The organism is Silvanigrella aquatica (genome assembly GCF_001907975.1).
GTDB classification, from domain to species: Bacteria; Bdellovibrionota_B; Oligoflexia; order Silvanigrellales; family Silvanigrellaceae; genus Silvanigrella; species Silvanigrella aquatica.
Window position 1 is genome coordinate 2,856,329 of the sequence record NZ_CP017834.1, and the last position, 107,108, is coordinate 2,963,436.

Here is a 107,108-nt window from a genome sequence, read left to right on the forward strand (position 1 = left end):
GACAACAAAAATATTTTTTTCAGTAAAATACTTACTTAAATTTTTTGTAAATAAAATATTATTTGGAGCACTATTTACAGATTTTTCATACATACTTTCATACACTGGATCATCTGGAGATTCTTTTTCAAAGTAGGAGCTTTTTTTAAAAAAGGCAAAGTTTTTATTTGGATCATTTGATGAAAAACCAAATCCTGTCCACCAAAGCACATTCTCATCATCATCTCTAAATCTTGTGTATGTCAAATCAGTATCATAAAAAACAGTTTGAATTCCAACATTTTTTAATTGATAAATAATTTCACGAATATAAGGTAGAGAGTTTATATTTTTAATATTCGCCCAGTATGTATGAATATGAAATACCTTATCTTTCCATAATTCTTGTGGAATTTCATTTAATAGTGCTTTAGCACGCTCTATGTTTTGTTTTTGAATGGGAATTTCGGCACGATACTCTTTAATGGAACTGAATATGGGTATCATTTGATCTTCAGGAAGAATTTCTTTATAAAGAGATTTCGATGCAATCAAATTCCTATTGAGTGCTAATGAAACTGCTTCTCGAAACTTAGGATTTCTCCCTAATTCCGTTCGAAAATTAAATAAAAAACCACCATTCGAATAAATATGAGGAAAAATAATTCTCCTATCAGTTCCTGATTTTCCCCTTCCCGAATCTCCTAATAATATTTTAATATCACCTTCATCTTTATTGCTAAAAATAAATTTAATATATTTAGGAATATTTTCACTATTTTTTGCTTTCTTCAATACAAAAATATAATTTTCCCAATCGACATAATCCACTTTATATTTACCAAATCCAATAGGATATTTATTCCAATGTGAATAAGTATTATCAAATTCTTCGATAGGAACAATTGGAATTCTTCCAATTGATATTTTATTAAAAAATAAATTATTTTTTCTTTTTAATTTAAAAACTATATTATAATCATCAATAACTTTTATACCTTCAATTAACCCTGTTGGATATTCAATTGAATTTATTTTGCTAAAAATAATATTCTGATGACTTAATTTATCAAAATCAACAATATCATCTAAAATGCTAGCAAGTAGCTTACTTTTTATATTTGAAATTTGTTCCCTTATTAAGGAAAACTCAACATCATAAGCAGTTACCTCTCTTTTATTATGAAACAATATATTTTTTTTTAACCTTGCATGACAAGCGAAATTTTCACAATAATATTTCTCAAGAAGAGTATTTTGTGGCAATTCGTCGTCAAAATATGCTTGTTCTTTTGGAATAAGACTCCCATTTACAGATGCAGAAAATGTCTCAATAACGTGCGAAACTGCTTTAGATGCATCCCAAGGGATTTGAGGAATTTCAGATAAATTAATTGTAATCGTTTCATCTTCAGGATATTTATCTGTATTATTATACATTCTTTTTGACATTAAAAATACGAACAGTATAAATGGTAGAAAGATGACTAATAAGAATATTTTTCTTAATTTTATTTTCTTTATTGTCATATTCAAAATTCCGTCATTTTTTGTTTTTTATCTAAAAATCGATTTCAAAAATCTAGAAAGTCATATTATATTATACTACAAAAAAATCATACTATTATATAAAAATAAATAAATACTTGATTAAAGAAAATCACTTTGTTTTTACAAAAGAGGTAAACAATCTTCTTGGCTGCAGTCGGGAGTGAAGATCAACACTTTTCTCATTTAACACGAGTTCTTTGATTATTTTTGCCGCCCAAAAACCCGCTGAAAACCCTGTAGCAAGCCACCCGGTATTTCCTAAGATTCGGCCAAGCTTACCAAATTCACCAACAACGGGCAGCTCATCACAAGGGTAACAATCAACAAGTATTTTTTTTGATACTAAGGATAAGGGAAGTTGAGATAAAAGTTCTTCTCTCGTTTTTATTTCCAAATAATTTTGAATAATACCAAAAAGAATTTCTGAATGATATTTTTCGATATTTTGAAATACTTTTTCATCTATATGCGAATTTGTTAGATCAATCCCCGCACCTGCTCCAGGCAATAAAAATCGAGGACCTGATATTTTTAAATAAACATCATCATGATTTGAAAAAAATGTCGCACAAACATGTCCATTTGCAGCTCGAAAACTGATGGAAGGAAATGCAATATTTGATTTGCAGTGATATTCAAATAAAGTATCACTCATTGGAATTAAAATTTTTTCATACCTGGGAAGTAATTTAGAAATATTTAATGTATTTCCAAGAACTGCAATTTCACAATTTATTTTCGGGTGATTTTTAAACTCAATAGAACAAGAACTTTGTGTTTCATTAATCTTAACAGCCGCAGAGGAAATCAAATGAACGTTGTTTCGCTGTAGAGCTTGATATATTGTATTTTGAAATTCTTCTGGATTTTTACATATCAATGAGTTATTTTCTTCTAAATAAACATTTTTTAATTCTGTTTTTTTTAAACCAAAACCAAGTTTAAAAGCATCTTCTAATTCATCTGTTTCAAAATCTTTGGTACTTATTCTTAAACAGCTTGATGAAATCCAATTAGAATTATCGCCAATAAGAGGAAGTAAAGAATGTTGAAAATAAGCAATTCCCTTTGAACAAAACTCATGCAAATAAAGGGCCACTTCATGTCCATGCGCCACTTCAGCGCGCGTTGGAGGATCATTTAAAGAAGGCCAACACGTCCTTAGAGAAGAAAAAAAAGAACCCAAGAGCTCTGTTTTCTCAGGATAAATCAATCCTATTTTAAGCCCTTCCTGCGCAAGCAAAAGAGCACTAAAACAAGAAAAAACACCCGCCCCCACAACAGCAACATCAAATTCTTGTTCAGACATGGTTTATCTTTCACTTAAGGCCGCGTCCTTGGAATATCAATTAATTTAGTTTAAAGACTTTTTACAAACAAGGGAACACCAATCACCCATAATATGATTTTCAATAAATAACATTTTTTGAGATTTTAAAAACTCTTTAAAGTCTTGCATTTCCGCTACTAATATACCAGACAAAATAACGATTCCCTTATCAGTGATATGATCACGAATAGAAGGCATAATTGCTTTTAAGGGACGACTTTGAATATTCGCAATAATCATCTCAAACTCTTTTTCAACAATTTCCTCAATAGCTGAATTTGTAAAAATAATGTGCTGAGTTTGATTTACTTCTGCATTTTCGAGAGCAATCCTCATACAATCGGGATCGAGATCGTTTGCCACGATATGCGTGGCTCCTAATTTAGCCGCAGCAATGGCCAAAATGCCGCTTCCCGTCCCTACGTCCATCACACGCGAGGGAATGTTATATTTTAACATTACTTCCAAGCAGAGACGGGTGGTTTCATGCTGCCCCGTCCCAAAAGCCATCCCAGGATTGATAATAATTTTATGAGTTTGTCCAAATTGTGAGGGATTTTCCCAAGGTGGCAAAATGGCAATTTTGTCTTCAATAAGAATAGGCTTAAAGGATGCTTTCCAACTTTCTTGCCAATTTTGATCGGCAATAGGCTTTATCAAAAAAGTCTTTTGATCATAAGGAAACTGAATGGAAGTCAAAACATGTTCTAAAGATTTCTGAACAGATTCCAAATATTCCTTGTCTTCACTGTAAATAACAACAGGTGTTTCTTTGACCAATTCGGTGTAATAATCATGCCGCGGCGCTTGGGGATTGTATTCAGCTTCAACATCACAATCAATAGAGCCTAAAACAAAATTATCAATACCCAATTCCGTTAAAATTTCAGCAATGAATTCTTTATTTTCTTCTGGGACATGAATATCGAGTTCATAATAAGTCACTTTATTTTCTGTCATCAGGATAACCCTTTCCATTTCAAATACAAATAATTATTCATCGATAAAAGGGAATCATATCCATGTGCTCAGTGACACTGTGCCTGCACTTAACGTTTTGTGATATAGATTACTTGTGCAGGTTTTGAGGCTCCCCATTTCGGTAACAAATTCTGCCATATCCTTTTTCAGGAGAGAAACAAAGTGTTTTTACGAAGACAACACTTGCAAAGCAGGAATATGCAGCGTGTGGTCATTGGCGCGGGCGCTCTGGGGCTGTTTTTATACCATTGCCTTGAGCAGGAATATTCACAAAAAACATTAAAAATAATTTCAAACTCGTGGTTTCAAAAACCAATCATGATTGAATCATTGGATAAACATGTCGACCAACTAAATCCATCATCGTATTTTCTTGCAGAAAATCTTGAAAAAACATTTCCCTTATTGTCAGAAAAAACTATTATCTTTTATATTTGTTTGCCACCAGAGGCAAGCCTAACTGCATTAAATTATATTGAAATTATTTTAAACAAAAACCCTCAAATTAAAACTAACGTTATATTATTTATGAATAATGGAATTCTTGATTATCAATACCTAACTCAATTTATCAAGAAAGACTCATTGCATCGATGTAGAGAAACCTATTGCATGCGCGCCCTTGTTGTTTCAGGATTTATGCGCACCTTTTTAGATAACAAAATTCTAATTCAAAATACTTCGGGGAAAGAAATATATTATGGATTTTTTAAAAACAAGCCCCCTTTTTCAATAAACTTTATTCTCCCTAAAAATTATCTTACATGGCATTATTCTAAAAAATATCTTTGCTATGGAAATCGCGAAGTTTTTTGTTAATTTTACCCTTGGATTATATATTGGCCCTCAATATCTGCCGAACTCAAATATATATTTACTTTTAAACGATAAAAAATTGAAATCAACTATGAGAATATTCTGTTTATTGTTTAACGATAAAAATATTAACATAAAATATTTAGAAAAATATTTTCATGAAACTATAAATAAAACAGCACTAAACATCAATAGCATTTCTTTGTCATGGTTACATGGAAATGATAAACCTATTAAATATTTTACGTCAACAGTTGAAAAAATGATAAAATTAAATCATAATAGAGAAGTAAAAAAATTTTTTATAGATTTAATCGATTCTCAATTGGTAAAATTAAACAGATAAAAATTTGAAAGTCATTTTATGCTAAAAGAGCTTATTAAAAATATTTATTATTCACAAAAACCATTCGTCACTTTATTTTTTATATTTGTAAATATCATATTTTATCTATATACTTCAACTCAAAATGGTTTCTCATTACAAAAAATAATTGAAGGACCTAGTTACGACACTCTCATCTTATTTGGCGCAAAAGAAAACGGTCTTATTTCAATGGGACAAATTCATCGTTTTTTTTTCCCATTTTCATGCATGTTAATTTAGTCCACCTTATTATCAATATGCTAGGTTTATGGTTCGTAGGCAGAATTTTTGAATTTATTGCGGGTCATAAAAACATCTTTCTTCTTTACCTTATCGCAGGAATTTCAGGATGCATTTGCAGCTTCGCTCTACTTCCTTATTTATCCGTTGGAGCATCAGCGAGTCTTTTTGGAATTTTATTTTGCCTTTATATTATTCAGAAATATGAAGAAAAATTAAGCAAAAAATTTAAATTTAAACGCACAAATGTACAATTAGGTCAAATCATAATTATAAATATTGTCATTAATATCACATTTGGACTTTTTACGTCAATTTTTGATTGGGCTGCTCACTTGGGAGGATCCATTGCAGGAATTCTTTATGGCTTTGCTTTAACAACGAGACATAATTGGAACTTAAAAATCATATTATCGCAAGATCAGAAATTAGCAGTTAAGAAAAATTTCTTTGAAAACTTTCAGGTTTATTTTTTTGGAATTTTAATAATTAATATTTTATTTTTGATGTCCTATTTTAAAGTACAAAAATACCAAAAGTTATTTGGGCTTGCCATCGAAAGAGCCGCTCTTAATAAAACAACCTTCTTGTCAAATCATGATCTGTCACAATATGAAGATATTTTAGTCAAACAAAATAATGAGACAAATCCTGAGAACATACTAAATGGAGCCCTATTTCTTCACAGCAACGGATACTTTCTTTCTGCTGAAAAAATTTATGAAACTTTAATTTTAATGTTTAATCAGGATTTTGCTTCTGAAAAATTTAATTCTGAAACTCAGAAAGAATTTATTCTGAATTCTTTAAATCTTGCAAAAATGAAGGCTCCTCTTTCTCCTAATACTATATTAACTATTCAATCTCCTCGCGATATAACTTCATTAGAAGAAATTTGTTCAAAACCAGCAAAACTATTTATGACTCTCGGATATTTTCAATTTTCTGGGAAATTATTTGCTTGCAGCTACTCACTCAATCTAAGAAATGATGAATATGCCATTGCTTCTATGGAGTCTTTTCATTTAGCAGATGATAACAATGGTATGAAGCAAGTTCTTTCAATGATTATTAATGAAGAAAAAAATAAGACAAAAAATCACAAAAAATGATTTTTTGTCTTAAATATAAGTTTGTTGATTTATTATGACTCGTATTCGTTTACAGGGACTTCAAAATTTAATTTACTGCCTTTATGATGGTGATGATTTTGTTTTTTTTCATGACTTTTTTTCATTTGTTCAAGAGCTTTTTTTGCACATTGATGAATGCTATTATACATATCTGAAGATTTTACGGTAACATTTCCATTAAAAATTCCGTCTATCCAAATGAGATGAGCGATTTGATCTTCTCTTTCAATAGATAAAGTCCATTTTGTTGAAATATGATATAATGCAATAGAATTTAGTTTATCCTTTGTTTCTGCTTCACAAGCGTCTTTTAATGCGGGAGTAAGATCGAATCCGTGGGCAGCGACTTGTATTGACATAAACACTCCTTCATTCAATGAGGTCTAAATAAACAGTATATTATTTTTTATATTTAGGCTAGCCTTTTTACATTTTTTAGCTGGAAATTTTTTGTGCAATTAAAAGTGGGATAGAACAAGCTTCTTCTATGGCAATAGTTTTACTACCAAGAAAAAATCTTTTTAATGCACTTCCACCAGATGCACCAATGACAAGCAAATTATTTTGTTGATATTTTTTTATATATTTTAAAATTTCATCACCAACACGCCCTAAATCCATATGATTATGGATATTTTTTAAATTAAAATCTTCTTTTAATTTATCTTTAATTTTATTTAATTCATTTATTCTTTGCACTTTAATTTCATCGATAGTTTGTGTCTGAACCTGAGAAGGAACATAATCAATAGGAAAAATATGAGAGACATTCATATCAAAATGTAAATTCACGGTATCAATAATATGTAATATTGAAATTTCACAATTTGTTTTTAAAGCAAATTCTGAGGCAAAAATTTCTGCTAGTTTACTTTCTTCTGTCAAAGAAGAGCCTACAATAATTCCCTTTGGCATCCAACTAGCCCATTCTTCTGACTCCGGCATTAAGAGTGTCGAAATATGACTTTCTTCACAAATTTCTATAGCAGGAGATCCAAATAATAATTTTTCCCAAAAATTATTATTTTGTTTTACAACTACTATTAAATCATAGGAATAATTTTTTTCTTCAATAACATCAATGGCGGCAGTCACTTCATTTTCTAACTTAATTTCATAAATAATATTTTCAGGTAATTTTAAATTAAATATTTTTGAAATATTATTAAAATGATCTATTGTTTCTAATTTTTTTTGTTCTACAAATTTTAAATACTCTTCTGTATGTGGAAAATCGGGTTGCGGCTGAATGATATTTTCATCAAAATAATTATTAGGGACATGTGCATAATATTCACCGCAACTTAAGACGGTCATTTCGGCTTTAAAAAGATCAGTCAAACGCAATGCTGCTATTTCCGCATTTCGAGAAATTAGAGAAAGATCTGTTACACACAGGATTTTCTTTATCATTTGCATATTAGAATCTCCTCATGAGATTTTAGCAATTTTTATCTTATAAACCTAGCTTATTCGCCTCTTTTACACGACCTGTTGATAGCAATATTTTTGTAAGCATTGTTTTTGCAAAGATATTATCCTTATTTTCACCCATTAAATAACGCGCCGAAAGCTCGGCAAAACGGATTTCTTTTAATTCAAACAAAACTTTTGCAAGCAAACCTATGTAATCTATTGATTTTGTGTGCCTTGCCAAGGCGGGCACCAAGAGTGCGTAAGCCTTTTGTATTTCGTTCCCATTGATTAAGGTGTCAATCACTTCCTCTAACATGCCACTCCTATGATACGAATAGCTTTTTTCATAAACACCCCGCATTCTCTGCTCTAAAAAATTCTCGTTCAAGGGCTTAGGGACATAATCTATAAAATGACCCGATTTTAATAATTTTAAGTCAAAGGAAGCATCCGTATGACACAGAGCAAGGGCTGGAGGTGGTGGTATAAAACGCTTACAGGAGTTGAGAAATTGCACAGGAAAAAAGTGATACTGCTCAAATATCTTAACATCTTCAACAACAAGATGTGGTCTAAATCTTTTTTTTACTATAATATCAATAGCTTCTGGTATTTTTTGACATCCAATTACTTTTTTAGCGCCACAGCGAAGAAAGGCTCCATGAAGTATCTTTCCTACAGCTAAATCCTCAGTAATATAAAGAGCATGCAATATAAACTCAGAAGTCACAGTTTGAACCTCAATTTTGAAATATTATCAATTCCTTACACTCTATCTTAATTGTCTTTCTGATTCTTCATACATTTGAAAAGTATGCTTATTTCCTTGACATTCTAATTATAAGATTTTATCACGAGCCTTTGCACTATGCTTTTCAAAGTGTAGTTTTCCTAGCAATGCACCCTGTGCTGAATTTCTTTAAAGACAATAGTGTTTTTATATACTTTTCCGCAGCAAGTGCCCTATAAAATGGCTTCGCCCATACAGGAGTTTCTCAATGGCTCTCAAATTTAGACTTCAACGCCACGGCTGCAAAGGTCGCCCTTTTTATCATGTTGTCGTTACAGACTCTCGTAATGCGCGCAACGGCCGCTTTATTGAGCGCGTAGGTCACTACAATCCCATGACTGATCTTTCCATTGTCGAACTTAAAACAGACAGAATGGCTCACTGGTATGGCGTTGGCTGCCGTCCTACGGACACTGTTGCAAATTTACTCAAAATCAAAAAAATTGATCTTGCTGAAATTGCAAAAGCTTAAATTTATTTTTCAATTTAGCGATTTAGGTATCCAGGGCTCCTAAATCGCTTTGTTAAGTGTGAGATTGGTTCAAGCAAGTCTATGCGCTCTCACTTAATTTTTTCTAGCAGCATATACTTATACTATTTGGAGCTTATCAATGGCTAATCATGTTTCTTCCGAAAAACGCGCTCGTCAAACTGAAGTACGTCGCCTTCGCAACCGCGCTAATATGAGCGCAATGAAGACGACTGTAAAAAAAGTACTCGAAGCAGTTCAAAAGAAAGATTTCTCTAATATCGATGCACTTTTACGTGATGCACAATCTGTTATTGCGAAAACACGTCAAAAAGGCTCTATTCATAAAAACAATATGGCACGCCGTATTAGCAGACTAAATGCATTTGTAAACAAAGCACGTAACGCTCAATAAGTTTTATTTTGCTTTACAAAAAAGCCTCTTTGTTGCTGTTGTGACAAAGAGGCTTTTTATTATTGTGACGATAATATTTAAATTAATTTATTTCAAATTTTAAATTATCTATAACAAAATTTATAGCCTGCTCTATTTTTCCCATTAAATCTTTTTCATGATTCCCTTCGACAATCACATAACCAAAAGAGTCGCCACTAAAGGAACGCCTCCAGCCTTGCTCTCCGAGCGAAATATTTAATTTTGATTTTTTTATACTTTTTATTTCAGAAAAATTTGGAATTGCTTTACAAACTCCCTCTTGAGGAGGAATTAAAAAGAATCCACACAATGATTTCAAATTGTCCTGCGCTAATAAATGAAGAGCATTTTTGCTAGACAGAATTCTGCTTTGCAATAAAAATTGTAATTTATTAAGATTAATTCCTGCTGCGAATTCAATTGTTTCATTTATTCTTCCTCCTCCGGTGCGGCAAGCAATTTCACATAAAGAAAGATTTTGAAATTCATCGACAAAAACTTCGGCATGAAAAGTGTAACCATTCGGCAAAGAAAAAGCTTTGCAGACCTTTTCCACATACGAAACTAATTTATTAAAAATAGGGTTATCATCACTTAGCATATAACTTCCCGAATAGTTATTTTGCGAGAAATTATTTAATTGCAGACCTTTAAATAAATATTTACTAGGGCAAATAAATGGAATTTCGCCATCAATACAAATACCATCCACATGATACAAATCGCCCGCTTGAAAGATTTCAACACACAAATCAGAAACATATTCTGAGTAAGGTATACGAGGCGTAAAGCCTATTTCTAAGAATCCAATAAGTTCATTTTTATCTGATATTTTTTTACCAAATACAGAGCCCGAACTTGTCCTGGGTTTAATAAAAATAGGTAATTGAAAATTCTCCACAAAATTAATAAGCGAAAGAGGATTTTCAAGTGGTATACCTTGATGAACAGCAATATTATGCCTTAATAAATTTTCTTTCATTAAAATTTTATCACGAAAATTCATCGCATTTTCAATAGACTGACCATATTTTATTCCCAACTTATCTCTCAATCGTGCTGAACGAATAACATCATCTTCCCCAAAAGAAATGATGTCAGAAATCGGATACTCTTGATGCAGTTTAATTACATCTAAATAAACATTTCCATTATTTAAGTAATTTTCATAGGACTTGATAAATTTGAATATGCTTTTATTTTTTAATTCTATAATTTCATCTTCAGTCGTACTTTCATAATCTAGTATTAAACTCAACATAATTTCATTATCAAAATTTTTTAACCAATCTTCAAATTGAAATTCATGAATTTTATGTAAGGTCAGAACAAGAATATGTTTCATATTTAGGAATAAACTCCTTACTTAAAAATTTTAATTTTAAAAAATATATCAAAAATATCGCAATGCAATTTTCTATGATTATTAAAAATAAATTTCAAAAAATCAAAAATCTTTTAATATATTTTTTACTATAAATCAATAATTACAAATAAGATAAAAAAATTTTAACATCTCTTGCCCAAAATCCTTTCCTATTTCATTCATTATGGTTATAGTGGGGCGTTAAAATGCCATATTTTGCAAAATATCAACTTAGGAGAGAGCCATGAATCATTCTAAAATAATACTATTAACATCATTTTTTTCTGTTTCCTTATTAACTATAAGCTGTTCTAGTTCTAACAAAAGCGAAAGTAGTAATACAGCAGCACAAACATCTGATGCAAAACCAGCCGAAGTTTCTAAAGAACAACCGGGCGAGCTCAAGACTATTTATTTTGAATTTAATAAGTACAATATTAAGAATGACCAAAAAGAAAATACAAATCAGATTGTAAAATACTTGAAAGCAAACCCAAAAATTAAAGTTCAAATACAAGGACATACTGATAACCGAGGTTCGTCCGAATACAATATGGCATTAGGCATGAAAAGGGCGATGTCACTTAAAAATTATTTAACAGCAAACAAAGTGACTAATGACTTAGATACAATTAGTTTTGGAGAAGAAAAACCTGCGGTAAAAGGCGACACAGAAGAAGCTTGGACGAAAAATCGTCGCGGTGAAGTCGTACAGGTAAAATAAATACTTTTTACTTATTATATTTATTATTGAACTCACTATCAGACATAATTAAATATAAGATTCCTTCAATAAATGCTATGACGGTTGGGATAAAAGTCCAACAAAATAAAAGATAAAGAACTCCCAGCATTACGCTTCCTAAATAAAACTTATGAACACCAAATCCACCTAGAAAAAAAGCAAAAAGAGCCGCTGCTAAACGATTGCGCCCGGTATTATAAGGGGCTTCTATTTGTCGACAGCCACATTGTGGACAGATTTCTGCCTTCATATTTATTATATTACCGCAATCTTTGCAATGTTTCGTATTATCATCCGTATGAATTCTATTCATTTAAATTTCCTACTATTAAATTGTTAAAGATCTTCGAAAAAAAAATTAAATTTTAATAAATTGCATATAATGTTTTAACTCACCTATAGATTCCAAGATATCATCTATAGCTCTGTGCTTATGCTTTTTATCATATTTTTTATTATAAATACCTTCAAATAAAATTTTAAAACTTGAAACATCAAGCATTCGATAATGCAATGTTTTTGCAAAATCAGGCATCCACTGATCGATAAATTTTCTATCTTGTCCTATGGAATTACCTGCTAACACGGCGCGATCATTTTGCGAAAACTCTTGAATAATTTTAACAAGATCTTTTTCAACATCAACTTCGGGTTTCCCATTTGCTACCTTAGCTGTCAAACCACTTTTACCGTGATGTTCTGTGCACCAAGCATCCATACCCTGTAAAATACTCTGATCTTGATAAACAATGGCTTCATATTCTTTTACGACATTCATGGAGAGATCTGTAACAAGAAGTGCCACTTCCAATATCCGTTCCTTAGTATGATCTAAGCCTGACATTTCCATATCAAGCCAAAATAAGTTTTTCATTTCAAAATTCTTTCAGCAAACAAATGATAAAAATAAAGAGAGCATTGAAAATACTCTCTTTAATGTTAAAGTAACTTTAACGAATCTTGCAACATTTCAAGTTCTTTTTGATTATCTGCAAGTTGCTTTTTGGCGCCTTCCAGAATGTGCATAGGAGCCCCTTTCACAAATTCTGTATTGCTCAGACGTTTTTCAACTCCTGAAATAGTTCCTGTTACTTTTTCAATTTTCTTTAAAAGACGATCGCGTTCCGCTTGTCTATCCACAAGTCCTTCTAAACTCACAAAAATTTCAGAGTTATTCACCAAACTAGGGGCACAAAAGCCTTTTTGTTCTGTAGCAAAATAAAATTTTGCTTTCGCCAATGCTTCCATTTGTGGAGTTAAATTTCCAAAACGAGATTGAGAATCTTTTAAGTAAACAGTTAATTCAGTTGCCGGATGTATGTTGAATTTACCGCGAATCGCTCGGACGGCAACAACAACGGCTTGCACTTCTCTCATGTGTTGAATGGAGTTTTCATCAATCATATGAGGAAGTACTTCAGGTAATTTCGCAAAACCAAGAGTTGTTCCGTTATTATTTGGATTTAATTGTTGCCAAATTTCTTCTGTAATAAAAGGCATTATAGGATGCATAATACGAAGAATACCATCAAAAATCTGGAATGCTAATGTTAAAGTTTCACCTGCTAATTTTTTATTATTTTCATCGGACAAACGTGGTTTTAATAATTCCACAAACCAGTCACAATATGTCATCCATATAAATTCATACATTGAGCTTGAGTATTGAGAAAATTCATAACGTGCAATATTATCGTGAACTTTACGAACAACATCAAAAAATTCACTGGTAATCCATCCCATTATTTCATCATTGGGTCTTATTTTAAGATTATCAAATGAGATATTTGCAGGATTGATATCGAGTTTTTCTGCGTTCATGGTTAAAAATCGTGTGGCATTCCAAATTTTATTGGCAAATGTTTTACCAAGTTCACAGCAATCATCGCTCCAAAAAATATCTTGCCCTGTGACAATTTGATTTACCAAAGAGAAACGCATGGCATCGGTGCCATACTTTGTCATAATTCCTGTAACATCGGGAGAATTGCCAAGAGATTTGCTCATTTTTCTTCCCTTAGCATCGCGGACAATAGGCGTAAAGTAACAATGTTTAAAGGGCGTTTCTTGTGTAAAATACTCCCCTGCCATGACCATGCGTGCAATCCAGAAAAAGATGATATCGGCGCCTGTCACAATAACATCTGTGGGATAATAATATTCCAAATCAAGCTTTTCTTCCTCGGAAGGGTTTGCCCAATTGTGCACGCCAAAAGGCCAGAGCCAGGAACTGGCCCAGGTATCAAGAACGTCTTCATCTTGAGTGAGTTTCCCATGACCGCACTTATGGCACTTTAAAGGCGCCCGTTCTTCACAATGGACGTGAGAACAGCTGTCACAAGTATATATCGGTAAGCGGTGTCCCCACCACAATTGACGAGAAATACACCAATCTTGAATATTGGTAAGCCAATGTTCCCATGTTTTTTCTTGATGCGCAGGAATTAACTTGAGACGTCCAGAACGTGTGGCATCCAATGTCATTTCTGCCATTTTGTCCATTTTAATGTACCATTGCTCACTTAAATAATACTCAATAGGAACATTGCCGCGCTCTGATATACCGATGACAAGTTTATGAGGAACAATTTTATCTAATAATCCAACTTGTTCTAATTCTATGACGAGTTTTTTACGTGCCACATAGCGATCTAATCCGCGATAAGATTCTGGTACGTTATCGTTTAAACGCGCATCGGGATGTAAAATATTCAATAAACCTAAATTATGTCTTTTCCCCACTTCAAAGTCATTCATGTCATGTGCCGGTGTGATTTTTAGAACTCCCGTTCCAAAATCTTTTTCAACATAATGATCAGCAATAATAGGGATTTTTCGATTACAAATAGGAACAATAACATTTTTTCCAATGAGATGCGCATAACGATCGTCACTGGGGTGCACCGCTATGGCCAAATCCCCAAATAAAGTTTCGGGACGTGTTGTCGCCACAATAAGACTTTCCTTGGGATTGTCCTCAACAACGTAACGAATATGCCAGAGAGAACCATTGCGTTCTTCCGGAAGAACTTCTTCATCGGAAATAACGGATTGACTTACGGGACACCAATTGACGAGACGGTGACTTTTATAAATAAGGCCATTTTTATAAAGCTTCACAATTCCTTTGATAACCGCAGAAGAATACTTTTCATCCATAGTGAACGTATTTCGTGACCAATCACAACTGATACCCAGAGTTTTCAAATAACCTTCAATACGGCCACCGTATTTTTCTTTCCACTCCCACGCGTGTTCCAAGAACTTCTCACGCCCTATTTCTTTTTTAGAAATGCCTTTTTCTTTCAGCATATTTGTTACTTTTGCTTCGGTAGCAATACTGGCATGATCGGTACCGGGAATCCAACACGCTTCAAACCCTTTGGCTCTGTGCCAACGAATAAGAATGTCTTGTAACGTGAACATCATATGCCCCATGGTGAGGTCGCCCGTGACGTTGGGTGGGGGCATGACAATGGTATAAGGTTTTTTGTTAGGATTGCGGGTAGATTTATAAAAGTGATTTTTATTCCAATAGTTGCGTAATTTTTCTTCTACTTGAGAAGGATCGAAGGCTTTTGTAAAAGCTTCAAATTTGGTCACGGGAGACTCCTTTGCTTAAAACATACCCGTTTTTATTACCACTTAAATATATGAGGCACAACTTAATCAAATCCATTTATCAACATGATTAGTCTTAAAATTCTTCATTTTATCTAAAAGTAATTCAGGATTATTTTCACGAATAATTAAATTTGAATTTTCTAAACGGATAAACCCTTCAGTGACAGAATAATCTACGAAATGAAATAAGGAATCAAAATAACCATCAACGTTCAAAACGGCGCAAGGTTTTTTATGTAAGCCCAACTGAAGACACGTGATCATTTCAAAAAACTCTTCAACAGTGCCAAAGCCTCCTGGTAAAGCAACAAATCCACTGGATAAATCAGCCATTAAAGCTTTTCGATCATGCATTGTTTGAACAACATGTAATTCAGAAAGGCCTTTGTGCGCTACTTCTTTATCCACCAGGAATTGCGGCATGACACCAATCACTTCACCCTTTTGAGCAAGGACAGAATCGGCAATCTCACCCATGAGACCGACCTTACCACCTCCGTAGACCAGGGAAATTCCCCGATGCGCCATGAGGCACCCTAACTCTTTCGCAACATCTCGATAAATTGTTTTATTCCCAAAATTTGAACCACAAAAAACTGCTATTCTCTTCATGACATCCTCAATATTTCACTTTTGAATTCATATGCAATATTTTTTCATATGAAATGTTTCAATAATTGAAAACTTTTGATAAAACAACTTGATATAAGAAAGTTTGAGCTTGATTGCATTTGAGTGTTAAATAATCCCTTAATAATAAATTAAAAAGGAAACAGAAATATAATTTAAAAGAAATTGAAATCATGAATTTTTAAATAAGGAGTTTCAAATGAATGATATTTTAAACATCAGTCCCAAGGAACGTTTTCCAAATTGGGTTGAATTATACCAAGAAAATGCCGTATCTAACATGCCATGGTTTTTTGAAGAACTCGACTCTGATCTTAAAAAGTTTTTACAATTAAAAAAAATAAATAACGGCAAATTTTTAGATATAGGAACAGGACCAGGAACACAGGCTGTACAATTATCACAAATGGGTTTTGACGTTACAGGAACAGATATTGCAGAATCAGCAATCGAAAAAGCCAAAGAGAGCTATAAAGAATTTAAAATTAATTTTCTTCAGGATGATATTTTAAACTCGAAATTACAAAACAAATTTGATTATATTTTTGACCGGGGCTGTTTTCACGTTATAGCTCCAGAACAGCGCGGCGTGTATGTAAATAATATTTTAAAATTATTAAAATCTAAAGGAACATTATTTTTAAAGTGTTTTCATATTGATGAACCAGAGAGAGAAGTGGGGCCTTGGCGACTTTCTGAATTTGATATTCAAAAGATATTTAATACCTATTTTCATGTGCAAACAATGCTTAAAACAACTTATCAGGGAAATACAAGTCCGTTACCTAAAGCACTATTTTGCACAATAATAAAGAAATTATAATCACATTACCAAAGAGTTATTCTTTCATTTTCAGGAAGTGTCATAGGATCTCCCTGTTTACAAGAAAAGGTTTTTTCAAAATTCACAGATAGCTTCATTTGATTATTAACTCGTAATTCTACAGGTGAATGAGGATCTGTTTTTATTCTAAACTCTCTTTCTTTTGGCTGCACCACGCCACACCAAGTTTTAGCATATTGGACAAAGAAGTCTTGTTGATCTTTATGTATTTCGCTATTTTGAACTGGAAAAGCGGATTGAAAAGCGTTTTGTACGCCCACAAAATCGGCAATGTTTTCTCCCAGAGTTAACTTCCCATCAATTTTATCTTTCTCAAATAATGTAACTATTTTTTTAGTTTTATTTTGAAATTGAGCAAGATCTTCAGAGCTCATCCATGATTTTAATGCACCATTTTCGTCAAACTTAGCACCTTGATCATCAATAGAATGTCCTATTTCATGAGCCACAACCATCCCTACAGAGCCAAAATTCACATTATCAGATTTTGTCTTATCAAAAAAAGGCGGCTGTAAAATACCTAAGGGCATAACAAATTGATTTGCTCTCGGATTATAATAGGCATTTACTGTTAAAGGAGACATATGCCATTCATTTTTATTAACTGGCTTTTTGATATCTTTCATTAATTTTTTAAATTTTTTAACCTCTAATAATTTTTTATTATTTAAAAATTGTTTTTCATTTAGAAATAAATTCGGTTCCAACTTCCAATCTTCTATTTTATCAGGCTTTACAAGTTGAAAACTCATTGTTTTTATTTTTAATTTAGCCGTATCTTTTGCTTCACTTGAAAGCCAAGTATTTTTTTGGATATTTTCAAGAGTCGTTTGTTGGACTTTTTCAACAATATTTTTTACACGATCGGAAGGAAAATTACTATATAAATTATTTACAATCTGATAATCTAAAGTCCTTTCTAAATTATCCACAGTTGACTGCGTGCATTGTAAATCAAGATTTTCTTCAATTTTTGAAACTCCATAATACTTATTTTTGAAATCTTTTACTTTTTCAAAAAAATCAGGATAAGAATATTTTATAGTATTTAATGAAATTTTATTCCACATAGCTAAGGCACGAAGTTGCTCTAATCTTGCCTCTTTTAGGCTTTTATCGATTGTAGAAAAAACATCTTTTGGCATAAGATTTACGTTTACTTTTTCATTGATATTTTTAAGCATGACATCGAAACGTAAGTTAGTATAATTAGAAATTAAAAAATCTCTGCTTACTGAATTATCCTGCGATTGAATATCTCTTAATTCCGCTTTGGAAGGATATATATCTGCAATATTTTTCTCAAATTTTATAATGAATTTTGCATTTTTATCGGCATTTGGCATGCCTGCTAGTTCAAGAAAATTTGTAATTATTTCATTATAATCTGAAATTAAATTTTCATTTTTATAATATTCATTTACACTCAAGGGTAATCCATAATAAAATAAAACATCTTTTATAAGAGGATTATTAATATTTTCCATATCATCAATAACAATAAAACTTGCATCTCCAGAAATAGATTCTGTAGCAAATTTTTCAAGTAACTCCTCTTTTTTCATTTTTAAAATTTGATACTTATAATCTTTAATATAGGAAATTTCTTCTTTTTTTCTAGAATCAATATTCATACATGAGTTATAATAATTTTTTATCATTTTATTTTGAAAAGATAAATTATTTTTATTTAAAATAGACTTAATAAATTCGGATCTTTGCTTTTTAATTTTTTCAGCGGAATCATTAAAGCTAAAAATATATCGACTTTTACTTTCAGGTATTTTGAAATTTGCAATTTCAGAAGAACAAACGTATTGATAAAAATCATTACAAGGAGATATTTCAGAATTTAATTTGAATTCCCTGTATTGGGGAACTGTAAATTGTGCATCTGGAATGGTTGGAAAATCTTGTGAATAAGCAAGCATATGAATTGAAACTAGGGATAGTGAAAAAATTAACTTGTTTTTATAATTTTGCATATGGATTACCTTATTTAAATTTGTCATAAATAAATTATGATAATTTTTATATAATTATTTGTCAATTACCGAATTTAGCATCCTTAAATTTAAAAAAATAATTTTTACCTAATTAGAAGTTATTTGAATTCTTTATAGAAATCCAAACAGCCTAAAATTTAGTCAAACTATAGCTTCCTAAAAAATCTTATTATATTTATTTTGATTTGGAAAGCTAAGTTATAAACTAAAAAAAATTATTGGATAGCAATTTGTGACATAAATATTTGATTTAATATAACAAGAATATCTTATAAAAATTTATTTGATGAATTTTAAATATATTTATATTATAATTAAATATATTTTTATAATTTAATTATAAATTCAAATAATAATTCTTTATAAAGATATTTGATGATTTTAAATGAAATTTTTATAATAAATTATTTGACTTATCTTTTCAAACAAACTATTTACAATAAAATTTGGAATATTTGCTAATTCCAGTATTTAAAAAAAATTTTTGGGTGATTTGATATTTATGAAAGTATTATTTGAATATGAATACAAATTTATATATATGAATTCATTCAATATTTTATTACTAAATAAATACATCGTAAAAAATATTAAATTATTTTTAGGAATATCTATTTATGCTGCGATTTAAAATCTTAAAATATAGGTTTATTTATGATAATTGAAGCTTTAAAAGATACTAAACCAACAGCATTTGGATATCTACTATTAGGAGCTGCATTTGGAGTACTATTTCAAAGCTTAAATTTACATTGGATTTTTGGAATTTTAATGAGCACTCTCGTGTATGCAGGGTTTGCTCAATTCATTGCAATTCCTATTTTGGCAGCACAAGGCTCTTTGTTTAGTATTGCTATTGCTACTTTTCTTGTTAATTTAAGACATATTTTTTATGGAATCGCATTTTTAGATAAATTTAAATATAATAAATTTTTAAAAAGCTATTTAATATTTGGCCTAACAGATGAATCCTTCTCTATCATAAATGCTAAAAAACCAATTTCTGCTAGAAAATATGAAGCAACGATAATAATCTTATGCCATATTTACTGGATTATTGGAACATTTATTGGGATATTTATGCACAAAGAGTTATTGGGTGTTAATATAAATTTTTTATTTTTTTCTCTTGTTGCACTTTTTGCTATTTTGACAGTTGATACTTTTAAATTAAATAAGGATATTTTTTCTTTAGCTGCAGGAATTTCCTCTTATATTTTTTTTAAAGTCATTGGTGTTAAAGAAGTTTTATTTTTTAGTATGCTTCTCAGCTTCTTTATTATTTATTTTAAAATATATTTAAGCGATCATGATGAGGAGAAAAATATCATTGGATAGATATCAGACATATGTTGTTTCAGCTATTATAATCATGAGTATTGTGACATATACAACAAGAATTGTGCCTTTTATTTTTCTAAGAAATATCAAAAATAAACTCATAAAAAAAACAGGGCAACATCTACCTGTTTGTCTCATGGGGATATTGACGATACATTCCATATATTCTTTAAAAGAGATTGACTCAAATTTTTTAATAAATGGTTGGGCATCTTGCGCTGTATCGATATTTATTTATTGCTGCATCCGTTCCATATTGACAAGCATGATTCTCGGAACAGGAATTTATTATATTCTGCTTAACTATTCTTAAAATAAAAACAAAAAAAGCAAGCACATAATAAGCTTGCTTTATGAATTTGAAGTCTTTTTAATTACTTTTTCTTCTTGGAAACAGCTGCCGCTACTTTTTTAGATTTAGAAGCAGAACGTGAACCTGTGACTTGTTCTTTCAATGATTTTGCTGCACGGAAAGCAATTTTTTTAGATGCGGGAATTTTAATTTCTTCCCCTGTTTGTGGATTGCGCCCCATGCGTGGTGCGCGTTCTTTAACTTGAAGAATTCCGATTTTGTCTATGCGAAGCTTTTTGCCTGAAGCAACTTCGCTTTCAACAGTATTTAAAAAATCCGCGATCACTTCTTTTGTTATTTTTTTAGGAAGTTGATCAAATTTCGCCGCAACATTCGCAATCATTTGACTAGTAGAAACAGTTTCTGGCTTAGCCATAGGGAACGCCTCCTTTGTGAGAAAAATAACAAGAACAAAATGCACACCATTTTATGCGCCAAAATTGGCGTAAGTTCTTTATAAAATGGAAGTTCTGCAAGCTCCTGTTACTTAAATATAAGGAAATCATTGTACAAGTCAATAGCCCACCGAAAAAATTGTAATAAAGCTAGCGTATAATCGGCACTACCTCATCTCTATTTGGCGGACTATTGATGACGAATAGAAATTGTAGCATAACAAATTTATGAGTAGGACAGCCGTAATGCCTATTTTTTTATCAAAAAGGAGTCTTTATGTCACTTATCGATGCCATCCGCGCCCGTCAAATCCTCGATTCCAGAGGAAATCCAACTGTAGAAGTAGAAGTTTTAACAGCAGAAGGCTACATTGGCCGCGCTGCCGTTCCATCGGGAGCAAGCACAGGTGAACATGAAGCATGCGAATTACGTGATGGAGAAAAATCAATTTATCATGGCAAAAGCGTACTCAAAGCAGTCGAAAATATAGAAGAACATATTGCTCCCTTATTAGAAGGTGTGATTGATGTTTCTGAGCAATCTGCCATTGATGATCTCCTTATTGAAGCAGATGGAACAGAAAATAAATCTAAATTTGGCGCCAATGCCATTCTCGCCGTATCGATGGCTTGTGCCAAAGCGGCTGCAGAAGAAGCGGGACTACAACTCTTTAGATATTTAGGTGGCACCTTCGCTAAAACTCTTCCGGTCCCCCTTATGAACGTTATTAATGGCGGAGCTCACGCTGACAACAATCTTGATTTCCAAGAGTTTATGCTAGTACCCCATGGGTTTTCAAATTTTTCAGATGCCCTCCGCGCCGGAGTAGAAGTATTTCATACACTTAAAAAAGTTCTCCATGATAAAAAATTAACCACAACTGTAGGAGATGAGGGTGGTTTTGCGCCCAACTTACAAAACAATGAAGAAGCTCTTCAACTTTTAACCTCTGCTATTGAAAAATCAGGTTATAAACTTGGCACTCAAATCAGTTTTGCTCTCGATGTTGCCGCGAGTTCATTTTTTAAAGATGGAAAATATCATTTAGATGGCGAAGGCGTAAAAAAATCATCCATAGAAATGGTTGATATGTATGAAAAACTTTGCAATAAATATCCTATTGTAAGCATTGAAGATGGACTTGATGAAAATGATTGGGAAGGTTGGAAAGTTTTAACAGAACGCCTGGGAAATAAAATCCAATTGGTAGGTGACGATCTTTTTGTTACAAACCCTAAATTACTTGCAAAAGGCATTCAAAGAAATATTGGCAATTCCATTTTAATAAAACTAAATCAAATTGGTACCGTAACAGAAACATTAAAAGCTATAGAACTTGCTAAAATCAATGGATACACGACAATCATTTCACACCGCAGCGGAGAAACCGAAGACACCTTTATTGCTGATCTTGCCGTAGCAACAAATGCGGGTCAGATTAAAACAGGCAGCGCTTCCCGTACCGATCGTGTTGCAAAATACAACCAACTCATTCGCATTGAAGAAGAACTTGGCAGTACGGCAAGCTTTTCTTGGAGAATGGGACGACGTAGTTAATGGTTTCTTCAGATAGTTCTTCAAGTTTTGAGTATTCATTGGTAGTAGAGTTGTTTCTTGAGTTGAGAGGCAAGGGGATATCACTTTCTGCTGTTGATTTAGACATCCTAAATGCCTGGGAAGAATCCGGGATAAAGCCGGATTTTATTGTTCAAACTATGCTGGAATATGCTGAAGATTGTAAAATAAAATCTAAAACTTTTCCCACAACTTTGTTACCCCTATCGAAAAAAGTTCGTTCTATTTTAATAAAAACGAGTGAATTTTAGGTGAAAAAAATGAGTGCGAATCGTTCTTTTGACGACATATTTATCTCTTTGCAAAATTTAGCTGAATTAAGAGAACAGGAAGAATCAGAAAACTCTGAAAAAGAAACTTCACTGCCCTGCTTATGTGGTAAAAATGAATATTCCCATTCTCACGAAGAGAACACCACAGATAACCAGGACTCTGACGATATTGAAGAAAATGAACCCTCTGAGCCTATTTATATTTCTAATACATCACGAGGCTCCTATTTTGCTGTGTGCCCTGCCTGCAATCCCCGCTTAAATTGCGCGCTATGCGAAGGATCGGGGCATCGTGTTTTATCAAAAGTGCATATTTTTGAAACAGAAGATGGCGAAACAGAACATGTTACTGAAGAGATTAGCCCTAACACTTGTTCTTGCACACACACCGAAAGATTAGTGCATTTACTAAACAAAGCCGAAATTCCCAGTAAATATATGGGAGCCGATATTTCTTCATTTAAAGACGATCATTTAAACGAAATGCAATCAAATAAATTAAATGAAAATATTCAAAAAATTCATAAATTTTGTACTCAAGTTGCTTTAAATATATTAGATGAGCAGAGCAAGGAGCAAAAATATTTTGTCACTTTATTTGGCCCTGTGGGTTCTGGAAAGACATTACTTGCCGTTGCGGCATTAAAAATGGTTATTATCAATTATGGATTATCGGGACGATTTATTGATTTTCAATTTTTACTCAATCAAATTAAAGCTGAATATGAGCAAAAAAGATCTGGTGAAAGTTTATTAAAACAACTTCGTGAAATCGATATCCTCGTTATCGATGAACTCGGTAAAGGTCGTAATGAAAACGAATGGCAATTGGAAAAGTTAGATGATCTCATAAATTATCGTTACAATGCAAAAAAAATTACTGTCATCACAACAAATTATTTACCAAAAAGTTATAAATATGACGATAAAGATATTCCTCGTACGTTAAATAAAGAAGTCAACGATTTTTGGCGAGAAGGAAAAACCAATGCCAGCCAAGGTAATATTCCCGTTCACGAATCCTTTTGGACGCAAACATTACTCGAACGCATTGGTGCTAGAATGTATGAAAGAATTTATGAAGTCTCAGAATTTATCGACTTTATAGGTTTACCTAGCTATAGACGATATTTGGGCAAAGGCTTTTTAGATTTATATTCATCAAAAAAATAATTTATTTTGGCGAAGCAATCTCTCTATGAATGATTTAAGTTGTGATTGTGAGTCTCTGTATTTTTAATAACATTATTTAAATTAGTATCATCTATCCCTGGTAACATTGTCATTGCTGCTTCTACAGAAGATAATTCATCGGCGCCAAATCCTTGAAATACAATTGTTCTATGCGGTTTGATTAATGAAAGTTCATAGAGTTTTCTATAAGAGTTAAAAAGTTCTGGATTCGAAGCAAGTTCCTGATATGCCATACTGACGCTTAAGCTATATTGTCCCTTTGCTTCTGCGAGCAAGGATGAGACTTTAGATGATGTTTCAGCCTCCAATAGTTGAGCTTCAAGACGGCCCGCTTCCTCAATACCAGCTTTGGTTTTTTCTAGCTTAGCTGCTACCGTATCAAATAATTGTCTAGAAACATCTGGCAATAAACTCAAACGATTTATAAAAATAAATTCTATAAATATTCCCCATCGTTTTAATTCTTTCGCAATATCTTTTTTTAATACCTCATTCAATTCACTACGATTTGCAAGTATATACTGAAATTCATATGTACCTAAAACAGATGTCGCTGAACTAGAAAGTATACTTTGTAAAAATCTTTCCAAATTTTCTACATGAAAAACAGCCTTAATTGGATCTTCAATTCGAAATTCAACCCATAAATCTATAATTAATGTTGTTCCCCTGGAGTCATTAACATGAATTTCCTCAAAACATCTAAAATCTTTTTTCAATGAAACAGAAATAATTTGGCTCCAAGGCATTATTTTATCATACCAAAAATATATCCCTGGTTTTGAAATAAGTTTTTGTAATTTTCCAAAACGACAAACTAATATATTTGTTTCATTTTGAACTTCGATCACAAATAATTTAAAAAATAAAAATAAAATTGGAATTAAAGTAGCCCCAAAAATTATTCCTAAAACATAATTTAAGACGTCTGAACTCATAATGTCCTCTTAATATATGAAATTTTTGCATCAGAATAAACTTCCATACTTCTTCTTTCAATATACAAATTTAAAGTATTATTTCTTTGAAGTTCACTTAAAACTTCACTAATTTTCTGTATATCTTCTTCGATAGCCTTTGCTTTAGCTTTTGCAATTGCTATACCTTTTTTTGCCGCCAATAATCTTTGTTCGCATTCTGCTTCAGTTAAAGCATATAATCTTTGTGCTTCACTTTGAGAATTAATTACAGCATTTAAGGCATTGGCCAATTCATTTGGAGGGAGAATATCTGTAATATCAACTCCATTAAATTCAATTCCATAACTATTTGGGATTTTATTTTTACAAAAATCTTGAATTTGTATATTTAATAACCCTCTTTTGCTTCTTATAGAAGCAAAAGAACTTACTTCTGTATTTAATTTTGTAGTATTATTTATTGGGTTTTTTTTATCAAATGAACCAATTTCTTGATGTAATAAGCAGATAAACAAACCTTTGATGTGTTCAAAAGATCTTTCCATTGAAAACAAAAAAGAATACAGTTCATTTTTGAGCGGAGTAAATCTTAATTTTGAATCAATTCTAAGAAGAGTCCCATCTGACGCCATTGCCATTGTACAGCCATCATCTCCTGAAAGATCTATCATTTGTTCCATGATTGAGATAAAATGTACTTTTTGCCACGGCCATTTCATATGAAGCCCAGACTGAAATGTTTTTAAACTTTTTTCTGTTTCATTTTTAAAAACCACTTTTCCAAAACTAGTTAAAACTGCTAAATGTCCTTCACTAACTTGAAAGAATATTTTTTTAAATAAAAATATAATATAAATTGATAAACCAATATAAAATCCTACTAAAATCTGTAAAAACATAATGAATCTCCATATTAAAATTTATCATTTGCTGTTATTAATTTTTTCAAAGTATTCATATTTATATTTGTTGAGTTTAGGGATTGACCACTAAATTTTTTATATGCAACTACTAATCCTTTATTTACATCAACAACATCTTCATTAAAGTGCTTATGAGAATCTGTTACTAATGGTAACAAATCTACTTTATCAATACTGTCGACAACCATTCCATGTGGAACATAGCGTCCATCAGGAATTTCAACACTAACTACAATAGCACCAATTCCAATATAACAATGAGATCCAACCACAGAATCATGAACAATTGCTTGAAAACCAATAAATGAATTATTTCCTATGTAGCAAGGTCCATGAACCAATGCTTGATGAGCGACAGAAACATTTTCACCAATATATACTGCCCAGTCTTCTCCACTTACAGAAATCCATTTTTCCTTTAAAGCATGAATCACGACTCCATCTTGAATATTTGAATTTGAACCTATGTAAAATGGCGTTCCTTCGTCCGCTCTTATCGAGCTTTCTGCTGCTATATGTACATGTTCTCCTAAAATAACTTTTCCAATAATAGAAGCTTTCTGATGTACAAATGAAGATGCTGCTATTGAAGCTTTATCTCGAATTTGACTCAGCCAACTTATTTTTTCAGAATCTAGTTCAAAGTGTGTTGGCTTTTTTGAAAGATTTTCCCTTATGCTACTATTTATAATAGCTCTTCTATTTATTCTAAGTGACTCCTTTTTTTTATTTAATTCTAAAGGCTTATTAAGCCATTTTTCAAGAAAAAATAAGAAACATCCAATAAATATTCCTGATAATAAATATCCTACAACAGTACCTATTGCTGCCGATAAAAAAGCAAAAGATTCGAGTTTACTTGTCTTAATTAAATGGAAAAAAACTTTAACTTCTATTAATCTAATTCCAACCACACACAATAAACCAGCTAATGCAGCAAGTGGAATTGAAGACATAATTTCGCTAAAATAAATAATAGACGCAATTATTAATACTGAATGTAATAATGATGATAATCGTGTTTTGGCTCCACTTTGTACATTGACAGTTGATCTCACGATGACACCAGATACTGGCATTCCACCTACTAATCCCGATCCAAAATTTCCTAATCCTTGACCAAATAATTCTAAATTAGAATTATGTTCTTTTTTTGAATTTGAAATTCTATCTACAGCTTGTGCAGATAATAAAGTTTCAATTGAAGCTAAAAATGCCAATGGAATAGTTGCAATTATTAAACTCATAAATTTTTCAGAATTTATTAATGGAAAACTAGGTGAAGGAAGAATTGCGGAGATAACTCCAACACGCTCTACATTCCAATTTAAATGAATAGCAAGAGCTGTAATAATGACAATTCCAACAAAAGAAGCAGGGAATTGTTTAAATTGCCTACAAGAAGTTACGAATAAAGCGACAAAAAGACCGCAGACTACAGCAATCCAAGAAACTTCAGTGAGCCATATGGGATGACTCATCATATTCAGTAACTGCATAACTGTATAATCGAAACCAAATAACTCAGGTATTTGACTATCTAATAATTTAATACCAACACCAGTTGTAAAGCCCGCTAAAACTGCTTCTGGAACATATTTTATAAATCTGCCGGCAGATAAATATGAAAGTACCAATTGAATAATACCAATAATAATACATGCAAAGCATACACCAATTGCTCCATAGTCCTTGGTAATTGCTAATACCATAACATTTAACGCTGCTGCTGGCCCTGTAACTTGTAACGAAGAACCTCCAAAAATTGCAGCAAGTCCACCCCCAATTGCACCCGCTATTAAACCTGAACTTGCAGGTAATCCACAGGCTACAGCTAATGCAATATTCAAAGGCAGTGCAACAGAGGCAACAGTTATAGCTGATAAAGTATCTTGTAAAATACTTTTTCCCTTTAATACTTCAAGCCAATTTTCTTTTAATTCTAAAAAATTTTCTTTAAAATTTCCTTGATAATTTTTCTTTTTATTTAAATTTTTTGTAATTGAAGTTTGATTATATTTTTTTAATTCAATTATTTTTTTCATATTTAATAAATTTCTTTCTATAGTTTTTATTTAAATTGAAATAAAATATAATTACTTAATTTTTACATAATTAGAACATCTTTTTGACTCATTGCAAATCATCATATCATTATTTTTAATTTTTACCTGAAAAAATAAGGGATGATTTAAGTGTTCTAAATTTACTTCTAAATCATAAAAAACCCATTCGTTTTGAAAATATAAATTCTTTATCTTATAATTTCCTTTAGTTTGTATATCATTCCATTGACCAGATTTATTTTTGCATCTATAGTCAGAATAATATTCTATATAAGTTTCAATCTGATTATTTTTTTTAAAGTTATAGTTATAATTTCCATAGAAAAGATTATCACCATAGCTACTGCAATAAGTACCTCTCCAATTCGATTCTTCTATTTCTGAAATGTCGAAATTATTTGCATAAATTTTCATAAAAATCAGAGACAATAATGTAACTATTACTCTTAAAGCCATAATATACCTCTTTTATTAATTAAATTTTTACATTTAAAAAATATACTTAAAATTTTTAACAGTCAATATTATTATTTAATTATTTATGTTTGATAAATTATAAATTCCATATCTAATATAAATGGATTAAGTTAGAAATCATTTATATTATTTAAATATTTTTTTATAAATATTTAAATAATCATTAAAGAAGAATACGTGTTATTCATTTTTTTGACACTCATCATTTGACATCTATAAAAGTAAAAACAAGAATACCTACAGCAACAATTTCAATTTTCTCAAACAGTTTCATTGAGAGTATATCTTTAAAATTATTAATTATATACTTTTTACTAGTAAATTAGACATAATTATTCTTTATCAATTTTAGGAGAATATATGAAAAAATTAATTCAAGTTTTAACTTTTGGCGTAATAAGTACCCACTTATTAGCATTTTCTTCTGAAAGTTCGACAAAATGGAAATTAAAAAATAACTCAAAAGAAGATATTACTCTTTCATGTAAAAACGCCACAGAAGAAAAATCAAACATCTCAATGACCTCACGTCCTATTAAACCCGGAAAGACCGAAACATTTGATTGGGGTGATAATTATTACAATGATGGTCTTGGCTTAAACGCCGGTAAATGGTCTTGTATAACAAAAAATAAAACAAATCTTCCTACTGAATTCGATCAATTTTCAAGTGACTGGGGAGAAAATATTTCACTAGTAATAAATTCAGCAGATGGAAAATTAAAACTTATAAAAGTAGAAAAAAAAGACCCCTCAATAGCTGTTAAAAAAGAAGAAATTAAGGATAATAGCGTTGAATAATTTTTCAAATTTTTAATTTTAATTAATTAAAATTACGCTAAAAATTAAAGTAAATACCAGTTTGAGTGGTTAATAATTGATCGGTTTTTGAGCCATCGGAAAAAGTTTTTACTTTCCAATCATAATGTCCATAACTAATGCTTGTATAAATATATTTTGTCGTTTTTAATTGTTTATCAAAGGCATACTTTAGAATAGGTGTTATTACAAAAGAGTTAGCATCGTTGGCAATCAATTTTTTAGAAACATAATTATAATTTGTATCTAATCCTAATTGTAAATAATTTGTAAAATAAAAAACCGGTTGTATTGCAATACTCACACGATTTATTGTTCGAGAAGAGCTGTTACTATCAGGAATTAAAGATTTTCTATCACTTGAAATCATTAATACAGGCAAGCTAGATGCATACGTATTATTTAATAACACAATTCCTGTGAGCAAACCACCTCTGCGGTTTATATAATATTCAGAAGAATCAGCAAAACCAATGGTATTTTGGGGATAATTAGGGGGAATGCGTCCTTCTCCATAATAAGATCCATTTTGCGTATTATTATCTGGAGTCGCTGTTTTATCTGCTGGCAAGGATTCAAACCAGATTGTCGTTGTTCCCTTTAAACCATCCGAAATAGGTCTCGAAAAAATTCCTCCCGCAATAAATGAAGAACTCGTTGTCACGGTATTTTTTTGAACACCTTGAGGATTGCTTGTTGAGCGACTTTCATAAGCTCGCAAAGTCAATATAGGCTGAAAAATTTTTCCCTCAGATAATAAAAATTTTCCGGAGAGAAATGCTGTAAAAATATAATCATCATTTTGAAATAATTTTGGTTTTCCTAATGAATCAAGTATTGTTACATTATTTTGATCTGTCCCCGTCGTAAATACTGTTTCTTTATTGACTGAAAAAGAGGCTTGAAAAACATCTGAAGAATAACCAAAACCTTGCAATTCAATCTGATTAAAAGGATTTTCCTTTTGAAATAAATAAATTTCATCAAATTCAAATGTTCTTCTTCCCAACCAAATAGAAAATCCTTTATTTTGAAAAGGAATTTCTATATATAAATCCCTAAATAATAATTCTTTTTGCGAATAATCTTTTGGATAAAGATTATATTGAATAGGATTTTGCCAAAAATAATCGACGCGCGTTTTCAAAGAACCTATATCTTTAATTTCCAATCCCAAACGTGCGGATAAGAAATCAACACTATAAGCAGCCGCACTTGATGCTTGATTCTCTAAATTCTGATTTGGGATACTATTAATAGAGAAATAATCAGAGGCTGTCTTGAGCGAACCTCTTATCACACTTCCATACGTTAATTTGTAATTATCAGTTATATATGCCGTTTCTTCAGAAAAAGCGGGATGCACCGAAAAAAAAGCCATTGTTCCGGCTATAATACAATAAAAACCGCGCGATTTTCTAAATAAACTCTCTTCAATACAACGATTTATAAAAAACAAATTGATTCATCCCATATTTATATATGATAATACTCAAAATACTCAATCAAGCCCCCTTGACCGAGTAACTTCAGATACTATGCTTATATAGAAACAATTATCAACCGCACAAGAGGTTGAAATATTTTGAAAGGTTCTTATAAATGATTGCAAAGATTAAAGAAATTATTGAACAACAAATTAGACCTGCCCTTCAATCGGATGGTGGAGATATAGAACTTGTTGATGTTGAAGACGGCATTGTCAAAGTAAGACTTGTAGGTGCTTGTTCCCATTGTCCTTCTAGTGCAATGACCTTATATCAAGGAGTTGAAAAAATGCTTATGGATCAAATGCCTGAAGTAAAAGGCATTGAGCAAGTTTGGTAATTTATAATGGAAAAAACAAATAAAATCACAAAAGAGGCTATTCAAAAGCTTGAATCCTTACTGACAGATATTGTTTTAAATTCACTAGGTACCGTCTCCTGGTCAGAGAGGGTTCATGCCGTTGAGGAAGATTCTGGGAACTTCAAAATTCGCTTTTATTCCGATGGGTTAAACTTATCCGCTAAAACGGGTATTGAAGAATTCATTCGCTTACATTTAACATCTCAGAATATTTCGAATTTTTCAGTTTATTTTGAAAGAAAAGAAAAGCCCGCCCCTTCCCCCTCTGCGGATAAAACAAATCCACAACAGCAACCACAGGAAACTCATTCTCATCAAGCTGCCCCTCCTAAATCTGCTGATATGCGCCCCCCTTCAGGCAAACGCCCTATCACTGGTGTGGATAGAATTATTGCGGTAGCAAGCGGAAAAGGTGGCGTAGGCAAAAGTACTGTGAGTGTGAATTTAGCTCTAGCACTACATAACCAAGGTTATAAAGTGGGTATTCTCGACGCCGATATTTATGGACCTAGCGTGCCGACAATGCTGAATGTTCACCAAGATCCCCTCGTCAATGAAAATAATAAAATCATTCCTCCCGAAGCCTATGGCTTAAAAGTCATGTCATTTGGTTTTTTTGCACCCGAAGAAACCGCAGTAATATGGCGCGGCCCCATGATTATGAAAGCCTTGCAACAATTTTTTTGGGATGTGGAATGGGGAAAACTCGATTTTCTCATTATCGATTTACCTCCAGGAACAGGCGATGCCCAACTTACGCTTGTACAAAGCATTCCTATTACAGGCTCCGTCATTGTGACAACGCCGCAAAACGTAGCACTTCTCGACGCAGTTAAAGGAATTGCTATGTTCCGTAAAACAGAAGTGCCTATTTTGGGCGTTGTCGAAAACATGTCCACTTTTACATGTCCTTCTTGCGGAACGGAAACTCACATTTTTGGCACAGGTGGTGCCGATCGCGTGTCTGAAAAATTTGAAGTGCCCCTACTAGGACATATCCCACTTATTCCAGAAATTCGTGAATCGGGCGACGCCGGTGAACCTCTGACCTCAAAACACAATCATAACGTGCGCATCCGTTTTGCCGAAATTGCCGAAAAAGTAGTTAAAAACGCAATTTCTCTTTCAAAATAAATCATTTTATCCTCAAAAAAATTTTCTAAAATATAATATTATTGTTAAAAAATATACTTAATATAAAGAGAAAACATTTTTTATAATTGAATATATATTTGACAAATAAAATATTTTAATATAATTAATAGTGAATATTTGAGTACAATGCTAAGCGAGAGTTCAAATATACCTCCAATTAATATTGCTAAAAAATTCAGCTAACCCTTGATGCTTTCATCATAGATTGGTTTGTATTACTTTTTTGTTGCTTTAGCTGAAATGAAAGTATGGCTTCAAACAATCTTTTTGATAAATTAGGATTTTCAAACTCAACACCAACGCACCATTCACCTGACTCAGAACTTGTCCAAGCAACTTTACCAGTTAATGACTGAATACGATCTTCAAAATCTTTTTCTGTTGCTTTTTTCTTAGTTGCCGAGGTTAATGTAGAAAGAACAGGAGCATTTTTTTGTCCTGCTTTTGCTGCTGTTTTTTTCTTAGAACTTGTTTCAAGTAAAGGACTTTTTTCTTGATTATTAATTATAAAAAGAGCTTTAGTTATTTCTGCAATACTTCCATTTTCAATATCGGTGGGAGAAGGTAACTTCAACGTAACAGAGCTCCCTGAAGAAATAAATTCCATACTCGCCAACAAATGCTTCCAATCTGTCAATCCCGCTTTGTTATTTTTACTTGGTTTTAATTTTACACCACTTAGAGAACAATCTTCCACAACACCACAAAAATAGATCGGCACAGATTTATTTGCCGTTTTTTTAATGCTCTTATTTTTTATTATTTGAGAGTTTTTATCCTCTTTTTTACTTATTGTTTGTGATTCCTTAGAAGTACTTTTTTTAACTTTTATTGCAGAAACAATCTGCTGATAAGCTTCCACACTTTCATTTTCAAGCAAGATTTCAGCAAAAACAGGCAAATGACAGGACACGCGCTTTTCTGTTCGTACCTTGCCGTCACAAAATCTTTGAGCAACCGCAATCACCACTTCGGGATTCACGGGTTTCTTTAACCAGCTCTGACAGTCAGCATACTGCTTTAATAAGGTTTCAATTGTCTTTGCAACCTCAGGTCTATCAAATGCAGTAATCAAAACAGGGATAGTGTATAATTTTTTTAATCTGACAGCAGTTTGCGCACCATCGGCATCGGGTAGGTCATAATCAATAATAAAGGCATCTACGCCTTCGTTTTGCTTAGCAAGCTCTAAAGCCTCAGAAGAGCTTCTTGCGACAAGAACTTGAACTCCTGGGTAGTGATCCTTAAAGACTTCACTGGTCATAACAAGACTGGCTTTGCTTGAATCTGCAATTAAAATTTTTTTCACAAATTAACCCCTCAGCAAATACCAGCCCTTTTTTTAATTATAAATAAAGAGCATTGGCGTTATTTTTTAATCAAGATAGTCACATAAAATGATACGCTGTAAAATTGCAGTTTTGGGAGAGACAAAAAGAAGGAGTAAGGAAACCAACTTTGACGGTAGGAAAAATATTCGTCTTCAAAAATTTAAAATAAAAAATAAATTTATCGAATATTAAATATTAATTTTCAATTAGATTATTTATTTTTTTATACTCCTGAATATATTGTTCAAGAGAGCCTCCTTTAGCATTCCAATCAAAAGATTTAGCTTCCTGTATCAATTTTATTTGAATACGTGTTTTTTCTTTTTGATTTAATTTATTCCATTCATTTAAAAAATGAGTAATGGATTGATTCATATTATCAAAGGTCAAATTAGAATTATTTTCAACTCTCTCAAAAGGAACACATGTAAAGTTATTAATATCATTTATAATGTTAGTTGAGTTTAAATAGCCATATGGTTTTGTACATTGATCTTTTAATCCCTGCAAATACGATGAAATAACAATGCTTCCCATGCTTAAAGCTTCAATAGGGACTAATCCCGCAGCTTCTTGAATAGAGGGTACTATAGTAAAGTCCGAAGCAAAACGTATTATTTTTCCTTTAGATACGCCAGATTCACTCATTATTTCCAATTGATCATTCTCATAATTTGTATATATTTTTATAAGATTATGATAAATTGGATCTTTACTTATATTTATTAACTCTTTTATAATTTGCGGTATTATTTTGCCTCCATAATTACCCATAATAACAATTTGACCACCTTTATTCAGAACAATGTCTTTTGCAAAACTAACTAAAACATCCAAACCCTTTTCAACTACAAATCTTCCTACAAATAAATATAAAGGCTTTTTATTTGAACCAATAATACGTTTGTTAAAAAGCATTATTTTTGCTTCGCGTTTTTTTGATTCATAATTAGAATAATCTTCTTCAACAGATAATTTTCCTAATACTAAATTACTTTTAACATCATAATTATCAAAAAATATGCCATTATTTATTCCTATATATAAATTATTATTTTTCATCATTTTTAATAATTCGGCAATCTCATTATTTTTCCAGAATTTATTCTTGATTGTTTCATTCATCATTGTTTTTGAAACAATATTTACTACATTAGAATTCTTAATCAACTCAATCAATAAATTTACTTCCTTAATTTTTTCTTTACTCAACAAACCACTTCTCTTATAGAATTGAGATGATATAGATAATTTTGTTTCATTTGTATCATGCAGAGTTGATATAATCCCTATTTTTTTAATTCCTAAAGCATTCCTCTTTATGTTAAATTTTTGTATAATAAGCGAATTTACTAACGCAAGATTTCTACCATTTACATGTATAATATCTATATTATCATCATTATTTAAGCCGTGATATAAGACAGAAAATGAAGCTGATGCCGTAGAAAAATAAACCCATCCATCATTGCTTCCTGCAATATGATATAATTTTGCTTGTTCTTCAACATCAAATATTTCCCATCCTTTTTTATCCTTATTATTAGAATAATTGAAATCAGGTTGAATAAAATACTGTACTATTTTATTCTCTTCCAATTGATAAATTGAGCTCATAACAATTTTTCCATCAATATAGCTTGGCACAAATCCAATAAAATTTACTTTTTCTAAATATTTTACCTTTAAAAAATCATAAAAAGGAGTTAATAATCTTCCTTCAAATATATTTTCAGATTTATTAAAATTATTTATTTTTTCTGCCTTTGTTAAACCCGTTAAATATTCAGCAATCCCTCCGACACGAGCATTTGGCGCTTCAAATGAAATATGTAAAACAACTATTTTATTATTGCTTTTATGAAAATAATTTTCTTTTTGAATTTTTGAATTATTTAAATATAATTCTCCATTGCATTCAATTGTACATTTTAAATTATAAAAAGCAGATTTATTAAAACTATTATTTTTAATGAATTGCAATTTATTAAAAATTGATATTTTTTTCTCCCGATCATTTAATGAAGAATATCTTCTAATAATAATATCTTTTACTTCAAATGCAATTTTAGCATAAAGAAATGATTCATTACGTTTTTCAAAAATTTGATGATAAAATGTAAATAAATAATTATCATCAAATTGAATAAAAATTGCTTCATCAACTTTTAATAATTTTTCATTATTCTTGACTTTATCTGAAATAATTTGAAGCATATATTTTATACCATCTATATCATTATTTTTACCACATGAAAAAATAAGAAAAATGGATAACAAAAATATTTTAAATAAATTTTGAGAAAAAAAATTAAAAATTTTCATTTTAAATTAATTCCATATTAAAAAGAATTTATTTAATTTATTATATATTTAATAAAAAAATTATTTATTTTAAAAAAAGTCAAATAATTGACAAAAAAAAATTCTTGTTTTAAAAAATTTAATATATTGAAAATTTTTTAAATATAGATAAAATTTAAATATTGTCTATATTTAAAAAAATTGAGCTCAATAAGGGTTTTAATATGAAAAAAAAATTATCACTAATTTTTATTTTTTTATTTTTTTATTCATGCTCAAAAAATGAGGAAAAAAAATTTGAAGATAGTTCAAATAAAATTGATACTTCTTTTAATACAGAATGTCTCACTAAATTTAAAAGTAATCAACCCAAAAATGATTATGATAAATTTATAAATTTTATTCTAGAAAAAGCCTCTAAAAATAATTATTATTTAAAAAATAATGAGGTTAAATTTGAAAATCTAAATGATAAAGAACTTGTAAAACTTTATGACACAATGCAAGATTGCAAAGGAAAAGGACAAAATATTTTCTCATTATTAAATATAGAAACAAAAGATTCTATTTGGAGAAGAGCTCTTTCAAACGAAACTTCATTAAACAATTTTAAAAATTCATTAAAAAAATACAATGAATTCAATTTTAATAACGAAAATGTTTTTTTTAATTTAGTCAAGATCAATCCTGACAAAGAAAATTTTAGTAATTATCAAATTGAAAAAATTATTGGATCTCATATTACAAAATCAGATTTGACTAATACTAATAAATTAAAATTTAAAAAGTTAAATGTTCTTCAAGTTAGCATTGAAGCTCATAATGTTATAATAGGAGGAATAGGCACTGTTCTAAATGGTCTTATTAAAGCTCAAAACCAACATGTTGACCCTGTTTCAGGAAAAAAAGATATTAATGCTATTGAAATCACACCTTTTTATGACATTTTAAAACGTGATAATTCTGGTGAATATGAATTTGTAGGATATGTGAAAAACTTTTTAGATAACAAATTATATACAACTACAGTTTATAAAATTAAAACACCAAGTGAAATCACACAATATTTAGTTCAACCCGATCCAAAATATAATGGATACGATCTATTTTATTTAAATGAAGAAAAAAATTTATACGGTAAAATGCTCACGCAGAAAAACTTAGAATATTTTTCTTCCTCGGTTGCTGCTATCGCAACTTTATATCATGGCAAAAATGGTGGTGAAAATATTGATATTTTGCATAGCCATATTTATCCAAGCGGTTTCGCCAATGTCTTAGTAAAAAAATTATATAATCCTTTAAGAAAAAAAGTAGGATTACCTAAAATATATACTGCTATGACTGTACATGGAGCGACAGATGAAAAAGGAATTTACCAATCAAATTTTCTCAACCATGTCGGTTTTGAAAAGAAACCCTCCTCACCAGAAATAAGTTTACATATATTATCTCTTATTGAAAGCGATATCATCAATGCTGTTTCAAAAGGAGTTATAAATAGCTATATTAGCGACGATCCCAACGTCAGCTTTCAAATGGCGGATGCCTATACCCACCTTTTAAAAATCAATCGTTTCGTCGGTATAGCAAATGGAATTGATTTGGAAAATTTTAATCCGATAGATAAAAAAGTATTAGGATCGCTGCATGTCGCAGCAGATTTATCTGATCTTGCCGCAAAAAAATGGGAAGCTAAAAAAATACTATATGATGCAGGAATTATTTCCTCTCCAACAAAACCCTTGTTTTTATATGTAGGAAGATTTGCTCCTGAAAAAGGTATGGAACTTTTCTCTCCTTTTGTAAATTATATCGCTAAACATAACGGTCAAACTGTTATTATGGGTAAAATAATAGACACATCATTAAATAAATTCTTAGATAATCTTAAAAATTCAAATATTCCTGATTTAAAAATTTATACTGATGTAAAAAATGATCAATTAAAAATACTTTCTTCTGTAAATGCAAGTAAGGGAAATTTAATTCGGTTTGCATCTGATTTTACTTTTATACCTTCCATATTTGAAACATTTGGAATTATTGCCGTTGAAGGTCTCGTCATGGGAAGTAACTTAATCACAACAAATGTACAAGGATTACAAGACATCACAATTCCTTATAATCCTATTACAAAAAATATAGACACATTTAACAGCGTTATATTTAAACGAGACAATGATATTTCAATTTCTAGTGCAAATATGACCGCAGCCTTAGATATATTTAATCAAACTTGGAATACGCTGACGGCAGAAAAAAAGGAAGAAGTTCAAAAAAGAGCGATAGAGTATGCCCAAAAGTTTAGCTGGACTGCGACAGGAGGAGCTTGTGATCAGTACAAAACTCTTTATATAAAAGCAATGGAACCCTTATCACCTGACGAAAAGAAAGCGCATGATTTATTTAAAAAAAGTTACCTTAAATATGGCTATCAAGATATTGAACGCACAACTTCTGAGTAAAATAAATTTTGGTGCTTTTTGCTTAAAAGAAGATTTGAGATGGGAACTAACCTTAAACTCTTGGGTTAAAGGCTTTGAACAAAGTGGCTCCCCAGGGGTGGATTGAACACCCGACCAAGTGATTAACAGTCACTTGCTCTACCACTGAGCTACTGAGGAACATCTTCGTGAAAGTGTGTCTACATAATCAGAGAAGAGAGGTCAAGTCGATTTGAAAAAAATTTTCTATTTTTTTCATTTGCCGCATTTTTGCCATATTTTGACAAAAATGTTGCCTCAAAATTAAGGAATTAACCCCTCAGCCCCTAAAATATCGCTCTTTTCCCAGGCAAATTCCCACCTATGAACGCGCTGCTGCCCCGTGACGAGAGGACGTAAAATGTCGAGACGCTTTAAGCGGCGGTGGAAGTTGCCGGGGTCGATTTCTTGGTTGGAAAGCATACCTACAAGCAGACGGAGGTCTTGGATAGAAAAAATTTGCGAGAGCAGCTCAAAGGTAAAGGTCGTATTTTTAACCCACAAAGGAACCTGATTGAGACACTCTCGTAAGAAAAGACGGCTATCTGGAGCCAGAATAGAGTCCTGGGAGAAGAGATTCTCAGCGTCAAGCCAAATCCCTTTGGCATTGGCAGAAAACTCCTGTGGGAGCGCTATAGCACGCACAATGGCGATGCTTTGGGATTGTTCAAACAAGAGATCACGATCGTAAACATCCACAATACGATCCTTACAACGAGCAGAATGGAACCATGTTTCTAATTCGGCCAAATGAGAACTTGAAAGAAGATCACTTAAAATCCGGCGAATTCCACCATGCAAATGAAGATCTTGCCTCAATGAAATACTTGGAAATGTTTGTCTATCACTTGAAGGATCTTTAGTTACCAACACGCGCAGACTGTCGCTCACTGCGGCTATAGGTATCAAAAAAAGTTCTGTTTTCAAGAAAGGTTACTCCATCTGTTTTTTTACTGAAATATTTGAAGGAACACCAACTGAATAGAGCTGGGCAAGTAGAGAGAGCCACCCCGCCTCAACGATATAGACGGTAGGTGAATCAGATCGTTTTAAATACACATTTTTTTCGTTTTTTGGAACCCTATTGCCAACAATTATTTTTATAGGTTTCAATTTTGATACTTCTGTGAATCCAAAGGAGAACTCTTTCAGTGGCTTTGTTATGCCAAATTGCACAAGATCTTCGTTTGTGGGGTTTAAAATCATGTCATCCGCAGTCATTAATTCCCAGTTAGAAAAAAACGAAAAAGCGTCGCTATTTGGTGTCTCAGATACAGGTGGCTGTTGCGTTGTTGATAAGGTTCGAAACCAATTATTGTCTTTTCTCACAAAAGAGAGATCGCTTGAAAGATTTATTCTAGAAATAGAATCCATCGATGTATTTAGCATGACAAGTCTATTGCGGAAAAGCTTTTCCTTAGGAATCAATTCGGCCCATAAATCCAAACTAATTTTTGCAACGGCACCATCTCTCATGGAAGAATAAACACCTTCTTTTGTAATTCCTAAATTAAATGTCTGCAATATTTTTCCATTGGAATCCTTTAATTGAACAACAGCAGTAGGCTTTGTTAAATTAAATTTAGACATCATTTCAGAAGTGAGCTCAGAATGTTCAAATACTTTTTGTGCTAAAAGACCTTGAAATCGAGATAAATAATCAGAAATAAAATTTATATCTCCAGGCCATTTTACAGGCTTTGTAACTTCCCAAGAATTATTATTTTTTGTTACCAAAATGTTCTCATTATTATAATTAATTTCTATAGAAGAAACATTTTCACCCTTAAAATCTCCCACTCTTTTTGTTCTAAAATCATAAAGATTTTTATTTTCAATCACGCTAGACAGACTATTGCTTACAACTAATAATTTACTCTTAGCAGGATTGATAGCATAAAGAGAAGTTGCTGTTGATGATCCTATTTTCCCCTTGCCAATATCCAGAGGGCTGCCCAAAAATAAATTCATCTCGCCTTTTCCAGTTACGTTAACTGAAAGAGACGTTTTTGGATTTTCTAAACCAAACTGAGCAAGAGCTTTTTTATCACCCGTAAGGGTTTTTTCTGTATTCGGCACTTCTTGAAGAACAGCAAGCTGCTGAATAGCAGCAAGAATATTATTTACAGCATCCTGATCGGCAGATAAAAGCGATGGGGTCAAAATTTTCCACGGAGATTCATTGGTATCTCTTGCAAAAGTAAAAACTCCGTTAGAATTTTTCAAGGCAAATTTAAGAACATCTTTAGTTTCAAAGAAAATAGCAAAAGAAACTTCTTTTTGATGTTCCGCTTTTTTTTCAGAAAAATAATTATCGCCATAATAAATTCCTGAAAGTGCGATAATGGCAAGAAGACCTAGTGATACTTTCATTGAAAATTTCATGCGGATCTCCTTTTAGACCAAATAAATAAACCCATAATAGCTGTTGCTAGAGGTAAAATTCCTGCGAAAAAGAGCAACCAAGCCCCCGGATTACGAGATAAATTAAATTGTTTTGGCGTGAAATCCCTAGGAGGAATTGTGACCAACTCCTGATCTTGATACAAATGAGCAACACTTAAAGGAATAAGTTGCTGACTAATCACAGTTGGTAAAGAAATAAGACTGAATCCAAAAACAATAACTTCAGATTTATCTTTAGTAGCATCAGTTACGTTAACCGGTGATTTATCCAAGGCAAATTTTGATGCATTATTAATTTCAACATTAACACTTAGAGGCCATGATTTATTGGCATCAAAATCACGATCCGGTGACAAATTAAAAGGCACATTTAAATCGATTTTATTTCTTGTTTCTGGTGATAAAGTAATGGGAGCCGCACTGAAAGAAGAAAATAAAACTGTTGCAGTGGTATTTATAGCACTTTTGTCACTTGATAATATCGAGATAGGGCGTCCGCCATCAATAGGCATAACAACCTGCGATCCAAATGATTGCGCAATCACGCGCGTAATAGGTGATTCCTTATTAAAATTACTCACAGGCACAGGAGGTCGTGAAGGATTTTGATTTTGCATCTGTTTGCCTAGTGCTGTATTCAAATTTAAAGTTAATAATATAGGATCTAACTTTAAATTCATCAAAGAATATAATTTATCCAAACCTTGCTCCCGGTAAGGATTTACAATTAAAATAAGACGTCCTCCATGCGCAATGAAATTTTGAATAATATTTTGAGTTTCCTCGTTGTAGGGAATATTATTATCACCCGCAACTAAAACGCGCGCATCAGCGGGTAAAAGCCCTTGTTTGATATTCCATTCCTTTGCGTCATAGGCTTTAGTATGTAAAAAATTAATAATTTCAGAATAGTTTCTGTCTGATGAAGAATCAGCATTAATAGAAGGCTCACCACTACCTGAAAGAAAATAAACAACTTTTTTAAATTTAACGAGATTGATAATAGCGTTTGTCAAACGACTTTCTGAAACAACTCCATCTAATTCGCTCTTATTTGTATCAGACATCAAAATCAATCGTGAATATCCTGAAGGTTGTAGTTTTGCGATTGTTTCTCTATCGACTAAACTCAAAGCACCGGCATTCACAATAAATTTTGATCTTTTAGCAAATAAATTAATAAGATCCTGATTGCCATCACAGTAATTTTCTGTAGGATTTTGCGAGGGAACACAAACAATTTGTACAGGAACAGATAAAGATTCTAAAAATTTATAAGACTCTTCACTCAATGAGTTTATTTTATTTGTAGTTAAATCAAATGTTTTAGAAAAATTATCTTTATTTAAAATAACAGCTCCAAAAACAATAATAGCAACTCCAATCAAACTGGAAAGAATAGCTTGCGCAAAATACTTAGGTGCATACCGCTCATTATTTTGTGGATCATTTTTTTTATTCTCGCCTAAAGGAGATAATAAATAAACAATTAAAACCAAGCACAATGAAATAAGAGTTATAGGTAAAGCCTTAAATAGCACAGACAAATTTTGCCACATAAGAAGGACTACAAATGCTACAAAAATGGCACCAATTGAAAATTCAAGTTTATGCTTTTTCATTTATTACACTCTCCACTTTTTATTTTCCATAACGAGACGACAAAGAAAAAGAAATACAAGTATAATAGCCATATATGTCGCTAAAGAACCTGTTTTTAAAATTCCTTTTGAAAAATCAGAGCTCAGCTCAAGTAAATTGACACTTTTCTTATACCAATCAGGAATGCCAGGAAGATATCCCGACATAATAAATACAAAAATAAAAAATGAAGATCCTAAGTAACTTAACACAGGATTTTTAGTTAACGAACCAATAAATAAACCGATAGATACGATGGCACCAATATTTAAAACCAAACCAAGCCAACCTGTTGCCAATACTTTTAAATCGGGTTCGGTAAAAATATAAGTAAACAGAGGATAAATCAGCATTAAAAATGTAATTATACCAAAATAAAACATAATTCCTAAAAATTTACCAGCTACAATTTCCCAAGTAGAAATAGGAGCAGATAATTGAAGTCGATAAGTCCCATTTGAGAGATCTTCACTCATCGTTTTCATTGTAAAAGCAGGAACAACAAATATATTAATATAATTTAAAAAACCTAACACCTGCCCAAAAATATCGGCAACGGGATCTATGGATTGTCCCCGCATTAATAAATATTGAACCACGAGAAAAAAAAGTATCCCAGATATAAAAAATATAATACATGCCGCAATCCAGCCTAAAGGAGTTCCAAAAAATCCTTTAAAATCTCGTTGCGCAATAGATAACGTAGCACTCATAATAATTCTCCAGATGGGGATAATTGAATTTGATGTTGCCCAGGTTGTGAACGAATGACTTCAAAAAATAATTCTTCGAGACCTTCTTTCTTTTCTTCTATTCCAATTAATGGAAAATTTTGTTGAACAATTTGTTCCGTTACATTAGCGATATTAACTCCACTATTATCACTCCAAAACTCTTTCCCAAATTCTACGAGTATGGAATTATTTTTTTGCGATAAAGATTTTGCAGAAAGCACATAGTTTCTTTGTTGAAACCAGTGCAGAGCATTATCAGCTTTAGAGGCAAAAGTATAAAGATAAAAAAGTGGTTTATCCACATTATTTTGAATTGAAGTTTTTGCTGCAATATGCCCATGATTTATAATAACAACTTCATCACATGTTGCCTGCACCTCTGATAAAATATGCGAACTTAAAATTACAGTTCGCTCTTCAGATAATTTTTTGATCAATTTTCGAATATGTAAAATTTGGTTGGGATCAAGACCTTCCGTCGGTTCATCTAAAATAAGTACTTTTGGTTTATGAACAAGTGCAGCACATAGCGCAACACGTTGTCGATATCCTTTGGATAAATTCCCAATAATACGGTTTGCTACATCGGCAACATCGCATTCATTAAGTACCCAGTCGACATCACGATTTCGATCTTGAGAAGAATTTCCTCTTAGTTTTGCAACATAATGAACAAACTCTTTCACTTTCATTTCTTTATATAAAGGCGGATTATCTGGTAAATATCCCACATTTGCTTTAACATCTTTCGATTGGGTAACAACATCAAATCCACAAACTTTTGCAGTACCTGAACTTGGTCCCAGCAAACCAGCTAAAATATCCATTGTTGTTGATTTTCCAGAACCATTAGGCCCCAAAAAACCACAAATTCTACCAGATCCCACCGTAAAATTTAGGTTGTGTAATACTTTTCGATCTCCAAAAAGTTTAACAAGCCCATTTACTTCAATCATTTTGGCCTCCTCAAAAATGCCTTGTTTTGGATTCAAAATGCGATGTACGGAAAAACGTACCGTCAAATTGCCAATATCCTAATGTGTCAGAAGAATATAAGCAAATTCAAGAGAATTAAAAGCTCATCCGATGAAAACAATGTTTAAAACATAACAATGGAAAGGTATGTCGCAATGCGCAAAAGAAAATTTGGCGATCAAACCTTTGCAAAAAGAGTTGCTGAGCTCAATCGTAAAGCCATGGCAAATGAACAAGTTGTTAATTTAGATGCTTATCGCGCTGCTTCGCGTAGACCTGAAGCAAAAACAATTTTAATAGTCGATGATGAACCCGTTATGCGTAATGCCATCAAACGCATTTTTGAAAAAGATAATTACAGAGTCTTAGTTGCCAAAGATGCAATGGAGCTTTCAAAAATAATTGAAGATACAAAACTCGATTTGGTTTTACTTGATATTCAATTGCCTTGGGTTGACGGATACGAACTGTGTGCATTATTAAAGTCACATCCCCTTCTCAAAAATTTGCCTGTGGCATTTGTGTCTGGAAATAAAACAGAAGAGGATATCCGAAAAGGTTTTGAAGCAGGTTGTGATGAATATATCACAAAACCATTTGAAGTTGAAGAAATTCAAAAAATGGTTACTCAATTATTATTAAAATCGAGTTAGGTAACAATGGAAATAACAAATAATTGTATTGTTTTAAAATTTGGGGGAGCTTCGGTAAGTTCCCCCGAAGCATTCTCTTCAATTGCAGATATTATTTTGCATCGTAAAAAAATGTATAAAAAAGTTATTGTTGTTGTTAGCGCCATGGGAGACACTACAGACGAATTAATTTCATTAGCTCATAAGGTCAACCCAAATCCCCCGCGCAGAGAATTAGACATGCTACTTTCTGTGGGTGAAAGAATCAGTATTGCATTGCTTGCCATGGCTCTTGCCGCTAAAGGAACAGAAGCACTTAGTTTTACAGGCAGTCAATCAGGAATCATAACAACCAACGATCATGCTAACGCAAAAATTGTAAACGTAAAACCGCATCGCTTGTTACCTCACCTTGAAAATGAAAAAATAGTTATTGTAGCCGGTTTTCAAGGAATGAGCTTAGAAGGAGAAATTACCACACTGGGTCGGGGAGGATCGGACACCACCGCAGTCGCCCTTGCCATCGCTTTAAAAGCAGAAAAAGTGGAATTTTTTAAAGATGTATTTGGGATTTACGAACAAGATCCCAAAAAGAATGTGCAAGCACGTTTATTTGAAACATTAAGCTATCAAGAAGCTTATGATATTATGAATAAAGGAGCGCAGGTTTTGCACAACCGCTGTGTGCGGCTTGCAGAAAAAAATTCCTTGCCATTGCGCGTCCTCTCTTTTGAACGTTACTTAGATGAAAAACTGGGTACTACGATTCAAGACACAATGAACAGTGGCCATAATACCACCTATGAAGATTGATTTTTAATTTATAAAGTAACAGAATTCATTATATTGAGATTTCGATGAACCGCCAAGGGAGAGTTAAAAAATGAAACATATTGTTATAGCAGGTGGCAGTGGATTACTTGGTAGTAACGTTATTGCCATTTTATCTAGCACAAAAAATGTCTCAATAACTTGCCTGACACGAAGAAATTTATCAACAACTCAATCGCAAATGCTAAAAGAAGTTTTGTTTGATTTTGAAAATATAGAAGAATATAAAAAAATTGGAAAAGAAATTCCTTGTGATATATTTTTCTGCTGTATTGGGACAACACTAAGAAATGTAAAATCATTTCAAAATTTTGTTAAAGTAGACCGCGATTATCCTATTAAATTCATCGAAAATATAAAGCAAAATTCGCCTAAAACTCTTTTTGTTTTTACCTCTAGTATAGGAGTTTCTAATCCAAGAGGTTACTTTTTAAATGCAAAATGTGAAGTGGAAAAAGCTCTAACAAAAAGTTTACTTCATTATATTATTGTGCGACCGAGTCTTCTTCTCGGAAAGCGCAAAGAATTTCGTATGGCAGAAAAACTCAGTGGTATTGTTCTAAAAAAAGTGGATGATATTATGAAAAAATTTAAAATTAATGATGAATTCTCTTTTAGTAAATATGCCCCTATCGAAGCGGCACTAGTTGCAAAAACTATGGTTCATCATGCACTCAATTTTGATAAAGTCATGCCAGGTATGATTTTAGAAGGAGATGATTTAAAATTCAATGAAGAAGACGAAAATAACAATCCAAATACTGAAAATGTTTAATGATGAATTCTATTTGTGATTTTATCTAATGTAATATATGAAAATTTCTCAGTATCTAAAATCACATTATATATTCCAAAGGAATGAACAAAAGTTGTTCTTGCGCCATAATTAGAATATGCCATGATAGATATAAAACCAGAGGCATACATTCCAGAGTTTAATTCAAATAAAGACCAATTGCTTATGTCAGAATTTGCTGGTTGCACAATAAAATATTGTCTACCAAATGTTTTGATACATTTTTTTGAAAGATCTTGTATTATATCATCTCCCCCTTCAGGGGAAAAAGCATAAAAATATTTATTTTTTAAAGCTATTTTCTTCACTATTCCATTGACTTTATAAAACTTATTTTCATAAATGTTCTCATATAGCCATCTGTAATTTTTATTAATATCAACACAAATAACATATGTTGAGTCTGATATTGAATAGGCATTATAAATAAATAATAAATTAAACATAATTAATAAAATTTTTGAAAAATTTTTCATTTTATTCCTCCTTGAATAAAATACTAAATTTTTTATAAATAAATTTTATTATACAATAAAAAAATAGATTTTAAATCTAATGAATACAACGATAATTTAATATTACAAAAACATTAATTCTGTCAACAAGAAAATAATAAAAATTGGTTATGGAAATTTTTATTATTTTTTTTATTTTTATTGTTCTTTTTTTAAAATACTTAATATTTTTTCTAAAATACTTTTTAAAATATATGAAGAAGTATTGAACCCTGATAGTATATAAATAACATTTCCAAGAGGTCTAACATCAATTGATAATCTCTTTATCTCGCTAATTATTTTATATCCTCGTTTAGAATTATAATCTGCATCCACATCATTGAGTTCAAAAGCAAAAAGAGTTCCTAAACATATTACATTTGCTATATTTGAAAGAGTTGAAATTTCATTTATAATTTCGGTGTTCCAATTTATTTCCAAAGAATTTGTTTCCTTTAGAAAATTTTTCGAAACCCGCGTTTCATCAATAGCTTCCAGCGCAACAGCACAACCAACGGGATGCGCAGAATAAGAATGCCCATGTAACAATGCTGAAGAAAGAGAATCTCCATTGAATGCTTGAAAAAATTCTTCACCAGATAATGTAACAGAAAGAGGCAGTAAACCGCCCGTTAAAAGCTTTGCAAAACAAGAAATGTCTGGCTTTTCATCTAGTAATTGTGACGCTGAAGCTTTCCCTAATCTCCAAAATCCTGTAAATACTTCATCAAAAATGATGGGGATTTTTCGTTTTTTGCACTCACGAATCAATATTTTTTGATATAAAGGATCGACAAATTTCATTCCACCCGCACCTTGTATAACGGGTTCAATTATCAAAGCCCCAATAAGAAAAGGGGCATTTTCAATAAATTTCATATGATTTTCAATATTATTTATATATATATTTGCTAAATTTGTTTCCAATCTCTTTTCTGAAAATAATTCATAAACAGAGTTTACTTCAATTGTAAAAAAATCGGATAGAGACTCATCAAGAAAAGAGTCTGGCATTGCAACATAATATTTTTTATTTTTAAAATAAATGGCAGGATAATCAAGCCAATATCCACGAGGGTTGTACCAATGCTCATGCTTTTTAAAAGTATTTTCACTTGTAGCATCCATAGCAGCATGAGTATCTCCATGATAGGAGTCTTTTAGTCCAAGAATAAAAATATTTTTTTGTGAATTTATATTGTCATTATCTTTTATACCAATAGCTTTTCTAAATGCCATTTTTAAGGCAACTTCAACAGCAGTCGATCCATTATCAGAAAAAAAGACGCGATGAGCCCAACCTTTTCCAACCGTATTTAATAATTTTTCTGTTAATTTAACGACAGGTTCATGAATATTCCCCGGAAACATCACATGACCATAACGCCCTGCTGCGGCGGCGGCGGCTTGAGTGAGTCTGGGTGAAGCATGCCCAATACCTTGCGTCCACCAACTTGCCGTCGCATCATAATGTCTCTCAGTTAAAATATTCTTACTCTGATGATTTTTAATATCTACGAAATAAATATCATCTTCAAAAGCGCTATCAATAAATTGAGCTTCACCTTGATTTCCATGTTGTGTAAAAGGCCACCAGATATTTTTTTTAGCCAATTCTATTTGCTCATTTATCATTTCAATTTTACTGACATGATAACTCATGAGATGATGAAAAACTTCTGAAAATTTTTCTTCATTTTCTTGATACCAAAAATCTAAGGGTCTTTTCATTAAACTATCAAAATTTAAATTTTGCACATCAACAATATTTTTAAATAAAAATACGGGAAATTTATTTTTATAATATTTTTGTAAAAAAATATAATTTTCATCTTTGCCTTCGAAGAGTAAAATACAAACAACCTCAAAACCTTTTGCTTCCAATAGAGAAATAGTACTAATCGATGTTGAAATTCCACCAAGTTTTGCGTCGGCAACAAAAATAACAGGAAGTCTAAATTTTCTAAATACGTCACATTGCAATTGACCTTGGAGAGAAGGAGAGGCCGCTCCTCCTGATCCTTCAATTAATACAAATTGACTTTTACTTAAATGAATTTCTTCTTCAATAATAGTTATCATTTTTTTATCTAAAAAATGATAACTATCCATATTTCCATCTATATTAAAATCAACAGGCATCGCCCTATGTGGAGATACAGGCTTAGACATTGAAAATATTGTTTTTGTGATAATGAAGTCTGAAGGGTTATAATTTTTAACAAAAGAAGAGTCAGTATCAAGAGGAAAACCAGTTTGTACGGGCTTCAAATAAAGTAACCGTAATTCTTCGCGAACAGCAGCAATTGAAATTCCAGTTGAGAAAACTGTCTTTCCTATTTCCGTATTTGAAGACATAACATAATAAGAAGGAAATTTTGTTAACATTTTAATTTATCCTTATAATTCAAAAAGATAATTCAGTAAAATATCAAGATCTTGTTTGCTATGATTGCTTCTCAGTATCACCCTAAAACGGGATGTTCCCCTAGGAACTGAGGGAGGACGAATGCATTTTAGAAGTATTCCATTTTTTAAAAAAAATTTTTCTTTTTCAATTATTTTTGCACTATCATGATAAATAATGGGAATAATATTTGATGCGCTTGAACTTAAATAATTTTCTATAAGTTTAAACTCCGACTTTTCATTATAATGAACTTTTAATTTTGAATTTAAATATTGTATATTTTTTCTTAATAAATTTCTTTTTAAAATACCCTCATTACTAAAAATAATTTCAAGTGATTTTTTGACCGCTCCTGTAATAAAGGGAGAAACAGCAGTCGATTGTAAAATAAATCGTGATTTTTGAAATATTCTTTCTTTAAATTCAAAATGATCCGTAGTAATAAAGCCACCTGAAACCCCAACCGCTTTACCACAACCAAATACAGATGCTAAAATATAGGGTTTTAAAAAAGGGTACTGTAAAATCCAAGAACCTTTTTCACCATAAGCACCCAAAGTATGAGTTTCATCTATAATGAGAGCAGCGCCAAATTTTTTACAAATTTCAAATAATTTATAAGGATTAGAATAATCTCCATCCATAGAAAATAAAGACTCTGTTACAATAATTTTTGCAGAGGACTGAGATAATTTAGATGATTTTAATTTAAATTCTAGATGTTTGTAATCATTATGTTTATAATAATCATATTTTATTTTTGAATTTCTCAAACCATAAAATAAACTTGAATGTGACATGTGATCTATAAATATGTGTTGCTCAAATGACGACTCTTCCCATGAAAAAGGAGCTAAGGTGTCAAATAATGATAAATTAGCAACGTATCCTGAAGAAAAAAATAAAGAATATTTATAATCGATAAATTGCGAAAATAATTTTTCAACTTCTTCTAAAGAAAAATCTGTTTGCATAATCATACGAGAAGCACCGGAACCTGCTCCATATTTTAATGCGGATTGATAACCAGCATCTATAATTCTTTGATCATTTCTTAAGCCTAAATAATCATTAGAAGAAAAATCGAAATTAATATTATAATCTTTATGAGTTTTTTCGTAATATGGAAATATCGTTCTATAATTCGATGCCTTATGAGTTAATTCATTGGAGTATTTCCAAACTTCATTCAGATATTCAAATGACATTTTTATTTTCTTTTACATAATCTAAAGGCTTTGTCATATCGTCGATTAATTTATTATCAAAGGTATAACCTGGTAAAGGAGAAGTTAGGAGAACTTCTCCTGAAAATATAGAATTTGCCCCTGCTGTTAAGCAAAGAATTTGCGCTTCGCGACTCATGTCCATACGCCCCGCAGACAAACGAATGCGTGCTTTTGGCAATAAAATACGTGCCACAGCAATGGTTCTGACGAAATCTAAAATGTCTAAATTCTCAACATTTTCTAATGGTGTTCCATCAAATTTAACTAAAAAATTTATGGGGACACTTTCAGGCTGCGGCTGCATTGTCGCAAGAAATGCTATTAATTTCATACGATCTTCTGCACTTTCGCCCATTCCTAAAATCCCACCGCAGCAAATATTAATATTATTTTTGCGCACGTTGCGCAGTGTCTCTACACGGTCTTTAAATTTTCGTGTGGTTATGACTTTAGAGTAATAATCTTTAGATGTATCTACATTATGATTATAGTAGTCAAGACCTGCTTCTTTTAATTTCACAGTTTGCTCTTCATTTAATAATCCTAAAGTAACGCAAGACTCTAATCCCAAAGATTTTACTTTACGAATAGCTTCTAAGACACGATCAAATTGTTCGCCACGTGGAGGTTTTCGCCATGCGGCACCCATACAAAATCTTTGCGCTCCATTTTCTTTTGCTACTTTAGCTTTTGCTAAAATATCTTTCACTTCCATAAGAGGATGTTTTTTTATATTGGTTTCATAGCGTGCACTTTGCGGACAATAAGAACAATCTTCAGGACAAGATCCTGTTTTTATCGATAATAAAGCACTCCGTTGAATATCTGCTTGAGACCAATTATCTTTATGCACCACAGCTGCATCCTGAATTAATTGCAAAAATGGTTTTCTATATAAAAATAGTGCTTGTTGGTAAATATCTTCATCGTAATCTTCCGCTATGGATTCTTGGGAAGAGCTTACACAAGAATTTAAACTGTTATTTAAGATTTCTTCTTGCGATACATGTTCCATTATTTTCTCCTCTAAATAAACTGTCACACAAAAGATCTTATACTCTCTTACAATTAACATCATTTCCTGTAAAGTGCATAACGTATGGTACAATTCGCATTTAAAAGAATTTCTATACATAAAATTATTTCGCTAAGTTAATATATTTCTCACCGAAGGGAAAAAATGGAAATAATTAATAAAAATATTATATTTACAAATTTAACTCATATTTTTTGCTGTCTTCCAGCTATTAAAAAAAATAATTTAGACATAGCACAGAATATTAAAAACACACAAAAATCTTCTTCAGATATTGCGCAAACCATTTTAAAACAAACAGGTATTACTGAAAGGAGATATGCTCACGCAAATGAAGCAGCAAGCGACTTAGCTATTAAAGCTATAGCAAATTCATCACTTGACTCCTCTAAAATAGAAACTTTAATTGTCGCGACAACCTCTGGAGATTACCCCTCACCCGCTACAGCACATTTTGTTCATGCTGGATTAAATTTAAACTCCCACGTACATTGCTTTGACGTCGCCAGTTCTTGCAGCAGTTTTATTTCCGCAATGCGTTGTGCCATAGGCATAGTGAATACAAGTACAAGTACTTTAATAATAGCATCAGAGGTTAAGCATAAAGGATTAAATATAACCGACATGAGAACAACATCCTTGTTTGGCGATGGGGCTGGTGGAATATTTTTAAATAAGATTGATGAAAGTAAAAATTCCAAAGACTTTTTTGAATTTTGTCATCAGGAAAGTCTCTCAAATATTTCGAAAAATATTTACATTCCTGTTGGAGGATCTAAAGAACCCATAAATCAGGACAATCTGCATCGTAACAAACTCGAATTTCAAAATCCTAAAATAACTTACTTGCAAATTATAAAATCTATTACAGAAGCAATATTATGTTCGTGGCAAAAACGCGAGCAATTATTAAAAGAATGCTTTAACGAAACAAATTCCATTATACCTGGATTTATTTTTATTCATCAAGCTAATAAAAATATTTTAAAAGAAGTTATAAATAAACTTCCCGAAGAAATTGCAAAACGCATTCCCATTCTCATGGCCGACACGGGAAATATGGTTTGCGCCTCACTCCCTGTTTTAAGAGCACGAATTCTTTTTTTAAAAAGTTTACATTATCATTTCAAAAAAAATATTCCGAAAAATAATTTAATTTCAGAATTTAAACTTGCATGTGAAAAAGAAAATATATTTTCATATACTAAAAAAGAAAATGGTGTTTTATTTTCAACCCAATTTGAATATGAAAAAATAGATATATTTGATGATGGATCTGTTTCTTTAAATGACTCTTGGTTATCTAAAATATTTGAGGAAGAATGGGATAATCTTCAAAATATTTTTGAAAACGAATTAAATTCAAGCAATAATTATGAAATAAAAAAATTAAAACGTATTGATTTATGGGTTACTGCTGGTGGTGGGTTTCAAACTATTGCTATGTTGCATGGGAAAGTTATTTAAGTTTTTTTCACCCATTTGAATATCCCACAAACCTGAATATATTCCTTTTTTCTCTAATAATTCTTTATGACTTCCAGTTTCAATTATTTCGCCCTTATTTAATACAAAAATCTTATCAGCATGCCTAACAGTTGACAAACGATGTGCAACAATTATAGTAGTTCTTCCAATAACTAATTTTTCTAGTGATTTTTGAATAGCTAACTCTGTCTCATTATCAACAGCCGATGTCGCTTCGTCTAAAATTAATATGGGAGGATTTTTTAAGATAGCCCTTGCAATAGCCAATCTTTGTCTTTGTCCTCCTGAAAGTTTTTGTCCACGTTCACCTACCAAACTATGATAACCAGCTTCAAATGATTTTATGAATTCATGTGCTTCAGCTAATTTAGCAGCATTTATAATTTCTTCTTGACTCGCATTAAATGTTCCATAAGCAATATTTTCAGCAATGGTTCCATTTATTAAAAAGATATCCTGACTTACATAGCCAATTGACTTTCTTAAATCGTATAAACTTATTTCTGAAATATCATGACCATCAATTAAAATTTGTCCCGATTTTTTCTCATAAAATCTGAGTAAAAGTTTGAGAAAAGTACTTTTTCCTGACCCCGTTGCACCAACAAAAGCAACGGTTTCACCAAAATTAATTTTTATTGTAAGATTAATGAGTATAGGTCTTTTTGAATATGAAAAGTTTAAATTTTTACATTCTATTGAGCCTTTTAAATCTTCAATATTTAATTTTTTTCCATTTACTATAGATTTCGTTGGAGTTTTTAACAACTCCATAACTCTATTTATAGAAGCGAGTGACCTTTGATAATTATCTGTAATTTCAGACAAGTCTGTTAATGGCCACAACAACCTTTGCGATAAAAAGATGAGAATACTATAAACTGCTACATTTAATTGGTTGTCTAAAGATAAATAACCGCCATAAACAAGAATAATCATAAATCCCATCATTACAGCCATTCTAATAACAGGAGTAATCGCAGAACTGAATTTTATTGCATTATTATTTGCTTTTTTATACTTATAACTTAAATCTTCTATTTTTTTTATTTCATATTTTTCAGTTGTAAAGCTTTTTATTGTTGTAATTCCAAGAATATTATTATTTAAATTAGAATTCAATATTCCTGCATTTTCTCTTACTTCATAATATTTTGGTCCAATTTTTCTTTGAAAATAAAAAGCGCCAAATAAAACCAATGGAATCGGAAGAAGTGATAATAATGCTATTGAAGGATTTAAAATAAAAAATATAATTCCTATTAATAATGACGAAAGGAAGACTTGTATAATTGAATTAATTCCATTATTTAAAAATCTTTCAATTTGATTGATATCATCATTTAATATTGACAATAAATTTCCAGTATTTTTATTTTCAAAATATGATATATCTAAGTTTTGTATATGCGAATACACATCTAACCTAAGATCATGCTGCATATTTTGTGCTAAATTTCTCCATTTAAGAGAATAGAGAAATTCAAAAAATGATTCAAAAACAAAAATAAATGCAGTTATTAACCCTAGGATTAGAATTTGCTCTTTGGCAACTTGAAATCCAATATTAGCTAAAATTGATTTCTCTTTATTAACAACAGTATCAATAGCAATTCCAATTAAAATTTCAGGCATTATATCAAATAGCTTATTTAAAGAAGAATAAATTATACCTAAAGTAATATCTTTTTGATAATTTTTGGAGTATAAATAAAGACGTTTAAACGGGTGCATTAGAATATCCAGCAATATTAGAAAAGTAAATTATAAGTATAATTACACAGAATTTGAAATTCTTTCAAGAACACTCATACCAATTATTGAATTTAATTCAGCCAATCTAATTGCTAAAAGCATCTCTTGCTCATTTATGCCACAGATCTTTGATGCTATAATATTACCAATATTTCCATGATCTTCATTTTTATTAATTAATTCATGTTTTTCTATACCAGATGAAGATTTTTCAAGCCTTTTAGAAGATTTCATTATGTCAATAAAAATATCTGATGATTCCTTTGTCAAACCTTCAAAGCTATTCACTTGAATAGCAAATGCCAAAGGACTTTTCATTGCAGATAATTTTAATAACTCCATTGCCACCTTTGTCTCCGGAAAAATGACATTATCAGGACAGGGTAATTCAAATTCTTTTTTTAAGGACGTAATTGATGCTTGAATCAATGCGTCATGACCTCTTTCTGATGATATGAAATCTTCAACAATATTTTTAATTTTTTTGTGAATTAAAGCTGGTGTCAAGGATTTTTCACAATTTCTAGTAACATATAGAGTTTGAGATATTGTAAGAAAAATGCAAATAGCCAGCTTGTTCTCATCTTCTCCTTGTAATAATTTTAACTTATTTATAAAGTTTTCATTTGCAATAGAATTGCATTGATGATCTAATTGAAAAGTGCGAACCAATTCTAAAATAGTAATAGGATCGTAACAATTAGAACTAATTTTTGCTTCATCTTTAATTATTTTTTCATTCCATGAAAACTTTTCTGGTAATATTTTTTCAAAATAAGATATATCATCTATATCACAGCAAAACTTGATCATATCTAAAGGATTCGAAGGAATTTTTATATCCATTTCATATTCAATCTGAAGAGATTTTCTAGGAGCTGAAAATGAAAGTGATTCTCCTTTAATAAGTTTAAGTGTTTCTTGAATTATTGATGAGTTCCATGAATTTTTCTTTATTAAATTCATAATTTCTTTTGGCATATCTGGATTTTCATTTGTTGACTCTAATTTTAATGATACCCAAGGCGAAGTAATTGAAATTTCATTTTCAAAAAAGTCAATTTGTACATTTGGCGATAATTTTAAAAAACCTTCATAAGATGAATTCATAAATAACCTTAATATAATTTTAAATTTAGAGGCAATTTAAAAATTCCTAAAAATGCCCCTAGCAAAATTGAATAAAAATATTTTTTTGTTCAAATATAATGCAAAATAAATTGAAAGAAATTTGATAAATGTATTTTTATAAATAGTTCCTTATTTATTGCAAATAAATTTACTCCTCTAAATTTCTTAAAAGAGTAATCTGTATTTTAGAGTTTATTTGATCAATTTAAATTATGGCTCTTGCTATTTGCATCGCTGAAATACAAATAATACCAAACATTAAATGGCACATTACTTTAGATGGGCTTTTTACCATTATTGAATTTCCACCGTAACTATCTTTTAGAAGCGCATTTGTTCTTTCTGCTCCTGCTCTAAACTTATAGCGTTCAGATTTTGGAGGGTCGAATTCAATTTTTTCTCCTCTGCGAGGATTATGCTCAATAACATGAACTTTTCCTCTCGCAATAATATCTTCTTTTATTATGCTAGAATCATATGCTGAATCCATAAGGGTATATAAGCTCGATATTCTATTACCAGTGATCATTTCAAGTGGTAAAGAAACATTGTTGTCATGAACCGAGGCTGAAGTTAATAAACAGCTTATTGGAATTCCATAATCCCCTGTATCGATATGCAATTTATAGCCAATCCATGAATAACTATAGCCTTTAGAATTTTTTTTAGATCCAATATTGCAATTTACAGGTAACTCCAAAAGCATTTCATTTAAATTTTTATTTTTTTGCTTTTCTAAAATTGAAGGTTCCTTTTTTAGAATGAATTCACCTTTGCGAGGCCGCCCTCTTGCCCGTTTCTTTAATTCAATTTTTGCTTCTTTTTTCTCTGGCTTTTCTCTCACTTCAATGGCGGTTGAATCCCTGGAAATATGGTGAACCAGAACTCCCTTATGATATTTTTTTATTATTACTTCATGTATTTTTTCAGCCAATTTTGTTTTAGAAAACTCCTTAAAAGCATTGCTAAATGAGGCTTCGCAAGGGAGTTTATTTTTGTTAATAAAACCACAAATTCTTCTCAAAACAATATCTACTTTTAATCGATCAATTAATGAAACTGTAGTTGGTAAATTTAATACTGATTTTGCAATAAATGCTTTTGCAAAACATTCTCTATCCAAAGATGGACGACCTCTTCCAGGACAGGAAGCGTAATCATTAAAAAAATCAGCAATCTTAATTGTATCCAAAATCAGCATCAGCTCAAGATGGCTTTCTGTAGGATTACCAAGATAAATCTCTGGTTCCGGAAATAATTTGTCTTTAAATCTTTGCCAATATTTAGAAATCGTGATATCCATGCAATGTTTCTCCTGCATTAATTTGTTTACGCAAAACTATAATTAACACAGAAGAAACACCTTTTCGCTTTTCTAGCGAAGAAAATTACTCATCCACTGAATTTTTAAATTGCCTCTTTATTTTTTTAAAAATGAATAGAGGAGGAATTTATTTTATAAAATTAATATTGGACACCTAGTAATAAGTGTCCAATTATTATTAGAGCTTATTAACAGCTGCTAAATAAGTCTCTTTTCTTTTGATACTTACTATACGCATTGTAATTTCCTTAGTTTTTAAATAAATTAACACTATACTAGAAAAATAGATAAAGCTTTAAAAAATATTCTTCTAGTAAATAAAATTTAAAATTTATTTATAAAACTGTCAAGAAAAACCGTAATAAAATTAAATTGATAACCATAAAGTAAAAATAATTTATTTGATGAAACCTAATTTATTATTTGTTAATTTATTTTATATGTTTAAAATCAAATTAAAAATAATTTATTAATTGATTTATAAAAAATAAAAAATAACTACAAAAATTTTAGAATTGAAACAATTTGATTATTTTTATGGCAAAACAAATAATTATTTTTTATCTTCATAGAAAACTTGTTCAAAAACTCTTCTTTCATCGGACATTGTATAAGAAGCTTTTGTATCACGTACTAAATTCGTTGAGAATTCCAGAATTTCTTTTAAATCACAGTTACTCAAACCTTTTTTCAAAAATTTCATCATGCCTTCATTTAATTTTTTTTGCGCTAAAAGAGCATGTTCTATGCGCTGTGTTTGAATATCTTCAAAGTTTAGGGATTGGATCATAGTATAAACTTGAGGGCGCAAACGCTCTTCTAAGCGGCAAACACTTTCAAATCTTTTTGAAATTTCCGACCAGATTTTATCAAACGCGTTACTTCCACTAGCCGATTCGCCTTCTGTTTTGTTTTCACTCTCTTTAGCTGCTGTGGATTTAATAAGTTCAGCAAGTTTTGGATTCGCTTGTGCAGCCGCTTCAGCAAAAATATCGTCTGCTCGAAAATTTGCCCGCTGATTTAACGCTGTGGCTTCTGTATTTGTCGCTTTATTAAATAAACTCTCATAAATTTCTTGAGCACTACGCCCTTCTTCCACTACCAAGCCATCCATTTTTTGAATAGCGTCAGACATGGCTTCCACAAAAGCTCTTACATTCGATTGCAAATCGATAAGCTGATATTCCATTAATATGGAAAAATGAAATAGCAATTCTATAAGCATTTGCTCAGAACTTTGTGCTTTTGCAAAAGGTAATTCTTTTTCCATTACAACTCTCCGATCATTTCATTCTTCTAAACTTGCCCCTAATTCCTGCAATTTATCCTTGGCCTTTGTATAGTTAGCATCAATTTTTAATATTCTTCTTAATATCTTAATTGCCTCATCTTTTTTTTCCCAAAGAATTAAGGTAATTGCCTTGTTAAACAAGACGAGATGGTTATCGGGATTTTTCTTTAAAATCTGATTATATGTTTGAACCGCCTTTTCAAAATCTTTTGAATCCCGGTAACAAATAGCTAGAGAATTGGCATAGCTGACATTATCAGGATCTTGTCTTACGGCATCCTTTAAAAGTTTTAGAGCATTGGCAAAGTCTTTTTTTATAAAGTAACAATATCCAAGCCTTTCAATAATGTACGGATGCTTTAATCCTGCCGTGGTTCCTATCATAAGTATTTGTATGCATTCATCAATTCTATTTTGTTTAATTAAAGCCTCTGTACATCCCTCATAGCGTACCAAATTCATAGGACTTAAAGAAAGAGCTCTTTTTAAATCCTCTAAAGACTTAGCATCCTCTTTTAATGCGGAGTAAATTTCAGCGCGAACAACGTAGGCATGAATATAATTTTCATTTTTCTCAATACCTTGATTGACATATTTTAAGGCTTCTTCAAAATTTTTTTTCGCTAGAGTTGTCCTTGCCATTCCTATAAAAGGACGCGCTGCTTTTTCAGAAACCTGAGTCAATTTTTCGTAAACTTTAAAGGCTTGGTCATAATCTTCTGAACGAAGTTTTGATTTGGCAAATTCATAAACGCGTTCCGGATTTTTAGGATTGATAAAAACATTATATGCGTTTCTAATTTTAGGTAACAAATCACCTTGCGAAATAGGACGTATGAGAATGTCATCAATTCCCATTTCCAAAGCATACATAAGCTCAGCTTTATTTAATGCTTTCGAAACAAGGACAAAGGCAGGCCTATTTACGGCGGGATCTTCGTTTAATTCTTTAATCATGTCATAGCCATTGAGGATTTCGAGATCATCTCCTTCAAGGGCAATGTGTGCCGGTTTCACCTTTAATTCTGCTAGGGCAGCATGACCATCTCTATCTGTTCGCACATTATTAAAACCTAATTTATTCAAATGATGCTTAATAATCAAACGAATTTCATTGTGAGTTTCCCCCACATGAATGAGCAGATCGGTGCTAAAAGGAATCGGGGTACTCAGTCCAAACATCTTAAAAAGATCAGAATTTTCCACCCTTAGTATCCTCCCCGGATCAACATACAAACATTATAAATTGTTCAAGGGATTTTACTTTTTTTAGAGTCAAAAAGAGTTTGGTTTCGTTAATCGCCGAGACCCGTTGCCAGAAGCTTTCTTCCCTGAGGGAATAGTACTTCTATTTTATTCAAACCACTTTCCGCAACCACAAAGCCTATCCCGAAAGATTTATGATGAACAATTTCTCCAGGTCTAAATCGTAAGGATGCCTTGTACTCTTTAGCTTGAGATACATTATTTTTTTGGGCACTCAATCTTGCTTCATAATGAGCAATATCTTCTGTGGTTCCCGCCAACATACTCAAAGGCAATTGGTTTGATCCCTTCGATACGCGACTCTCTGTTTCATCTTTTTTCCGTGATTTAGGCTTCGCTTTTCCTTTCTTTTTCAATGTGCCTTCTTCACCTGTTAAACGCTTTGCTCCGGCGTCCAAATCAAGATCCTGCTCTTCATCTCGTTCCATCTCTTGCTTTCCTCCTTTTGCTAGTGCGGCTTCAGATTTTGGTGGACGATATTGCTTCTCTGACTTACAGGTATTGCATTGTACCCTGCCAGGTTTGTTATGAGCTTCGGTAGTTACAATAGTATGAGTTAAATTCATCTTGCAACGATTGCAATAAGCTAAAATGTCATGGCCTACACGAGATGCAGATTTTGACTGAGATGAAATAAAAAGAGAATTAGGGCCATCCGTAATTGCCATTTTTCCTCCAAAAGGGGCTGGACTTAACAAAAAAAAATTAAAGAGAGAATGCGAGCTCAACTCCCGCAGTTTGCCTGAGTGTTGTATCATCGGAATCTGTCTTTACAAGCGTATAATAGAGGTGAAGAAGGGGTCCTTTAAAAAAAATACCGCTACCCCAAAAAAATCTTTCATTTTTAGGGTTATATCCCACACTCCCTTTTAATTCAAAAAAAGTTTGCGCCAGAATATTAACTCCACCTATAACGCTTTGAAATCCATTCTTTGAATCAAATAAGACATCTGCGTTTAAAGTATAAAATTGATTTAAGGCAACAGTTGATACTCCCACATCAATAATACTAGCATTATATTTATCAAATAAGCCATTCGTACTGAGACCTAAAAAAAAGGGCTGCTGCCAAGAGGTATTTATTTGATAAAATAATCCTGCCCCCATTCTGTAATTTGAATTTTGCCATTGCCAGCTATCTGTTAAGCCAAGTTGTTGATATTCTCCAGATAGACCAACACTCAAATTAGGAATGGCAGGAATTTGATAACCAAAAGCGGCTTTGAAACTTCTATCTCTTGAGGTTTCATTGGGAATTGTTTGTCTCCCACGAATAACCATAGCTACAGGGGTGGTTGTAGAATCAAAAACTCCCGCTTCCAATAAATCAAAATAATTTTGCCAAGATGTTCCGCCAAAAACAGAATATTGTTTTTTTAATGCAGGTAAAATAGCAGGATTGGCGTCCATCACCGAAGCATCACCAGGTGCCGATGCCCCTGCTCCACTTCCTGCGGCAAAAGAAGATGTAGGAACATTAAGTGCTGCAGAGGGCTTTACGTTATCAGCAAAAGCAGAATGAGAAATAAATAAGATAGAAAAACAAAACTGGACAAGAATTATTTTCTTTAGTTTAAAGGACATATTTGTCTCCTAAGGTGCTTTCCAAAATGAAAGGGCAGAAATCATGACAGCAAAAAGTTCTCTCATCACAAAACTCCGCGAACGTGGACTCATTGCTCAAATTAGCCACGAAGAAGAATTAGAACAATTGCTTTTAAAAGGAAATAAAAATGAAAAAGGAGAGACCTACTCTGTCTACTGCGGATTCGATCCCACAGCAGCAAGCCTTCACGTGGGTAATTTAGCTGCTCTAATGATGCTCCGAAGAGCTCAAAAAGCAGGATTACAACCTCTTGTTTTATTTGGTGGCGCAACAGGATTAATTGGTGACCCCACAGGACGCACCGAAATGCGCCCTATGAATACAAAAGAACAAATATTAGAATATATTGAAAATTTTAAATTGCTTGTAAATCGTTATTTCCAATTTGACGTTCCTAATCCTCCTATTTTTGTAAATAATATCGACTGGATTGGACCCATGAGCTGGATCGATTTTGCCCGCGACGTCGGCTCTCACTTTACCGTGGCAAGATTATTGTCTGCGGAAGTGAATAGAACACGGTTTAATGAAGGTGGTTTGACCTTCATGGAACTCGGTTATCAACTTTTACAATCCTACGATTTTCTCCATTTATATCAAAAATACAATTGCATTGTTCAATTTGGCGGAGATGATCAGTGGTCTAATATCTTAGGCGGTGCCGATCTCATACGTCGTGTGCAAAGCGGTAAAGCCTTTGCTGTCACAACACCTCTTCTCGTGGGCAGTGATGGAAAAAAATTCGGAAAAACCGCGGGCAATGCCATTTGGCTCGATGCCAAACTCACTTCCCCCTACGATTTCTATCAATTTTTTAGAAATGTTCATGACGCTGACGTCGCAAAAATGTTTAAAGTCTTTACGTTCAAAGAAATGGATGAAATTACAAAAATATTTAGCGAAAATGAAAATATTAATAAAGTTAAAGAAATTATGGCTTTTGAAGTCACAAAAATTGTTCATGGAGAAGAAGAAGCAATTAAAGCACTCGAAGCAGCAAAAACTTTATTTTCGGGACAAATTGGTGATCTTAGCAATGCGCCTGCCACATTTCTTTCAAAACCAGAAGTGGAACAAGGAATTGATATTTTAGCCTTGTTAATTAAGTGTGGGTTATCGCCAAGTAGAGGAGAAGCACGCAAACTTGTACAAGGTAACGGCTTGAATTTTAATGGCGAAAAACTAAACGATTTTAATTATAAAATTTCTGAAAAAGATTTTGAAACACCACAAAATGCAATTGTACTCCGTAAAGGAAAAAAGGATTATCACTTAGTTAAAATGCAGTGATCATTTTTAAAATATACTCGCTTGAAATTTAAATTCTCAAATAATTTCTTGCGATATTCAATAAACAAACATTTTATAATTTTTTTTCAAATAAATTCATTACAAAAATTAATGATAATATCCCTATATATTTTTTTCCGAAAATGATTTTCGCATTATTTTATAAACCTTCTTAAAATTAAAAAAATTTAAAGAAAAAATAACTCCCAAAATAACAATAAAACCTCCTATTATTTGTATAAAATAAAAAGATTGACCCATTATTAATGAAATTATAACTGTAAATACAGGCACCATGTTAAACCAAATTGAAGTTTTTCCTACACCTAAATTATTTACACCCATGTTCCAAAATAAATAAGCAAGAACAGCTCCAAAAATTGACATATAAAAAATTGACATATACACAGAATAAGGCAACGAAATAAGCTCTGTTAAATTAAAATCCTGATATGCTAATAAAATTAATAAAATAGTTCCACTCAGCATTGTCATTGCTGTTGTAATTAAAGGTTTTGAGTTTTTAAGAAATCGCTTACAAAGAACACAGTATAACGCCCAACAAATATTACCCAGCATAATGAAATAATCTCCCACTGAAATTTGGAGATTCATAAGCTTAGATAATGATCCATTTGTAACTATAATAAGCACTCCAAATAAGCTTAATAACATGCCATATAATAAGTTTTTATTAAAAGAATCTTTTAAAATAAAGACCGCTAAGGAAGCCGTTAATATGGGATTTGTTGCCATAATTAGAGCACCATTAAATGAAGATGTGAATTTAAGCCCTAAAAAAAAGAACCCATTAAAACCAGCAACACCAATAAATCCTAACAAAAGATACATTATAAAATTTTCTTTAATTGCCATTTTAAATTGCTTTTCTTTAAAATAAACAATTATTAAAATGACAATAGATGCCAAAGAAAATCGCAGGGCAGCTGCAACGGTGGGCGGTAAATATTCAACTACAAATTTTCCCACATTGAAATTTGCTCCCCAAAATAAGGTTGACATGAAGACGAGAAAAATAGAAAAATATTTTGACAAATGAATAACCTTTTTGAATGAAATATGATTTCTGCCATTAATTAATATTAAAAAAATAATATAACCTTACCATACTCATGAATGCTGATTGGCAAGATCAATTATAGAGACCCTATTTAATAATTATTTTTTTTGCAAATTAAATAGCATACCAAAAATATATCTTATTTATCAAGATTAAAAACTTTGTAAATATTTATTTTTTCCAAGTTGGATCATGGTGTTTAAATTAAGTCTTCCATATTTTGTAGTCGTATTTTTATCACCAATTGCGCTGGAATATAAATGCTCCAATGTTGTATTTAAATCTGCATTTGGATATAAACCAAAATAAATTGATAATGCAGATGAGACAATAGGTGTTGAAAAACTTGTGCCACTTTGCTTTACCTGATGCCCTGATTTATTTATAACTTCTATATCATTACCTTGTGCTGAAATATCTACGGAATGCCCATAGTTCGAAAAATAAGATTTCATAAGCTTTAATTCATTATAATCATAATAATGAGAACCTACTGTTATAATATTATTTAGACTATATCCTGAAGGATAACTGGGTTCGCTATCTAAATTTTTATTTTCATTTCCTGCAGCAAGAACAAATAAAACCCCTTTTTCTGCCGCCTTTGAAATAAGGAGTTTTTCAATTGATGACACATTTTTATCTGGCTCATTATTATACTGTAAACTAATATTTACAATTTTAGCTCCTAATATAACGGCTTTATCTAAAGCAACAGCCAATTGCATGGATCCAAATTTCTTTTGCATATTGTTAATATTATCACTATCTACATTCACTTTAATGGAATATATTTTAGCATTTTTAGCATACGAATTTTCTACTTCATTTGATTTTGAAAATCCAGTAAATATCGAAGCAATATTTGTTCCATGATCAGACCAATTTTCGGTATTTAAATCGTCAGTAATATTAATTTCTTGTTCGATTTGATTTTTAATTTCATCTCTTATTTTCACACCGGAATCAATTATGGCTACTTTTACATTTTCTAAATTCAATTTATTTTTATTGATATTTTCCATAACACTTTGAAAACCAGACTCACAATATGAAAAATGACAATTCCCTAAATTTAATTCCCGTTTTATATTATTATTATTTTGATATACTTTTTTTGAATTTTTATTTAATATTTCATTTGTATTTGAGTAAATTTCGTTATTTTTTAAAACCCTACTATCTTTGGGCTTTATAGCAACTAATTTAGGAATGGATTCAAACCTATATATGACTTCATTTCCATAACTTGCCAATTCCATATCAGAAAGATCCGTTTCGATGACAATAGCACCATCATAAGAGGCATCAATTTGACTCCCATTCTGCTGGTTTTTGGCACAAGAAAAAATTGATAGCACGACAAGTAAAGAAAATATTTTTCTTACTTTTTCCATATAAATTACCTTTAAATATTTCATTATTTAAATTCATAAACTTTTATTTATAAAAAATTATTAAATTATTTTTGCAAAATAATCAAGATTATGGGTAGAAATTTTTTTTAATTTTATTTACTTTATGATTGGTAATCTATAAATTTTTCTAACTAATGATAAATATTACTTACTATGCTGATAGACTTCGCCTTTATCAGCAAGATAAAGCTTTCCATGAGCATTTTCTTTTTTAGCTTGTTCAGAAAATAAAAACTTATAAATAGTTTCCGCAGAAGCTTGAGGTGACATAAGTTCTTTTTTTTCAATCATGTTTTTATAAATTCTAACAATTTCTAAATCTTTTGAAGATGAATTGACAACATTATTGACCATATCCGTATGCACAGTCCCAGGATGAATAGAAAGACAAGTTAACTCATCCATAGCAAAACGTTTTGATAACCACTGAAAATACAAAAGACAAGCCGCTTTTGTCGCTCCATACAGTTCTAAACCAGGAAAAGGATCCACAGCAGAAAGAGAGGACAAATGTGCTACAAACGGAACATCCTTTATGTCACCATCATTATGGCTCATAATAAATGGCAATATATCTTCTACAATTTCGGCACAAGAAAAATAATTCACTCGCATGGCCTCTGATTGTGATTGCCAAAATAAATGCTTTTCCATACGGTTTGATTCGCTTACGCCTAGGATAGGCATGACACCAGCACCATAGATAAATCCGACAATAGATTTGCCATAAAGTTGTTTTGATAACTCTAATATAGGGCTATCAGAAATAGGATTGAGCAAATCCCACCAAATAAAAATATCTTCAAAACCACATTGCCCTCTTCCTAAATGAACAATTTTATACTTATTGTCTTTGATTTTTTTGGCAAGTTCATAACCAATGCCCCTTGAAAATCCTGTTCCTATAATCCACTTTTCACCGCTCATTTTTACCCCTCAATGCATTTGAGATTCTTCAAAATGCCTAAAAGCATTTAAAACTGTTTTAGGAGAACCGTCCATAATAAGTTTACCAGAGTCAAGCCAAAGGATTCGATCGCAATCTTCAATAGTTGTAAGTCTATGGGCGACAATTATTTGTGTTTTTCCATTTAAAAACTGTTTTGTCGCATTAATAAGCAACTCTTCGGTATAAGGATCGATGGAACTTGTCGCCTCATCCATTAATACAATTGGTGAATTTTGTAGTAAACATCTTGCCATACATATTAATTGTTTTTCACCTAATGACAACTCCGCCCCTTTTTCTTGAACAACATAATCTAAAGTTTTATTTCCATTTGCAAATAATTTTCCTAAACCCGCTATTTTTGCTACATACATCAATTCTTCATCAGTCACTTTACGATTTATAATTAAATTTTCTCTTAAAGTACCTGCAAATATGGCGGGTTCCTGAGCAATAAGAGAAATTGATGATCGGAATAATTCTAAATTAACATATTTTCCATCAGATTTTTTTTCTTGTCCCACATCCGCTTCATATCCATTTATTTTTACACTCCCCTGATAAAAAGGATAAAGATGAAACAGAGCTTGTATTAAACTTGACTTTCCACTTCCTGTTCTACCAATAACTCCGATTTTTTCACCTTTATCAATTTTAAATGATACATTATTTAATGCCAATGAAGAATTTTTACTATAGCCTAATGAGAGATTTTCAACAACAATATCAGCATTTTTCATATTAAAAATTTTTGAACTTTTAATTTTTAAATCTTCTTCAAAAGAAAGAATTCTATGATTTGTATTAAATTTAGTTGAATAAGGTAACACTGCTCCCACTTCAATTTCTTTATGTAAAAATTGATCCATTCTTTCAACTCCCGTAAGAGCTTCTTCTAATGCTGATATCCATTCAAAAAAAACTTGAATTGTTGTAGAAGTCATGGCTATAAAAGTAAAAGCAACTCCCAAAGCTCCAATGCTCACATATCCTTTCAAAACTAACCAAATTCCAAAAGCTCCCGTTATAAATAATAAAAAAACATTTAAAAAACCCATTTGTAAAGAAAAAATACTAACACAAATGTTGGTTTTATTTTTTTGCGAAATAAATAAGTTTATTTTATTACTAAATCTATTTTTAAAAGCAATATCTTTTCTGAATACACGAATAATTTTTGCGCCTTGAGTCGTTTCTGCAAAGTGTGATAAAGCAGGACCACGACTGATACTCAGCTCCCTTCTTTCTTTCCTCATTTTATATTTATTTAATTTATAAACAAAATAATTTAAAAATACGGATAAGATAAGTAAAGGCAAAAAATAAGGGCTTGCTATCATGATCAAAATAAAAAATAAAATAAGATCGAAAGTTACCGAAAGTACTTCAGATAAAGGCCCGCCCGACATTCTTGTAATAGCAGAATAATCACTACTAAAACGAGTAATAATACGTCCTATAGGGTTTGTATCAAAAAAAATCATAGGAAACCGCGATACTCTTAAAGTAGTTTCATCATAAAAAATAGCAGCAGAATGAGTGCCCATTCTTGAAACTGATATTCTAAATATTAATGTTAATAAAATTCCAATTGTTGAAAATATAATTAATAATATAAAAAAATCGGAATCGGAATAATTTAAAAATATATCATTATGTGAAGAACAAATTGGAGAATTTTTACATAAATGATCAGCCCATTTTCCGATAATATTTGCATTTGCTAATAAAAATGCTCTTCCTAAAAATCCTAAAAAAATACAAATTATAAATTTTTTTCTAAATTCTCGAACAGACATAGATATTGTTTTAAAAATGGAACGAGAATATTTACCTGAAAATGTAACTTCCTCATTCATAAAGGGTGATACTGTCATAAAATGACCTTTATTCAGAAAGAGTAGAGACAAAATCTCTTACGTAATTTGAGCGTTCATATATTTCATAAAATTTACCATTTTCTACAATTTTACCATTTTTTATAAATAAAACTCTGTCACATTTTGGCAAAATGGAAAGGCGATGAGTGGCAAGTATGCGTGTCTTATTTTTCCAATGACCATTAAGCAATGATTCATTTATTTTCTCTTCTGTATTCACATCAAGTGCACTTAAACAGTCGTCTAATAAAATAATAGGGCAATTGGCATAACAAGCCCGAGCAATAGCTACTCTTTGTTTTTGACCTCCCGATAAATTAACTCCTCTTTCACCAATTTCTGTATTAAGTCCCAATTTTATATTTTCAGTTTGAAAATTAAATTGTGACATTTCTAAGCATTTAATTATTTCATTATCATTATTTTTTTGATAATCATATTCAAATGCCACATTATCTCTTAAGTTTGAATTCACAATAAAAATATCTTGCGGTACATAGCTAAAGTAAGATCTCAATTTATTTAAATCCATATTCTCAGTAGATTCATTATTTATTTTATAGTTTTCACATTCTGAACTTATTATTTTTAATAAAGCTTGTAAAATTAAACTTTTTCCTGACCCCACCTCACCTATTATAGCAACAAATTCATTTTTATTTATAACTATGCTAATATTATCAAGCAATAACTTTCCTTCATATTTATAACTTAAATTTTTTATCTCCAGGTCGCATCCTTCTGAATTTGTATTTTCTAAATTATTATTTTTCATTTGTACTTCATCTTTTTCTGTTTCTTGATTCCAATAGTTTTGAACCCTTTTAATTGATGTATAGCAATCAGTTATACTTACAAGCATTATGGGCAACATACGAAGAGGTCTTGTTAGTAAAACCCCAAATATCCAAAGTAAACTAAATATTTGCCCCGATGATATTTTATTTCCCTCAAGTTTGATTAAAAGAAATACGGCAATAATATTAATAAAAAAAGGTGCTGAATATCCTATGGAATTCATTGTAGAGCCATTGGTAACCATAGCAAGTCTATTATTTGTTTCTTTTATACGAGAATATTTAATTTTTTTCTCTAATGACTCTGTCCAACCCAGCATGCGTATAACTCTCATATTCTGAAGCCATTCATTAACGTGCCCAATTCGTATTGCGGCGAACATTTTATTATGAAAAAAATATTTCCCTTGCTTAATAGCCATTAAACAATTCAGAGTTAATATAGAAAGAATAACGACAATAATGAGCATGGGATTAATTGATGTCATAATAATAATAGCAACAGGTGCTAATAAGATTGGCAAAATATACGATATAATATTTGGAATCACGTCATCGATTAAAGTACATGCCGTATATACATCCGTCGCATATACAGACAGCGCTTGACCCGCCGACATTTTTTTAGGATTATCTGCTTTTAAGACTAATGTTTTCGAATATGTTTCATGAGATAGCCATTTTTGAATATAACTTCCTTCAAAATAACTAAATATCTTCGAAATAAAAACAGATAGTTGAGATAACATTGAAAATCCAAAAATCAATAATAAAAATATAATGATTTCATGACTTATATTTACAGAATTTTTTAATAAACCATCTAAAAATTCTTTTTGATAATAAGGAACCGAAAGAGAAAAAACAGTAGCAATGAGACTCATAATAAAAACAAAAAATCTCATATGAATTCGCATTAATAAAATTTTTAAAAATAAAGATTTTATTTTTAAATTAAAAAATATTTTATATTCCATAAAAAATCCATCTTAAAAATATTTTATATGATACTTTTTTATTAGCCTTTGATAATCATCTGTTTGTCTGTATTTTTTATAATCAGTGTCAAATATTTTTGCTAATTTTAAGGATTTATCTTTTAATTTTGGACTAAAAGATAAATATATTTTTTCTTTCTCTAAACAATCCAACCTCTTAAAATCACTTGTTAATTTGTTTTTTATTAAATAATAATCTGCTGAAATGATATCATTTAAAAATACGTCAATTTTATTTTTCTTGAGTTCTGTAAATCCTTGCTCTGAAACATCTTGAGTTTCGATAATTTGAACTTTCTTGGGATTATCAGAGTTTGCATGTATGTATTTCATTAAGCTAGGATAATTTGCTTCTCTAAGAACTCCAATTGAAACTTCATTTAAAGAGTCCAAATTTTTATAAATCCAAGATGAATTGTTTTTTACATAAAAACACATTTGCTGAACTGCAATATGTTCATTGGGAAAAATGAAATCGGGAGCTTCATATTTGGACGTACCTATCATTCCGAATATGCGACCTTGCCTTACTTCTGTTAAGCCATTTACCCAAGTATATTTTTGAAATTGAATATTCGTTTTTGAATATTTAAACACATTTTCAACCAATTCAATTAAAAACCCGGGATTTTCATTAGATTCACAAAACCAAGGACACCATGTATCCCATGCTATATTTATTGTTTCAGAATATGCACTTAATTTATAAGAAAATGAAATAATCATGGAAAATAAAAAAAATAATTTCATTCTTGACTCCCAAAAATATTTATTCAAAATTAAAATTATTTTTAATTTTTCTAATGTCTTATTTAATTATAATCTATTTTTAAAAATAAGTAAGAATATTTAAGTATTATTTTTGACCAGGAAGATAAAACTTTAAAAGAAACCTGCAATAAACTAGTGTTTAAAATGTCTACAACCGGTAAATACCATAGATATACCATACTTATCACAAGCCTTAATGACTTCGTAATCTTGTACGCTGCCACCCGGTTGAATAATATACTTAACGCCACTCTCTTTTATCATTTCAATACTGTCTGGAAATGGAAAAAAGGCATCACTTGCTAATACCGCATTTTCAAGTGGAAGACGGACTTTCTTGAGACATTGCTCTACAGCATCAACACGATTGGTAAAGCCGCCTGCCACAGATAGAGATTGATATTGATTTGCTAAAACAATAGCATTAGAACGAACATGTTTTACCACAGTCATACCCAATGTTAACGCTTTTAATATGTCATCAGTTGGTTTTATAAGCGTTGGATATGTTATTTTATTCCAATCTATCACAATATTGTTTGCACTTTGCGCTAAAAAACCACCCTGAACATGTGTGAAAATTGTTTTATTTGCTAAAGGAAGCTCTGGATTAAAAGTAACTAAACGTAAATTTTTCTTTTTTTGTAATAAGGCTAAAGAATCTTCCGTAAAATGAGGAGCTATAACAACTTCTAAAAATGTTTCAGAAAGTTTTTTAGCCAAATCAAGGGTTACTTCACTATTAATACAAACAATACCCCCAAAAGGACTTACTGGATCGGATTCAAAAGCACGCTCATAAGCTTCTGCAATAGAGTGTAAGGAAACACCAACACCACAAGGAGTATTATGCTTCAAAATAACTGCCGAATAATTTTCTTTAAATTCACTTATAAGTTTAATAGCATGCTCTATGTCTAAAACATTATTATAACTTAATTCTTTGCCATGAAAGCATTTTAAATGAGAAAGAGTACAAACTTCCTTTAAATTGCTATCTGCAATACGATAAAAAGAGGCCTTTTGATGTGGATTTTCCCCATAACGAAGCGATTGTTGCTTAACTAAAGAGAGACTTAAATTCTCAGGAAAGGAATCAATTGATTTTATATTTTCACTGCGAATGGGGCCTATTTTACTTAATAAATTATTTTCAATTTCAAGACTTTTTTCTAAAGTAGATGAGATAATTTCATCATAAGCAGCTGTTTCTCGCAAAGCTTTAACAGCCAACTCTTTTCTAAGCGATATTGTTGTTTGACCGTTGTTTTTAGAGACATTTTCTTTAAAATATTCATAATCTGAAACATCACATAAAACAGAAACAAAAGCATGATTTTTTGCTGCAGCACGCAGTAAACTAACACCACCTATATCGATATTTTCTATTAAATCTTCTGGTGATGCGCCTTTTGCTAAGGCATTTTGAAAGGGATATAAATTACAAACAACGATATCAAAGGGTTTAATATCTTGAGTTTGCATGTCTTGCCTGTCACTATCTAGAGATTCTCGACAAAGAATACCGCCAAATATTTTAGGATGTAGAGTTTTAACACGCCCCCCTAAAACTTCTGGGAATTGCGTAATAGAATCCACAGAAACACATAGAAAACCTAATTCTTTTATAGCTTTATAAGTTGATGAGGTGGCAACAAGTTCACAGCCATATTGAGTGAGAAAGGCACAAAGCTCCTTTAAACCTTCTTTATTTGATAAAGATAACAATGCCCTACGAACTGAAATCAGATCTCTTTTTTTTAGCGGTTGGGCGGAATGGATGCTCATGATTTTGTCCTCAATTTAAGTATTATCGCTAACAACCTGAAATATGTAATTTTTTTTTAATATATTCTTTGCTTACCAATTTTCATTCCTAATGCGTCAATCCTGACGAACCTCTCTCTGATAACATTGACACATAAAAAAATAAATATTTAAAATTAGGAAATATATTTCCGACAATCTATTCACCATTAAATTAAGGATTTAAAAGGTTTTATTATGTCTAAAATCATCTCTAAAAAGCTCCTCTTAAAAGTATTACCTTCTACAATTGCTTTACTGAGTTTTACAACAACGGCTAATGCCTTGATAATTCCCAATCATTTTTTTCAGCATATTACTAAATATATAAAGAAACGTTAAATATTGTCATTTTGGAGCAACAAATAGAATGATAGATTCATTCAAAAACATACCTCTTTTCAAAGATCTCAGCGAAGATCAACTCGAACGACTCCAAGAAATTTCAACATTTCTTAATTTAAATGCTGGTGAAATGTTTATTTATGAAGGCATACTAGATTTACGTTTCTTTATTATTGTTGATGGTTCCGTTGAAATTCTTAAAAATAATGGCAATAGACTTTATCCTTTAGCAAGACTCTCTAGAGGAGAAGTTGTTGGCGAAATGGTTCTATTTGAAAACACCGCACGTTCAGCAAGCGCAAAAACTACAGAACCTTCAACTTTACTATGTTTTGACCTTGAAAAAATTAAAACAGATAAAAATTATGTTGATATATATTTAAAACTGACTTCTTATTTCGGCGAAAAAATATCGAAAAGATTGCGCTTTACAAATGAAGTTACTGTGGAAGTATTAAAGGAAAGATTGGCAATTGGTAATTTTGCCGTAAATATTATTGCTATTACAACTTTGTATGCCATGTCTTTACAAATGCTACAAAAATTAAAAAATTATACCTCAAATTCAACCGTCGTTACTGTCATCGTTCTGGTTATATTTTGCTACTTTATTATTTCCATGATGACAAAAAGCGGTTACCCATTAAAGACATTTGGTATTACATTAGATAATTGGAAAAAAGTCATTATAGAATCTATCTTATTAACATTTCCTTTTTTAGTAATAATTACTGGATTAAAATATTTTACCATAACATTTATTCCTAAATTTCATCATTTACCCTTATTCGACCCCATGTCTATTTTTAAAACGGCAGCAGATGTTAACTTAAAAGTCTATTTTATCGCTTTATTAGGTTATATACTTTTTGTTCCTATTCAAGAATTAATTGTACGCAGTGGTATTCAATCAGCATTGCAAAAATTCTTATCAGGATCTAAAGAAAAAACCATGTGGTCTTCTATTATTCTTTCAAATATTCTTTTTGCCGGCGGACATTCTCATATTAGTTTTGGATTTGCCCTATCTGTCTTTATTCCAGGAATTTTTTGGGGATGGCTTTATGCAAAACAAAATTCTCTTATTGGTGTGAGTATTTCTCACATTTTAATTGGAGTCTGGGGCGCCTTTATTGTAGGATTTGAAAATATTTTTTAATTTTTTAAAAATTATTCCTCTCTCTTCTATCACCAATAATTTTAGCAGGAACTCCTCCCACAATTGACCACTCTAAAATATTTTTGGTAACAACAGCACCCATACCTATTATAGCATGACTTCCAATTTCTACACCATCCGTCACACAAGCATTAGCTCCTATCCAAACATCTTCACAAATAATTATTCCTTGGGAAGTCACAGGTTGATCTTTAATTAATTTATCAGGAGACATCCCATGATTAAATGCATATATTTTTGCATTATTTGCTATACGGGTATTTGCACCAATCACAACACCTTTTGCACCGCCATCAATGCTCACTCCCGCATTGAGACTGGCACCATCATGAATTGTAATAGGACCATGTAAAAAGACATCTGACGCAATTGTTACGTTATTTCCAATAATAATATCTCGACCTGGCTCCGCAAAAATATTGGCCTGTGGTGATATAAAACAATTTTTTCCAATTTTCACAGTTTCTAACTTTTGTAACTTTGTTTGAATTTCTTCTTGCCAAGGCTTGGCCCAAATTAAATGTTTCTCTTTTAAAGAATAATATAACCAAGGCATATAGCATAAACGTTTTTTATGTTGCTCAATATACTTAATCACAAGCAAACCTATAATGTTTTTAATTCAATTTTTTTATAGCTGATCATTGTCCGGCGCGCATCAAATAAACTCTTATAGCTTTCATAGCGTATTCGTAATTTTTCTGTTTCAGCACGGGCAGAAACTATTTTTTCAAGTAAATTAATATATTCCTGATCCGCTTCCGCAAGACGCTTTAAACGCGCCTCAGGAATTTTATCTGAAGTTAATTCAATACGATTCATAATTTTAGCACGAATTGATGTCCGTAATAGCTCTAATCTTTCTGCTTCTTTTCTTTTTTCAACATATTCAAGACCAATTTTATTGGAGAGTTGAATAATTTCTTCCAATCCCATTTCTTTTATGGGAGCTACAGGCTGCTGAGAAAAAGAATTTTTTTGAATATTTTCGTCGGACAAATTTTCACCCATGAAATAAAATTATCTATTTAAAGTTACGCTCATTTCAAGCATACGTTCTAAAGCCTGTTTCGCAAGACTCCGAGTGGGTTCTGTAACAGTAATTACATTTTGCGGTGTCCCCTGGCGAATTTGCTCAAGTGCCCAAGTTAAATGAGGTAGATCGATACGGTTCATTGTTCCACACAGACACATAAAGGGATTGATACTCACCACTTTTTTATCTGGATTCTCTTTCGCTATGCGATTGACCAAATTTAATTCTGTACCCACAGCCCATTTGCTACCCGCAGGACTGGCCGCAATGGTTTTGACAATAAAATCCGTTGACCCCGAGCAGTCAGATTTGTCGACAACCTCCATGGCACATTCCGGATGAGAAATAATTTTAAATTCAGGATCTTTCGCACGAATGATATCAATTTGTTTCGCACTAAACATCATATGAACAGGACAGCAACCTTGCCATAGCATGACTTTTGTTTGCTTAATTTGTTCAGGTGTTAGCCCACCATAGTTTTTTTTCGGATCCCATAAATTCATTTCTGACAAAGGAATGCCTAATTTTTTAGCTGTATTTCTTCCCAAATGCTGATCAGGATAAAAGAAAAGAATTTTTCTTTCCTGCAAAGCCCAATCGACAATTTTACCTGCATTAGAACTGGTGCAAATCACACCGCCTTTTTCAGCCACAAAAGCCTTTAACGACGCAGATGAATTTACATAAGTCACAGGCATAATACTTTCATGTTCCACCACCTCCACAAGCTGTTCCCAGGCATCGATTACGTCGTCAGCATCGGCCATGTCGGCCATGTCACATCCCGCGCCCAGGTCGGGCAAAACAACAAGTTGTTTCCCCGTTTTTAAAATATCCGCACCTTCAGCCATGAAATGGACACCACAAAAGACAATGTAGTCCGCCTCTGTTTGCTGCGCGGCGTATTGTGCCAATTGTAAGGAATCACCACGCACATCACTTAATTCCACAATTTCAGGACGTTGATAATGATGCGCTAGAACAACGAGTTTTTTTCCGAAATAATTTCTGACTTCTTTAATGCGATCCCGCATTTCTTGTTCAGTTAATGAAGGATAAGGAGCAGGAAGTGGGGTTTGATAAGCTATTGCCATAAATAAAAGCCCTTAAACAAAGCATCCTGTAAAATACAGGTTAACACTTTTAACTTGAGCATATCTTAGAAAACATCTCAAGAGCAATTCTTGAAGGATTGGTTAGTTCTTAAGAAGCATTATTAAAAAATTGTGATTTAATAAGATTTTTTAATGGCTAGAAATTCAGATTGAATCTGCTATATCATGAATTGATTTTTCTTATGCCCTTTTTATCGCTATTTTTAGACTGTAAATATTCATTCTCAAAAATGAAGGGAAAGAACAAATGTTTATCACTTTGTGGTATGGAGATATAGATGATTTAGTTAAAAAATTAGAAAGAAAAAGTAAAAAAATAGACTAAAAACAATTGAAATTGAAAACAAGAGTGAAATTAAAGATCATAAAATTCCTCTGAAAGCAATATACGCTATTATTATTTTAAACATAATTTTTATTTTTTCTTTGCTTTTTATAATTTACTATTTTTAATTTTTATTATTAGATTCCGCTGCCATAGCAAGAACCAAATCACCTTTCAGTCCCAAATATTGAGCAATTCTCTTTCCTTGAGGAGTGGTAAATACTCTTTCAGATTGTTTTAATATTTCCCTTATAACAGCTCCTAAAATGACTGGGTTTCTTTTTTCTCTATTTGAAAAAAATCCATCTGAAAATGCTTTTTCTGCTTTGCCACGAATGCGAAAAATTTTACACTTATCTTCATATTTCAGACAGACATTAAAAACTCCTTCTTCTGGATTGTGCTCATAGTAGGTGGAAAAATAAATAGCAGCTTCATTTTCATGAAAATCGAATTTGAGTCTCTTGTTATTTATGTCATTATAATTATAAATATCAACAAAACAACTATTGTTGTCATAGCACTCGACTTCACTTATGCCTTCAATATTATTTTCTTCATTTGCAAATGCAGAAATAGTGGACAATAAAGAGACAGCACATAATATTTTTTTCATAAAATTTATATTCCTTTTTTATTTACTAATTTATTTTACGAGACAACTAATGAAAAATATTTTTTTATTGTTTTATTACAATATTTATAAAATAATTAATAATAAAAACAACAAAAAGTGTTATAATTAATATTTTAAATATAATCAATCTTTTTAGATTACCATTAAATATTTTATTATTATAAGATAACCAATTTATAAAAAATTCTCGCATAATAATTAAGCATGTTGACGAACCATTCAAAATCGGGTTTCAATAAATTCTTCTGTTAATGTAAGCAAAAGTCTGAATTGGAATCCGGAGGAAAACATGGTTCAAAGTTTAAGTATAAAAACGATGGCTGTTATTGGTGCGGGTCAAATGGGAAGCGGCATTGCGCAGGTAGCAGCACAGGCTGGTTTTAGCGTTATGTTGTGCGACAATCGCGCTGAGGGATTAAGCAAAGCTGTTTTAGGAATTGAAAAAAGCCTAGCCAAGCTATTTGAAAAGGGAAAAATAGATGAGCATCCTCCTGCTATTTTAAGTCGAATTAAAAAAGTAACGCAATTGTCTGATTTAAGTTCGGCCGATTTTATTATTGAAGCTATAAACGAAAACGAGAATTTAAAAAAAGAAATATTTTCACAACTCGATAAAATTGCCCCTGCCCATGTTATATTCGCAAGTAACACAAGTAGTTTGCCCATCACACGATTGGCTTCTGTTACCAATCGCGCCAATCAATTTATTGGAATGCACTTTATGAATCCTGTTCCTATAATGGGACTAATAGAAATAATTCGTGGCCATGCCACTTCACAGGAAACCTATGAAATAACAAAAGTACTCTCCGAAAAAATGGGTAAAGTAACAGTTTGTTCCCAGGATTATCCAGGATTTATTGTAAATCGCATTTTAATGCCGATGATTAATGAAGCTTTTTATACCTTAATGGAAGGCATTGCCATTCCCGAAGATATTGATGCGGGAATGAAATTAGGAACCAACCAACCTATGGGACCTTTAACATTGGCCGATTTTATTGGGTTAGATACCTGTTATGCCATTATGAAAGTTTTACACGACGGTTTAGGTGACAGCAAATACAGACCCTGTCCGTTGTTAAAAAAATATGTAGATGCCGGACATTTTGGTAAAAAAACAGGGCAAGGTGTTTATAAATACTAAGTATCAAAATTAAGGATAATTTCATGTCTTTTGAACTCAGTTTTTTTTTATATCTTCTGGCAGGGTGCGGAGCAGGACTTATGTCAGGACTTCTGGGTCTTGGTGGAGGCGTGATTGTTGTTCCTATGCTCACATTTATTTTTTTACACAGTAGTATAAATCCCGATATTGTAATTCATCTTGCTATTGGTACTTCACTGACGGCCATGATTTTTACAACTTTATCTGCCACAATAGCGCATAATAAATTAAAAAGAGTAGAATGGAATGTGTTGAAAAAATTTGCGCCTGGAATTATTTTAGGTGTGATCACAGGAGTTTTATTATCCAATAGTTTTGACAAAAAAAGGTTAACAATTATTTTCGGAATTTATTTGATATTTATTGCAACGCAAATGCTTTTTAAAAAAGATCCACCACTGAACTCACCCACAAAACCCAAACTCGTAAAAGAAAATACATTTACTTTTTCCATTGGTGGCATATTTATTGGATTGATTTCTGGAATATTGGGCGTGGGAGGAGGAACACTTATTATTCCTTTTTTAACTTACTTTGGCAGAGACATGCATAAAGCAATAGGAACTTCTGCAGCATTAGGATTTTTTATAACAATTTTTGGAACCATTATTTTTATATTGTTAAGTTCTGGAAATTCGAACTTACCTAAAGGTGCCATTGGTTTTATTTATTTACCTGCAGTGCTAGGTGTCTCCATAACGAGCATTCTTTTTGCCCCTATTGGAAGTAAAATCTCAGTAAAATTATCTCCGAAAATTTTAAAAAGATGCTTTGCTATTCTTTTATATCTCATATCTTTAAAACTGTTAACTTAACGCAAAAATTTTGCAGGTGGTTGATATAAACCTTGAGAGCATTCCACTAAATCTTGAATTGATTTTGCAGATAAGAGATCGCGACTGGCTTCACTTTTATGAATACCAATGTCTTCAGGATAGGTTACAATCCTTTTTTCACGAAGTTCATTTAATTTATTTAAATCACGTTTTAATCCCACGGATGTTTTTCCGGCAATACAACGAATTGCCTGTTCCCTGTCTTCTGCAGTACGACATAATAATAAATTTGCCATACCTTCTTCTGTAACAATATGTGTGACATCTTCGCCATAAATCATAATAGGGGGTAATGGCATATTCAATTGTTCTTGCAATTTCCAAGCATCTAATTCTTCTACAAAAGAAGGAGCTCCTGAGGGCTGAAATGTTTCCACCGCTTGCACGACAAGTTTTTTACCCCTTAAAATATCATTTTCATTTTTTTTATTTTCATTTCCTGCCATAAGCCAAGATTGTGTCGCATGTCTACGCCCCGATGAATTTCCACCAATATTGGGCGCACCTCCAAATCCTGTAATTCTTCCCAATGTTGCTGTAGTACTATTTCCAAAAATATCCATTTGTAGTGTAGCACCAGCAAATAAATCTATTCCATAAAGTCCGACCATTTGTGAATAGCAGCGATTTGATCTTAAAGTACCATCACGTCCTGTTGAAAAAATATCAGGACGTGATTTCGCATAAATATCCATTCCTGTTTCGCCTCCATAAACACAAACTTTTTTTATAAAACCGCTTTCAATAGCAGGAATCAGTGTAGGGATAGGATTCATAGCCATATATTGACAAATTTTTCCTTTTAAACCTAGACTTTCAGCATATGTTGGTAATAAAAGTTCAACGGCGCTGGTACAATATCCGACACCATGATTCAAACGATTCACACCATATTTTGCATAAATTCCTTTAATAATCATCATCGCCATTAAAATTTTTGTCTCATTTATTTTTGCAGGATCTCTTGTAAAAAGAGGATTTATTAACGGTTTATTGGGGCTTAAAACAACAACATCAACCCAGTCACTGGGAATGTCGATTCTAGGGAGTTTATCGACGATTTCATTCACCTCTGCAATGACAATGCCATTGCGAAATGCTGTGGCTTCCACAATGACAGGAGTATCTTCGGTATTTGCACCTGTATATAAATTGCCTTCTTTATCTGCTTTTTCTGCAACAATGAGAGCAACGCGAGGTGTTAAATCTAAAAAATAGCGCGAATACAATTCTAAAAAAGTATGCATTCCTTGTATTGTTACTTTACCCTGTTGAGCTAATTCTAAGAGGCGCGAACCAAAAATCGACGCATAAGAAAAGTCTAATTTGTTTGCAATTCCTTTTTCAAAAATTTCAATATGCTCTGATAAAATAAGTGATGATTGAATAATATGAATATGATTCACTTTTTCAGGATCAACCTGCACAAATGATTTTGCAAGAAATTCGGCTTGTTTTTGATTATTTCCTTCAATGCAAACTGTATCCATGGGTTCAATTAAATTTTCTAATAATTTAACAATATTTTCTTTTTGAACATACTTTCCTTCAAGAAAATTTTGAACTCTCTTTAATCTGTTTTTTTTATTTTGCTTTAACTCTGAAAAATTCATATTCATAGACATGATTCATTTTTCCTTTCATTAAACAAATTTTTTATTTCAATTTTTCTTAATTAAATTTAATACATGATTAAAAAATTAATGCAATAAAAAAATGATCAAAAAAATTCTAATATATTAAAAAAGATACGGAAAAAAATGATACTTGATTTATAAAAAAACTAGCCTTGATAATAAGACTATTTTATGCTTAGTAGATATGTTTATTAATTTTTTTCATTCAAGGTGAAAAATGAAGCAGTTACAAGAAGATCCTATAATTAAACAAATTATGTATGAATTAATACAAATATATAAAAATACGGATATTGCCTTTTTAATACATCAAGACACGATTTATTATTCAAAACATCGCTATAAAACTAAGACTCCAGAAAGTGCTATTACAAAGTTGATTCAGGGCATATATGATAAATTTCCAGAAAAATGTCAAACCATTCTTAGAAATAAAATTTATTATAATTATTTATTAACTGAAATGTGTTTAGGAATGATAAAAGTTGCTGCAAAACGCCATCAATTTTTAGGATTTGGTGTAAATTATTGTAAGCCTATTCCTGCTAAAATTCAGGAAATAAAATATAATAACAAATTTCAATATCATTTTGAAAATAAAATAAAATCAGAAGATTTAATATATGATGAACCAAATGAACATCTCAATTTTATAAAAATTGCAGAAAATATAACACACAATATAACTCAAGAAAATGAGCTCTACCAATCAAACAGAAAAATTGCATGCATCTTAGTATCAGAAGAGTCTAAAATTCTCGCTGTGGGCTTAAATGAAAATTCAAAAAATAAAACGCAACATGCTGAAGTCAATTTAATTCAAAGTTTTTATCAAACATTTAAAAAACCTCTTCCCAAGAACACAACTTTATACACAACACGAAAACCCTGTAAAATGTGCGCTGGAATGATTTGGACTTGCACTGAAGACATTAAATTGTTAAAAGTTTTTTTTCTTCATGATGATCCAGGTTCTATGGCAAAATATACAGTATTAAATCGAGGAACATTGGAAAGAAAGCGAGCTGCACAATCTCCTGAGGAACTAATTATCAATATTGAAGAAAAGATTGATAATTTGAAATAATAATTTAATAAAGTAGCTTTATTTTGAATCCTATAAACAAGCATCTCAAGAAGTTTTTCAAATCATCTCAAATTATTCCTCAAAAATGGAAGTGATGTCTCTTGATGAAGCTTACTTAGATGTTACTTTAGAATGCCAAAACTCATCCGCTACGGAATTGGCAGAACATATACGCAATGAAATATTCGATCTTACAAAATTAACCGCATCTGCAGGTGTTGCTCCAAATAAAATGATTGCAAAAATTGCTTCCGACATAAATAAGCCAAACGGCATTGCGGTTGTAAAACCGCATTTTGCATTTCAATTTATGCAACCTCTATTATTAAAAAAAATTCCTTTCATTGGTCCAGTTACATTTAAAAAATTTTCAAATCATAATTTAATGACTTGCGCTAATGTTGTTGCTTCGGAAAAAAATATTTAAGAACTCAATTTGGCGAAAATTATGAGTGGATATACGATTGCGCTTGTGGGATTGATGAATCCGAAGTGGAAACAAGTCATGTCAGAAAATCACTTGGTGAAGAAACAACATTTGCTCAAGATATTATTTCACACGAAAAATTAATTATTGAGCTCAATAAAATTATCGACAGTTTATGTGTTGAAATAAATAAAAGAAATTTGGTAGCTAAAACATTAATACTTAAAATTAAATATTTTAATTTTAAATTCCATACAAAATCTAAAATATTTCCTTTATATTTTCACAAAAAAGATATGATTCAAAAAATTGCATTAGAACTTTTTGATGAACTCTATGCCTCTCCCTTAGCAACTCGACTCATGGGATTGTCTGTCTCAAATATCAATCATTGATCAAGACAACATGAATCAAGTTACTTTGTTTGAAGATTTTCTTTAGACCTTTAGCATTATTCTCACTTAAATATTAAATGGAGAATATATTTTTTTTTTTCATTTAGCTTGAGTGTAAAAAAAAAAGACAACTTCATCACTTATATATATTTCTACATAAGTGGTAAAGTATTTTAAATATTTGAAATTATTATTTTTTTACTATTTTTTTTCAATTGTGAAAAATTTATGGCTATCGACTTCTCTTACCTCTTTCTGCTATAAAATTCCAAGTGCGAAGACTTTTTCCTAAAGATTAACATCTAGGGAATATATGATATAATATTAGGAGGTTAAAATGAGATCAGAAAAACCAGAATCGACAAAGGTTGTTCAATTCATGAAAGCAAGGACAAAAAATATCATCATTGCCGGTGTTTCTATTGCCGCCCTTTTTGGAATAGCCAGCGCAGGAATGTTGGTTTTATATCCCGAGCAAGTTACTAAAATCGCAAAAGATTTAAGCGCTCAAGCGGGCATTTCCTACTCATTGCCTCCTGCAGCGACACCTGCTCCCAATTCTGACTCCGCATTTTTAAAATCGTTTAAAAAAGTATTTACAGGTATTGCAAAAGAAAGCCGACCCGCCCTGGTTTTCATTATTGCAGAAAAAAAAGTTGCTGTAAGACAAAATGATTTTCCATTTCCCGACGATTTCTTTTTTCCCTTTATGCCACCGCAATTTAAAGGACCTAATAATCAAAAAGAGAAACGACAGTCTGTCGAAACTGACGGTGGTTCCGGCTTTATCGTAGATCTAAAAAATGGCTATATTATTACAAATAATCACGTCATCGAAGGTGCCGACAAAATTACCGTAACAACTTACGATAACCGCAAATTCAAAGCAAAAGTGATTGGTACTGCTAAAAATGTTGATATTTCCGTTCTTAAACTTGAAGATTTCAAACCTTCTAATGAATTAAAACAAGTTAGCCTTGCCGATTCCAATGAAGTTGAAGTAGGTGACTGGGCAATAGCTTTAGGCGCGCCTTTTGAACTTCCTCAAACATTAACAATGGGTGTTGTAAGTGCAGTACAAAGGTCGAGCGATTCCTTAGGAATCACCGGTGCCAATAGTTTTATTCAAACCGATGCTGCTATTAACCCCGGAAACTCTGGCGGCCCCTTGGTGAATCTTGATGGACAAGTCATTGGTATGAACACAGCTATTTATTCCAAAAATGGAACAAGCATTGGAATTGGATTTGCTATTCCATCTAATACCGTTCGCCTTGTCGCGGATTCCATTATAAACAATGGAAAATTCTCTCAAGTTTATCTTGGAGTAGAAATGTATGACCTCAATAAATTTGGTGATGCCGCGAAGAAAGAAATGAAAATTGATTCTAATGCGGAAGGTGCTCTTGTTATGCGCGTGGTTCCAAAAAGCCCCGCAGCTTTAGCAGGACTCCAGCCCTATGACATTATTCAAAGCGTAAATAATAAACCCATTAAATCCAGTATTGATATTCAACGCCAAATTTTATTCTTAAAACCAGGGACAACTGTAAAACTCGGTGTTTTAAGAAATGGCAAACCCATTGAACTCAAAGCCAGCGTTACGGAAATGCCTTCAAAAATGTCTGCAGATGATAAAGCAGACGGTTCTCCCGATCCAAAGCAAGCTAAAACTCAAGCTTTTTCATATGGCTTAGTTCTTTCGAATAAAGCGCCTGCCTCAGGCAAAGGAGTGACCATTGCAGGAGTGATGTCAGGAAGTCTTGCTGAAAAAGCAGGTCTGCAAGAAGGAGATGTGATTCTTCAAGTGAACCGCCAAGATGTTATGACAATGAAACAAGTTGAAGAAGCTCTTGAAAAGTCGAAAAAAGCACAAACTTCTGTCATATTCCTTTTAATTGGAAGAGAAGACGGCTCACGTTCTGCTGTCATTTTGCCCATGAATAGCTAAATAAAATCGAATCATACGATTGGCACGAGAGCGGCAATCCCCCCGCTTTCCTAGCGCACTTGTCATAGAAACAAATTCACACACCAGCACAATTGCTTGGAGCATGGTTTGCGGATCACAAAATTCAACTTATGGGAATTACAAAAGCCAGCCCAAAGGGGCATCTCAAAGAAGCGGAATAATCAAAAATATTGAATTATTTCGCTATGCTGTTAGAGATGCCGGGATTCACAAATCGCTTCTTGCCGAAATTCCAAATCATCTTGAATTATTTTTAGTCGCTATTTCACGACAAAGTGCTTGGGGATTGCTTTCTGGTTTGGTAATAATAACGCCAGAATTTTTATCTCGTGATGTCCATTCTCCCTTTTAAGGATGGCCCTGTTTTCCAAAAGGAATATTAGCTTATGCACCAAGCCAATCATTTGAATAAAATCAGCGGATGGATCCTTGCCGATGGAGAGTGGTACCCTACGGATGAATGGTGGCACATTAATGCCATTTATGATTTACGTGATAAAGGACATCCTGACCTTCAAAGTAAAGTAACAAATGATATTTTGCAGGATGGCGATGAATCAAAAATACGCGATCATTTAGCTGAACTTTGTTTTATTAAGATATCTCGAAGTCAAATAGATGGTATTAAGCTAAACAGGAAACAACTTGTTACATTACAGAATTTATTAAGCTTATGTGATCCAGAAGCAGAAATTGGGATTTTAGGAAGTAATGGGATTTTAAAATTCATTAGTATTGGAAGAATAATAAAATTAAAAAATCCCCAAATTTTATTTGATTAAAAATCAAATACTTATCTACTAGAGACATCTGCAATTTTGTTACTTCTAGCACAATAATTTGAACCATTAAATTTATACAATGTATCGCTTGGTGAATTTAAAATATTTTCTGTAACAGAACCATCTGCATTAGGAACACTTTTCACCACTGCAGCAAATTGTTCTTGAAAATTATAATAAGAGCCATCTCCTTTTTTATTACATAAACCTGCATTCATAGCATTTAAAATCAAACCATTGTCGCTTGAGGCATCCCAAGCAAATAATCCACCCAAATTATAATCTTTAACAAGTTTTGCTTTGGCAATGACAGAACGTTGTGAATCGAAGGATTCTACATTGGCTGAAATGGTTGCACCATCCGAAGATTTAAATTGCCAAGTATATGCTGCTTCTGCTTGAGCATCATAATATAAATTTTCATTATTTCCCGATGCCATATATTTATCATATATTTCTCTGAAATCGGTTACACCATTTTCGAATGTGCCATTCACACCTAAGGCGCCATCAGGTCCTGAAGCAACGCCATGCCAAAATAATTTGTCATGCTCTTTTTTCACACGAATGGTATGCCATCCGCGGCTATAAGAAGCGGCTCCTACCACTAATTTTTGAGTTGGAAATTGAGGATTATTTTTAATAATATATTTAATGGCACCTTCAATACTATAATTACGAAGGACTTCTGCTTGTGTTGCTGGATTTTGTCCAATAATTATATTATTTCCAGTTTCATCTTTCACAATGTCATTGCTACCCGGTGCTCCAAATGGTGCGGCCACAGGTTTAGAATAGACCGCTGTTTGATGATCAGGATAACGAGAAAAAGCACCATAAAGATCGTAAGTCATCACATTAATAAAATCGAAATCATTTCTTAAGGAATTAAAATCAATTGCTGCCAATTTCGCAGGAGAGGCACTGACAGCGGCACTGATCTGTTTGCGACTATTTCCTGAAAAATTCGAATCAAGAGCGCTACGCAGTTGTTTTACAAGTAAAGTATAATTTGCTTTTTCAGCTAAATAACCTGCCTTTGCTAAACCAGGAAAGGCACCATTTCCACCTGGAAACTCCCAGTCTAAATCGATACCATCGACATAAGAATTTGCTTTTAAAAACTTCACAATAGACTTTACAAAAACATCACGTGAAGTTTGTGAAGAAACCATTGAGTGGAATGGAGAACTTAATGTCCATCCTCCGACAGAGACCATAATTTTTACATTTGGATTTGCTTTTTTCATTTCTTGCATAGACTTCAGCATAAAATAAGATGCTTGAGGATCATATTTTGTTACGGTAAAGTCTTCCGCAGGAACACCACCATTGTCCGCAACTACGCCGACATCTTGATCTTCCCATTTATATTTATCATATTCATTTTGATCATAATTCCATCCAGTTTTTCCAGGAAACATACCGCGGCCGCACATAGCTTTTAATATGGCAGCACCATATTTATTATCAACACTCAAGAGACCATTATTTTCTGTGGCATTTGCTCTTTGATAATCACATATTGCTAAAAAACTATAAAAAACGTGGGTCACATTTTTAACGGGAGTAAAATCGGCGGGATAACCTCTTTCCCAATATGCCCATTCAGGCAAATAAAGACCAACAATTTTATTACTCGTATTTGTAAAAGGAGTATTTAATTCGAGATTTGCATTATACCCATTAAAATTAAGTGGTGCTTTGTTTTCCTTTAATAATACACCGTAATTTCTAGGTGAAATAGGTGGCGGAATTAGATTCTCTGGCCACCAAGGTCCACTATAATTCCATACAAGGCCTGCTACTTTTCTGTTACCTTGATATTTGCTTGGCAACCCAGGATTTCCATTTGTATCAATATTAAGTTTACCAGAATTCTCTTGCGTCACCACAACACTTGATGCAGAAAACGCAGAACTACTTAAAAACGAAAGAGAAACAACTGAGCCAATGATTGCATTGCGGATCATAACGTTACCTCTTCTTATTTAATTCGCAAAAATAGACATAAAATAATATTAACTATGTACAAGTTGAAATTTATTAGCATTATTTACTGTAAGGCTTACAATGTTGAGAATAATAATTTGTTAAAAATAACTTGTCAAACTTAATTTTGCAATTTTAATTTAATTAACAATAAATTAACGTACCAATATTTCTTATTTTTTTAATATTGCCAACAAGTTTTTCAAACAATAAAATCATGTTAAAAAATTATTTAATTTTTTAATAATAAAATTTAATTTTTTCAGAATTATATCAATCTCATCATTAATTTTTGAGATTTTGAATTAATTATTTTAGGTTTCCATCGATTTAACAACAACGAATTTACAATAACACTAAAACTACTCAAGGCCATGGCTCCCCCTGCAAACATGGGATTTAAAACTCCAAACACAGCCAAGGGAATACCTATGGCATTATAAATAAACGCCCAGAATAAATTTTGACATATTTTTCGATAAGTTAATCTTGATATCTCAAGAGCAGAAACTATTAATTCAGGATCACCATTCATCAAAGTAAGGGACGCGGCATTTTTTGCGACATCTGTTCCCGTCGACATGGCAATACCAACATCTGCTTCCATTAAAGCAGGAGCATCATTAATACCATCACCTACCATCGCAACAATTTTATTTGAATTTTTTAAAGATTTAATTATTATCGCTTTATCCTCAGGCAAAACATTTGCATAAAAATCTTGAATTTCTAATTCTTTAGCAATTAAGCTCACACTTCCCATATTATCACCCGAAATGAGAACCGTTTTTATTCCTAAGGAATGCAGATATTTTATACTATTTTTCGCAGATTTTTTAATTTCATCCTGAAATCCCATCATCCCTAACAGTTCATAGCCGAGTGATTTTTTTTCAAAAAGAAAGGATATTGTTTGACCTTCATGCATCAATTTTTCAAAATGATTTAAAAAAATTTCAGGAATCAAAACTCCAAATTCTTCCGTAAAATGAATATTTCCAATAAAAAACTCTCTATCATTTATTTTTGCACAAACTCCCTTACCAGAAAGACTGTGACTTTTTTCTGCTTGTTCAATTTTTATTTTTTTCTCACTTACTTTATCCAGAAGAGCTTTTGCTAAAGGATGTTCACTGCCCCATTGAACAGAAGCAGATATTTTAAGAAATTCTTCTTCAGAAATTTGATTTAGCAATAAAAATGTTAACTTTATTTTTCCATTTGTTAATGTACCCGTCTTATCAAACGCTATGATTTTTACAGAATGAGCTTTTTCTAGTGCAACAGCATCTTTGATTAAAATACCAAATCGTGCCGCCACTCCTGTTCCCACTATAATTGCCGTAGGAGTCGCAAGCCCTAAAGCACAGGGACATGCAATAACCCACACAGAAATTGCATTTAAAAGCGCGGTTTCCCAATTCTGTAAATAAAATCCCCGAGCAAAAAAAGTTAGAATTCCAAATAACATAACCACAGGTACAAAATAAGAGCTCACTTTATCAACAAGCCTTTGCACAGGAGCCTTCACGGACTGTGCTTTTTCAACAAAAAGGATCATTTTTGCTAGAGTAGATTCTGAGCAAAGAGCTTTTACTCGTATTTTAATAAAACCATTTCCATTTAATGAGCCCCCAATGACCAAGGCATTTAAATCTTTAGGAACGGGCAAACTTTCGCCCGTAATCATAGATTCATCTGCTTGAGTTTGACCTTCAATTATAGTTCCATCGAGAGGGATAATTTCACCTGGTTTCACAATAATGACATCATTCACTTCTACTAAATTTAAATTCACATCCTTAATTTGATCATTTTTTAATACTCTTGCGGATTCGGGAAATAATTCATTGAGGGAACGTAACGCATTTGTTGTTTGATTTTTAGCTCTATTCTCTAGCCATTTTCCAACCCGAATAAATGAAATAATAACAACAGAGCTTTCAAAATAAACAGGAACATTATCTAAAATGACATAATCTAAATTATTGATTAAGTGATAAACACTAAGTATATAAGCGGCCGTTGTACCCAATACAATAAGCGAATCCATATTTCCTATTTTATTGTTCAGAGATTTCCATGCCGAGCGATAGAATGGTGCCCCAAAATAAAATTGAACAAATGTTGCTAATATAAATTGTAGCCAAATATTTAACTGCCAATGAATAGAAAAAAACATAAATATCATAGGTAAAATAAATATAATAGAAAGCATTCCCAAAAGAATAATTTCAAGAACTTCTTTTTTCTCAGCATTTTGTCGATTATTTAATTTTCCGAATGATTTTAATTGTTCTTCTGATTTATAAAGTTCTGCTTCATAGCCTATTTTTTTTAAGGATAAAATAATTATAGAATGCGATAAATCGGACTCAAAAGAAACATGTGCTTTTTGAGTGGCCAAATTTACAGAAGCGTCATAAACTCCCGGCAAAGATTTTAGGGCTTTTTCAACTCGATTTACACAAGAAGAACAAGACATACCATAAATAATAAAAGATGCGTGAGAGCGATTTGAGGAGGTCTCTTGACTCATTTGTATGACATCCCTTTCTCAAAGGACTAATTAAAATTAGAAAATAATTATAATAAATTTTTGAGAAGAGAAACATAATGATAAGAATAAATGGCGGGATGGACGGGACTTGAACCCGCGACCTCCGGCGTGACAGGCCAGCGTTGTAACCAACTCTACTACCACCCCACTCTAGTGAAAGCTTGTATGCCATAGTCTTTTTAGCTTTGCAAGAAGGTTAGCAAAAAAATATTTTTTCGCCCCAATCAATAAAACTATTTAAATAATAGCGGAACCTTAAAGTTCTTATTAAGAATTCTCGTAATTTTCTCGCTTTTTGTAATGGTTAAAAAGCCGGGGTTGCCAAATTCAAATAATCCTGGAAAAGTCATTATCATATATGAAGTGGGGGGTATAAAGTCGATTTGCAAAATTCCATTCATAAAAGTTTCACCATCAATCGCAAATACACTCCAACGACTTGTATTATAATTTGCAGGTTGGGGAGTAAAATAGTCAGATCCAAATGCTTTGCTACATTTTTTACTTAATTCCATAATTTCTTTCAATGAATCTTGAGGAATAAAATAGGAAAAGGAAGCATTATTAAAAACCGTTCCAAATTTCCAAAACTCCCATTTACCCATGACATAAACATAATTATTATTAGAATCTTTTAGCCAATACCAATTCGCTTCATTATTAGAACAAAAAACAAATGTTTTTTCCAATGAATAAGATTTAAAATTTATAATTTGAGAAAATAAAAACACAAAATAAATATGACTTAATTTTACCATATTACACCTATAATTATTATATTAAATTTTTACAAAAATAATATTAATCAATATTTTTGTAAAAATCATTTAAATTAGTTTGATGAAACATAGCAAATTAAATTCAAACAATCAAGAATAAGTTTTTTTAATTCAACTAAATTTGTTAATAAAATCTTTTAAAATAATTAATTATTAAATCATTTTTCAGGAAATTTAATGTATTATTTTTCCTTAATGAAAAAATATTTCCATAAGATGAATGCCTTATAATCATTGAATCATCAATTCTTATCGTCGGTTCAAAATCTGTTATGACAATTCCTGATAAAATTAAATCTTTATTGATAGCGAATAAACTCCATCGTGAAGAATAGTTATCTGAAGGCTGAGGAGATAAATAATCAATACCATAAGATTCAATGCATTTTTGACTCAATTCTAATAATTTATTATAAGAGTTTTCTGGTATAAAGTATTTGAAAATAGCATAATGATTATTAATTTCATATTTCCATTCTTCCCATTTTCCTAAAACCTGAATATAGTTATTATTTTCATCTTTCAGCCAGTACCAATTTTGAGTTTTATTAGAACAAATAACATAAGTTTTATCCAAAGAAAAAACAGAATTAATGCAAATTAAGTTTAAACAAATTAGAAATAAAATATATTTAATCAAGATCATATCAATCTCCTTTTATAAAAAAACTAATGAATATTATTAAATAAATAATCTATAATTTCTCTTGATTTTAAAAATTTGTTACTTGTTTTTCCTCCTAAATAATAAATTTTTTGTTGAGATAAAACTAAATCAAATATATTTTCACTATTTATAAATATTTTTTGACTTACATCAACATTACCACCAATAAAAAGGTCTTTATTTAGAGAAAATAAAGACCAACTTGTATTAAATGAGTTTGCTGGTTGTGGAATAAAATACTCCATGCCAAAATTATTTTTGCACATATGAACAATTTTATTAATATAATGATAATCTTCATTAATTGAAAAGTAATTGAATTTAAAATTATAAACTGCTTGAGGATTTTCTTTCGAATAATCCCAAACATCCCAATATCCACCAACTTCAAGATATTGATTATTTTCATCTTTTAGCCACTTCCAATTTTTTAATTTATCAGCACATATGATATATGTTTTTTCTAATGAAAACGATTTTATATAGAAAAATAAGTTAGAAAAAATAACTGTAGATAAAATAATTTTAATTTTCATTCTCATTTTCATTAATACCGCCTATAATTTTTATATTATTTATTATACTATTATATAAATTGCCTAAACCAATAAAGTTATATTCAATACTATTATTATAAGTTTCTAAATTATATGTATCATTATATAATTTAATAATTTTTGTATAATTTAAATTATACTCTTGATATCGAACTGATAATCTTCCTTGATAAAAAAGATTTTTGTTTAAAGCAAATATTGACCATCTATTTCCAAAATTTATAGCGGGCTGCGGTGTTTCATAGCTCAAACCAAATTTTTCAATACATTTTCTTGAAAGGCGTTTAATTTGATTAAATGAATCATTAGGAATAAAATAGCTAAAATGAATTCCATTATAACAATAATAGTTCCATTTTCCTTCAATCTTTATGTAATTATCCTGATCATCAAGCAACCAGTGCCAATTACTTTTTCTATCAGCACAAAAAATATATGTATAATCAGAAGAGTATGCACTAAAATTTGTTCCATTTAATAATATTAATATTAAATATTTTTTTAGTATATTCAATTTTTTCATAAATTTTATCCTTTAAAAAATATTTTGGCGTGAGTTAAGAATATATTTTAAATAAAAAAAATCAATAGAATTTTTTTATTTAAAAGTTATGGCTCCAGAAAATACTAAAAAATTCAATAAAAAAAAGAGAATATATTTTTAAAAAAAACTTAAAATTATATTTTTTATGAATTTTAAAAAACGATTATTTTATACGCGAATATCGCCATTATTTATCTTTACAAAAACATCTTCAAGACCGGGGGACTCTGTGAAAATATCAGATACCCTAAATTCCATTTGCTGAGATGCTTTATGAATCATATCTACAGACTCTAAAAAAGAGGACATACTACCGTGAATATATGATTTTGATATTTTAAGATTACCCGTGCTATGAGAAACATTTTTAATTGGTTCAACAATAATAGAGTTTTTAGATAAATAGTCAGAATTTTTTTGCATCCAATAATAAACATTAGAGACTTCAATAATACAAGAAATTTTATGGTTACCACCCAATGCCAATAAGTCACGATTTTCTTTTAAAGTGACAATCTCACCATTTTTTACAATGGCAATGCGATTGCAGAAATCTTCCGCTTCTTGAAGATAGTGCGTGGTTAAAATGATCGTCATACCTTCTTTATGCAAATCCGCAATGAATTCCCACATTGTTTTACGCAATTGAATATCAACGCCAGCCGTAGGCTCATCTAAAACAAGAATGCGTGGCTTATGCACTAAAGCGCGGGCAATCATCATACGGCGTTTCATACCGCCGCTCAGCTCACGAGTTGTTTTATTTGCATGATCTTTTAATAATAATTTTTCAAGTAAAAAAGATATCCATTCTTTATCAGGCTTAAATCCTGAAAGTTTACTTTGAATACTTAGCATCGTCGGTAAATTAAAAAAAGTATCAGCTATCAATTCTTGTTGCACAACACCGAGCATTCTTTTTGTATCGGAAGTATTTTTTGTAACGCTTAATCCTTCCACAATGACATCACCTGTTGTAGGTGAGTTGATACCCGCCAATAAACTTAAGATAGTTGTTTTACCAGCACCATTATGTCCCAATAAACCAAAACATTCCCCTTTATATATAGAAAGATTTAAGGGCTTTAAGGCTTCAAAATTTCCGCCTCCATGAGGTAATTTATACACTTTACTCGCATTTATAAATTCAATAGATATAGAATTCATTAATATTAAGCCCTCAAACCAAATCCAGATTGTAAAACCTTAATTGAAAAAATAGAAGAAATAATAAAAAATAATAAAGAAACGGAAAAAGAAACAAGAGGAGATGTATCAGAAATTCCTAAAATAGAATAACGAAACATACTCACAATATAAAAAATTGGATTTAAATAACGAATAAATTGAATCCATTCGGGAAATGACTGGAATGAAAAAAACACACCCGAAAAAAAGACAAGGGGCTGAACCACAAACGACATAATCACGCCTACTTGATCCCAACTTTTACAAATAGCACCAGCGGCAATACCAATACTTCCAAAAATCCCTGTACCAAGAATAATAGATAGGACTAAAAGCAAAGGATTAAATGAAATAAAGCTCCAGGCACATAAAGAGCCTGACACAAAAACCGCAATTGAAACTATAAAGGCACGAATAACAGCACCGGATATATAAGAAATCCACATAGAAAACGGTGACAAAGGAGCCATTAAAACATCAACAATAGTGCCACTCCACTTCGCAATCATAATGCTACTCATAGGATTTTGCAGTGCGGCATTGACTACTTCCATGGCCATTATTCCAGGAATTAAAAAAATAATATATTCGAACCCATGGGTTAAATTTGAATTTTGATTTGTAGAAATCAATTTTCCTAAAGCCAAACCAAACAAACCAAAATAAAGAAGAGCGCTGCCAAAGGGAGCAAATATGGTCTGTGCAGGAACAGCAAAAAAACGTCTTACTTCTCTTTCAAACACTCCAAAACCCGGAAGCCAAGCTTTAGGTTCCGGTGCTTTTTTTAAATATTCTTGAATATCCATTCATAAGTCCTTTTTAATAGCTATACATTTTCAATTCTAATATTTGAATGACCATTGCCTTGTTTTTCAACAATAATACGCGCCCCAATAGCTTCTTTTAAAGATTCCACATGACTGATAATTCCGACCTGAGTCCCATTGGAATGCAAAGACTCTAATGCCCCCATAGCCGTTTGTAAGGTTGCAGGATCTAAAGTACCAAAACCCTCATCAAGTAAAATCGTTTCAATAGGCATTTTAACTGTGCGATAATCAGCTAATGCTAGCGATAAAGCTAAGGAAACTAAGAAAGTTTCTCCACCAGATAAAGTCTTAAAAGAACGCAATTCATTAGCATGATAACTATCTTTTATAGCAAAAGCGAGGCGCGGTTTATTCTCTGCGTCAAGAGCAGGAGCTAAGGAATATCTTTTTTCAAATCGTGCCAAATGAAAATTCGCCTTACCAATTAATTCTTCAAGATTTAGAATCTGAGCAAATTTTTTAAAATTATCGCCGTTATTAATGCCAATAATTTGATGAAGCTTTTGCCATACTAAGGCTTCTTTTTGAATATTTTTTAACTCAGCATAGTATTTCTCACTTGTTTTTTTATTTTGATTATTATGCTGTAATTTTGTATAAATATACATTTTTTGTTCTTTTAATTCTTGCAAATTTTTAGAATATAATAATTTTTCATTTAACAATAAAGAATAATTATATTCCTTATTGTTAAAATGATTCTCATTTCTGTGTGCTAAAAGATCATTCTCTCTTTGAATTAAAGACTGATTCAAAGCAATATTCAAGGACTCTAAATCATTATTTATTTTTTTATATTTTTCATATAAAAACTCATCCAAATGAAATTCTAAAATTTTATTTTTTTCCTTAATTTCAAGATTATTTAATTCACTTGTCATTAAATTTATAATAAAAAACTTATTTTCTTTTAATTTTTTATTTTGCTGATTCAAATTTTCTATATTATTCTCATAAATGGCAAGATTTTTTTCCTTTTCGTTCATAATTTTTTGTTCATAAGTTAATTTTTCAAGTAATATTGCAATATTTTTATTTAATCTATTTTCAAAAAAATCGGGGTCTTCACCATTTAAATATTTTGAGATACTTAATTTAATATTTTTAAGTTCCTCATTTGTTTTTATTTTCTCAGACTCTAAATCGTTCTTATTTTTATCAATAAGAATAAATTCCTTTTCAAACTCTATTTTTTTGTGAGAATATTTATTAATATCATTTTCAATTTTTCTATATTTATCAAAATATTTTTTATCTTCAAATAGAATATCATAGTCTTTTACTAGTTTTTGGTTTAGATTTTTCTCAATTAATTCCATTTTGAAATTCTGATCAAAATAAAGAATAATATCATTTAAATCTTGCTTCATTCTGATAAATTTATTGTCTTTATCTTTAGAATTTAAATACACTTCTTTGACTTGGTTGTATGCTAAAATTTTGTTTGTCAAAGACTTTATATCGTTATCAATATTTTCTAATTTAGAATCCACATTTTTATCGGCACGAGAGACTTCATTATAAAAATATTGGCTATCCCTATTTGTATTTTTAGTTATATCAATTTTTAAAATATTTTTAATTGTATGCTTTATATCAATTATTCTTAAGTTTAAAGAGTCTATTTGATCTTTAATTATTTTCATTTCTTGTGAAGATGAGTAAATGTTTTTCTCTATTTCATTCAGCCCTATAAGGGCATTATTTTGAAATTTCTCTTTATGACTCAATTGCATTGTAATAAAATCGTATTTTTCTATGACTTCTAAATCTGCAATTTTGAATGACATTTCTTGAAAATAAGGATGTTCGCAACTCCCGCATAAAGGACATTCTTCACCTCTATTTAAATGGACACGCTGCTTTGCCAATTCAATGCGCCAAGCAAGTTTTGAAACATTCTCTTTCAATGATATGATATCGATTAGTTCATTATCTAGTATTTCTTTTTGTGCGAAAAAAGTGATATTTGTATTTTCGTGTGATTTATATGCAAAATCGTATTTATTATGCAATTGAAGTAATTCTTGTTCTTTTTTTTCAAGCTCTTCAACATGAAAAGAGGCTTTTGATAATTCATTTTTTTCTTGAATTATGCGATCTCTTTCTAAGCGAAGAGCATCTAACTTATCATGTGGTGTTTCAAAAGGAAGGGCTGTAGCAATCAACTCTCTTTTTAAAATATCAAAATCTTTTTTAACATTTTCAAAATCATTTGAAAATATATTGTAATTAAAAAGAAGAATTGAGAGATCATGTTTAATAAAATCGTGTAAATTATCTTTAATATTATTAACATCTACAAGCTTTTTATTATTTTCAGCTTGCAATTCCATTATTTTGTTTTTATTATTCAAATATGTATCAATTTTTCTTTGTTTATCTAATAAATCTTGCTGCAAAGAACTCAAAATAATTCTAACTTCTTTAGCTTTATTAATTTCATATTTTTTTTCAACTAAATTATTTTTAGCATTTTCATATAAATTATTTAACTGATTTAAGTTATTGCTAATAAAATGTATATGATTTTTTAACTCTAGTGATTCTATTTCATTTTTTTTCAAAACACTTTCTAGAGATAATATTTCACTATTAAAATTTTCTTCCTTTATAATATAATCAATTGCTTTTTGATATTGATTATATTTTTTATACTTTTCAATATAAACTGAGTTTTCTAAATAACTTTTTTCATACTCTGAAAAATGATTTTTTGCTTCTTGATATTTACTGAGTAATAGTTGTTCTTTTTCAATCCAATCAATTTTTTTATTTATAATTTGAAGCAGCTCTTCACCAACTTCAATTTTGTTTTCTAATTGGAAATTTTCACGTTTAAGATTTTCCTCTTCATCCTCACTTAAAAGTGAAATTCCATTGAGTCGCATTTGTGCTTCTGTTAACTTTTCTTCAATATTTCTCTTTTTTTCAGAGGCTTTTTTACCAATATCTTTATAAACTTCTGTATTCGTCAAGCGCTCTAATATAGCAGCACGCTCTTCCTCATTTGCCTTTAAAAAAGCGGCAAATTCTCCTTGAGCAAGTAAAATCATGCGCTTAAAATCTTCGACTGTTAAATTTTCAAGTACTTTATGAAAATGCGGTTCATAAAATTTGGGACGGTGATCACTTGTCAGCTGCTCCCAGTCATCTAACTCCACGCAATAACGTTCCAATATACGTCTAGGATCTTTGAAATTGCCGTCAGATTTGCGATGCGCGCGTTCACATTGCCAAGTGGCTCGATATTTTTCAATTTTATCTTTTTCTAGCTTTGAAAAAATCAATTGCGCAAATGCAAAACTTGTTCCTTTAGACATAATTTGTCGACAATCATTTTCCGTATCTTTATCTGATTTATTTTTTGTAAGGCGTGGTGTTTGACCAAAAAGCGCGAGCGACATAGCATCCATAAGTGTGGACTTACCTGCTCCTGTTGCTCCCATAATTAAAAAAAGAGGAGCTCCCATTAAATCTTTTTCAAAATCAATGCAGTGCCGACCATACAAAGAATTTAGGTTTTCAAGTTCAATTTTTATTAACTTCAAAACATTTTCCTTTATTATTCAATTTACAATTATTTACAATTATAAAATCTCTTCACTTAATAAACTGCGAAAAGCGTTTAATAATTCTTCATCTACATTTTGATTTTGATTTTCACACATTTTAATAAAGACTTGTTCCGTTGTTAAATCTTTTAAAGAAAAATAATTTGAATCATTTTCTTTTAATGCATTATTAAGCTGTATAAGATTTTGCTTAATAGAAGCAATCATTGGAGCTTCTTTAGAAAAATAAGAGTTTATTTTTCTTCTAATTTCAAAATCCATGCCCGCATAATACATATCAACATCAATTTGAAGACACAGTATGGGTGGAGCAATAGTATCCCAAGTTAAATTTTCAATTTGATATAATACAGAATCAAGAGTTCCTTTTAATTCATGTATTTTACGCCTTAAAGGAACAGCGATTTTTTCAATTAAAGGCAGTTGTTCCTTTAATTTTTGATCTGTAAATGTAACAACTTGAACATAACGCGTTTGTTTCGATTCTTTAACCGATAAAGGAAGGGGAGAACCGCAATAATAGGCTTTTGAATTTTCTACATGATAGGCACGATGAATATGTCCTAAAGCAATGTAGGAAAATCGCGAATCAAAAATATCGGGAGAGAGCCCACCTAAGGTTCCTACTCTGTGAACCTCCAAAGGAGCATCATCATTATCGCAGCCCACGCAAGCCAAATGACCTGTTGCCAAAAGAGGAGCTCCCTTTGCCATAAATTCCGCTTCATCCGCTAAATTTTTATAAAGTGCCGTTAACTTTTCTTTAAAACTGAGCTGAATTTCTTTTTCTGATTGAAAAACCGTGCGCACTCCTAAACGATACTCATGAATAAAGGGAACGGCAGCAACAACCAATTCAATGTGATTATGTTCATTTATGATAGGACATATATAACGTGATAAAGAACTAAAATCAGAGTTCATACCACCAACAACAAAAACATCGAGTAATTTTAAGAGTTCAGCAGGAGCGTCGAGACGTGAGGGTGAGTCATGATTGCCACCCACAATGATCACTTTTTTGACATCCGTCTTTTGTGATACCTGGAACAAAAATTGAAAATAAATTTTGTGTGCTTCGGCGGAAGGTTGTGGTTGATCAAAAATATCACCCGCTATAATTAAAACATCTATTTTTTTTTCAATGAGCTCTTGAATAAGCCAATTTAAAAAAAAATGGTGGTCATCTTCCCTTGAAATACCTTCAAAAGTATTCCCTAAATGCCAATCTGAAGTGTGCAAAACTTTAATCATGATTGACCCAATTTATTTAAAGACATAATTAATTTAATTGATTTAGTTGATTTTTAAGTTCTTCTGCTTTTTTTATTAAATCTTCTGGTTTCACATTTTTAAAGACAAAGAACTTATCCGATTCCGGATCATCCTTCAAAATATCAGCAAGCTCAATGTAACAAAGAGAAGCCCTCTCGAGCGCCTCTTTTTTAAGATCAGCATATTGACTGTAATTCTTAATAATATTCAAATATCGTGAAAGAGCTCCCGAATATAAATCTTTTTTCCAATAAAATTGTGCCACAAATTGTTCATGTTCCGCTAATCTTCTGGTTAAAATTTCAATGCGCTCTTTAGCCTCTTTCACAGCGATTTCATTAGGATAGTTTTTAATATAATATTCATATCGTGAAATTGCTTTCACAGCCGAAGCTTGTTCCCTATCAATAGCTTCGGGCGCTTGAGAATCATAAGCTTTAGCTATTCTTAAATAAGCATAAGAAACATTGCTATTAATTGGATTTTTACGGGCAAAATCTTCATATGCTGCAATAGCTTCGGGCATTTTGCCGGAAAGATAATATGCATTTGCCTGCATTAAATCCGCTTCAGGATTATTTTTTGAATAGGGATAACGCGTCCTATACTCATCTACACTAGTGATGACATCACTCCAATTTTCATCCTTAAAGTCTGCTCTAATTTTGGAAATGCCATCATCTTGGGACATTTCAGAAATGGTTGGCGTCGTGCAAGAAGTCGCAACTCCTAAAAGGCACAGAGTACTTATAAAGACAGATAAAAACTTACGCATTTTCATATTGTTACATTTCTCTTTAATTAAATTAAACTATTTTGACTGCTCTTCTACAAGTTCCACAAGCACTCCGCCTGTGGAATGCGGATGAACAAATGCAATGCGCGTATTATGCGCACCATACCTTGGCTTTTCATCAATAAGCCGAATATTGTTTTTTTTCAAATATTCTATCCAATTGTCTAAATTATCCACCTCAAGTGCAACATGCTGAATACCAGCGCCTCGTGTTTCTAAAAATTTAGCTATGGGACTTTCCTCACTTGTCGGCGATAAAAGCTCAAGCCGCGCTGCATCGCAACGGATAAAATCTACAATGACTTTTTGTTCTGCAACAACTTCATTTCCCTCTTCTTTTAACCCTAAAACTTCAGTAAAAAACTTTTTTGTTTGATTCAAATCTTTTGGTACAATTCCTAAATGATTTATTCTTTTAATTATCATGAAATATCGCCTTCATTTATAATTTTTTTAGAGTATAAGTTTGTCGCTAAAAACATAGCTGTAGTACTCCCATTAAATAATAATTCAATGTCCACATTAGAAATTTTCTCAACATCTTTTTTAAATTGCATTTCTGCCATCATAATCATATTTTGTAAGACTTCTTTGCGCAGTCTTGAAAAACGCAATTCTTTGCCGACTTTATTCTGGTGTTCATATTCACTATGTAAAAAAATTTGTGAAATAACCTCTTTAATGCCTTCCCTATTGGTGGCAGATGTTTTCAATACAGGAGGTTGCCATTGCTCTTTATTTTCCGTTGCCGTATTTTCTTTTATTTCTTGAATCATTCTGCTGGCATCTGATAAATCACATTTATTTACGATATAAATATTTGCTAACTGTAAAATACCTGCTTTCATGAGCTGTATTTCATCACCACTATTCGGCATTAAAACAAGAATAGTTGTATCGGCAATATTTGTGATTTCACTTTCACTTTGTCCAATACCTACGGTCTCAACTAAGATATAATCAAATCCCAATAAATTGGCCAGGCGAATAGCACTTCGTGTGGCCCGAGCCACACCACCCAACGCACCTCGGGCGCCCATAGAGCGAATAAAAACTTGAGGATCACGAAAATGTTCCTGCATGCGAATTCTGTCACCTAATATAGCGCCACCAGATAATGCAGAGGAAGGATCTACAGCAAAAACAGCAACAGATTTTTTTTGCTCCCTTAGTTCTTTAACCAATAAATTAGTAAGCGTTGATTTTCCTGCTCCCGGTAATCCTGTGATGCCAACTACCCGCGTATTTGTTACTTTAATATCATCAATACGAACTTCGGGATGAGATAATAATTTAGGCGCTAATAAAGGATCATTTTCTACAAAACTAATAGCTTTGCTTAAAGCACGTATTCTTGAATGCCAGAGATCGACATTTTCTAAACACTTTGAACCTGACAATAGCTTAACCAGTGATTCAATATCTATAGATTGCCTTATCTTCATATTTTACCTTAATTTTCTGGAATAATACTTAATAATAAGTCTCCCGCAGCAACACTTAATCCAGGATTTACTTTGATATTTGAAACAATACCATCGCACTCCGCAACAATTCTATTTTCCATTTTCATCGCCTCAATAATCACAAGAGTATCACCTTCTTTAACTTTAGAATCTTTTTGCACAATGATAGATAATACTTTCCCAGTCATAGGCGATTTTAATTCACCCCCAGCAGAACTCACTGATGATTGCCTTGGTGCCACAGGTCGTAATATTTTTGCTAAATACGTATTTTGAGTAATTACACCTTTACAGCGAATTCCAAATCGATAAATTTCATTTTTTTTATGCAATTCGGAATGATCAAAGCGAATAATCTGATTGTTTAATAAAAAACTTCTTCCATCAGCAAGTAAACATGATTCTATTTTTTTATTATTACCTTTTTCATCAATGATATTTAAAAAAAACTTTTCGCCTTTTGCAAGATTAGTCAAATCAATATAATTTGGAATTTCTACCTGATACATTTCGGAGTTTTTATTTCTTTGAACACTTACTTTCATTGCAAAATTCCTTTCTGTTACCTTCGAGTATTTTCCATGCGATTTGCAAGTGCCCACGGTTCTGGTTTATGAATTTGTGCGGTATTTTTTGCTTCATTTTGAGAAATATTTTGAATTAATTTCATAGCAACAATGAGAGCTTCCTCTTCAGATAAATTATCTTTCTTACCTTCAAATTCATCTAGAATATGTTCATTTTCCTCTATAAATCGTGTGGTATAATTTCCCTCACGAAATGCGGGAAAATCAAATACTGCTTGATGAAAAGGAATTGTTGTTTTAATGCCTGTAATATAAAATTCGCTTAAAGCTCTTGCCATTTTATTTAAAGCATCGTTTCTGTTACTTCCATACACAATTAATTTTGCAATCATAGAATCGTAAAATTCAGGTATTTTGTATCCGGAATAAATATGAGAATCTACTCTTACTCCCGGTCCATTTGGAAATTCAACTTCTTCAATTTTTCCAGGATCAGGTCGAAATCCATTATAAGGGTCTTCAGAATTTATTCTGGCTTCAAAAGCCCAACCTCTTATAGCAAGATCTTTTTGAGTAAATGATAATTTTTCACCCATAGCCACTTTCAATTGCATTTGTAATAAATCGATGCCTGTGATGAGTTCTGTTACAGGATGCTCCACTTGAATGCGCGTGTTCATCTCCATAAAATAAAATTTGGTTGGAGATTCTAAAATAAATTCCACAGTTCCTGCATTCACATATCCCACACTTTTTGCCGCGCGAACCGCAATGGCTCCCATTTGAGCGCGTGTTTCTTCACTAATGTAACTGGAAGGCGCTTCTTCAATTAATTTTTGATGTCTTCTTTGAATGGTACAATCACGTTCAAATAAATGAACGGTATTTCCTTGCGAATCGGCTAAAATTTGAAATTCAATATGTCTGGGATGCTCAATGTAACGCTCGCAAAAAACATCGGCATTGCCAAAATAACTTAAGGCTTCTCTTTGGCACGCCTCTAAAGCATTTGCCAACTCTACATCGGCACGCACCACGCGCATGCCGCGACCACCACCACCAGCTGCAGCTTTTAATATTAAGGGATATCCTACTTTATGAGCAGTATCTTGCAATTCTTTTAAATTTTTTAGTGGCTCATTTTTTCCAGGACTACAAGGCACGCCCGCCTCTGTTACTTTATGCTTAGCGATGGTTTTATCGCCCATAGCATGAATGGATGCCGGAGAAGGACCAATCCATATCAATCCCGCTTTTAAAACTTCATTAGCAAATTCTGCATTTTCAGAAAGAAAACCAAATCCTGGATGGACAGCATCAGCACCTAATTCTCGAGCGGCAAGTAAAATATTTGAAATATTTAAATAGCTTTCTTGACTGGGACCATTTCCAATACAATAAGCGGCATCAGCTAACGCAACATGTCTTGAATGCAAATCCGCAGTGGAATAAACAGCTAAAGGGGAAAGCCCCAAATCGCGACAAGCACGAATAACGCGAACACCAATTTCTCCTCTATTTGCAATTAATACTTTTTTAAAAGGTTTATGAGTCAGCGGCAAAAATTGATCTTGAATCATAGTAAATTTCCCATCTCAAAAAGAAAAAATATATAAAATTTATTTTATAGAGGAATGTTTCCGTGCTTCCTTTTCGGTAAAGATTTACGTTTATTTTTATTTATATTGAGTGCATTTATTAATAATTTACGTGTCATTCTTGGCTCAATAACATCATCAATAAATCCTTTTTGCGCTGTTACGTAAGGATTAGCAAAAGTATCTCGATAATTCTGAATTAATTCTTTTCTTTTTTGTTCGGGATTTGCTGCACTCATTATTTCATGTTTAAAAATAATATTACATGCTCCTTCAGGCCCCATCACCGCAATTTCTGCACTAGGCCACGCAATATTATAATCGGCTCCGATATGTTTTGAATTCATGACATCATAGGCGCCGCCATATGCTTTCCGTGTAATGACTGTAAATCTGGGAACAGTAGCTTCACTAAAAGCATAAAGTAACTTCGCTCCATGCTTAATAATACCACGCCATTCCTGATCAATTCCTGGTAAAAATCCGGGAACATCTGTAAAAACAATTAAAGGAATATTAAAAGAGTCACAAAAACGCACAAATCGCGCTCCTTTGATACTGGCATTGATATCTAAAACACCAGCTAAATTCATAGGATCATTTGCAACAATTCCTACCGAATGCCCCTGAAGTCGCGCAAATCCAATAATCATATTTTTTGCATATCCTGGTTGCAATTCTAAAAAAGAATCGCAATCACAAACTCTTTTTATCACTTCACGCATATTATAAGGCTGGTTCGGATTGTCTGGAATAATTGAATTTAAATCTAAATCCGCTCTATCAGGAGAATCTGTACAAGGAATTAAAGGTGGAGTTTCTAAGTTATTTTGTGGAATGTATGAAATAAGTTTTTTAATAAAAGAAATGGTTTCATATTCATCAGCACAGGAAGCATCGGCCACGCCACTCTTCGCGAGATGAGTTTCGGCTCCCCCTAAAGATTCAAAATCCACATCTTCGCCTGTGACCGTCTTAATGACATCGGGGCCGGTAATAAACATATGCGAAGTACTGCGTGTCATCACAATAAAATCTGTTATGGCAGGCGAGTAGACAGCACCTCCAGCACAGGGCCCTAGAATGGCACTAATTTGAGGAATAACACCACTGGCAAGAGTGTTGCGGTAAAAAATATCGGCATATCCGCCTAAACTCGATACTCCCTCCTGAATACGCGCTCCTCCGCTGTCATTTAATCCAATGACGGGCGCGCCATTTTGTACAGCAAGATCCATTATTTTACATATTTTTTTAGCGTGCATTTCTCCTAAAGAACCACCAAATACAGTAAAGTCCTGTGCAAAAATATACACAGGACGGTTGGCAATATTTCCGTATCCGGTGACGACGCCATCACCTGGAAATTTTTGTTTTTCCATTCCAAATTGCACACAATTATGCGTAACAAAGGCATCAAGTTCAACAAATGAGTTCGGATCTAAAAGCTCTTGAATTCTTTCACGCGCAGTCATTTTTCCTTTTTCATGCTGTGCATCAATTCTTTTAGCTCCTCCTCCCTCAAAGGCACGCGCTCTCTCTTCATTTAATTTAAAAATTGACTTTTCTGTGCTTAAGGTCATGATATTATCCTTCAAGTATTTTTTTAATTTCTTTAATGACATCTTGAACGGTCGTACCGGGAGTAAATATGGCTTTTACTCCTAAAGAAAGAAGATACGGAATATCAGAATCAGGAATCACCCCTCCTCCAAATACGGGGATATCACCACCTCCATGATTTTTTAAGGATTCAATAAGTTTAGGAAATAGTGTATTATGAGCACCTGACAACAAAGAAAGTCCAACAATATCAACATCCTCCTGTATAGCTGTTTGAGCCACATCTTCTGTTGACTGCCTCACTCCCGTGTAAATCACTTCCATACCCGCATCGCGTAGAGCCTTCGCTATGTATTTTGCGCCACGATCATGACCATCTAAACCGCATTTTGCGATTAAAACCCTTGGAATCTTTGAAAACGAAATACCCCCTAAATTATGCGAACCTGAATGCGATTCATCACTTGCATATAAAATGGGAGAAAAAGAATTTAATGGATCGAAGGTTGTCTTCATATATTAAAAATCCCTGTATTAAGAACGAAATCGCATGGTACAAGGGGGTAGTGTAATTATTGAATTTAATTTTGCAACAATTTCGAATGGACACTTGCATTCATTGATAATAAGGGCTAAATGATTGCTGTTTTGAATTCATTCCACCCGTAAAGGATGTTGATTAATGTGGCATAAGCATTCCTATAAATTACATTCACTTGAGCATAAAGTCAGAGAAGCAAAAGGCAAGCTCTTGAATGGGGATCGTGGGTTTATGCCTCCTTTCATTATAGGTGTTTGCGGTGGATCAGGCAGTGGCAAAACGACGTTCTGCAGGCAGTTGGTTAAATACTTGGGAACGGATCACGTTCTACATATCAGTCAGGATTCCTACTACAAAGATTTGAGTCACCTTCCCTTCGATCAGCGCGAAAAAATAAACTTTGATCATCCTGATATCATTGAATTTCCTCTCCTTGTTTCCCACTTAGATGAGCTTTGCCTTGGCAAAAATGTCGCTTTACCTCTTTACGATTTTGCCAAACACAGCCGTATGATGGGAAATCAATTTGCCACTCCAAAACCGATCGTTATTCTTGAAGGCGTGTTACTTTTTTCAGACTCCGACACCGAAAAAAGAATAAATCATAAAGTTTTTATTGATACATCTGAGCAAGTCAGATTTGAGAGACGTCTGAAGCGGGACGTACGTGAAAGAGGCAGAACCCCCGAGTCTGTCCACAGTCAATTCAACAGCACCGTAGGACCCATGCATAATATTTTTGTCGAGCCCGGAAAGACAAAAGCCGATCAAATCATCTCGGGTGAACAATCCTTTGAACAGGTCATTGAAGATCTTTCTTTAAAAATAATTAAAGAAATTTGGACTTTATAATTTTATATTATTTCCATAACAACAAAAAAATGTAGCATTTAAAAATTTTATTAAAGTTAGTAAATAATCATTCAATTACCAGGACAAAATTGTCTTGAAGGAGAGTTTTTGAGTCATATAATCTTGTAAAGTTCATAACCAAAGTCTAAATGTTAAAATAGGGGTGTAAATTATCTTCCAAGAAAGATGCATTTACATTGAAAACTTGGTATCTTGTTTTCAACAAAAATATTTGTTAAAATTAAATAAACATTACAGATATAAATTATAAAGGAGATAAGAGTGGAATACTTATTGAGTAAAATATATTCTGATCCTGTATACTCTTCAAAAAGTTTAAGTACCTTTCAACTAGGTTACTTTTACGATTACTTTAAATTTGAATGCCATGCGAGCAAAACATTTTCAAATAGAGACTGCTTAAAAGATAAAAAACAGGCTGTACGTATTTATAAAATTATAAGGCATGAGCTAAAAAAACGATCTCGATTAGGCCTAGATTATCAGCAAATTCACTGAAACAGTCGCTTAAGTTTGAAGCGATAAAAACAAACTCTCATATCAATTTTTATCCTAAATATACATAAAAACAAGTAAAATTAAAAAATATTACAATAAACAAGAAAATAAAAT

General features: G+C 31.7%; 97 protein-coding genes, 2 tRNA genes and 1 pseudogene (1 of these 100 cut by a window edge). 33 read left to right on the forward strand and 67 right to left on the reverse strand.

The features are described from left to right. From AXG55_RS12125 to prmA, 3 genes are all read right to left on the reverse strand, one after another. Positions 1-1,509: the 5' portion of an ABC transporter substrate-binding protein gene (locus AXG55_RS12125; protein WP_148698374.1), read on the reverse strand. Its footprint begins 108 nt before the window's first position; only the first 1,509 of its 1,617 coding nucleotides appear in the window; the start codon lies at positions 1,507-1,509; its stop codon lies off the left edge, out of view. A 130-nt stretch (positions 1,510-1,639) separates the two neighbouring features. Further along, on the reverse strand, positions 1,640-2,839 hold the full coding sequence (locus AXG55_RS12130; protein WP_148698375.1) for an FAD-dependent oxidoreductase: 1,200 nt from the start codon (positions 2,837-2,839) through the stop codon (positions 1,640-1,642). A gap of 45 nt (positions 2,840-2,884) precedes the next feature. Further along, positions 2,885-3,820 (reverse strand): 50S ribosomal protein L11 methyltransferase, encoded by a 936-nt coding sequence (gene prmA / locus AXG55_RS12135; protein WP_233231204.1) that lies wholly within the window; start codon positions 3,818-3,820, stop codon positions 2,885-2,887. Between the two features lie 183 nt (positions 3,821-4,003). Here prmA and AXG55_RS12140 point away from each other — a divergent pair, with 183 nt between their 5' ends. The 4 genes from AXG55_RS12140 (at position 4,004) to AXG55_RS12155 (ending at position 6,376) form a co-directional block, all read left to right on the forward strand. Beyond that, the gene (locus AXG55_RS12140; protein ID WP_148698377.1) at positions 4,004-4,660 is read left to right on the forward strand and encodes a hypothetical protein; all 657 of its coding nucleotides are present in this window, start codon (positions 4,004-4,006) and stop codon (positions 4,658-4,660) included. Between the two features lie 88 nt (positions 4,661-4,748). After that, positions 4,749-5,003 (forward strand): hypothetical protein, encoded by a 255-nt coding sequence (locus AXG55_RS12145; protein WP_148698378.1) that lies wholly within the window; start codon positions 4,749-4,751, stop codon positions 5,001-5,003. Positions 5,004-5,021: 18 nt separating this feature from the next. Beyond that, positions 5,022-5,264 (forward strand): hypothetical protein, encoded by a 243-nt coding sequence (locus tag AXG55_RS12150; RefSeq protein WP_148698379.1) that lies wholly within the window; start codon positions 5,022-5,024, stop codon positions 5,262-5,264. Positions 5,265-5,281: 17 nt separating this feature from the next. Then, positions 5,282-6,376 (forward strand): rhomboid family intramembrane serine protease, encoded by a 1,095-nt coding sequence (locus AXG55_RS12155; RefSeq protein ID WP_237243984.1) that lies wholly within the window; start codon positions 5,282-5,284, stop codon positions 6,374-6,376. A 32-nt stretch (positions 6,377-6,408) separates the two neighbouring features. On the opposite strand, the gene AXG55_RS12160 is transcribed toward AXG55_RS12155, so the two are convergent. The 3 genes from AXG55_RS12160 to AXG55_RS12170 form a co-directional block, all read right to left on the reverse strand. After that, a complete protein-coding gene (locus tag AXG55_RS12160) occupies positions 6,409-6,756 on the reverse strand; it encodes an HPF/RaiA family ribosome-associated protein (protein ID WP_148698381.1) in 348 nt (115 codons plus the stop codon). Between the two features lie 76 nt (positions 6,757-6,832). Further along, positions 6,833-7,816 carry a universal stress protein gene (locus AXG55_RS12165; protein ID WP_148698382.1) on the reverse strand — a complete coding sequence of 328 codons (984 nt, stop codon included), beginning with the start codon at positions 7,814-7,816 and terminating at the stop codon, positions 6,833-6,835. Between the two features lie 37 nt (positions 7,817-7,853). After that, entirely contained in the window at positions 7,854-8,543 is a 690-nt protein-coding gene (locus tag AXG55_RS12170; protein ID WP_148698383.1) for a hypothetical protein, read from the reverse strand. Positions 8,544-8,811: 268 nt separating this feature from the next. Between AXG55_RS12170 and rpsP the strand changes: the two genes are divergently transcribed. Next, positions 8,812-9,075 carry a 30S ribosomal protein S16 gene (gene rpsP / locus AXG55_RS12175; RefSeq protein ID WP_148698384.1) on the forward strand — a complete coding sequence of 88 codons (264 nt, stop codon included), beginning with the start codon at positions 8,812-8,814 and terminating at the stop codon, positions 9,073-9,075. Between the two features lie 139 nt (positions 9,076-9,214). Then, positions 9,215-9,487 carry a 30S ribosomal protein S20 gene (gene rpsT / locus AXG55_RS12180; RefSeq protein ID WP_148698385.1) on the forward strand — a complete coding sequence of 91 codons (273 nt, stop codon included), beginning with the start codon at positions 9,215-9,217 and terminating at the stop codon, positions 9,485-9,487. 82 nt (positions 9,488-9,569) lie between these two features. Here the strand turns inward: rpsT and AXG55_RS12185 are convergent, their stop codons facing one another. Then, positions 9,570-10,853: an ATP-grasp domain-containing protein gene (locus AXG55_RS12185; protein WP_148698386.1), complete on the reverse strand. Its 1,284-nt coding sequence runs from the start codon at positions 10,851-10,853 to the stop codon at positions 9,570-9,572. A gap of 265 nt (positions 10,854-11,118) precedes the next feature. On the opposite strand from AXG55_RS12185, the gene AXG55_RS12190 reads away from it, so the two are divergent. Next, entirely contained in the window at positions 11,119-11,598 is a 480-nt protein-coding gene (locus AXG55_RS12190; protein ID WP_148698387.1) for an OmpA family protein, read from the forward strand. A 7-nt stretch (positions 11,599-11,605) separates the two neighbouring features. Here the strand turns inward: AXG55_RS12190 and AXG55_RS12195 are convergent, their stop codons facing one another. From AXG55_RS12195 to AXG55_RS12210, 4 genes are all read right to left on the reverse strand, one after another. Then, complete coding sequence (locus tag AXG55_RS12195) at positions 11,606-11,932, reverse strand: TM2 domain-containing protein (protein ID WP_148698388.1); 327 nt, start codon at positions 11,930-11,932, stop codon at positions 11,606-11,608. Between the two features lie 45 nt (positions 11,933-11,977). Beyond that, complete coding sequence (gene orn, locus AXG55_RS12200) at positions 11,978-12,493, reverse strand: oligoribonuclease (RefSeq protein ID WP_148698389.1); 516 nt, start codon at positions 12,491-12,493, stop codon at positions 11,978-11,980. Positions 12,494-12,558: 65 nt separating this feature from the next. Beyond that, positions 12,559-15,222: a valine--tRNA ligase gene (locus AXG55_RS12205; protein ID WP_148698390.1), complete on the reverse strand. Its 2,664-nt coding sequence runs from the start codon at positions 15,220-15,222 to the stop codon at positions 12,559-12,561. A 66-nt stretch (positions 15,223-15,288) separates the two neighbouring features. Beyond that, on the reverse strand, positions 15,289-15,855 hold the full coding sequence (locus AXG55_RS12210; protein ID WP_148698391.1) for an LOG family protein: 567 nt from the start codon (positions 15,853-15,855) through the stop codon (positions 15,289-15,291). Positions 15,856-16,072: 217 nt separating this feature from the next. On the opposite strand from AXG55_RS12210, the gene AXG55_RS12215 reads away from it, so the two are divergent. Then, positions 16,073-16,696: a class I SAM-dependent methyltransferase gene (locus AXG55_RS12215; RefSeq protein ID WP_233231205.1), complete on the forward strand. Its 624-nt coding sequence runs from the start codon at positions 16,073-16,075 to the stop codon at positions 16,694-16,696. Positions 16,697-16,701: 5 nt separating this feature from the next. Here the strand turns inward: AXG55_RS12215 and AXG55_RS12220 are convergent, their stop codons facing one another. Beyond that, positions 16,702-18,702 (reverse strand): M13 family metallopeptidase, encoded by a 2,001-nt coding sequence (locus AXG55_RS12220; protein ID WP_233231206.1) that lies wholly within the window; start codon positions 18,700-18,702, stop codon positions 16,702-16,704. Positions 18,703-19,377: 675 nt separating this feature from the next. Between AXG55_RS12220 and AXG55_RS12225 the strand changes: the two genes are divergently transcribed. After that, complete coding sequence (locus AXG55_RS12225) at positions 19,378-20,061, forward strand: AzlC family ABC transporter permease (protein WP_148698393.1); 684 nt, start codon at positions 19,378-19,380, stop codon at positions 20,059-20,061. Continuing rightward, positions 20,054-20,377 (forward strand): AzlD domain-containing protein, encoded by a 324-nt coding sequence (locus AXG55_RS12230; protein WP_233231207.1) that lies wholly within the window; start codon positions 20,054-20,056, stop codon positions 20,375-20,377. The genes AXG55_RS12225 and AXG55_RS12230 overlap by 8 nt, the downstream gene beginning before the upstream one ends. Before the next feature lie 61 nt (positions 20,378-20,438). Here AXG55_RS12230 and AXG55_RS12235 read toward each other — a convergent pair whose 3' ends face one another. Next, positions 20,439-20,792, reverse strand: a complete 354-nt coding sequence (locus AXG55_RS12235; RefSeq protein WP_148698395.1) for an HU family DNA-binding protein — start codon at positions 20,790-20,792, stop codon at positions 20,439-20,441. A 296-nt stretch (positions 20,793-21,088) separates the two neighbouring features. On the opposite strand from AXG55_RS12235, the gene eno reads away from it, so the two are divergent. The 3 genes from eno to AXG55_RS12250 are packed head-to-tail and all read left to right on the forward strand — an operon-like array spanning position 21,089 to position 23,832. After that, a complete protein-coding gene (gene eno, locus AXG55_RS12240) occupies positions 21,089-22,369 on the forward strand; it encodes a phosphopyruvate hydratase (protein WP_148698396.1) in 1,281 nt (426 codons plus the stop codon). Further along, positions 22,369-22,638: a hypothetical protein gene (locus tag AXG55_RS12245; RefSeq protein ID WP_148698397.1), complete on the forward strand. Its 270-nt coding sequence runs from the start codon at positions 22,369-22,371 to the stop codon at positions 22,636-22,638. The genes eno and AXG55_RS12245 overlap by 1 nt, the downstream gene beginning before the upstream one ends. 9 nt (positions 22,639-22,647) lie before the next feature. Further along, the gene (locus AXG55_RS12250; RefSeq protein ID WP_148698398.1) at positions 22,648-23,832 is read left to right on the forward strand and encodes an ATP-binding protein; all 1,185 of its coding nucleotides are present in this window, start codon (positions 22,648-22,650) and stop codon (positions 23,830-23,832) included. 23 nt (positions 23,833-23,855) lie between these two features. On the opposite strand, the gene AXG55_RS12255 is transcribed toward AXG55_RS12250, so the two are convergent. The 4 genes from AXG55_RS12255 to AXG55_RS12270 are packed head-to-tail and all read right to left on the reverse strand — an operon-like array spanning position 23,856 to position 28,218. Continuing rightward, positions 23,856-24,791: an SPFH domain-containing protein gene (locus AXG55_RS12255; protein WP_148698399.1), complete on the reverse strand. Its 936-nt coding sequence runs from the start codon at positions 24,789-24,791 to the stop codon at positions 23,856-23,858. Further along, the gene (locus AXG55_RS12260; RefSeq protein WP_148698400.1) at positions 24,788-25,672 is read right to left on the reverse strand and encodes an SPFH domain-containing protein; all 885 of its coding nucleotides are present in this window, start codon (positions 25,670-25,672) and stop codon (positions 24,788-24,790) included. Before AXG55_RS12260 ends, AXG55_RS12255 begins: the two co-directional genes overlap by 4 nt. Positions 25,673-25,686: 14 nt before the next feature. Further along, positions 25,687-27,741 carry a SulP family inorganic anion transporter gene (locus AXG55_RS12265; RefSeq protein WP_148698401.1) on the reverse strand — a complete coding sequence of 685 codons (2,055 nt, stop codon included), beginning with the start codon at positions 27,739-27,741 and terminating at the stop codon, positions 25,687-25,689. 51 nt (positions 27,742-27,792) lie between these two features. Continuing rightward, positions 27,793-28,218 carry a hypothetical protein gene (locus AXG55_RS12270; protein ID WP_148698402.1) on the reverse strand — a complete coding sequence of 142 codons (426 nt, stop codon included), beginning with the start codon at positions 28,216-28,218 and terminating at the stop codon, positions 27,793-27,795. A 381-nt stretch (positions 28,219-28,599) separates the two neighbouring features. Here AXG55_RS12270 and AXG55_RS12275 point away from each other — a divergent pair, with 381 nt between their 5' ends. Continuing rightward, complete coding sequence (locus tag AXG55_RS12275; protein ID WP_148698403.1) at positions 28,600-29,040, forward strand: hypothetical protein; 441 nt, start codon at positions 28,600-28,602, stop codon at positions 29,038-29,040. Between the two features lie 37 nt (positions 29,041-29,077). On the opposite strand, the gene AXG55_RS12280 is transcribed toward AXG55_RS12275, so the two are convergent. Then, positions 29,078-30,517, reverse strand: coding sequence for a hypothetical protein (locus AXG55_RS12280; RefSeq protein ID WP_148698404.1), 1,440 nt, complete (start codon positions 30,515-30,517; stop codon positions 29,078-29,080). Between the two features lie 143 nt (positions 30,518-30,660). On the opposite strand from AXG55_RS12280, the gene AXG55_RS12285 reads away from it, so the two are divergent. After that, positions 30,661-30,885 carry a NifU family protein gene (locus AXG55_RS12285; protein WP_148698405.1) on the forward strand — a complete coding sequence of 75 codons (225 nt, stop codon included), beginning with the start codon at positions 30,661-30,663 and terminating at the stop codon, positions 30,883-30,885. A gap of 6 nt (positions 30,886-30,891) precedes the next feature. Further along, positions 30,892-32,040 (forward strand): Mrp/NBP35 family ATP-binding protein, encoded by a 1,149-nt coding sequence (locus AXG55_RS12290; protein ID WP_233231208.1) that lies wholly within the window; start codon positions 30,892-30,894, stop codon positions 32,038-32,040. A gap of 196 nt (positions 32,041-32,236) precedes the next feature. On the opposite strand, the gene AXG55_RS12295 is transcribed toward AXG55_RS12290, so the two are convergent. After that, positions 32,237-33,370 carry a response regulator gene (locus tag AXG55_RS12295; protein ID WP_148698406.1) on the reverse strand — a complete coding sequence of 378 codons (1,134 nt, stop codon included), beginning with the start codon at positions 33,368-33,370 and terminating at the stop codon, positions 32,237-32,239. Between the two features lie 217 nt (positions 33,371-33,587). Next, on the reverse strand, positions 33,588-35,717 hold the full coding sequence (locus AXG55_RS12300) for a glycosyltransferase (protein WP_148698407.1): 2,130 nt from the start codon (positions 35,715-35,717) through the stop codon (positions 33,588-33,590). Positions 35,718-35,920: 203 nt separating this feature from the next. Between AXG55_RS12300 and AXG55_RS12305 the strand changes: the two genes are divergently transcribed. Next, a complete protein-coding gene (locus tag AXG55_RS12305) occupies positions 35,921-38,164 on the forward strand; it encodes a glycogen/starch synthase (RefSeq protein WP_148698408.1) in 2,244 nt (747 codons plus the stop codon). An 84-nt stretch (positions 38,165-38,248) separates the two neighbouring features. Here AXG55_RS12305 and AXG55_RS12310 read toward each other — a convergent pair. The 6 genes from AXG55_RS12310 to AXG55_RS12335 form a co-directional block, all read right to left on the reverse strand. Continuing rightward, a tRNA-Asn gene (locus AXG55_RS12310) sits at positions 38,249-38,323 on the reverse strand. Between the two features lie 123 nt (positions 38,324-38,446). Continuing rightward, complete coding sequence (locus AXG55_RS12315; RefSeq protein ID WP_148698409.1) at positions 38,447-39,109, reverse strand: NrtR DNA-binding winged helix domain-containing protein; 663 nt, start codon at positions 39,107-39,109, stop codon at positions 38,447-38,449. A gap of 6 nt (positions 39,110-39,115) precedes the next feature. After that, positions 39,116-40,567, reverse strand: a complete 1,452-nt coding sequence (locus AXG55_RS12320; protein ID WP_148698410.1) for a DUF4340 domain-containing protein — start codon at positions 40,565-40,567, stop codon at positions 39,116-39,118. Further along, positions 40,564-42,210, reverse strand: coding sequence for a Gldg family protein (locus AXG55_RS12325; protein ID WP_148698411.1), 1,647 nt, complete (start codon positions 42,208-42,210; stop codon positions 40,564-40,566). The genes AXG55_RS12320 and AXG55_RS12325 overlap by 4 nt, the downstream gene beginning before the upstream one ends. 3 nt (positions 42,211-42,213) lie before the next feature. Continuing rightward, entirely contained in the window at positions 42,214-42,942 is a 729-nt protein-coding gene (locus tag AXG55_RS12330) for an ABC transporter permease (protein ID WP_148698412.1), read from the reverse strand. Beyond that, the gene (locus AXG55_RS12335; RefSeq protein WP_148698413.1) at positions 42,939-43,919 is read right to left on the reverse strand and encodes an ABC transporter ATP-binding protein; all 981 of its coding nucleotides are present in this window, start codon (positions 43,917-43,919) and stop codon (positions 42,939-42,941) included. Before AXG55_RS12335 ends, AXG55_RS12330 begins: the two co-directional genes overlap by 4 nt. 174 nt (positions 43,920-44,093) lie before the next feature. Between AXG55_RS12335 and AXG55_RS12340 the strand changes: the two genes are divergently transcribed. From AXG55_RS12340 to AXG55_RS12350, 3 genes are all read left to right on the forward strand, one after another. After that, entirely contained in the window at positions 44,094-44,591 is a 498-nt protein-coding gene (locus AXG55_RS12340) for a response regulator (protein WP_233231209.1), read from the forward strand. Between the two features lie 6 nt (positions 44,592-44,597). Then, complete coding sequence (locus tag AXG55_RS12345) at positions 44,598-45,383, forward strand: amino acid kinase family protein (protein WP_148698415.1); 786 nt, start codon at positions 44,598-44,600, stop codon at positions 45,381-45,383. Positions 45,384-45,453: 70 nt separating this feature from the next. Then, positions 45,454-46,176: an NAD-dependent epimerase/dehydratase family protein gene (locus AXG55_RS12350; protein WP_148698416.1), complete on the forward strand. Its 723-nt coding sequence runs from the start codon at positions 45,454-45,456 to the stop codon at positions 46,174-46,176. Here the strand turns inward: AXG55_RS12350 and AXG55_RS12355 are convergent. The 4 genes from AXG55_RS12355 to bioB form a co-directional block, all read right to left on the reverse strand. Next, a complete protein-coding gene (locus tag AXG55_RS12355) occupies positions 46,173-46,673 on the reverse strand; it encodes a hypothetical protein (RefSeq protein ID WP_148698417.1) in 501 nt (166 codons plus the stop codon). The two genes, AXG55_RS12350 and AXG55_RS12355, sit on opposite strands and share 4 nt — an antisense overlap. 177 nt (positions 46,674-46,850) lie before the next feature. Next, complete coding sequence (locus AXG55_RS12360) at positions 46,851-49,082, reverse strand: aminotransferase class III-fold pyridoxal phosphate-dependent enzyme (protein WP_148698418.1); 2,232 nt, start codon at positions 49,080-49,082, stop codon at positions 46,851-46,853. Positions 49,083-49,094: 12 nt separating this feature from the next. Continuing rightward, positions 49,095-50,312, reverse strand: coding sequence for an aminotransferase class I/II-fold pyridoxal phosphate-dependent enzyme (locus AXG55_RS12365; RefSeq protein ID WP_148698419.1), 1,218 nt, complete (start codon positions 50,310-50,312; stop codon positions 49,095-49,097). Then, the gene (gene bioB, locus AXG55_RS12370; RefSeq protein WP_148698420.1) at positions 50,302-51,348 is read right to left on the reverse strand and encodes a biotin synthase BioB; all 1,047 of its coding nucleotides are present in this window, start codon (positions 51,346-51,348) and stop codon (positions 50,302-50,304) included. Before bioB ends, AXG55_RS12365 begins: the two co-directional genes overlap by 11 nt. A gap of 165 nt (positions 51,349-51,513) precedes the next feature. Between bioB and AXG55_RS12375 the strand changes: the two genes are divergently transcribed. Then, the gene (locus AXG55_RS12375) at positions 51,514-52,836 is read left to right on the forward strand and encodes a 3-oxoacyl-ACP synthase III family protein (protein ID WP_148698421.1); all 1,323 of its coding nucleotides are present in this window, start codon (positions 51,514-51,516) and stop codon (positions 52,834-52,836) included. Here AXG55_RS12375 and AXG55_RS12380 read toward each other — a convergent pair. The 7 genes from AXG55_RS12380 to AXG55_RS12410 form a co-directional block, all read right to left on the reverse strand. Further along, a complete protein-coding gene (locus AXG55_RS12380; RefSeq protein WP_148698422.1) occupies positions 52,774-54,591 on the reverse strand; it encodes an ABC transporter ATP-binding protein in 1,818 nt (605 codons plus the stop codon). The two genes, AXG55_RS12375 and AXG55_RS12380, sit on opposite strands and share 63 nt — an antisense overlap. A gap of 42 nt (positions 54,592-54,633) precedes the next feature. Beyond that, positions 54,634-55,722 (reverse strand): hypothetical protein, encoded by a 1,089-nt coding sequence (locus tag AXG55_RS12385; RefSeq protein WP_148698423.1) that lies wholly within the window; start codon positions 55,720-55,722, stop codon positions 54,634-54,636. Positions 55,723-55,948: 226 nt separating this feature from the next. Then, entirely contained in the window at positions 55,949-57,046 is a 1,098-nt protein-coding gene (locus tag AXG55_RS12390; RefSeq protein WP_233231089.1) for a transposase, read from the reverse strand. A gap of 574 nt (positions 57,047-57,620) precedes the next feature. After that, positions 57,621-58,337: a hypothetical protein gene (locus AXG55_RS12395; protein ID WP_148698424.1), complete on the reverse strand. Its 717-nt coding sequence runs from the start codon at positions 58,335-58,337 to the stop codon at positions 57,621-57,623. An 18-nt stretch (positions 58,338-58,355) separates the two neighbouring features. Then, entirely contained in the window at positions 58,356-59,564 is a 1,209-nt protein-coding gene (locus tag AXG55_RS12400) for a tetratricopeptide repeat protein (protein ID WP_148698425.1), read from the reverse strand. Positions 59,565-59,653: 89 nt separating this feature from the next. Further along, on the reverse strand, positions 59,654-60,352 hold the full coding sequence (locus AXG55_RS12405) for a hypothetical protein (RefSeq protein WP_148698426.1): 699 nt from the start codon (positions 60,350-60,352) through the stop codon (positions 59,654-59,656). After that, positions 60,330-61,208 (reverse strand): hypothetical protein, encoded by an 879-nt coding sequence (locus AXG55_RS12410; protein ID WP_148698427.1) that lies wholly within the window; start codon positions 61,206-61,208, stop codon positions 60,330-60,332. The genes AXG55_RS12405 and AXG55_RS12410 overlap by 23 nt, the downstream gene beginning before the upstream one ends. 43 nt (positions 61,209-61,251) lie before the next feature. Here AXG55_RS12410 and tyrS point away from each other — a divergent pair, with 43 nt between their 5' ends. Next, positions 61,252-62,520 carry a tyrosine--tRNA ligase gene (gene tyrS, locus AXG55_RS12415; protein WP_148698428.1) on the forward strand — a complete coding sequence of 423 codons (1,269 nt, stop codon included), beginning with the start codon at positions 61,252-61,254 and terminating at the stop codon, positions 62,518-62,520. Between the two features lie 123 nt (positions 62,521-62,643). Here tyrS and AXG55_RS12420 read toward each other — a convergent pair whose 3' ends face one another. The 7 genes from AXG55_RS12420 to purH all read right to left on the reverse strand — a co-directional run bounded on the left by AXG55_RS12420 (position 62,644) and on the right by purH (position 72,202). Beyond that, complete coding sequence (locus tag AXG55_RS12420; RefSeq protein ID WP_148698429.1) at positions 62,644-63,576, reverse strand: DMT family transporter; 933 nt, start codon at positions 63,574-63,576, stop codon at positions 62,644-62,646. A gap of 177 nt (positions 63,577-63,753) precedes the next feature. Beyond that, positions 63,754-64,998, reverse strand: coding sequence for a S8 family peptidase (locus AXG55_RS12425; protein ID WP_233231210.1), 1,245 nt, complete (start codon positions 64,996-64,998; stop codon positions 63,754-63,756). 165 nt (positions 64,999-65,163) lie between these two features. Beyond that, on the reverse strand, positions 65,164-65,946 hold the full coding sequence (locus AXG55_RS12430) for an SDR family NAD(P)-dependent oxidoreductase (RefSeq protein WP_148698431.1): 783 nt from the start codon (positions 65,944-65,946) through the stop codon (positions 65,164-65,166). A gap of 9 nt (positions 65,947-65,955) precedes the next feature. Then, positions 65,956-67,845 carry an ABC transporter ATP-binding protein gene (locus AXG55_RS12435; RefSeq protein ID WP_148698432.1) on the reverse strand — a complete coding sequence of 630 codons (1,890 nt, stop codon included), beginning with the start codon at positions 67,843-67,845 and terminating at the stop codon, positions 65,956-65,958. Positions 67,846-67,855: 10 nt separating this feature from the next. Next, the gene (locus AXG55_RS12440; protein WP_148698433.1) at positions 67,856-69,622 is read right to left on the reverse strand and encodes an ATP-binding cassette domain-containing protein; all 1,767 of its coding nucleotides are present in this window, start codon (positions 69,620-69,622) and stop codon (positions 67,856-67,858) included. 12 nt (positions 69,623-69,634) lie between these two features. Next, positions 69,635-70,393, reverse strand: coding sequence for a substrate-binding periplasmic protein (locus AXG55_RS12445; RefSeq protein ID WP_148698434.1), 759 nt, complete (start codon positions 70,391-70,393; stop codon positions 69,635-69,637). A 153-nt stretch (positions 70,394-70,546) separates the two neighbouring features. Then, positions 70,547-72,202, reverse strand: a complete 1,656-nt coding sequence (purH, locus tag AXG55_RS12450) for a bifunctional phosphoribosylaminoimidazolecarboxamide formyltransferase/IMP cyclohydrolase (protein WP_148698435.1) — start codon at positions 72,200-72,202, stop codon at positions 70,547-70,549. Between the two features lie 388 nt (positions 72,203-72,590). On the opposite strand from purH, the gene AXG55_RS12455 reads away from it, so the two are divergent. Beyond that, positions 72,591-73,724, forward strand: a complete 1,134-nt coding sequence (locus AXG55_RS12455) for a cyclic nucleotide-binding domain-containing protein (protein WP_148698436.1) — start codon at positions 72,591-72,593, stop codon at positions 73,722-73,724. Positions 73,725-73,728: 4 nt separating this feature from the next. On the opposite strand, the gene AXG55_RS12460 is transcribed toward AXG55_RS12455, so the two are convergent. From AXG55_RS12460 to AXG55_RS12475, 4 genes are all read right to left on the reverse strand, one after another. Further along, the gene (locus AXG55_RS12460) at positions 73,729-74,301 is read right to left on the reverse strand and encodes an acyltransferase (protein WP_148698863.1); all 573 of its coding nucleotides are present in this window, start codon (positions 74,299-74,301) and stop codon (positions 73,729-73,731) included. 50 nt (positions 74,302-74,351) lie between these two features. Continuing rightward, entirely contained in the window at positions 74,352-74,744 is a 393-nt protein-coding gene (locus AXG55_RS12465; RefSeq protein ID WP_148698437.1) for a hypothetical protein, read from the reverse strand. A gap of 21 nt (positions 74,745-74,765) precedes the next feature. Then, on the reverse strand, positions 74,766-75,878 hold the full coding sequence (gene nadA / locus AXG55_RS12470; protein WP_148698438.1) for a quinolinate synthase NadA: 1,113 nt from the start codon (positions 75,876-75,878) through the stop codon (positions 74,766-74,768). A 470-nt stretch (positions 75,879-76,348) separates the two neighbouring features. Beyond that, complete coding sequence (locus AXG55_RS12475) at positions 76,349-76,840, reverse strand: hypothetical protein (protein WP_148698439.1); 492 nt, start codon at positions 76,838-76,840, stop codon at positions 76,349-76,351. Positions 76,841-77,126: 286 nt separating this feature from the next. Between AXG55_RS12475 and AXG55_RS12480 the strand changes: the two genes are divergently transcribed. Then, on the forward strand, positions 77,127-78,008 hold the full coding sequence (locus AXG55_RS12480; protein WP_272866925.1) for a 3-hydroxybutyryl-CoA dehydrogenase: 882 nt from the start codon (positions 77,127-77,129) through the stop codon (positions 78,006-78,008). 23 nt (positions 78,009-78,031) lie between these two features. Continuing rightward, the gene (locus AXG55_RS12485) at positions 78,032-78,844 is read left to right on the forward strand and encodes a sulfite exporter TauE/SafE family protein (protein WP_148698441.1); all 813 of its coding nucleotides are present in this window, start codon (positions 78,032-78,034) and stop codon (positions 78,842-78,844) included. Here the strand turns inward: AXG55_RS12485 and mdcA are convergent. Beyond that, positions 78,841-80,484, reverse strand: a complete 1,644-nt coding sequence (mdcA, locus tag AXG55_RS12490) for a malonate decarboxylase subunit alpha (RefSeq protein ID WP_419248047.1) — start codon at positions 80,482-80,484, stop codon at positions 78,841-78,843. The genes AXG55_RS12485 and mdcA overlap by 4 nt on opposite strands. Positions 80,485-80,719: 235 nt before the next feature. On the opposite strand from mdcA, the gene AXG55_RS12495 reads away from it, so the two are divergent. The 6 genes and pseudogenes from AXG55_RS12495 to AXG55_RS12520 all read left to right on the forward strand — a co-directional run bounded on the left by AXG55_RS12495 (position 80,720) and on the right by AXG55_RS12520 (position 85,165). Next, complete coding sequence (locus AXG55_RS12495) at positions 80,720-81,589, forward strand: Bd3614 family nucleic acid deaminase (RefSeq protein ID WP_148698442.1); 870 nt, start codon at positions 80,720-80,722, stop codon at positions 81,587-81,589. 34 nt (positions 81,590-81,623) lie between these two features. Further along, positions 81,624-82,016, forward strand: a pseudogene (locus AXG55_RS12500) (Y-family DNA polymerase); the annotation flags it as partial. Positions 82,017-82,081: 65 nt separating this feature from the next. Further along, entirely contained in the window at positions 82,082-82,411 is a 330-nt protein-coding gene (locus tag AXG55_RS12505) for a DinB/UmuC family translesion DNA polymerase (RefSeq protein ID WP_233231213.1), read from the forward strand. A gap of 337 nt (positions 82,412-82,748) precedes the next feature. Next, complete coding sequence (locus tag AXG55_RS12510; protein WP_148698445.1) at positions 82,749-84,362, forward strand: trypsin-like peptidase domain-containing protein; 1,614 nt, start codon at positions 82,749-82,751, stop codon at positions 84,360-84,362. A gap of 19 nt (positions 84,363-84,381) precedes the next feature. Then, a complete protein-coding gene (locus AXG55_RS12515; protein WP_148698446.1) occupies positions 84,382-84,735 on the forward strand; it encodes a hypothetical protein in 354 nt (117 codons plus the stop codon). 34 nt (positions 84,736-84,769) lie between these two features. After that, entirely contained in the window at positions 84,770-85,165 is a 396-nt protein-coding gene (locus AXG55_RS12520) for a hypothetical protein (RefSeq protein WP_148698447.1), read from the forward strand. 11 nt (positions 85,166-85,176) lie between these two features. On the opposite strand, the gene AXG55_RS12525 is transcribed toward AXG55_RS12520, so the two are convergent. From AXG55_RS12525 to AXG55_RS12610, 18 genes are all read right to left on the reverse strand, one after another. Further along, positions 85,177-87,138, reverse strand: coding sequence for a glycoside hydrolase family 18 protein (locus AXG55_RS12525; RefSeq protein ID WP_148698448.1), 1,962 nt, complete (start codon positions 87,136-87,138; stop codon positions 85,177-85,179). 287 nt (positions 87,139-87,425) lie between these two features. Continuing rightward, a complete protein-coding gene (locus AXG55_RS12530; protein WP_148698449.1) occupies positions 87,426-89,696 on the reverse strand; it encodes a heavy metal translocating P-type ATPase in 2,271 nt (756 codons plus the stop codon). A gap of 91 nt (positions 89,697-89,787) precedes the next feature. Then, positions 89,788-89,864: transfer RNA gene (locus tag AXG55_RS12535), tRNA-Asp, on the reverse strand. Positions 89,865-89,950: 86 nt separating this feature from the next. Then, positions 89,951-90,475: a hypothetical protein gene (locus tag AXG55_RS12540; protein ID WP_148698450.1), complete on the reverse strand. Its 525-nt coding sequence runs from the start codon at positions 90,473-90,475 to the stop codon at positions 89,951-89,953. Between the two features lie 145 nt (positions 90,476-90,620). After that, on the reverse strand, positions 90,621-91,142 hold the full coding sequence (locus AXG55_RS12545) for a hypothetical protein (protein ID WP_148698451.1): 522 nt from the start codon (positions 91,140-91,142) through the stop codon (positions 90,621-90,623). A gap of 23 nt (positions 91,143-91,165) precedes the next feature. Next, on the reverse strand, positions 91,166-91,711 hold the full coding sequence (locus tag AXG55_RS12550) for a hypothetical protein (RefSeq protein WP_148698452.1): 546 nt from the start codon (positions 91,709-91,711) through the stop codon (positions 91,166-91,168). After that, positions 91,689-92,243: a hypothetical protein gene (locus AXG55_RS12555; protein ID WP_148698453.1), complete on the reverse strand. Its 555-nt coding sequence runs from the start codon at positions 92,241-92,243 to the stop codon at positions 91,689-91,691. The genes AXG55_RS12550 and AXG55_RS12555 overlap by 23 nt, the downstream gene beginning before the upstream one ends. Before the next feature lie 189 nt (positions 92,244-92,432). Further along, positions 92,433-93,431, reverse strand: coding sequence for an ABC transporter ATP-binding protein (locus AXG55_RS12560; RefSeq protein ID WP_148698454.1), 999 nt, complete (start codon positions 93,429-93,431; stop codon positions 92,433-92,435). A 5-nt stretch (positions 93,432-93,436) separates the two neighbouring features. Beyond that, positions 93,437-94,258, reverse strand: a complete 822-nt coding sequence (locus AXG55_RS12565; RefSeq protein ID WP_148698455.1) for an ABC transporter permease — start codon at positions 94,256-94,258, stop codon at positions 93,437-93,439. A gap of 20 nt (positions 94,259-94,278) precedes the next feature. Beyond that, entirely contained in the window at positions 94,279-97,833 is a 3,555-nt protein-coding gene (locus AXG55_RS12570; protein ID WP_148698456.1) for an AAA family ATPase, read from the reverse strand. 39 nt (positions 97,834-97,872) lie between these two features. After that, positions 97,873-99,111 carry an exonuclease subunit SbcD gene (sbcD, locus tag AXG55_RS12575; RefSeq protein WP_148698457.1) on the reverse strand — a complete coding sequence of 413 codons (1,239 nt, stop codon included), beginning with the start codon at positions 99,109-99,111 and terminating at the stop codon, positions 97,873-97,875. Between the two features lie 28 nt (positions 99,112-99,139). Continuing rightward, positions 99,140-99,913 (reverse strand): outer membrane protein assembly factor BamD, encoded by a 774-nt coding sequence (locus AXG55_RS12580; protein ID WP_148698458.1) that lies wholly within the window; start codon positions 99,911-99,913, stop codon positions 99,140-99,142. Positions 99,914-99,943: 30 nt separating this feature from the next. Next, the gene (gene mce, locus AXG55_RS12585) at positions 99,944-100,354 is read right to left on the reverse strand and encodes a methylmalonyl-CoA epimerase (RefSeq protein WP_148698459.1); all 411 of its coding nucleotides are present in this window, start codon (positions 100,352-100,354) and stop codon (positions 99,944-99,946) included. Continuing rightward, positions 100,351-101,373 carry a methylmalonyl Co-A mutase-associated GTPase MeaB gene (gene meaB / locus AXG55_RS12590; protein ID WP_148698460.1) on the reverse strand — a complete coding sequence of 341 codons (1,023 nt, stop codon included), beginning with the start codon at positions 101,371-101,373 and terminating at the stop codon, positions 100,351-100,353. The genes mce and meaB overlap by 4 nt, the downstream gene beginning before the upstream one ends. An 8-nt stretch (positions 101,374-101,381) precedes the next feature. After that, on the reverse strand, positions 101,382-101,939 hold the full coding sequence (locus tag AXG55_RS12595) for an acyl-CoA carboxylase biotin carboxyl carrier protein subunit (RefSeq protein ID WP_148698461.1): 558 nt from the start codon (positions 101,937-101,939) through the stop codon (positions 101,382-101,384). A gap of 17 nt (positions 101,940-101,956) precedes the next feature. Continuing rightward, the gene (gene accC, locus AXG55_RS12600) at positions 101,957-103,501 is read right to left on the reverse strand and encodes an acetyl-CoA carboxylase biotin carboxylase subunit (RefSeq protein WP_148698462.1); all 1,545 of its coding nucleotides are present in this window, start codon (positions 103,499-103,501) and stop codon (positions 101,957-101,959) included. A gap of 44 nt (positions 103,502-103,545) precedes the next feature. Beyond that, complete coding sequence (locus AXG55_RS12605; protein ID WP_148698463.1) at positions 103,546-105,102, reverse strand: acyl-CoA carboxylase subunit beta; 1,557 nt, start codon at positions 105,100-105,102, stop codon at positions 103,546-103,548. Positions 105,103-105,106: 4 nt separating this feature from the next. Further along, positions 105,107-105,508: a cobalamin B12-binding domain-containing protein gene (locus AXG55_RS12610; protein WP_148698865.1), complete on the reverse strand. Its 402-nt coding sequence runs from the start codon at positions 105,506-105,508 to the stop codon at positions 105,107-105,109. A gap of 256 nt (positions 105,509-105,764) precedes the next feature. Here AXG55_RS12610 and udk point away from each other — a divergent pair, with 256 nt between their 5' ends. Together udk and AXG55_RS12620 are read left to right on the forward strand one after the other, a co-directional pair. Then, a complete protein-coding gene (gene udk, locus AXG55_RS12615) occupies positions 105,765-106,475 on the forward strand; it encodes a uridine kinase (RefSeq protein WP_148698464.1) in 711 nt (236 codons plus the stop codon). Positions 106,476-106,757: 282 nt separating this feature from the next. Beyond that, positions 106,758-106,994 (forward strand): hypothetical protein, encoded by a 237-nt coding sequence (locus AXG55_RS12620; protein WP_148698465.1) that lies wholly within the window; start codon positions 106,758-106,760, stop codon positions 106,992-106,994. The last annotated feature ends 114 nt before the right edge of the window (positions 106,995-107,108 follow it).

Excerpts from the sequence above, each read along its gene's own strand:
- AXG55_RS12130 (WP_148698375.1), bottom strand. The coding sequence starts at position 2,839 with ATGTCTGAACAAGAATTTGATGTTGCTGTTGTGGGGGCGGGTGTTTTT.
- prmA (WP_233231204.1), bottom strand. The coding sequence starts at position 3,820 with ATGACAGAAAATAAAGTGACTTATTATGAACTCGATATTCATGTCCCA.
- AXG55_RS12145 (WP_148698378.1), top strand. The coding sequence starts at position 4,749 with ATGAGAATATTCTGTTTATTGTTTAACGATAAAAATATTAACATAAAA.
- AXG55_RS12150 (WP_148698379.1), top strand. The coding sequence starts at position 5,022 with ATGCTAAAAGAGCTTATTAAAAATATTTATTATTCACAAAAACCATTC.
- AXG55_RS12155 (WP_237243984.1), top strand. The coding sequence starts at position 5,282 with ATGCTAGGTTTATGGTTCGTAGGCAGAATTTTTGAATTTATTGCGGGT.
- AXG55_RS12160 (WP_148698381.1), bottom strand. The coding sequence starts at position 6,756 with ATGTCAATACAAGTCGCTGCCCACGGATTCGATCTTACTCCCGCATTA.
- AXG55_RS12165 (WP_148698382.1), bottom strand. The coding sequence starts at position 7,816 with ATGCAAATGATAAAGAAAATCCTGTGTGTAACAGATCTTTCTCTAATT.
- rpsP (WP_148698384.1), top strand. The coding sequence starts at position 8,812 with ATGGCTCTCAAATTTAGACTTCAACGCCACGGCTGCAAAGGTCGCCCT.
- rpsT (WP_148698385.1), top strand. The coding sequence starts at position 9,215 with ATGGCTAATCATGTTTCTTCCGAAAAACGCGCTCGTCAAACTGAAGTA.
- AXG55_RS12185 (WP_148698386.1), bottom strand. The coding sequence starts at position 10,853 with ATGAAACATATTCTTGTTCTGACCTTACATAAAATTCATGAATTTCAA.
- AXG55_RS12190 (WP_148698387.1), top strand. The coding sequence starts at position 11,119 with ATGAATCATTCTAAAATAATACTATTAACATCATTTTTTTCTGTTTCC.
- AXG55_RS12195 (WP_148698388.1), bottom strand. The coding sequence starts at position 11,932 with ATGAATAGAATTCATACGGATGATAATACGAAACATTGCAAAGATTGC.
- orn (WP_148698389.1), bottom strand. The coding sequence starts at position 12,493 with ATGAAAAACTTATTTTGGCTTGATATGGAAATGTCAGGCTTAGATCAT.
- AXG55_RS12210 (WP_148698391.1), bottom strand. The coding sequence starts at position 15,855 with ATGAAGAGAATAGCAGTTTTTTGTGGTTCAAATTTTGGGAATAAAACA.
- AXG55_RS12215 (WP_233231205.1), top strand. The coding sequence starts at position 16,073 with ATGAATGATATTTTAAACATCAGTCCCAAGGAACGTTTTCCAAATTGG.
- AXG55_RS12220 (WP_233231206.1), bottom strand. The coding sequence starts at position 18,702 with ATGCAAAATTATAAAAACAAGTTAATTTTTTCACTATCCCTAGTTTCA.
- AXG55_RS12225 (WP_148698393.1), top strand. The coding sequence starts at position 19,378 with ATGATAATTGAAGCTTTAAAAGATACTAAACCAACAGCATTTGGATAT.
- AXG55_RS12235 (WP_148698395.1), bottom strand. The coding sequence starts at position 20,792 with ATGGCTAAGCCAGAAACTGTTTCTACTAGTCAAATGATTGCGAATGTT.
- eno (WP_148698396.1), top strand. The coding sequence starts at position 21,089 with ATGTCACTTATCGATGCCATCCGCGCCCGTCAAATCCTCGATTCCAGA.
- AXG55_RS12245 (WP_148698397.1), top strand. The coding sequence starts at position 22,369 with ATGGTTTCTTCAGATAGTTCTTCAAGTTTTGAGTATTCATTGGTAGTA.
- AXG55_RS12250 (WP_148698398.1), top strand. The coding sequence starts at position 22,648 with ATGAGTGCGAATCGTTCTTTTGACGACATATTTATCTCTTTGCAAAAT.
- AXG55_RS12255 (WP_148698399.1), bottom strand. The coding sequence starts at position 24,791 with ATGAGTTCAGACGTCTTAAATTATGTTTTAGGAATAATTTTTGGGGCT.
- AXG55_RS12260 (WP_148698400.1), bottom strand. The coding sequence starts at position 25,672 with ATGTTTTTACAGATTTTAGTAGGATTTTATATTGGTTTATCAATTTAT.
- AXG55_RS12265 (WP_148698401.1), bottom strand. The coding sequence starts at position 27,741 with ATGAAAAAAATAATTGAATTAAAAAAATATAATCAAACTTCAATTACA.
- AXG55_RS12270 (WP_148698402.1), bottom strand. The coding sequence starts at position 28,218 with ATGGCTTTAAGAGTAATAGTTACATTATTGTCTCTGATTTTTATGAAA.
- AXG55_RS12275 (WP_148698403.1), top strand. The coding sequence starts at position 28,600 with ATGAAAAAATTAATTCAAGTTTTAACTTTTGGCGTAATAAGTACCCAC.
- AXG55_RS12285 (WP_148698405.1), top strand. The coding sequence starts at position 30,661 with ATGATTGCAAAGATTAAAGAAATTATTGAACAACAAATTAGACCTGCC.
- AXG55_RS12290 (WP_233231208.1), top strand. The coding sequence starts at position 30,892 with ATGGAAAAAACAAATAAAATCACAAAAGAGGCTATTCAAAAGCTTGAA.
- AXG55_RS12300 (WP_148698407.1), bottom strand. The coding sequence starts at position 35,717 with ATGAAAATTTTTAATTTTTTTTCTCAAAATTTATTTAAAATATTTTTG.
- AXG55_RS12305 (WP_148698408.1), top strand. The coding sequence starts at position 35,921 with ATGAAAAAAAAATTATCACTAATTTTTATTTTTTTATTTTTTTATTCA.
- AXG55_RS12320 (WP_148698410.1), bottom strand. The coding sequence starts at position 40,567 with ATGAAATTTTCAATGAAAGTATCACTAGGTCTTCTTGCCATTATCGCA.
- AXG55_RS12325 (WP_148698411.1), bottom strand. The coding sequence starts at position 42,210 with ATGAAAAAGCATAAACTTGAATTTTCAATTGGTGCCATTTTTGTAGCA.
- AXG55_RS12330 (WP_148698412.1), bottom strand. The coding sequence starts at position 42,942 with ATGAGTGCTACGTTATCTATTGCGCAACGAGATTTTAAAGGATTTTTT.
- AXG55_RS12335 (WP_148698413.1), bottom strand. The coding sequence starts at position 43,919 with ATGATTGAAGTAAATGGGCTTGTTAAACTTTTTGGAGATCGAAAAGTA.
- AXG55_RS12340 (WP_233231209.1), top strand. The coding sequence starts at position 44,094 with ATGCGCAAAAGAAAATTTGGCGATCAAACCTTTGCAAAAAGAGTTGCT.
- AXG55_RS12345 (WP_148698415.1), top strand. The coding sequence starts at position 44,598 with ATGGAAATAACAAATAATTGTATTGTTTTAAAATTTGGGGGAGCTTCG.
- AXG55_RS12350 (WP_148698416.1), top strand. The coding sequence starts at position 45,454 with ATGAAACATATTGTTATAGCAGGTGGCAGTGGATTACTTGGTAGTAAC.
- AXG55_RS12355 (WP_148698417.1), bottom strand. The coding sequence starts at position 46,673 with ATGAAAAATTTTTCAAAAATTTTATTAATTATGTTTAATTTATTATTT.
- AXG55_RS12360 (WP_148698418.1), bottom strand. The coding sequence starts at position 49,082 with ATGTTAACAAAATTTCCTTCTTATTATGTTATGTCTTCAAATACGGAA.
- AXG55_RS12365 (WP_148698419.1), bottom strand. The coding sequence starts at position 50,312 with ATGTCATTTGAATATCTGAATGAAGTTTGGAAATACTCCAATGAATTA.
- bioB (WP_148698420.1), bottom strand. The coding sequence starts at position 51,348 with ATGGAACATGTATCGCAAGAAGAAATCTTAAATAACAGTTTAAATTCT.
- AXG55_RS12375 (WP_148698421.1), top strand. The coding sequence starts at position 51,514 with ATGGAAATAATTAATAAAAATATTATATTTACAAATTTAACTCATATT.
- AXG55_RS12380 (WP_148698422.1), bottom strand. The coding sequence starts at position 54,591 with ATGCACCCGTTTAAACGTCTTTATTTATACTCCAAAAATTATCAAAAA.
- AXG55_RS12385 (WP_148698423.1), bottom strand. The coding sequence starts at position 55,722 with ATGAATTCATCTTATGAAGGTTTTTTAAAATTATCGCCAAATGTACAA.
- AXG55_RS12390 (WP_233231089.1), bottom strand. The coding sequence starts at position 57,046 with ATGGATATCACGATTTCTAAATATTGGCAAAGATTTAAAGACAAATTA.
- AXG55_RS12395 (WP_148698424.1), bottom strand. The coding sequence starts at position 58,337 with ATGGAAAAAGAATTACCTTTTGCAAAAGCACAAAGTTCTGAGCAAATG.
- AXG55_RS12410 (WP_148698427.1), bottom strand. The coding sequence starts at position 61,208 with ATGTCCTTTAAACTAAAGAAAATAATTCTTGTCCAGTTTTGTTTTTCT.
- tyrS (WP_148698428.1), top strand. The coding sequence starts at position 61,252 with ATGACAGCAAAAAGTTCTCTCATCACAAAACTCCGCGAACGTGGACTC.
- AXG55_RS12425 (WP_233231210.1), bottom strand. The coding sequence starts at position 64,998 with ATGGAAAAAGTAAGAAAAATATTTTCTTTACTTGTCGTGCTATCAATT.
- AXG55_RS12430 (WP_148698431.1), bottom strand. The coding sequence starts at position 65,946 with ATGAGCGGTGAAAAGTGGATTATAGGAACAGGATTTTCAAGGGGCATT.
- AXG55_RS12435 (WP_148698432.1), bottom strand. The coding sequence starts at position 67,845 with ATGACAGTATCACCCTTTATGAATGAGGAAGTTACATTTTCAGGTAAA.
- AXG55_RS12440 (WP_148698433.1), bottom strand. The coding sequence starts at position 69,622 with ATGGAATATAAAATATTTTTTAATTTAAAAATAAAATCTTTATTTTTA.
- AXG55_RS12445 (WP_148698434.1), bottom strand. The coding sequence starts at position 70,393 with ATGAAATTATTTTTTTTATTTTCCATGATTATTTCATTTTCTTATAAA.
- purH (WP_148698435.1), bottom strand. The coding sequence starts at position 72,202 with ATGAGCATCCATTCCGCCCAACCGCTAAAAAAAAGAGATCTGATTTCA.
- AXG55_RS12455 (WP_148698436.1), top strand. The coding sequence starts at position 72,591 with ATGATAGATTCATTCAAAAACATACCTCTTTTCAAAGATCTCAGCGAA.
- AXG55_RS12460 (WP_148698863.1), bottom strand. The coding sequence starts at position 74,301 with ATGCCTTGGTTATATTATTCTTTAAAAGAGAAACATTTAATTTGGGCC.
- nadA (WP_148698438.1), bottom strand. The coding sequence starts at position 75,878 with ATGGCAATAGCTTATCAAACCCCACTTCCTGCTCCTTATCCTTCATTA.
- AXG55_RS12475 (WP_148698439.1), bottom strand. The coding sequence starts at position 76,840 with ATGAAAAAAATATTATGTGCTGTCTCTTTATTGTCCACTATTTCTGCA.
- AXG55_RS12485 (WP_148698441.1), top strand. The coding sequence starts at position 78,032 with ATGTCTTTTGAACTCAGTTTTTTTTTATATCTTCTGGCAGGGTGCGGA.
- mdcA (WP_419248047.1), bottom strand. The coding sequence starts at position 80,484 with ATGAATATGAATTTTTCAGAGTTAAAGCAAAATAAAAAAAACAGATTA.
- AXG55_RS12495 (WP_148698442.1), top strand. The coding sequence starts at position 80,720 with ATGAAGCAGTTACAAGAAGATCCTATAATTAAACAAATTATGTATGAA.
- AXG55_RS12510 (WP_148698445.1), top strand. The coding sequence starts at position 82,749 with ATGAGATCAGAAAAACCAGAATCGACAAAGGTTGTTCAATTCATGAAA.
- AXG55_RS12520 (WP_148698447.1), top strand. The coding sequence starts at position 84,770 with ATGCACCAAGCCAATCATTTGAATAAAATCAGCGGATGGATCCTTGCC.
- AXG55_RS12525 (WP_148698448.1), bottom strand. The coding sequence starts at position 87,138 with ATGATCCGCAATGCAATCATTGGCTCAGTTGTTTCTCTTTCGTTTTTA.
- AXG55_RS12530 (WP_148698449.1), bottom strand. The coding sequence starts at position 89,696 with ATGAGTCAAGAGACCTCCTCAAATCGCTCTCACGCATCTTTTATTATT.
- AXG55_RS12540 (WP_148698450.1), bottom strand. The coding sequence starts at position 90,475 with ATGGTAAAATTAAGTCATATTTATTTTGTGTTTTTATTTTCTCAAATT.
- AXG55_RS12545 (WP_148698451.1), bottom strand. The coding sequence starts at position 91,142 with ATGATCTTGATTAAATATATTTTATTTCTAATTTGTTTAAACTTAATT.
- AXG55_RS12550 (WP_148698452.1), bottom strand. The coding sequence starts at position 91,711 with ATGAAAATGAGAATGAAAATTAAAATTATTTTATCTACAGTTATTTTT.
- AXG55_RS12555 (WP_148698453.1), bottom strand. The coding sequence starts at position 92,243 with ATGAAAAAATTGAATATACTAAAAAAATATTTAATATTAATATTATTA.
- AXG55_RS12560 (WP_148698454.1), bottom strand. The coding sequence starts at position 93,431 with ATGAATTCTATATCTATTGAATTTATAAATGCGAGTAAAGTGTATAAA.
- AXG55_RS12565 (WP_148698455.1), bottom strand. The coding sequence starts at position 94,258 with ATGGATATTCAAGAATATTTAAAAAAAGCACCGGAACCTAAAGCTTGG.
- sbcD (WP_148698457.1), bottom strand. The coding sequence starts at position 99,111 with ATGATTAAAGTTTTGCACACTTCAGATTGGCATTTAGGGAATACTTTT.
- AXG55_RS12580 (WP_148698458.1), bottom strand. The coding sequence starts at position 99,913 with ATGAAAATGCGTAAGTTTTTATCTGTCTTTATAAGTACTCTGTGCCTT.
- mce (WP_148698459.1), bottom strand. The coding sequence starts at position 100,354 with ATGATAATTAAAAGAATAAATCATTTAGGAATTGTACCAAAAGATTTG.
- meaB (WP_148698460.1), bottom strand. The coding sequence starts at position 101,373 with ATGAAGATAAGGCAATCTATAGATATTGAATCACTGGTTAAGCTATTG.
- AXG55_RS12595 (WP_148698461.1), bottom strand. The coding sequence starts at position 101,939 with ATGAAAGTAAGTGTTCAAAGAAATAAAAACTCCGAAATGTATCAGGTA.
- accC (WP_148698462.1), bottom strand. The coding sequence starts at position 103,501 with ATGATTCAAGATCAATTTTTGCCGCTGACTCATAAACCTTTTAAAAAA.
- AXG55_RS12605 (WP_148698463.1), bottom strand. The coding sequence starts at position 105,102 with ATGACCTTAAGCACAGAAAAGTCAATTTTTAAATTAAATGAAGAGAGA.
- udk (WP_148698464.1), top strand. The coding sequence starts at position 105,765 with ATGTGGCATAAGCATTCCTATAAATTACATTCACTTGAGCATAAAGTC.